The organism is Agarivorans sp. 2_MG-2023 (assembly GCF_030548085.1).
Taxonomy (GTDB): Bacteria; Pseudomonadota; Gammaproteobacteria; order Enterobacterales; family Celerinatantimonadaceae; genus Agarivorans.
The window spans coordinates 57,672-173,014 of record NZ_JAUORQ010000005.1 but is presented as its reverse complement, the minus strand read 5'-3'; the positions used below and the strand labels follow the sequence as shown (position 1 = coordinate 173,014).

93 protein-coding genes (2 of these 93 cut by a window edge) are annotated in these 115,343 nt (G+C 45.1%); 54 read left to right on the top strand and 39 right to left on the bottom strand.

Translation table 11 applies throughout. The annotated features are described in order from the left end of the window. The 3 genes from Q4549_RS09440 to Q4549_RS09430 all read left to right on the top strand — a co-directional run. Positions 1 to 307, top strand: partial view of a GNAT family N-acetyltransferase gene (locus tag Q4549_RS09440; protein ID WP_303511626.1) — the 3' portion only. The gene continues 131 nt to the left of window position 1, outside the view; only the last 307 of its 438 coding nucleotides appear in the window; the start codon falls outside the window, past its left edge; its stop codon occupies positions 305 to 307. A gap of 358 nt (positions 308 to 665) precedes the next feature. Beyond that, the gene (locus tag Q4549_RS09435) at positions 666 to 1,073 is read left to right on the top strand and encodes a GNAT family N-acetyltransferase (protein ID WP_303553170.1); all 408 of its coding nucleotides are present in this window, start codon (positions 666 to 668) and stop codon (positions 1,071 to 1,073) included. A gap of 221 nt (positions 1,074 to 1,294) precedes the next feature. Further along, on the top strand, positions 1,295 to 3,502 hold the full coding sequence (locus Q4549_RS09430; RefSeq protein WP_303553169.1) for a multiheme c-type cytochrome: 2,208 nt from the start codon (positions 1,295 to 1,297) through the stop codon (positions 3,500 to 3,502). A gap of 38 nt (positions 3,503 to 3,540) precedes the next feature. On the opposite strand, the gene Q4549_RS09425 is transcribed toward Q4549_RS09430, so the two are convergent. Then, positions 3,541 to 5,247: a hypothetical protein gene (locus Q4549_RS09425; RefSeq protein ID WP_303553168.1), complete on the bottom strand. Its 1,707-nt coding sequence runs from the start codon at positions 5,245 to 5,247 to the stop codon at positions 3,541 to 3,543. A gap of 373 nt (positions 5,248 to 5,620) precedes the next feature. Between Q4549_RS09425 and Q4549_RS09420 the strand changes: the two genes are divergently transcribed. Beyond that, positions 5,621 to 8,035 carry a TIM-barrel domain-containing protein gene (locus Q4549_RS09420; protein WP_303553167.1) on the top strand — a complete coding sequence of 805 codons (2,415 nt, stop codon included), beginning with the start codon at positions 5,621 to 5,623 and terminating at the stop codon, positions 8,033 to 8,035. A 55-nt stretch (positions 8,036 to 8,090) separates the two neighbouring features. On the opposite strand, the gene Q4549_RS09415 is transcribed toward Q4549_RS09420, so the two are convergent. The 3 genes from Q4549_RS09415 to Q4549_RS09405 form a co-directional block, all read right to left on the bottom strand. After that, positions 8,091 to 8,684: a GNAT family N-acetyltransferase gene (locus tag Q4549_RS09415; protein WP_303511636.1), complete on the bottom strand. Its 594-nt coding sequence runs from the start codon at positions 8,682 to 8,684 to the stop codon at positions 8,091 to 8,093. 150 nt (positions 8,685 to 8,834) lie between these two features. Further along, positions 8,835 to 10,595 carry an alkaline phosphatase gene (locus Q4549_RS09410; protein WP_303553166.1) on the bottom strand — a complete coding sequence of 587 codons (1,761 nt, stop codon included), beginning with the start codon at positions 10,593 to 10,595 and terminating at the stop codon, positions 8,835 to 8,837. A 155-nt stretch (positions 10,596 to 10,750) separates the two neighbouring features. Then, the gene (locus Q4549_RS09405) at positions 10,751 to 12,379 is read right to left on the bottom strand and encodes an alpha-amylase family glycosyl hydrolase (RefSeq protein ID WP_303553165.1); all 1,629 of its coding nucleotides are present in this window, start codon (positions 12,377 to 12,379) and stop codon (positions 10,751 to 10,753) included. Between the two features lie 287 nt (positions 12,380 to 12,666). Here Q4549_RS09405 and rlmF point away from each other — a divergent pair, with 287 nt between their 5' ends. Together rlmF and Q4549_RS09395 are read left to right on the top strand one after the other, a co-directional pair. After that, positions 12,667 to 13,626: a 23S rRNA (adenine(1618)-N(6))-methyltransferase RlmF gene (gene rlmF, locus Q4549_RS09400; protein WP_303553164.1), complete on the top strand. Its 960-nt coding sequence runs from the start codon at positions 12,667 to 12,669 to the stop codon at positions 13,624 to 13,626. 79 nt (positions 13,627 to 13,705) lie between these two features. Beyond that, positions 13,706 to 14,590, top strand: coding sequence for a PA4780 family RIO1-like protein kinase (locus Q4549_RS09395; protein ID WP_303553163.1), 885 nt, complete (start codon positions 13,706 to 13,708; stop codon positions 14,588 to 14,590). 25 nt (positions 14,591 to 14,615) lie between these two features. On the opposite strand, the gene Q4549_RS09390 is transcribed toward Q4549_RS09395, so the two are convergent. The 5 genes from Q4549_RS09390 to ilvG form a co-directional block, all read right to left on the bottom strand. Next, positions 14,616 to 15,353, bottom strand: coding sequence for a hypothetical protein (locus tag Q4549_RS09390; RefSeq protein WP_303553162.1), 738 nt, complete (start codon positions 15,351 to 15,353; stop codon positions 14,616 to 14,618). Between the two features lie 146 nt (positions 15,354 to 15,499). Next, positions 15,500 to 17,035, bottom strand: a complete 1,536-nt coding sequence (gene ilvA, locus Q4549_RS09385; protein ID WP_303553290.1) for a threonine ammonia-lyase, biosynthetic — start codon at positions 17,033 to 17,035, stop codon at positions 15,500 to 15,502. A gap of 64 nt (positions 17,036 to 17,099) precedes the next feature. Beyond that, positions 17,100 to 18,947, bottom strand: coding sequence for a dihydroxy-acid dehydratase (ilvD, locus tag Q4549_RS09380; protein ID WP_137673389.1), 1,848 nt, complete (start codon positions 18,945 to 18,947; stop codon positions 17,100 to 17,102). 36 nt (positions 18,948 to 18,983) lie between these two features. Beyond that, on the bottom strand, positions 18,984 to 19,256 hold the full coding sequence (ilvM, locus tag Q4549_RS09375) for an acetolactate synthase 2 small subunit (protein WP_303511650.1): 273 nt from the start codon (positions 19,254 to 19,256) through the stop codon (positions 18,984 to 18,986). After that, the gene (gene ilvG / locus Q4549_RS09370; protein ID WP_303553161.1) at positions 19,256 to 20,914 is read right to left on the bottom strand and encodes an acetolactate synthase 2 catalytic subunit; all 1,659 of its coding nucleotides are present in this window, start codon (positions 20,912 to 20,914) and stop codon (positions 19,256 to 19,258) included. Before ilvG ends, ilvM begins: the two co-directional genes overlap by 1 nt. A 505-nt stretch (positions 20,915 to 21,419) precedes the next feature. On the opposite strand from ilvG, the gene Q4549_RS09365 reads away from it, so the two are divergent. Further along, positions 21,420 to 21,869 carry a DUF192 domain-containing protein gene (locus tag Q4549_RS09365; protein WP_303553160.1) on the top strand — a complete coding sequence of 150 codons (450 nt, stop codon included), beginning with the start codon at positions 21,420 to 21,422 and terminating at the stop codon, positions 21,867 to 21,869. A gap of 59 nt (positions 21,870 to 21,928) precedes the next feature. After that, a complete protein-coding gene (locus Q4549_RS09360; RefSeq protein WP_303553159.1) occupies positions 21,929 to 22,489 on the top strand; it encodes a sugar O-acetyltransferase in 561 nt (186 codons plus the stop codon). Positions 22,490 to 22,530: 41 nt separating this feature from the next. Here Q4549_RS09360 and bcmE read toward each other — a convergent pair whose 3' ends face one another. Beyond that, complete coding sequence (gene bcmE, locus Q4549_RS09355) at positions 22,531 to 23,898, bottom strand: thiamine pyridinylase (protein ID WP_303557138.1); 1,368 nt, start codon at positions 23,896 to 23,898, stop codon at positions 22,531 to 22,533. Positions 23,899 to 24,240: 342 nt separating this feature from the next. Here bcmE and Q4549_RS09350 point away from each other — a divergent pair, with 342 nt between their 5' ends. Next, complete coding sequence (locus tag Q4549_RS09350; protein WP_137673395.1) at positions 24,241 to 24,657, top strand: CBS domain-containing protein; 417 nt, start codon at positions 24,241 to 24,243, stop codon at positions 24,655 to 24,657. A 145-nt stretch (positions 24,658 to 24,802) separates the two neighbouring features. Here the strand turns inward: Q4549_RS09350 and Q4549_RS09345 are convergent, their stop codons facing one another. Next, complete coding sequence (locus Q4549_RS09345) at positions 24,803 to 25,561, bottom strand: ABC transporter substrate-binding protein (RefSeq protein WP_303557135.1); 759 nt, start codon at positions 25,559 to 25,561, stop codon at positions 24,803 to 24,805. Between the two features lie 194 nt (positions 25,562 to 25,755). Between Q4549_RS09345 and Q4549_RS09340 the strand changes: the two genes are divergently transcribed. The 5 genes from Q4549_RS09340 to recD all read left to right on the top strand — a co-directional run bounded on the left by Q4549_RS09340 (position 25,756) and on the right by recD (position 37,343). After that, complete coding sequence (locus Q4549_RS09340; RefSeq protein ID WP_303554459.1) at positions 25,756 to 27,270, top strand: YifB family Mg chelatase-like AAA ATPase; 1,515 nt, start codon at positions 25,756 to 25,758, stop codon at positions 27,268 to 27,270. A gap of 452 nt (positions 27,271 to 27,722) precedes the next feature. Next, entirely contained in the window at positions 27,723 to 28,121 is a 399-nt protein-coding gene (locus tag Q4549_RS09335) for a hypothetical protein (RefSeq protein ID WP_303511691.1), read from the top strand. A 118-nt stretch (positions 28,122 to 28,239) separates the two neighbouring features. Then, complete coding sequence (gene recC / locus Q4549_RS09330; protein ID WP_303554457.1) at positions 28,240 to 31,593, top strand: exodeoxyribonuclease V subunit gamma; 3,354 nt, start codon at positions 28,240 to 28,242, stop codon at positions 31,591 to 31,593. After that, positions 31,586 to 35,299: an exodeoxyribonuclease V subunit beta gene (gene recB, locus Q4549_RS09325; protein WP_303554455.1), complete on the top strand. Its 3,714-nt coding sequence runs from the start codon at positions 31,586 to 31,588 to the stop codon at positions 35,297 to 35,299. Before recC ends, recB begins: the two co-directional genes overlap by 8 nt. Continuing rightward, positions 35,292 to 37,343, top strand: a complete 2,052-nt coding sequence (gene recD, locus Q4549_RS09320) for an exodeoxyribonuclease V subunit alpha (protein WP_303554454.1) — start codon at positions 35,292 to 35,294, stop codon at positions 37,341 to 37,343. Before recB ends, recD begins: the two co-directional genes overlap by 8 nt. Positions 37,344 to 37,371: 28 nt before the next feature. Here the strand turns inward: recD and Q4549_RS09315 are convergent, their stop codons facing one another. Then, a complete protein-coding gene (locus tag Q4549_RS09315; protein WP_303554452.1) occupies positions 37,372 to 38,277 on the bottom strand; it encodes a LysR family transcriptional regulator in 906 nt (301 codons plus the stop codon). A 132-nt stretch (positions 38,278 to 38,409) separates the two neighbouring features. On the opposite strand from Q4549_RS09315, the gene Q4549_RS09310 reads away from it, so the two are divergent. Next, positions 38,410 to 39,099: a pirin family protein gene (locus Q4549_RS09310; protein ID WP_303511699.1), complete on the top strand. Its 690-nt coding sequence runs from the start codon at positions 38,410 to 38,412 to the stop codon at positions 39,097 to 39,099. Between the two features lie 141 nt (positions 39,100 to 39,240). Here Q4549_RS09310 and Q4549_RS09305 read toward each other — a convergent pair whose 3' ends face one another. Further along, positions 39,241 to 39,627: a hypothetical protein gene (locus Q4549_RS09305; RefSeq protein WP_303554450.1), complete on the bottom strand. Its 387-nt coding sequence runs from the start codon at positions 39,625 to 39,627 to the stop codon at positions 39,241 to 39,243. Between the two features lie 131 nt (positions 39,628 to 39,758). Next, positions 39,759 to 40,187 carry a hypothetical protein gene (locus Q4549_RS09300; protein WP_303554448.1) on the bottom strand — a complete coding sequence of 143 codons (429 nt, stop codon included), beginning with the start codon at positions 40,185 to 40,187 and terminating at the stop codon, positions 39,759 to 39,761. A gap of 98 nt (positions 40,188 to 40,285) precedes the next feature. On the opposite strand from Q4549_RS09300, the gene Q4549_RS09295 reads away from it, so the two are divergent. Then, positions 40,286 to 40,726, top strand: coding sequence for a PACE efflux transporter (locus tag Q4549_RS09295; RefSeq protein ID WP_303554446.1), 441 nt, complete (start codon positions 40,286 to 40,288; stop codon positions 40,724 to 40,726). Here the strand turns inward: Q4549_RS09295 and Q4549_RS09290 are convergent. Next, positions 40,718 to 41,248, bottom strand: a complete 531-nt coding sequence (locus Q4549_RS09290; protein ID WP_303554444.1) for an NUDIX hydrolase — start codon at positions 41,246 to 41,248, stop codon at positions 40,718 to 40,720. The two genes, Q4549_RS09295 and Q4549_RS09290, sit on opposite strands and share 9 nt — an antisense overlap. Positions 41,249 to 41,402: 154 nt before the next feature. On the opposite strand from Q4549_RS09290, the gene Q4549_RS09285 reads away from it, so the two are divergent. Continuing rightward, positions 41,403 to 43,016 carry an HD domain-containing phosphohydrolase gene (locus Q4549_RS09285; RefSeq protein ID WP_303554442.1) on the top strand — a complete coding sequence of 538 codons (1,614 nt, stop codon included), beginning with the start codon at positions 41,403 to 41,405 and terminating at the stop codon, positions 43,014 to 43,016. A gap of 71 nt (positions 43,017 to 43,087) precedes the next feature. Here the strand turns inward: Q4549_RS09285 and Q4549_RS09280 are convergent, their stop codons facing one another. From Q4549_RS09280 to Q4549_RS09270, 3 genes are all read right to left on the bottom strand, one after another. After that, complete coding sequence (locus tag Q4549_RS09280; RefSeq protein WP_303554440.1) at positions 43,088 to 44,302, bottom strand: Xaa-Pro peptidase family protein; 1,215 nt, start codon at positions 44,300 to 44,302, stop codon at positions 43,088 to 43,090. 125 nt (positions 44,303 to 44,427) lie between these two features. After that, positions 44,428 to 45,588: a GGDEF domain-containing protein gene (locus tag Q4549_RS09275; protein WP_303554438.1), complete on the bottom strand. Its 1,161-nt coding sequence runs from the start codon at positions 45,586 to 45,588 to the stop codon at positions 44,428 to 44,430. 135 nt (positions 45,589 to 45,723) lie between these two features. Next, positions 45,724 to 46,989 carry an esterase-like activity of phytase family protein gene (locus Q4549_RS09270; RefSeq protein WP_303511713.1) on the bottom strand — a complete coding sequence of 422 codons (1,266 nt, stop codon included), beginning with the start codon at positions 46,987 to 46,989 and terminating at the stop codon, positions 45,724 to 45,726. Between the two features lie 230 nt (positions 46,990 to 47,219). Here Q4549_RS09270 and Q4549_RS09265 point away from each other — a divergent pair, with 230 nt between their 5' ends. Continuing rightward, positions 47,220 to 49,247 carry a methyl-accepting chemotaxis protein gene (locus tag Q4549_RS09265; RefSeq protein WP_303554436.1) on the top strand — a complete coding sequence of 676 codons (2,028 nt, stop codon included), beginning with the start codon at positions 47,220 to 47,222 and terminating at the stop codon, positions 49,245 to 49,247. Between the two features lie 52 nt (positions 49,248 to 49,299). Further along, positions 49,300 to 50,805 (top strand): Ppx/GppA phosphatase family protein, encoded by a 1,506-nt coding sequence (locus tag Q4549_RS09260; RefSeq protein ID WP_303554434.1) that lies wholly within the window; start codon positions 49,300 to 49,302, stop codon positions 50,803 to 50,805. 42 nt (positions 50,806 to 50,847) lie between these two features. Here Q4549_RS09260 and Q4549_RS09255 read toward each other — a convergent pair whose 3' ends face one another. Further along, on the bottom strand, positions 50,848 to 52,050 hold the full coding sequence (locus tag Q4549_RS09255; protein WP_303511718.1) for an ammonium transporter: 1,203 nt from the start codon (positions 52,048 to 52,050) through the stop codon (positions 50,848 to 50,850). 502 nt (positions 52,051 to 52,552) lie between these two features. Here Q4549_RS09255 and Q4549_RS09250 point away from each other — a divergent pair. The 7 genes from Q4549_RS09250 to Q4549_RS09220 all read left to right on the top strand — a co-directional run bounded on the left by Q4549_RS09250 (position 52,553) and on the right by Q4549_RS09220 (position 58,249). Beyond that, complete coding sequence (locus Q4549_RS09250; RefSeq protein WP_303554433.1) at positions 52,553 to 52,867, top strand: DUF2007 domain-containing protein; 315 nt, start codon at positions 52,553 to 52,555, stop codon at positions 52,865 to 52,867. Between the two features lie 95 nt (positions 52,868 to 52,962). After that, complete coding sequence (locus tag Q4549_RS09245; RefSeq protein WP_137673413.1) at positions 52,963 to 53,643, top strand: flagellin; 681 nt, start codon at positions 52,963 to 52,965, stop codon at positions 53,641 to 53,643. Positions 53,644 to 53,713: 70 nt separating this feature from the next. Beyond that, the gene (locus Q4549_RS09240) at positions 53,714 to 53,959 is read left to right on the top strand and encodes a YecH family metal-binding protein (RefSeq protein ID WP_303554430.1); all 246 of its coding nucleotides are present in this window, start codon (positions 53,714 to 53,716) and stop codon (positions 53,957 to 53,959) included. A 346-nt stretch (positions 53,960 to 54,305) separates the two neighbouring features. Then, positions 54,306 to 55,925, top strand: a complete 1,620-nt coding sequence (locus tag Q4549_RS09235) for a methyl-accepting chemotaxis protein (RefSeq protein ID WP_303511722.1) — start codon at positions 54,306 to 54,308, stop codon at positions 55,923 to 55,925. A gap of 42 nt (positions 55,926 to 55,967) precedes the next feature. After that, entirely contained in the window at positions 55,968 to 57,146 is a 1,179-nt protein-coding gene (locus Q4549_RS09230; RefSeq protein WP_303511724.1) for a hypothetical protein, read from the top strand. A gap of 11 nt (positions 57,147 to 57,157) precedes the next feature. After that, positions 57,158 to 57,568 carry a phosphate ABC transporter substrate-binding protein gene (locus tag Q4549_RS09225; RefSeq protein WP_303554428.1) on the top strand — a complete coding sequence of 137 codons (411 nt, stop codon included), beginning with the start codon at positions 57,158 to 57,160 and terminating at the stop codon, positions 57,566 to 57,568. A 90-nt stretch (positions 57,569 to 57,658) separates the two neighbouring features. After that, positions 57,659 to 58,249, top strand: a complete 591-nt coding sequence (locus tag Q4549_RS09220) for a YhgN family NAAT transporter (protein ID WP_137673418.1) — start codon at positions 57,659 to 57,661, stop codon at positions 58,247 to 58,249. 72 nt (positions 58,250 to 58,321) lie between these two features. On the opposite strand, the gene Q4549_RS09215 is transcribed toward Q4549_RS09220, so the two are convergent. The 3 genes from Q4549_RS09215 to rsmD are packed head-to-tail and all read right to left on the bottom strand — an operon-like array spanning position 58,322 to position 60,504. Next, positions 58,322 to 59,650 carry a BamA/TamA family outer membrane protein gene (locus Q4549_RS09215; protein ID WP_303553862.1) on the bottom strand — a complete coding sequence of 443 codons (1,329 nt, stop codon included), beginning with the start codon at positions 59,648 to 59,650 and terminating at the stop codon, positions 58,322 to 58,324. Next, positions 59,611 to 59,877, bottom strand: coding sequence for a DUF1145 domain-containing protein (locus tag Q4549_RS09210; protein ID WP_303511728.1), 267 nt, complete (start codon positions 59,875 to 59,877; stop codon positions 59,611 to 59,613). The genes Q4549_RS09215 and Q4549_RS09210 overlap by 40 nt, the downstream gene beginning before the upstream one ends. A gap of 12 nt (positions 59,878 to 59,889) precedes the next feature. Next, a complete protein-coding gene (rsmD, locus tag Q4549_RS09205) occupies positions 59,890 to 60,504 on the bottom strand; it encodes a 16S rRNA (guanine(966)-N(2))-methyltransferase RsmD (protein ID WP_303553861.1) in 615 nt (204 codons plus the stop codon). A 104-nt stretch (positions 60,505 to 60,608) separates the two neighbouring features. Between rsmD and ftsY the strand changes: the two genes are divergently transcribed. The 4 genes from ftsY to Q4549_RS09185 all read left to right on the top strand — a co-directional run bounded on the left by ftsY (position 60,609) and on the right by Q4549_RS09185 (position 64,929). Next, on the top strand, positions 60,609 to 62,042 hold the full coding sequence (ftsY, locus tag Q4549_RS09200; RefSeq protein ID WP_303553860.1) for a signal recognition particle-docking protein FtsY: 1,434 nt from the start codon (positions 60,609 to 60,611) through the stop codon (positions 62,040 to 62,042). 36 nt (positions 62,043 to 62,078) lie between these two features. After that, positions 62,079 to 62,759 carry a cell division ATP-binding protein FtsE gene (gene ftsE / locus Q4549_RS09195; protein WP_137673424.1) on the top strand — a complete coding sequence of 227 codons (681 nt, stop codon included), beginning with the start codon at positions 62,079 to 62,081 and terminating at the stop codon, positions 62,757 to 62,759. After that, the gene (gene ftsX / locus Q4549_RS09190) at positions 62,759 to 63,718 is read left to right on the top strand and encodes a permease-like cell division protein FtsX (RefSeq protein ID WP_137673425.1); all 960 of its coding nucleotides are present in this window, start codon (positions 62,759 to 62,761) and stop codon (positions 63,716 to 63,718) included. The genes ftsE and ftsX overlap by 1 nt, the downstream gene beginning before the upstream one ends. Positions 63,719 to 64,347: 629 nt before the next feature. Next, positions 64,348 to 64,929, top strand: a complete 582-nt coding sequence (locus Q4549_RS09185) for a hypothetical protein (protein ID WP_303553859.1) — start codon at positions 64,348 to 64,350, stop codon at positions 64,927 to 64,929. A 185-nt stretch (positions 64,930 to 65,114) separates the two neighbouring features. On the opposite strand, the gene Q4549_RS09180 is transcribed toward Q4549_RS09185, so the two are convergent. The 6 genes from Q4549_RS09180 to cobA all read right to left on the bottom strand — a co-directional run bounded on the left by Q4549_RS09180 (position 65,115) and on the right by cobA (position 73,742). Then, a complete protein-coding gene (locus tag Q4549_RS09180; RefSeq protein ID WP_303553858.1) occupies positions 65,115 to 66,464 on the bottom strand; it encodes an MATE family efflux transporter in 1,350 nt (449 codons plus the stop codon). A gap of 90 nt (positions 66,465 to 66,554) precedes the next feature. Then, positions 66,555 to 68,360, bottom strand: a complete 1,806-nt coding sequence (locus Q4549_RS09175; protein ID WP_303553857.1) for a bifunctional protein-serine/threonine kinase/phosphatase — start codon at positions 68,358 to 68,360, stop codon at positions 66,555 to 66,557. A gap of 67 nt (positions 68,361 to 68,427) precedes the next feature. Continuing rightward, positions 68,428 to 69,894: a NarK family nitrate/nitrite MFS transporter gene (locus Q4549_RS09170; RefSeq protein ID WP_137673431.1), complete on the bottom strand. Its 1,467-nt coding sequence runs from the start codon at positions 69,892 to 69,894 to the stop codon at positions 68,428 to 68,430. Positions 69,895 to 69,977: 83 nt separating this feature from the next. Beyond that, positions 69,978 to 70,322 carry a nitrite reductase small subunit NirD gene (gene nirD / locus Q4549_RS09165; RefSeq protein WP_137673432.1) on the bottom strand — a complete coding sequence of 115 codons (345 nt, stop codon included), beginning with the start codon at positions 70,320 to 70,322 and terminating at the stop codon, positions 69,978 to 69,980. A gap of 11 nt (positions 70,323 to 70,333) precedes the next feature. Continuing rightward, the gene (gene nirB, locus Q4549_RS09160; RefSeq protein WP_303511743.1) at positions 70,334 to 72,883 is read right to left on the bottom strand and encodes a nitrite reductase large subunit NirB; all 2,550 of its coding nucleotides are present in this window, start codon (positions 72,881 to 72,883) and stop codon (positions 70,334 to 70,336) included. 10 nt (positions 72,884 to 72,893) lie between these two features. Then, positions 72,894 to 73,742 carry a uroporphyrinogen-III C-methyltransferase gene (gene cobA, locus Q4549_RS09155; protein WP_137673434.1) on the bottom strand — a complete coding sequence of 283 codons (849 nt, stop codon included), beginning with the start codon at positions 73,740 to 73,742 and terminating at the stop codon, positions 72,894 to 72,896. Between the two features lie 345 nt (positions 73,743 to 74,087). Here cobA and rpoH point away from each other — a divergent pair, with 345 nt between their 5' ends. Together rpoH and Q4549_RS09145 are read left to right on the top strand one after the other, a co-directional pair. After that, positions 74,088 to 74,936 (top strand): RNA polymerase sigma factor RpoH, encoded by an 849-nt coding sequence (gene rpoH / locus Q4549_RS09150; RefSeq protein WP_137673435.1) that lies wholly within the window; start codon positions 74,088 to 74,090, stop codon positions 74,934 to 74,936. 98 nt (positions 74,937 to 75,034) lie between these two features. Next, on the top strand, positions 75,035 to 75,517 hold the full coding sequence (locus Q4549_RS09145; RefSeq protein WP_137673436.1) for a DUF4357 domain-containing protein: 483 nt from the start codon (positions 75,035 to 75,037) through the stop codon (positions 75,515 to 75,517). Positions 75,518 to 75,576: 59 nt separating this feature from the next. Here the strand turns inward: Q4549_RS09145 and ald are convergent, their stop codons facing one another. Next, positions 75,577 to 76,692, bottom strand: coding sequence for an alanine dehydrogenase (gene ald, locus Q4549_RS09140; protein WP_303553856.1), 1,116 nt, complete (start codon positions 76,690 to 76,692; stop codon positions 75,577 to 75,579). A 169-nt stretch (positions 76,693 to 76,861) separates the two neighbouring features. Here ald and Q4549_RS09135 point away from each other — a divergent pair, with 169 nt between their 5' ends. Together Q4549_RS09135 and glpX are read left to right on the top strand one after the other, a co-directional pair. Then, positions 76,862 to 77,467 carry a DUF4202 domain-containing protein gene (locus Q4549_RS09135; protein ID WP_303511748.1) on the top strand — a complete coding sequence of 202 codons (606 nt, stop codon included), beginning with the start codon at positions 76,862 to 76,864 and terminating at the stop codon, positions 77,465 to 77,467. Between the two features lie 70 nt (positions 77,468 to 77,537). Next, entirely contained in the window at positions 77,538 to 78,545 is a 1,008-nt protein-coding gene (glpX, locus tag Q4549_RS09130) for a class II fructose-bisphosphatase (RefSeq protein ID WP_137673438.1), read from the top strand. A 46-nt stretch (positions 78,546 to 78,591) separates the two neighbouring features. Here the strand turns inward: glpX and Q4549_RS09125 are convergent, their stop codons facing one another. Then, positions 78,592 to 78,966, bottom strand: coding sequence for an acetyl-CoA sensor PanZ family protein (locus tag Q4549_RS09125; protein ID WP_303553855.1), 375 nt, complete (start codon positions 78,964 to 78,966; stop codon positions 78,592 to 78,594). 20 nt (positions 78,967 to 78,986) lie between these two features. Further along, positions 78,987 to 79,409, bottom strand: a complete 423-nt coding sequence (locus tag Q4549_RS09120) for a hypothetical protein (protein WP_303511751.1) — start codon at positions 79,407 to 79,409, stop codon at positions 78,987 to 78,989. 360 nt (positions 79,410 to 79,769) lie between these two features. Here Q4549_RS09120 and Q4549_RS09115 point away from each other — a divergent pair, with 360 nt between their 5' ends. The 8 genes from Q4549_RS09115 (at position 79,770) to Q4549_RS09080 (ending at position 92,066) form a co-directional block, all read left to right on the top strand. After that, positions 79,770 to 80,318: a GspH/FimT family pseudopilin gene (locus tag Q4549_RS09115; RefSeq protein WP_303553854.1), complete on the top strand. Its 549-nt coding sequence runs from the start codon at positions 79,770 to 79,772 to the stop codon at positions 80,316 to 80,318. Further along, positions 80,287 to 80,808 carry a type IV pilus modification protein PilV gene (gene pilV / locus Q4549_RS09110; RefSeq protein WP_303553853.1) on the top strand — a complete coding sequence of 174 codons (522 nt, stop codon included), beginning with the start codon at positions 80,287 to 80,289 and terminating at the stop codon, positions 80,806 to 80,808. The genes Q4549_RS09115 and pilV overlap by 32 nt, the downstream gene beginning before the upstream one ends. Then, positions 80,796 to 81,572, top strand: coding sequence for a PilW family protein (locus tag Q4549_RS09105; RefSeq protein ID WP_303553852.1), 777 nt, complete (start codon positions 80,796 to 80,798; stop codon positions 81,570 to 81,572). The genes pilV and Q4549_RS09105 overlap by 13 nt, the downstream gene beginning before the upstream one ends. 2 nt (positions 81,573 to 81,574) lie before the next feature. Then, positions 81,575 to 82,114 carry a hypothetical protein gene (locus Q4549_RS09100; RefSeq protein WP_303553851.1) on the top strand — a complete coding sequence of 180 codons (540 nt, stop codon included), beginning with the start codon at positions 81,575 to 81,577 and terminating at the stop codon, positions 82,112 to 82,114. A 4-nt stretch (positions 82,115 to 82,118) separates the two neighbouring features. Beyond that, positions 82,119 to 82,517, top strand: coding sequence for a type IV pilin protein (locus Q4549_RS09095; protein WP_303553850.1), 399 nt, complete (start codon positions 82,119 to 82,121; stop codon positions 82,515 to 82,517). Beyond that, positions 82,517 to 86,989 (top strand): pilus assembly protein, encoded by a 4,473-nt coding sequence (locus Q4549_RS09090; RefSeq protein ID WP_303553849.1) that lies wholly within the window; start codon positions 82,517 to 82,519, stop codon positions 86,987 to 86,989. Before Q4549_RS09095 ends, Q4549_RS09090 begins: the two co-directional genes overlap by 1 nt. A gap of 288 nt (positions 86,990 to 87,277) precedes the next feature. Continuing rightward, the gene (locus tag Q4549_RS09085; RefSeq protein ID WP_303553848.1) at positions 87,278 to 91,708 is read left to right on the top strand and encodes a pilus assembly protein; all 4,431 of its coding nucleotides are present in this window, start codon (positions 87,278 to 87,280) and stop codon (positions 91,706 to 91,708) included. Positions 91,709 to 91,832: 124 nt separating this feature from the next. Continuing rightward, positions 91,833 to 92,066, top strand: coding sequence for a YkgJ family cysteine cluster protein (locus Q4549_RS09080; RefSeq protein WP_303553847.1), 234 nt, complete (start codon positions 91,833 to 91,835; stop codon positions 92,064 to 92,066). Positions 92,067 to 92,156: 90 nt separating this feature from the next. Here the strand turns inward: Q4549_RS09080 and Q4549_RS09075 are convergent, their stop codons facing one another. The 3 genes from Q4549_RS09075 to gpmM are packed head-to-tail and all read right to left on the bottom strand — an operon-like array spanning position 92,157 to position 95,810. Further along, positions 92,157 to 93,095 carry a divergent polysaccharide deacetylase family protein gene (locus Q4549_RS09075; protein ID WP_303553846.1) on the bottom strand — a complete coding sequence of 313 codons (939 nt, stop codon included), beginning with the start codon at positions 93,093 to 93,095 and terminating at the stop codon, positions 92,157 to 92,159. After that, complete coding sequence (locus Q4549_RS09070) at positions 93,083 to 94,270, bottom strand: murein hydrolase activator EnvC (protein ID WP_303553845.1); 1,188 nt, start codon at positions 94,268 to 94,270, stop codon at positions 93,083 to 93,085. Before Q4549_RS09070 ends, Q4549_RS09075 begins: the two co-directional genes overlap by 13 nt. Positions 94,271 to 94,277: 7 nt before the next feature. Beyond that, positions 94,278 to 95,810 carry a 2,3-bisphosphoglycerate-independent phosphoglycerate mutase gene (gene gpmM / locus Q4549_RS09065; RefSeq protein WP_303553844.1) on the bottom strand — a complete coding sequence of 511 codons (1,533 nt, stop codon included), beginning with the start codon at positions 95,808 to 95,810 and terminating at the stop codon, positions 94,278 to 94,280. A 252-nt stretch (positions 95,811 to 96,062) separates the two neighbouring features. Here gpmM and Q4549_RS09060 point away from each other — a divergent pair, with 252 nt between their 5' ends. The 3 genes from Q4549_RS09060 to gpsA all read left to right on the top strand — a co-directional run bounded on the left by Q4549_RS09060 (position 96,063) and on the right by gpsA (position 98,043). Next, positions 96,063 to 96,491 carry a rhodanese-like domain-containing protein gene (locus tag Q4549_RS09060; protein ID WP_137673450.1) on the top strand — a complete coding sequence of 143 codons (429 nt, stop codon included), beginning with the start codon at positions 96,063 to 96,065 and terminating at the stop codon, positions 96,489 to 96,491. Between the two features lie 68 nt (positions 96,492 to 96,559). Continuing rightward, positions 96,560 to 97,036 carry a protein-export chaperone SecB gene (secB, locus tag Q4549_RS09055; RefSeq protein ID WP_137673451.1) on the top strand — a complete coding sequence of 159 codons (477 nt, stop codon included), beginning with the start codon at positions 96,560 to 96,562 and terminating at the stop codon, positions 97,034 to 97,036. Next, positions 97,036 to 98,043 carry an NAD(P)H-dependent glycerol-3-phosphate dehydrogenase gene (gene gpsA, locus Q4549_RS09050; RefSeq protein WP_137673452.1) on the top strand — a complete coding sequence of 336 codons (1,008 nt, stop codon included), beginning with the start codon at positions 97,036 to 97,038 and terminating at the stop codon, positions 98,041 to 98,043. The genes secB and gpsA overlap by 1 nt, the downstream gene beginning before the upstream one ends. An 88-nt stretch (positions 98,044 to 98,131) precedes the next feature. Here the strand turns inward: gpsA and nfuA are convergent, their stop codons facing one another. Then, complete coding sequence (nfuA, locus tag Q4549_RS09045) at positions 98,132 to 98,710, bottom strand: Fe-S biogenesis protein NfuA (protein WP_303511775.1); 579 nt, start codon at positions 98,708 to 98,710, stop codon at positions 98,132 to 98,134. A gap of 34 nt (positions 98,711 to 98,744) precedes the next feature. Beyond that, entirely contained in the window at positions 98,745 to 99,506 is a 762-nt protein-coding gene (locus Q4549_RS09040) for a ComF family protein (RefSeq protein ID WP_303553843.1), read from the bottom strand. A gap of 33 nt (positions 99,507 to 99,539) precedes the next feature. Between Q4549_RS09040 and bioH the strand changes: the two genes are divergently transcribed. From bioH to Q4549_RS09025, 3 genes are all read left to right on the top strand, one after another. Further along, positions 99,540 to 100,313: a pimeloyl-ACP methyl ester esterase BioH gene (bioH, locus tag Q4549_RS09035; protein WP_303553842.1), complete on the top strand. Its 774-nt coding sequence runs from the start codon at positions 99,540 to 99,542 to the stop codon at positions 100,311 to 100,313. Positions 100,314 to 100,380: 67 nt separating this feature from the next. Further along, positions 100,381 to 100,614, top strand: a complete 234-nt coding sequence (locus Q4549_RS09030) for a flagellar biosynthesis protein FlgE (protein ID WP_137674391.1) — start codon at positions 100,381 to 100,383, stop codon at positions 100,612 to 100,614. 1 nt (position 100,615) lies between these two features. Then, positions 100,616 to 101,551, top strand: coding sequence for a putative metalloprotease CJM1_0395 family protein (locus Q4549_RS09025; RefSeq protein WP_303553841.1), 936 nt, complete (start codon positions 100,616 to 100,618; stop codon positions 101,549 to 101,551). A 120-nt stretch (positions 101,552 to 101,671) separates the two neighbouring features. Here the strand turns inward: Q4549_RS09025 and Q4549_RS09020 are convergent, their stop codons facing one another. Then, a complete protein-coding gene (locus Q4549_RS09020; RefSeq protein ID WP_303553840.1) occupies positions 101,672 to 103,999 on the bottom strand; it encodes a Tex family protein in 2,328 nt (775 codons plus the stop codon). A gap of 269 nt (positions 104,000 to 104,268) precedes the next feature. On the opposite strand from Q4549_RS09020, the gene Q4549_RS09015 reads away from it, so the two are divergent. From Q4549_RS09015 to metF, 4 genes are all read left to right on the top strand, one after another. Further along, the gene (locus Q4549_RS09015) at positions 104,269 to 106,599 is read left to right on the top strand and encodes a glycoside hydrolase family 9 protein (RefSeq protein ID WP_303511781.1); all 2,331 of its coding nucleotides are present in this window, start codon (positions 104,269 to 104,271) and stop codon (positions 106,597 to 106,599) included. 234 nt (positions 106,600 to 106,833) lie between these two features. Continuing rightward, on the top strand, positions 106,834 to 107,892 hold the full coding sequence (locus Q4549_RS09010) for a substrate-binding domain-containing protein (protein ID WP_303553839.1): 1,059 nt from the start codon (positions 106,834 to 106,836) through the stop codon (positions 107,890 to 107,892). Positions 107,893 to 107,960: 68 nt separating this feature from the next. Further along, entirely contained in the window at positions 107,961 to 108,446 is a 486-nt protein-coding gene (greB, locus tag Q4549_RS09005) for a transcription elongation factor GreB (protein ID WP_137674387.1), read from the top strand. 214 nt (positions 108,447 to 108,660) lie between these two features. Next, positions 108,661 to 109,563, top strand: a complete 903-nt coding sequence (gene metF, locus Q4549_RS09000; protein WP_137674386.1) for a methylenetetrahydrofolate reductase — start codon at positions 108,661 to 108,663, stop codon at positions 109,561 to 109,563. Positions 109,564 to 109,634: 71 nt separating this feature from the next. On the opposite strand, the gene Q4549_RS08995 is transcribed toward metF, so the two are convergent. Next, a complete protein-coding gene (locus tag Q4549_RS08995) occupies positions 109,635 to 110,888 on the bottom strand; it encodes a hypothetical protein (protein ID WP_303553838.1) in 1,254 nt (417 codons plus the stop codon). Positions 110,889 to 111,027: 139 nt separating this feature from the next. Next, the gene (ppc, locus tag Q4549_RS08990; RefSeq protein ID WP_368411617.1) at positions 111,028 to 113,667 is read right to left on the bottom strand and encodes a phosphoenolpyruvate carboxylase; all 2,640 of its coding nucleotides are present in this window, start codon (positions 113,665 to 113,667) and stop codon (positions 111,028 to 111,030) included. Positions 113,668 to 114,078: 411 nt separating this feature from the next. On the opposite strand from ppc, the gene argC reads away from it, so the two are divergent. Both argC and argB read left to right on the top strand, forming a co-directional pair. Continuing rightward, on the top strand, positions 114,079 to 115,089 hold the full coding sequence (gene argC / locus Q4549_RS08985; RefSeq protein ID WP_303553837.1) for an N-acetyl-gamma-glutamyl-phosphate reductase: 1,011 nt from the start codon (positions 114,079 to 114,081) through the stop codon (positions 115,087 to 115,089). Between the two features lie 9 nt (positions 115,090 to 115,098). Continuing rightward, positions 115,099 to 115,343 carry the start of an acetylglutamate kinase gene (gene argB, locus Q4549_RS08980; protein ID WP_137674383.1) on the top strand. Its footprint extends 532 nt past the window's final position, so 245 of the gene's 777 nt are visible here — the first part of the coding sequence; it begins with the start codon at positions 115,099 to 115,101; its stop codon lies beyond the right edge, outside the window.

The window sequence follows — 115,343 nt, the reverse complement described above, 5'->3', positions numbered from 1 at the left end:
TTTGTGTTTTGCAGTTTACGACTTTAGCAAGCAGCAAGTTGGTTTTGCTCGGGTGATCAGTGACTACAGTACATTTGGATATTTAGCCGATGTATTTGTATTGGAAGAGCATCAAGGTAAGGGCTTAGCTAAAGCTTTAATGCATCGAATTATGGCGCATCCAAAGTTGCAAGGGATCCGCCGGTTTAAACTTGCGACTCAAGATGCTCATTCCTTATACGAGCAATTTGGCTTTACCGAATTGGCTCACCCTGAAATTCATATGGAACGATGGCAGCCTAACTTCTATCTACTTCCTAAAGGGTAGTTTTTCTTCGATTTCTAATAAGAATAGTTAGCGCTAGTCGGCTTATTTGCTATCAATATTAAAGTGTCTAAATCCCTGCTTGCTAAAGCTGACTTTAACAACCCAACTCACACTTTTCCTTATCTCTGGTTGTTTACTTTTCTAGACTCTATCCCTGCGAACCGTAGCTTAAGCCAGTAGTAACAGGCTTAATAACCAATTGTTGCCAAATTGTTACATTTGGCCGCCGCAAAGTTACCAAACGTTACCCGTCTTCACTTGAGTGTTTTCTAGCCAAAGCCTAGGTTTATTGGGTTTAGCCTTCTGGCTGACACCATAAGTTGTAATGCTGAATTCAAGGGATGAGGAGAACTTTACAATGGAACAGGGCTATTACGTTGCTACTGACAAAAAGCAGTTAGATGTAAGCATGATTCACCAAGTATTGGTGCGCAGCTATTGGTCGAGAGGGATCTCTAAAGCAGCGGTTAAAACCGCTATCGATAACTCAATGTGCTTTGCTGCTTTTAACTTAAACCAGCAACAAGTGGCCTTTGCGCGGGTGGTGTCTGATTACGCCACAGTGGCCTATTTAGCCGATGTGTTTGTGTTAGAGGAGCATCAAGGTAAAGGACTGGCTAAAGCCATGATGCACCGCATTATGGGTCATCCCCAACTGCAAACTATTCGTCGTTTTAAGCTTGCCAGTAAAGGTGCCCATGAACTTTACCGCGCTTTCGGTTTTAACCAACTCGCAGAACCACAGATCCACTTGGAGCGTTGTTGAAGCCTAAGTCTTCTGGCTGTAGGTGTTAGTTTATGTTTTATAAGCCATTGTGCCGCGCTCTAGTTCAAGCTTGCTACACTTTTAAATTAAGTGTGGTGAGATAGTTTGTGGTAGTTACTTAGTCTTATCGCCGTTTAAGTAGTTTTATGTGCTTTAAATTGTGGTGAGCAATGTTTCGAATTAAACGACTTCTTTTGGGTCTTCAAGTTCTAGCTTCTAGCATGATGTGCTCAGCGTTATTCGCAGCCGAATGGGTGGGCACGAGTAGCTGTATTAGCTGCCATCAAGATCAGTATCAGCAGTGGCAGGGCTCTGATCATGATATGGCGATGCGCCATGCTAATGAAGACGCAGTGTTGGGTAATTTTGCTGATGCTCGCTTAAGCTTTGCGGGCAAAAGCATGCGGTTTTTCCGTAAAGCTGAGCAGTATTGGGTGACTATTGAAGGCCCAAATGGACAGCTACAAGACTATAAAATTAGCTATACCTTTGGTTATTACCCCTTGCAGCAATACATGGTGGAATTTGCCGATGGGCGAGTTCAGCTTATTCCCTATGCGTGGGATTCTCGCCCTGTAGAACAAGGTGGCCAACGTTGGTTTCATTTGTATCCAAAGATGCAAAAAACCGATGAGTTTTATTGGACCAATGCCGGACAAAGCTGGAACTACATGTGTGCAGACTGTCATTCAAGTCAGCTGCAAAAGGGCTATGACATTAGCAGCAATACCTACAATACCACTTGGTTTGAAATAAACGTTGGCTGTGAAGCTTGCCACGGCCCAGCAAGTGAGCATTTAAAATGGGCCCAGCAAGTAGAGTTAAACCCGCAGCATTCAGCTCAACAAAGCGGCTTTGACCGCAGCTTACAGCAAGAGGTGAGCGAATGGGTTTATCAAGAGGGGCTGTCTACTCTGCAGGCTGGTAAGCGCCAAGCAAGTCAGCAAGTTAAAGTATGTGCTCAGTGCCATAGCCGCCGAATCCAAATTAGCCAGGCCAACAATCATGTCACAGGAAGCTTATTAGATCGTTACCAGCCGAGTTTAATTAGTGCCGATTTATACCATGACGATGGGCAAATTTATGATGAAGTGTATGTTTGGGGGTCATTCAAGCAATCAAAAATGCATCAAGCAGGCGTGAGTTGCAGTAATTGCCATAATCCCCACACAACTGAATTGAAAATGGACGAACAAGCACTCTGCATGCAGTGCCATATAGCTGCTGAATACAGTGAGGACAAACACAGCTTTCATGCTGCAGGAACAGATGCCGCAAAATGCACCACATGTCATATGCCTGCCACTACCTATATGCAGGTGGATCCACGACGCGATCATAGTTGGCAAATTCCGCGGCCGGATCTTAGTCAGTCCACTGGAGTACCAAACGTATGTACGATCTGTCACACCGATAAAAATGCGGTTTGGGCAGAGCAAAAATTAAGGCAGTGGTTTCCTGATTCAGCGTCTACGCAAGAACAACATTTCGCTAAGGCATTTTATCTTGCCGACCAAGGCTTACGCAGCGCCGAGCAAGCTTTAGCCTCGATTGCTCAAGATCGTCATCAAAGTCCCATTATTAGGGCTTCTGCGGTACAGCGTTTAGCTGGCTTTCCTGGGTCCAAGGGAGTGATTGCAATTGCCAATGCAGTGACTAGTGAGAATTCGTTAGCGCGTTTGGGGGCGGTGCACGCTACTGAACATTACCCCGCTGCCGAGCGCTGGCGCTTATTGGAGCCTTTACTAAGCGATGCGACTTTGGCAGTGCGTAGCCAAGCGGCGGTGGCATTGGTCAAAGATTGGCAAGGCTTGAGCATAGTGCAACAGCAGCAGTTACAAGGGCCGCTTGAAGAGTATATTGCTATTCAGCAATACAATGCTGACCGTGGTTTTGCTTTAAGCAATCTAGCAGGTGTGTATTTAGCGCAGGGTCAGTTTAAAAAGGCTGAGCAACTCTACCTACAAGCAATAGAGTTAGAGCCTTATTTTGCTAATAGCTATGTGAATTTGGCGGATATGTACCGCGCCACTCAGCAAGAAGAAAAAGCCTTTGCTATGTTAGCGCAAGGCATTAAAGGCCAACCCAAAAGTGCGGCTTTGCTGTATAGCGCGGGTTTGAGTTTATTGCGGCAAAAGCAAGTGGCGCAGGCTAGCCAGTACTTTTTGTTAGCCATTGAACGTGAACCGAGTAATAGCCATTTTTGGTATGTTTATGGCTTGTCTTTAGAGTCTTTAGACATAAGCAAAGCCCAGCAAGCCTTAAGCTGGGCTTATGATACGAGTCGGAATCCCCAGCACTTATACGCCTTGTGTGAAATGAAAGTGCGGCACAAAGATGCAAAAGCAAAATTATGTATTTTGCAGCTGCAGGCTTTAGCTCCACCGGATGTTATTAAGAGACTCAATCTAGAGTTGAATAGGCAATAAAAAAGGCGCTCTAGAGCGCCTTTCGAAAGCTTTATTACTTACAGTGATTTAGTGTAAGTAGTAATAAAGCTAGGCTGACCACCCTGTACGAAGGCAGTAGAGGTTAATACACCTTGGTCCCAGTTTTTACCTGCTGCAACATAACTCCATTGTTCAATCTTTGGTGATTGACACAATTGTCCCTCAATCACTTCGTCGTCATCACACCAACGAACTGACGAGTTAAGTTGAGCTAAGGTCGCTTTGCTTGTTTGGCCAGCATTTACGCCAAACCACCAAAAGGCCATGTTGGCTAGCTCAGCGTAGGAAACCGTTTCGTCCATATCTTCAAGTATGCAATCTCCGCCTTGCTGAGTATGCAACTCTTTGCCTACCACGCGAATATCACTTGCGCCAAACTGATAGCTGAGTTGACCGGTTAAGCTACAGCCTGCGATATTGGTTTCAGCTAACCAGGTACCGCTAAAATCTATATAGCGTTCGCCATTGTCTACGTTTGGATTAACCAAATAGCTGTATGAAGTAGATGCGCTTTTTCTTAGCTGATTGCCTGCACCGTCAAGGGTAACTTCAATGGTTTGGTCGGTGTAAATTCCGGTCGCATTGTCGTAGCTGGTGCTATAGGTTTGTTGCTTAAGCTCGCCATCGTCTTCAAACTCGCTTTGACCTAAAGCGGTTAAGTTTGCTTGGCTACAGTTTTGCTCGTTCATACACGCAAATAAGCCACCAAAACTGGCCACTTCTGCATAATCAATTGCTTCATCTTCGGTGTTAATTTGGCTTGGATCTTTAACCACTAATTGAAAGCCAGGTTCAATCGCGAAGTCTTCTGCAGAGTAAGTGTTTGAATCTGCGTTAAAACACTCTGGAGTGTTGTTATTTACGGTAAATTCGCCGCCGTTTAGTTCACAAGCAATGAACTCTTTGGCCCATTGTGAGCTATAACGCTGGTCAGACGTTCCAGCTTTAATGACCAATGCATTGCTGGCTAAATGCAGCACCTCAGAGCTTATTCCGAAGCTGGCATTTTTGAATGCTTCATCGGGAATTGTTCGGTCCATGTGTACGTTTTTATATAGCGTTGAGTTATTGCCGTACTGGCCGTTCATAACCACTTCAGATAAACGTAAGTATTCGCCGCTGCCTTTACTAAAGGCATCAATTACATCGCTATCGCCACGTTCAATGCCATCTAGTGATTCATTTAAATGCTCGGCGGCTTCTTCTTCGCTTACCCACTCACTGGCTTCCACTTCTTCAAGTAATGCATCTGCAGAATTAAGGTTGTTTAGCTTCACTTGCTTGAGTGCGATAAGGGTATCGCTGTCGGCTGCTGGCTTAGCAATATCGTCTGGAATAACGATGCTGCCGGTACTGGCATCATCTAACGATTGTAGTATTCGTGCTAAGTTCATTGCAGAGTCGGTATCAGCGGTGACTTCAAAGGGAGAGACAACGCTACGGTAAGAGCTATTTCCGATGAACATGCCATTTTCGCCGCCCAAATAAAATGACACTACATCACCAGGTTCAACCTCAAAGGTACCTTCAGCGTTAGTGTAGCCACTTAAACCACTGGGAGAGGCTTTATAGAATAAACCTTCTACGGCGGCATCAATAAAGGTGCCGTTTACTGGATCTGTAGTTGGAGGGGGTTGATTGCCGTTATCGCTACTGCTTCCACCGCACGCGCTTAACGCTAACGTTACCAAGGCACTGCTGCCTAGTACTGCAAACTTATTCATAATGTTTCACAATCCTTTATATTATTATGACAGTAATTACTGTTGTTTTGAGTGGGGAATGTGTTTTATTTAGCGCGTAAAGTAAAATTATATTTTTATCAACAAACTCTGTAAAAGATGGCTGAGACGTCAAGTAGCAGAGTATTTATTCTATTAATTTTTCAGCATTAAAATATTGTGCTGTTCGCTGTGAATTGAGTTTGGCTTGTTGAAGGAGCAAGTGACGAAGGTAACTTCGGCTGTTTTTGATGGCAATTTGAAGCCCTTAATTTGCGGAGTCACATTTTTACAAGATGCTGATTAATTTAGTTATTAAGGAATTTGTTTACTGTTAAGGTCTGCTAGTTATTAGGCCTTTATTGAAGGAACAAATATGAAGATGGGCTTACACCTTTCGGCGAGACTAGCCACTGCTTTGGTATTGGCAATAAGCGGTGTTGCGGCTCAGGCTGCAGAGGCAATTTGGCAAAGCAAGGTATTAGACGAGCATACCGTTGTTCTCTCGGCTGGCGATGCCGCACTCAGCCAGTTTGAGCCAAGCTTAATGTTAGCGGCTTCGCACATCGACACCCAGACTTTATCGCCTATTGTTGATGCTGTTTCTAGCCCTTGGTATTCGCTTAGCTTAAACGCGAATGGCCGTTGTTTATCGCTAACAGATGCCGCTCATGCAAAGCAGGCGCTCAGCGAACTGTGTATTGAATCCACCACCAATCAACGATGGAAGCTAAGCCTAAGTAAGGGCGGTATTCAGCAGGTGTATGGATTAGGCCAGCAGCATAATACTCATGGCGAAGCCGATGGCGATTGGCTGGGGCGCAAACGCCTACCGGGTAGCCGAATGGGAAATGCCATGGTTTACCAAGGTGAAGGTGCTGTGGGCAATACTCAAATACCCATTATGTATTTACTGGGTGAGGGTAAACAAAACATTGCTTTGTTTTTTGATCATATTCAACCGCTAGTTTTTGACTTTACCAAGCAGCCTTATCAGATTCAGGGTAAGGGCCAGCGCGCGCGAATTATTGTTATTGCTGGTGATAACCTCGCTGCTCTGAGAGCCCGCTATTTAACGCTAACGGGCAAACCGCCGGTGCCGCCTAAGGCGATGTTTGGTTTGTGGTTATCTGAATACGGCTTCGATAACTGGCAAGAGTTAGACGATAAGCTGGCTACGTTACAGCAAGCTAAGTTCCCCTTGTCGGGCGTGGTGATGGATTTACAGTGGTTCGGTGGAATACGCGAAAACTCTAATCATACGCAAATGGGGTCACTCACTTGGGATGAAAAAAACTTCCCCGATCCCAAGCAAAAAATTGCCGACTTAAAACAACGCGGCATTAGCGTGATGGCCATAGAGGAGCCGTATATCGGCGGTGCGCTTAATGAGTTTCAGTCGCTAGCGCACGCTGGCGCATTGGCCCGCAGTTGCCCTCCACCTTGCATGACACCTGCCAAAATCAAGGAAAACCCCTGGTGGGGCAAGGGTGGCATGCTGGATTTTTCTAGCGAAAAAGGTGCGGAATTTTGGCATGACTACCGCCGTGAAGCCTTGATTGACGACGGCATTATTGCCCATTGGACAGATCTCGGAGAACCCGAGCTTTATCATCGAAAAGCCTGGTATGCAGGGGTGAAAATTGATGGTGAGCTAAAACATGATCATCAAAGCGTGCATAACCTTTATAACTTGCTGTGGAGCCGCAGTATTTACCAAGGGTATTTGCGCAATCAACGCAATCAGCGGCCGTTTATTATGAGTCGTTCCGGCACTGCCGGTAGCCAAGCATACGGCGTGGCCATGTGGTCGGGTGATATTGGAGTAAATTTAGCCAATTTACGTAGCCATTTTAATGCCCAAATGCACATGAGTTTGTCGGGTATTGATTACTTCGGCTCAGATATTGGCGGTTTTCATGGTACGCCTTGGGACGAGCAATATACTCAGTGGTTAGCAGCGGCCTTGTTTACCGACTTACCGGTGCGCCCGCACACCCAAAATTTGTGTAACTGCAAAGAAACTGCACCAGACAGGATTGGCGATACTGCCAGCAACTTGTTTAATGTTCAGCAGCGCTATGCCCTAAATCCTTATTATTACACCTTGGCTCATCGAGCATGGCGCAACGGCACCGCAGTGGTTGCTCCGCTAGTTTATGGCTACCAAGAAGATGTTAAGGTCAGAACCAATGGTTCAATGAAGTTGGTGGGTGACGCTATGCTGGTGGCCTTAGAGGCGAAAGATAATGCTAAGCATACCCAAGCCTATTTGCCACAGGGTCTTTGGTATGACTACCGTAGCCAACAAATGCTAAACAGTGGTGGTGAGTATTATAAGCAGCCTTTATACATTGATGGTGTATACCGTTTGCCGCTATTCGTAAAAGCTGGAGCTGTGATTCCTCGAGCTAATGAAGATGAAACCATTGATCTGTTGGTAGTGCTTGATGAGCATGGCCACGCTAGGGGCGAGTTGATTGAAGATGATGGGGAGTCTATTGCTTATCAACAGCAGCAGTGGCAACTCACAGAGTTTAGCGCGCAGACTCATCAGCAGCACATTGGTATACAGCTATCAGCCGTTAAAGGTAGCTATGCTAAGGCCTCAAAACATAAGGCTTATCAGGTGGAACTAGCCAATATTCCCCCACAAACAGTGGTTAAAAATGTGAGTTTTGAGGGGGAGAAAGTCACTCAATGGCAGCAGCATGGGCATCGATTAACCCTTGGCATGCAAAGCATTGATGTGGAACAAGGTGGTGAATGGTTGGTGGAGTTTGCCGAGTAATCAATAATAAAACGCACAGTGAAGTCGGCTGTGCGCTTTTTGTTATTAGCCTGACTTAAGCTTGAGCCGGACGTAACATAAACCAGTAAGGAAAGTTGTCACTTTTCGATAGCACTTCAAAGCCTCTACGCTCAAAAGTGAGTACCACTTTTTCGCTAGAGGCTACAACGAAACAGGCTTTATTATCAGCATCTGCTAAGTCGGTGACTTGCTTAATTAACGCACCGGCTAGACCTTTCCCTCCGGCAGAAGGCCCAACGCCTAAACCCCATAGCCAATAGCAATCTTGGTTAACTGGGCCAGTAAGCATTTGCTCAGAAATGTCTTTGGCTAGTTCCAGTTTTCCGGCACCCATCATGCGCGCCACAATAGCCCAAGCTTCCATTTTTTGCAGTACATCGGGCTGGTGTTTGCCCGGTGGCACCATAATCACGCAGCCTTCATGATCTGCGGTAGTAAATACCGTCCCTTGCTTCATTCCCCATTCACCCAGAGCAAAGCGCCAATAGCTATCATGAGCGTAGTCAGCCATTTCATCACTCCGAAGTGCCGCTTGCATGGCTTCGTTGTTGGCGTAGGCGGCGATAAACATTTCGCTTAAGGCTGGAATATCACTGTAGTTGGCCGTTATTAAGGTGGGGCTAGACATCGTAAGATCCTTCTTATGAGTAAGACACTAGAATACTCAGGCTAGTCGAAACTTACGCCTTAAACAACTGCATGGAGTGTGGGGAGTGACAAAGGGCAAAAATAACTCCAGTTTATACTGGAGTTATTACTGCGCTGGTGACAACGAGTATTAGTTTAAGCTTACTGCAGGGGCTCCCGCAGAGCTGGTTGCACTTGCTCGTCGGCTGCCGAGCTCTTGATAGTTGGTGGACAAAATAGTGTCCACAAAATACCAATCGGCTTTGGCGCTTTGCTGGGTAAAAGTCACGGTTAAAAAGCCGCGATTGAGAATATTCATGTATTTTAAACCGTCAATCAAAGACACAATACCTGCTTCGGCAGCGGGTGCTGCGGTGGCATCTATGCCTAAGTAGTATTCTAAGCCCGGTGAGCTTACCGATGAGGTGGCAAACTCAACACCCACCACCTGGCCGCTTTGCTCAGCAAGCTCACTAGCCCAAGCGTTATGTGTATCACCAGCAAGTACCACTAGGTTTTTGCCTTGCGCTTTAAAGCTTTGGAGTAAGATTTCACGCTCGTTTGCATAGCCATCCCAAGCGTCTAGGTTGTAGGGTACCTTTGGTAATTGCAGCTGAGCGATGACTTCGGGCGTTAACTTATCTTGGTTGGCAGCTAAATAACTTAGTTCATCAGCGGTGAGCGTAGGATCAGCTGCTTGAGCGCGGCCAGCCAACTGAGCTAAGGCACCCAACTCTGCGTATTGCTGAATCGACATGAGGTTAAGTGCTACTGCGCCCGGTAGGTACATTTCGCCCATCAATACTTGTTGGCCAAGTACCTGCCAGCGACCGCTGGCGTTGCTGACGCTGTTTTGCAACCACTGTAACTGCTCTGCACCTAACATGCTGCGATTAGGGTCGTTTTGGTCTGCATGAAAAGCGGCATCGTTAAAACTACCGGTGCTTGAATCGACATAATCAGCAATATTTAGTTGCTTGTCTCGAGCAATAACGCGGGTATCTAACATATGTAAATTAACTAAGTCGCCAAACTTAAAACTGCGGTAAATTTCTTGATGGTTACCCTCAGACCAAGGGCGAATAGGCAGCCACTCAAAGTAAGCTTGTAGGGCATCGTTTCTACGCTGCTCAAAGTCACCTTCGCCTGCTTGGTGATTCTCTGCGCCATCGCGCCAAGTATCATTAGCAATTTCGTGATCGTCCCATACAGTGATAAATGGCACCATGGCATGCAGTTTTTGTAAACTGCTATCACCATGGTATTGGGCGTAGCGCGTGCGGTAGTCGTCTAAACTAAACAACTCGCCTTCAGGCAATACTTGGCGATTGAGTTGTTCGGCTTGTTCGCTGGCATATCCGCCACGTGGGTATTCATAAATGTAATCGCCGAGGTGCAATACCGCGTCTATATCTTCATGCTGAGTGGCTAAATCATAAACATTGAAATAGCCTGCAGGATAATTAGAACAAGACATCACAGCCAGTTTCACAGAGGCTGGCGAGCCTTGTACTAGGGTTTTGGTTTTACCTATGGCTGACAGGGTGCCAGCGCTGATAAAGCGATAGTAATAGTGTTGACCGGCTTCTAAACCAATGGCGTCTACTTTAACTGTATAGTCGCGGCTGGCGTTGGTGGTGGTATTGCCATTACTAATAATATTGGCAAAGTCTATATCTGTTGCAATTTCCCATGCCACCTTAATGTTACCAGTGCGGGCGGGCGTTACGCGTGTCCATAAGATGACCGCATCAGCTAAGGGGTCGCCACTGGCTACGCCGTGGGTAAACTCAACAGAGATCTCTGGCTCGATGGCGCTGCCGCATCCCATTAGGCCATAAGACACCACCGCTGCACCTGCACCTTTGGCAGACATGATTAAAAAATCTCGACGTGAAATTGGACTCGCCATTACAACTCCCTCGGTAAATAAAACTGGTCAGATATCTAAAGAGGGAGAGTGTGTGCAGAGAAGATGACAACTTAATTAAGTTGTCAAAAATAACAAAACCAATAATAAAAAAAGCTCCCCGCTAAACTGCCGAGGAGCTGGTTCTGCTGCTTAGATTAGTACTGGTAAATCCTAATTTCCTGCGGGGCTAAGCTTAAGTTTACTTGGCCTGCAGAAGTGCTACTGATATTGCTTGAGCCAAAGCCCGCCAGCGGAGTTAGCACCGCAGACTGTTGTTCAAGAGCAATGCTCGGGGTTTGGGGGCTTTCGCTGTAGTTAAATACAACTAGCACGTTGCTGCCTGCTGTTGTGCGCGTAAAGGCCAGTACTTCACCTTGGTTGAGCAATGTTAAATTACCATTGCGCAATGCCGGTGTGGCTTTACGCAGTTGAATAAGGTTTTTGTAATGATGGTAAAGCGAGCTGTTATCAGCCATTTGGCTTTCAGCGTTATAGTTGGCGGAGTTATTGGCAATTTCTCGATATGGCGTGCCTGAAGTAAATCCACCATCGGCTGTCCAGCTCATTGGCGCTCGGAGTAAATAGTCACCCCCACTGTTTTTAGTGTGTGCCATGCCTACTTCTTCACCGTAATAAATAAAGGGCTGACCAGGCAGAGTTAATAAGGTGGCAGCAGCCAAGCGATATTTAGCTTCGTTACCAGAAAATTGCTCGAATATACGTTGGCCTGCAAAGGAGTCATGATTAGCGAGTAATAACCCCATGCTATCTAGAGAGCTCTGGTTAAGCCAATAAGACATTGAAGTCTGATCGCTTGAGCCTGAACCTACAGCCGACATGATGGCTTTATTCAGGTAAAAGGAAAACGCAGATCCACAAAAGCTTTGCTGAGCAGCGGCCAGTGAATCTGAAGAGTCTTCACAGATCATGTATCGATTACTGTAGTCTTCCATCACCAATTGCTGGATACCATACATAATCGCTGCGTTTTCCGGTTGTGCGGACCATTGATTAGGCCCGTTTTCGACTAAGTGGGTCATCGCGTCAAAACGAAAACCGTCCATTCCTGCATTTAACCAATAACGTAGATTGTTGTAATGAAACTGAATAACCTCTTCATTTTGTAAGTTAAAATCAGGCATGTTGGACTGGAAAATACCGTAATAAAAACCATATTGTCCTTTATGCCAAGATGAATCCCCAGACCAATTTGTCCATTTAGGATCGCTGTCTTGCCACATATACCAATCGCGTTTTCCGCCAGCATTATTGTTAGAGTCAGCAAATACTGGGTTGTCACCAGAGCTGTGGTTAATGAGATAGTCGGCGATAACGCCAATTCCGCGGGCATGCGCTTGTGCTAAAAACTCATCAAAGTCTTCTCGAGAACCGTAGTCGCTCTCGATGCTACGATAATCCACCACCTCATAACCGTGGTCTTTATCAGAGCTTTCACTAAAGGGGAGTAACCAGATACCTTCAACCCCCAAGTCTGCAATGTAATCTAGTTGAGAGGTAAGCCCTTTAAAATCTCCAATTCCATCGCCATCAGAATCTTTGTAGCTGCGTACAAAGATCTCCATAAACACTGCCCCTTTGTACCAATCTTTGGCTAGGGCGGGTTGGTCGTCTACTGCAACTGAACTCATATCAACCAGAGTATCGGCCTTAGCCTCACCCACGGGTAATTCAATGGGAGCGGGTGTTTCTGTGCTAGAACCACAGCCACTTAGGGCTGTAAGTACGGCAAGCGGAAGCGCACCGTATAGTAGGTGTTTAATCATTGTTCTTACTTTCCTTGTAACATTGCTGAAAACAGGGCTTGTGTTAGTAGTGCTGGCTACGATGATCTGTGATTAATTTGTCATCTTTATTCACACAAGCGCTTTTATATCAATTACTAATAATTGAGGATGATATTTTTCACTATATTGTTTTTTTTATCATCACTATTGATCACATATTTATCAATAGTGTTGGGTTTGGCTTTATTTCGATCGATACAAGCCTTTGCTCGCGCTTCGCTTTATAATGGTGGGGTATTTATAAATCTTTAGGCCTTTGCTGATTAATGCGAGATAAAAAAACAGCCCGTCCAGCCACTAAAAGTCAGTTGCACCCGCGCAACAAACATCGCCAGCGTTATGACTTCCCTGCGTTGATAAGCTCTTGCCCTGAATTGACCCGCTTTGTGGCAGACAATCAATATGGTGATGCGTCTATCGACTTTTTTAATCCTGATGCAGTACGTTGTTTAAACAAGGCTTTACTGAAGCACTTTTATGCAATTGATGGCTGGAGCATTCCTAAAAATAACCTTTGCCCGCCTATTCCCGGCCGTGTGGATTATGTGCATTACTTGGCTGATTTATTGGCAACATCGAGCAAGGGAAGTATTCCTACAGGCAAGGCCATACGCTGTATCGATATTGGTGTTGGGGCAAATTGTGTTTACCCTTTGGTGGGGGCCAGTGAGTATGATTGGTCGTTTGTCGGTAGCGATATTGAAGCCGCATCGTTGCGCTCGGCCGGGTTAATTTTGGCAGCTAATCCTCAGTTAGAACGGCAAATCGATTTATGTTTGCAAACCAATAAAAAAGCTATTTTTAACGGTATAATTCAAGCCGATGAGCGTTTTGAGTTAAGTATATGTAACCCGCCTTTTCACCGTTCGGCAGCGGAGGCTAAAGCGGGAACGCAGCGTAAACAAACTAACTTAAAAGCCTCGGTGAAACATAAAGATAGCTTGAATTTTGGCGGCCAAAGCAACGAGCTATGGTGCCCAGGAGGAGAGCTAAGCTTCATTAAAAATATGATCAGTGAAAGCCAGCAATTTTCGGCTCAAGTATTGTGGTTTACTAGTTTGGTATCAAAAGAGGCTAATCTTAAGGCAATATATCAAGCGTTGAAGCAGCAAAAAGTGGCACAATTTGAAACCATAAAGATGGGCCAAGGTAACAAAGTGAGTCGCTTTGTTGCGTGGACTTACCAAAAACCAGAACAACAAGCGCAGTGGCTTTTATCATCATGAGCCTTGCTGTTGTTTTTGTCGTTTCAGCATGGTTAATCAAGGTGCTGAATCTATTAATTATTAGTGATAAAAGAGAGCAATGAAAACGCCTAAAAGAATCCAGCCTTTAGTTGACGATGGCTTAGTAGATGAAGTGAAAAGCCAGCTGATGAGTGGCAAAGAAGCCTCGGTTTACGTGGTGCGCTGCGGCGATAAAATCCGCTGCGCCAAAGTGTATAAAGAGGCCAGCCAGCGCAGTTTTAAACAGGCGGTGGCTTATCGTGAGGGGCGTAAAGTGCGTAATAGTCGCCGTGCTCGAGCGATGGAGAAAGGCTCTGGTTTTGGTCGTGAGCAACAGGAAAAAGTGTGGCAAAGTGCCGAAGTTGATGCCCTGTATAAGTTAGCTGCAGCAGGCGTGAGAGTGCCGGAGCCTTACGGCTGCTTTGATGGCGTGTTGTTGATGGAGTTGGTGACCGACGATGAAGGTTATGTGGCACCGCGACTAAATGATGTACTGATGTCTGAAGAGCAAGCCTTGGAAGACCATCAAACCATGATTGGTTATATTGTAAAAATGTTGTGTGCGGGTCTAATTCATGGGGACTTGTCAGAGTTCAATGTGCTGGTGGATGAATATGGCCCCGTGATTATTGATTTGCCGCAAGCGGTAGATGCTGCTGCTAACAATAATGCCGAATGGATGCTTGCGCGTGACATCAATAACATGCGCGACTATTACACCCAATTTGCGCCTTCGCTGGCCAGCACCGAATATGCCAAAGAGATGTGGGCACTGTTTGAAAAAGGCGAGTTAACTGCAGATACCGAACTGACCGGAGAATTTACTCAGCAGGACACCGTGGCAGACATTGCGGCGATTATGCAGGAGATTGATGCTGCTCGCGAAGAAGAGTTAGCACGCCGAGAGCGAATTAATGAAGCCCAACAAGGGGTAGATGAAAGCAAATTTAACTGGGCCGATTAATCTAATCTGCCCAGCAAGTATTGGTTTAGATATTCACATTTGCACTGGTTTGAAATTCCAACAAGGTATTTGCGGGAATTTGCACCGCTCCACCACGAGTTATTAGGGCTAATCCTGCGCCTACCTTGGCGCCGTCTTTAGCGCCATCACTACCGTTTATTAAACCGCCAATAGCTGCACCGCCAGCGGTTTTTTTCACGGTGTTTTTGGCTTGTGCGTCACCTAAGCCGTTAAAGCTATTGGTTTGAATAGCGATACGTTGGCCATTAATGGTGATGTCGGTTAACGCAATGCTTAAGCTAGATTTACCCGCTAAACGACCCGCTTGTTCGCTTTGTATTACCCTGCCGTAAACCGTGTCGCCAGTTTTTGCGATAAGGTGTCCACCTACCGATAAATCACCCTCTAGTTTGCCTGAAAAACGATGGCCAGAGCGATGTTCACGGCTACTAATGGCGGTATCTAAGCTTACCATTAAGAGGGTACCTGCCGGGATGTGCGTTATCGCTGAAGCGGCCGTGCTATTTACTATCGGAGCTGGCTCAGCTTTCGCTGGGGCAGTAAAAGAAACGTCTAGGTCTTTAACATCGCTGGTGCTAAACGTCATAGCGTTGCCGGCCATTTCAAACTGAATATTCTCTGCGTCGCGACTAAGCAAGGTACCTTCAAGCACACTGCCATTATTAAGGGTGAGGGTGTCGGCGCTAAGATTAAAGCTAATAGCGGCGATAAATACGCTAACTAAAGGAGTCGTCTTCAACATGGTTTGTTTATCCAGTATCTAAAAGAAACAAGGCATCTTTTTACCAGTTGATTAGAGATAAAGCCTGTGATGAGACCGATTAACCCGATAAATATCAATTATCGGGCTGATGGGATCTTGAGCTGCGGTTTTAGATTAACGCAAGGTTATTGCTGTGCCAGAAAAAACTGGTAAGCGGTATTATTAGTTTCGTCGCGATAATCAAAACCAAGCTGCGCTAAGTGCTTGCTAAAAGCCTGTTGATCACTGTCTTGCAGCTCAAAACCGGCCAGTACTCGCCCGTAGGCAGAACCGTGGTTACGATAATGAAATAGGGTGATATTCCAATGTGGACCTAAGGTGCGCAAAAACTTAAGCAAAGCCCCTGGTTGCTCGGGAAACTCGAAACTGTATAGGCGCTCGTTTAGTTTGGCGCCTGGATGGCCGCCCACCATGTAGCGAACATGCTGCTTAGCAAGTTCATCGTCACTCAAATTCGCCACTTGGTAGCCGCTGTTATTGAGTGTATCTAATAGTGTTGGCAGTTCGGTGTCGCTGTTGCTTACTCGTATACCGACAAAAATACTGGCCTGCTGTTCACTGGCATAGCGGTAGTTAAACTCGGTAATTGCACGACCACCTAAGTGCTCTACAAATTCCAAATAAGCACCTTGGCGCTCGGGAATATTGACCGCTAATACCGCTTCTTTTTTCTCGCCTAGTTCAGTGCGCTCAGAGACATAACGTAGATTATGGAAATTTACATTAGCACCGGATAACACCGCTGCTAAACGGTGATCTTGAAGCTTGTGTTGTTGAGCGTAGGCTTTTAAGCCGGCTAAGGCTAAAGCGCCAGAGGGCTCTGAGATAGCACGAGTATCTTCAAAAATATCTTTAACCGCGGCACATATTTCATCGGAGTTGACCGTGATGACTTCATCTAAATACTGCTGACATAAGCGGAAGGTTTCTGTGCCAATGAGCTTTACTGCCACACCATCGGCAAACAGGCCCACTCGCTCTAAAGGCGTTGGCTTTCCTGCCGCCAACGCTGCTTTTAAGCAGGCTGAGTCTTCGGCTTCTACGCCAATAATCTTAATGTGTGGCATCAGTTGTTTAATGTAAACCGATACTCCAGCGGCAATTCCGCCACCACCTACTGGCACAAACACCGCGTCTAGGTGCATGTCTTGCTCAAGTAGCTCTTTGCCAATGGTGCCTTGTCCGGCAATCACATCTACATCGTCAAAAGGAGGTATGAGGGTATAACCGTGCTCGGCGGCTAGTTGTTTGCAATAGTGACTGGCTTCGTCAAAGTTGTCGCCTACTAAGCGCACATCAGCGCCCATGGCGCGAACTGAATCCACTTTAATATCGGGCGTAGTGGTAGGCATAACAATGATGGCGGAAATATCTAAACGCTGTGCCGACATCGCCACACCTTGCGCATGATTACCCGCTGATGCAGCAATCACACCTCGCTGGCCTTGCTCTTGGCTAAGTTGCGCTATTTTGTTGTAAGCCCCACGCAATTTAAACGAATGCACACTTTGTCGGTCTTCACGTTTGAGAAGAATGTTATTGCCAATTCGCTTCGACAGTTTGTTCATGTCTTGCAGCGGGGTGACTTGGGCAATCTCATATACTGGCGAAAGCAGGATTCGGCGAAGATATTCGTTAGCGGAGGGGAGGTGTTGCGTCATCATATAACCTTAAAAAAATAAGCCCGGCGTACCGGGCTATTTACGCAAACTTTCTAGTGCAAAACTAGTCTAGTTTGCTTTGATCGCGGATTGCGCCTTTGTCTGCACTGGTGGCAAAGTGGGCGTACATTTTCAGTGAAGTACTCACCTCACGAATACGGCCAATCGGCCGCCAAGCATCGCTGCCTTTTGCTTCCATGGCTGAGCGACGTGTTGCTAGCTCTGCATCACTTACTTCTAGCACAATGCTGCGCTCAGGAATGTTGATGTCGATAATATCGCCCGGCTCAACCAAAGCGACTATGCCACCGCTAGCGGCTTCTGGTGAAACATGGCCAATCGACAAGCCAGAAGTACCACCAGAGAAGCGACCGTCGGTTAGTAAGGCACACTTCTTACCGAGTCCCATAGATTTCAAGTAAGAGGTTGGATACAACATTTCTTGCATGCCTGGGCCACCTTTAGGGCCTTCGTAGCGAATCAATACCACGTCACCTGCTTTAACGGTGCCGTCTAAGATACCGGCTACTGCATCATCTTGGCTTTCAAAAATACAGGCTGGGCCACGAAATACTAAGTTGTCGTCATCTACGCCTGCGGTTTTAACAATACAGCCATCTAAAGCTATGTTGCCTTTCAATACTGCTAGGCCACCTTCTAAACTAAAGGCGTTTTCAAGGCTACGAATACAGCCTTCGGCGCGGTCAGTATCTAACTCATCCCAACGGCAATCTTGGCTAAAGGCTTTAGTGGTACGAATACCCGCTGGACCAGCTCGGTAGAAGTCTTTCACCGCTTGATCTTGGGTTTGCATTACGTCCCATTTAGCCAAGGTATCAGCTAGGGTGCCTCCCATTACATTTGGCTCGTCGCGGTTAATTAAACCGGCGCGATCTAGCTCGCCCAAAATACCCATAATACCGCCCGCGCGGTGTACATCTTCCATGTGGTATTTGTTGGTTGAAGGGGCAACTTTACATAACTGAGGCACCTTACGAGACAGCTCATCCATGTGGTCCATGTTGTAATCTACACCAGCCTCTTGAGCGGCGGCCAATAGATGCAATACAGTATTGGTTGAGCCACCCATGGCAACATCAAGCGTCATGGCATTTTCAAATGATTTGAAGGTAGCAATAGAACGCGGCAATGCGCTTTCGTCATTTTGTTGGTAGTAGCGATTACATAAATCTACGATACGTTTACCAGCGTTGACGAATAACTTTTCACGATCAGCGTGAGTAGCTAGCATTGAACCGTTACCAGGCTGGGCTAAGCCGAGCGCTTCGGTTAAACAGTTCATTGAGTTGGCGGTAAACATGCCTGAACACGAGCCACAAGTTGGGCAAGCGCTGCGCTCAACTTTTTCGCTGTCTTCGTCAGACACGTTTTTGTCTGCGCCCATTACCATTGCGTCAACCAAGTCTAACTTAATGATTTGATCGCTAAGTTTGGTTTTACCGGCTTCCATTGGACCGCCAGACACAAAGATAACTGGAATGTTGATGCGCATAGCCGCCATTAACATGCCCGGAGTAATTTTGTCACAGTTAGAAATACACACCATGGCATCGGCACAGTGGGCATTTACCATGTATTCAACAGAGTCGGCGATTAAATCGCGCGACGGTAGGCTATACAACATACCGCCATGACCCATGGCAATACCGTCGTCTACTGCAATGGTATTAAATTCTTTGGCTACGCCGCCTGCATCTTCAATTGAGCGTGCTACCAGTTGGCCAAGATCTTTAAGGTGAACGTGACCCGGTACAAACTGGGTGAAAGAGTTCACTACCGCAATAATTGGCTTACCAAAATCTTCTTCTTTGGTTCCTGTTGCTCGCCAAAGGGCGCGAGCTCCGGCCATGTTACGGCCTTCGGTGGTGGTGGCACTTCGCAGTTTAGGCATTGCGGTTTACTCCGTTAATCTGTGTTTGCTATTTGTTTAGGCAATGGCCGCTTCTGGCGAAGCCACTGCTTGTAATTGCTTTAATGTTACTTGCTCTACGTCGAATAACTTCACTAATTGATTAGTGAGATGGGCTATTGGACGCTCGCTAGTGACGGTTAGTTCAATCGCATAACCCGCAGGCTGGTGCTGAACCTCATGTTCAATGTGCATCGATTGTACTAAAAAACCACGGTGACGTGTCACTCGTAATACACGTTCTAATACATCGGCTTGGCTGCGGGTAGTAATGGTTAGTGAATGTTGCATTAGCAGTCCTCCATCATTTTGTCGTTGGCCACACCCGGTGGCACTAGTGGCCACACGTTTTCCTCAGCATCAATTAATACATGCAGCAGGTAAGGGCCGTCGCTATTTAGCATCCGTTGCAGGGCAGCGTGAACATCAATTTTATTGCTAATGGTTTCACCTGGAATGTCAAAGGCAGAGGCCATTTTTACAAAATCGGGGTTGTCATCAAGAATGGTTTCACTGAAGCGACCATTAAAGAATAAATCTTGCCATTGGCGCACCATACCTAAACGGTTGTTATCAATTAGCAGCATTTTTACTGGCAGCTTAGCGCGTTTAATGGTGGTGAGTTCTTGCACATTCATCATGAACGAGCCGTCGCCAGATACGTTAATCACGGTATCGTTAGGGCGCGCAAATTGAGCACCAATCGCCGCGGGCAAACCAAAACCCATAGTGCCTAAGCCAGCGCTAGAAAGGTGATTTTCTGGGCCGTCAAATTGCATATGTTGAGCCACCCACATTTGGTGTTGGCCGACATCACAGGCTACCACGGTGTCTTTGTCGATCATCTTGCTTAGTTCGTTAAGCATTGCTGGAGCAAAAATATGTGCACCAGGGTGATCATAGCGCCATGCAAAATCATGTTTCCGTTGGCTTACCGTAGCTTGCCAAGGGGCTATGTCGCACTTGCCATGCAGTTCTGGCAAGGTGAGTTTTAAATCGCTATCAAGGGCAACATCTGGCTCACGGCGTTTACCAAACTCACTGGCATCGGCGTCTAAGTGAATGACCTTAGCATCTGGTGCAAATTCATCTAACTTGCCGGTAACGCGGTCATCAAAGCGAGCGCCAATAACAATCAGTAAGTCGGTTTCTTGAACACTTAAATTAGCGGCCTTAGTGCCGTGCATGCCCAACATACCCAAGTAGTAAGGCTGGTCTTCTGTGATTGCGCCAATACCCTTAAGCGTGCTCACACTAGGGATTTGGCTATCTGTTAAAAACGCACGTAATTCGCTTACTGCGTTCGCCATACCTACTCCGCCACCCACGTAGGCCATGGGTTGTTTGGCTTCGGCAATTAATCGCTTGGCTTGAGCGAGTGAACTGGCATTAGGCGCTGTGGCTGGCTGAGCCGAGGCCATGTAAGCTAGGCTTTCTTCCACTTCGGCCAGTTGAATATCTTTAGGCACATCAATTAATACTGGGCCGGGGCGGCCACTAGTGGCAATTTCAAAGGCTTGCTCAATGGTGCGCTTTAGCTCTTTAACATCAGTGACCATAAAACTGTGTTTGGTCACCGATAAAGACATGCCTAATACATCAACTTCTTGAAAGGCATCTGTACCAATCACAGGTTGGGCAACTTGCCCGGTAATGGCGATTAAAGGAATAGAGTCTAATTGTGCCTCAGCCAGGCCGGTGACAAGGTTGGTTGCGCCAGGCCCAGAAGTAGCAATACATACGCCAACTTTTAGTCCACGATTCGCCCCTGCGCGGGCATAACCCACTGCAGCCATTGCCGCACCTTGTTCATGGCGCGTCAGCATGTGCTTGACCCCACCATCATAAAGCGCGTCATAAAGCGGCATAATTGCCCCACCGGGATAACCAAATACTTGTTCAACGCCCTGTTGTTTCAGAGTCGCTACAATTTGTTGAGCACCATTCATCACTACTTCCTTTCCACCGTTAACAAAAAACCCCCGAGCTTTGCAGCGCGGGGGTTTGGTGTTGTTTGCTTGTTTCAGTTACAACAGCGCATCCCCGCGAGGTGACAGAATAATCACCACAAGGACCACGCTAATAATTAGTGCAACTGAAAAAGACATATTTAAAACTTTCCTAAAACATTGGTTAACAAGTACCACAGGATAAAATGTGATTCAAGTCCACTTTATCTGTGAAAAGCTCTGCTCTCTGTATGCTTAATATACAAAATGAAGTGTCATTAGCTGCTTTGTGTTTTGGTTGTAGTTTTATATTTTATTTAACTCTTTGGTCATGGTTATATCTGTTGTATCTCTAGCATATTATTCATTGCTAAATTGACTGTTTTTCTCCCAACTTTTTTGCAGAATGGGCCTAATGAGAAATCACTTAGCCTTATTGCATGTTGCTGGTGATATCTGTCATGGTTAGGTCACAGTACGCAAAAGTAACCAAAGGATCTTAGATATGGGCATTGGCAAACCATCACATTGGGTCTTTTTGTTAGGCCTTTTGCTGAGTGTTTATGCTAGGGCTGCGCCTGAACAAGTGATGTTTTCTAGCGTTGAAATAAGGACTAAACAACAAGTCTATGTACTGGAATATGCATATAGTGCAGAACAACGGGCTCGGGGGTTAATGTATCGTCAGTCTCTGTGTGACGACTGCGGCATGCTGTTTAACTTTCAGCAGCCTAAGCGCGCTGGTTTATGGATGAAGAACACTTATCTGCCACTGGATGTTGCTTTTATTCGTCAAGATGGACGTATTTCTGAAATTCGTTCTATGCAAGCTCATGACGTTCGCTTAACCGTTGCTAAACAGAATATTCTTTACGCTTGGGAAATGAACCAAGGGTGGTTTAGTAAAAATGCAATCCAGGTCGGAGATATGGCGAGCATAAAACCGCTAGAATAAGTTATTGAAACTAAAAGGTATCGTGATTTTTGCTGTGAGTTTTCACTCAAGAGGTAGGCATGACAGAAAAAGAAAAGATGTTAGCGGGGAAGCTGTATTTAGCCTTTGATGGCGAGTTAGTTGAAGATCGCAATATTGCCAAGTCACTGTGTTACGAGCTGAATTTGTTACACCCTGAGGAAGATTTACGTGCCGAAGTGCTTGCCGAGTTATTGCCGAATAGTTTAGATCCTTGGATAGAGCCGCATTTTTACTGTGACTACGGTTACAACATTACCACTGGCAAAAACTTTTACGCTAATCATAATTGCGTGATTCTCGATGGTGCGCCAGTGACGATTGGTGATGATGTCATGTTTGCACCATCAGTCAATATTTCCACAGCCACTCACCCTTTAAATGTTAAGCAGCGTACCGAAGGTTTAGAAACCGCATTACCGGTGACCATTGGTAACAACGTTTGGGTAGGCATGGGAGTGAATATACTTCCCGGAGTCACCATTGGTGACAATGCGGTGATTGCCGCGGGTGCTTTGGTGAATAAAGATGTTGCGGCCAATACTGTGGTGGCAGGTGTACCGGCTAAGTATCTGCGTGACGTGCCAGAAAACGAAGATTAGCCACTTTATGCATGGCTAGTCACTTCCAAGCAGGATGCGCCTTATTGAATAGGGCAGGAGTTACAGCCACAAACGCTGACTGATTTTGATGGGACAAAGGGAGGAGCTGTTGTCCACTGGCCATTCCAGCCGCCTTGGTCGCTGCAAATTGATTTGCAGGTTGATGTAGCGTTCCCTGAAGTAAGATAAATCTCAGTGGCTTTGTCGCATCCACAGCTGTAACTTTTAGATATATTTGTTTGAATTTGAGATTTATTAGCATCGAACCATTTGTATAGTGAATCAGATAAGGTGAACATTTTGATGTTGGGATTGTTTGCCATCACTTTCATATCTGCATAGGTGGGGTAAGAACTGGCTAAAGTATCGAAGGCAGATTTTAGAGTGAGTAGTAGGTATTGTGGTACGCCATCAGCTTGACCTACCCCCGTTGAACTGGCTACAACAACGTCTTTTGACGCCATTAATGCTGCCAGTTTTTTTGCATTGGCGAGGTCGTTGCTTTTGCTATTAACTCCGATCACATCAGCGTAAAAAATCGGGTTTGTGGTTTCGCCATTATCCCATAGGGGCAATGGCTTGAAGCCGAAGTTATCGGGTAGTCGACCATTGTTGCCTTTTGCTATACCCCACATCGATTCGGTAAACCCTACAAAACTATTTCCATAGCCTTGTCCAAACCAAATACCTCGTTGATAAGGTGCGAAATCAGCCTTGCTGCTATTTAGGTAACTGCTCATTTCCATTAATGTATGAAGGCGGCTAATCACATTATTATTTATCGAAGAAGGGGTAGGGAACGGATATGTCCCATTCATAGCGTATTGAGTTGCTATGTAATAACTGGCGTTAGTGGTTTTTCCTGAAATATCTAACATCATTCCATTGTGTGGGGCTTGTCCTGGCACCAATCCAGTGTACTGGCAGGTTTTCACAATGTTGCGAACCTCGTCGAAGGTATTCGCATTCTCTAGGCCTATTCCTTTGTTGTAGAACAAAATATTGGTACAGCCTAGTAGCGGGATAGCTGCGTAAGTTGAACCATCCTTGTTTTTAACACCGTTGATAGCATACGGTAAGAAATCATCTAATCCATCAGGATTAATATCTGATGCGCTTAGATCTTGTAATATGTTTGAGGCGCGATATTTGTTTAAAAATAGTGCATCAAAAACAAACACGTCTAGCTTTGAAGGGTCTTTGCCGTAACCACCATCCCATACATTTTCATCGGTGATAATTTCTAGGGTAATCCCGTTACCTAGCTCAGCCCATTTCTCTTCGAGAACGGTTTTGAATTGTTCCACTCTGGGAACATATGGATACAGTCCAACTTTTAGGGTTGTAGCGTGGCTATGAAATACGTAGGAAAGCAATGTTAAAAAGATAAAAAATCTTAAGTTGTTCATCGATCAGCCCACCATAGTTATCAGTATCGATTCCTACTTACTTTGGCTGAATAGCCGCTGTAAGTTCAGTTTTTGATTAAGACTAAATAGATAGTAGTTTACTTAATGACGTTTGTGTCAAAATAGTAGGGGGTAAAATCATCATAAATAATGGCTATAAATCATCGTCTATACAGATGATTTTATTCTCTCGGTGAAAAGTAGGGAGAATGCTTTGGAGCGTAGCTTTTTTTGAGGTCTCTAACTTTTACCTATCAATCTAATAGTTATAAGCCATTTCTTATCTGTCTTGGTTTGTAATACCGTTAAGTTGTAATCTTAAAGGCCCTTGAAGGAGGTCTTATGCAACAGCTTAATGTTCGACACTATATGCGTACTCAGTTACTTAGCTTTACTCAAGAGCAAAGCATTAACCAAGCCAGTGACGCCCTAACAAAGTCCCAGCAACTTGGTGCGCCAGTGGTTGATGCCAAGGGTGCCTTAATCGGTTGGTTATCAGAGCTAGACTGCGTAACCCAAATGCTGCAAGCCGGTTATTACTGTGACCAAAGTGCCTTAGTGAAAGACATCATGCGCACAGAGGTATTAAGTGTTGGCCCCGACGAGAACATTCTTGATTTGGCCAAAAGCATGACCGATAACAAACCGAAGAGCTATCCGGTGGTTGAGAATGGCAAACTACTGGGTTTAATTGAGCGCAAGGCAGTATTAGCGGCGCTACATAAACAACAGCAGCAATGTTTTAGCGTAAAACAGTAGAAGCGATTAATGGCGCTTTATTCAACTGAGAACGTTGATAAGTGCCTCTTCTTTTTGAGAGCTTTAAGTTGGCTTTTATCTAAAGCTTTTTAGGCAGATTCTAAGAAGCGGAAAGTATTGATTCTCTTAAACGCTCAATATCAACTTACTCGAGATCTCTGAAGCGTTCTTGATGAGGATTGGGTTCTTGGCTTTCAAGATATTGGCTGACAATCCGATCATAGGTGCCATTTTCTTTAATGATATAAAGCCCTCTATTGAAGCCATCGCGTACTTCGCGGTCCCAAAACACGTTATAAAAACCAAACTTCTCACCAAATATTTTTGACACAACATACTCGGTATCGGTGTTCTTATATTCCGTTCTCGCTTTAAAATAGTTGAAGATTTCATGGGCTAAAACAATTACATCTACACGTTCTTTAAACAGCATTAAGATTTGAGATTGTTGTTTTGAGGTTTCTTGGTATAGAGATTTCTCCTTGTTTGATAGCGCTATGCGCTGATAATCATCGCCATAAAATAGGCTGGCTCGTTGATGCGCTAATATGGACTTATCTTGCAAATCATTAATTGTCGAAATATCGAGATCTGTCTTGTTTAAGTGTATTGCGACGGTTTGATATTCGGGAAGCACGATATCGGAATAAAAAACCTCAATATCTTTAAAGTTTTTTAAGGTAACAATGGCACCATCAATTTGCTTTTGGCGAAAGGATATCGGCAGGCGTCCGTAGGGATAGCTAGTAAACTCTACCTGATAACCAGCAATAGTGAGGCTCTCTCGCACTATATCCACTTCGGCACCAGAAAACTTGTCGCCCTCTACAATGCTGTAAGGCGGGAAGTCTGCCACACCTATCAAAATGACATTATCCTTCGCTAAGCAAAGAGAGCTACTCATAAGCAATAGACAAACGGTGAAGGCGCTGCGGATCCATATCATAAATTAAAATATAGCAGCTGCTGAAGCAAAAACGAGCACACTCAATAGGGCCATACTCACTAGAAAAGCTGCTAGGTTAGCGAGAGGCCATTAATGACACTTTTATTAAAATACGACTAGTATCAAAGGTGTTATTAATTGTTGGGAAAATTATGGGTTTAGCGATTGTTAAAACATGTACTTTAGTAGGCATGGAAGCCTTAAACGTTACTGTAGAAGTTCATTTGGCCAATGGCCTCCCCGCTTTTTCGATAGTTGGCTTGCCAGAGACCTCGGTTAAAGAAGCGAAAGACAGAGTACGTAGTGCGATACTAAACAGTGGCTTTTCTTTTCCGGCTAAGCGCATCACCGTAAACCTTGCCCCAGCAGACGTTCCTAAAAGCGGAGGTCGATTTGATTTGCCTATTGCGATAGGCATCCTCGCTGCTGCTGGCGATATTCCGCTAGTTTGTTTAAACGATATGGCTTTTTGTGGAGAGCTGGCACTTTCTGGTGCTATTCGCCCAGTTAGTGGTGCCATTGCTACGGCATTGTCTATAAGCCAACAGCATCTCACCTTAGTCACTAGTGAACAAGACGCTGACGCTGCAGCAAGAGTGCCTGAGGTGAAAGTACATGGTAGCGCCAGCCTGCAGCAGCTTAGCGCTGGTTTAAATGGCCAAAGTGCTTTTAATTTGTTGGCTGCAAGCCCCATTGAGCCTGCATTAAGCAAGCTCGAATTAGATATGAGTGACGTGCAGGGCCAGCACTTAGCCAAGCGTGCTTTAGAGCTGGCTGCGGCAGGGGCGCATCACTTGTTGATGTTAGGCCCGCCGGGTACGGGAAAGACCATGTTAGCTAGTCGTTTACCGGGTATTTTACCCAGCCTAAGTGAGCAGCAGGCGATAGAAGTCGCGGCAATTAACTCGGTCAGTGCCCAGCAAAGAGAGCTTGAGCAATGGTACATACCGCCATTTAGAAGCCCGCATCACAGTGCGTCTATGGTGGCTCTAGTGGGCGGAGGGCCAAACCCAAAGCCGGGAGAAATTACTCTGGCGCATCATGGAGTGTTATTTTTAGATGAGCTACCAGAGTTTGCCCGCAGTACCCTAGATGCCCTGCGTCAGCCCCTAGAATCAGGCGAGGTACATATATCACGTGCTGCTTTGCAAGTGCGCTTCCCTTCGCGTTTTCAGCTCATAGCAGCCATGAATCCGTCGCCCTGTGGATATTACCAAGGCCAACAATTGCGCAGCAATCCCGATCAAATTCTTAAGTATTTGAGTAAGCTTTCGGGTCCATTTCTAGATCGCTTTGATTTAAGTGTGGAGGTGGCTGAGTTACCGAAAGGCAGTTTAAGCCAACACTCTAGTGGTGAGTCTAGCGAGGCAATCAAACAGCGGGTTATTGCAGCCCGTAAATTACAAATGCAGCGCAGCGGTAAACTCAATAGCCAACTTTCGGGGAAAGAGTTACATAAACATGCTTTTCTTGGTGCTGAAAATAGCGACTTTTTAGAAAGCAGCATTCGCCAGCTTGGGCTTTCTGCACGAGCATTTCACCGAGTTTGGCGCTTGGCTAGAACCATTGCCGATCTGAAACAACAATCAGATGTTAAACGCAGTGATCTTGTTGAAGCACTAAGTTATCGTGCTATGGATCGATTGTTAAAACAATTAAGCCACTAATATTCACTTTATTTTGACTATTTTCTGTTGAGTCTCTAGTGGCTATAAATTTTTTGTCACAGCACTGGCGCCGCTTGAGCGCCTTTTTTTGTTCCGTAAAGAAATGAATACAACAAAATGGCGCAGAAATTGTATAGCTGTCTGTGTTCAATTTATTGACACTTAATTAGAATGAAAAGAAAGATAACGTTTTCATAAGCTGCTGTTTTTGAAGTACTATGTGAGTTATAAACATAGAGTTATTGATAGCTGTTTATAGGAACCACGGGTGTTCAAGCTCTTTTAAAGAGTAAATGAAATATTAAAAAAGAAAGGCAGTAAGGTCAGAAACATGACTTTCACCGAAAAATCGTTAAACGGGTGTTTACAAGGTGATAGCTGCTACTTAAAGTGCAAACGTGAATAACCCGCATAAAGAGGTTATCGCGCTAATAAAAAAGGAAGGAATTACGATGATGAAATGGATGGTGATAGGCATTTCTCTATTGTTTGCTGCGAGCGCTAGCGCTCAAGAAGTTAGGATTTGGTTACAATCAGGTAGTGAATCGCAATGGATGGAGTTAAGTGATTTACAGATACAGAATACAGATGGCAGTTTAAAAAACCGCATAGTAGCTTTAGATAGCAAAGGAAAACGTTTGTTTATGCCTTTAAGTGAGTTGGCATTCATTCAAGCAGATAATCAGTACTATTATGTATCTAACCAATATATTGCAGTAACCCACAGCGGCGCTAAGTTTAGCTTGCCAAGCCAAGATGATGACGCAGGTATGTTTGTGGCTAAAAATGGCTTTGGTGGATACACCACCTTTGACTACTCGGCATTACGTCGAATTATCTTCTCTAAATAGTTTCCTCATTCTGTCTAGAAAGAACCTCTTTCGCTTAATTAAAATTGCTTAAGCAACACTTTTTTAAGAGGTTTTTTCTGGCACAATAAAGGCTGCCTAGTTCAAGGGAACAGCCTTCTTGTTATATCTTTATCAAAGCAACCACTTAGATACCCTGCAAATACTGCTAAGTAAGGTAATGGCCTTACAGGCACCTGCTAATCCTTTTGTTCAGCAACAAGTGTTGGTGCAAAGTCCCGGCATGGCGCAGTGGCTAAAGCTACAACTGGCCGAACAACAGGGCATTGTGGCGAATGTGGCCTTCCCGCTCCCTGCTAGTTTTATTTGGCAAATGTTTCATTTGGTCTTGCAAGACGTCCCCGAACAAAGTCCCTTCAATAAAGAAGCCATGAGTTGGCGCTTAATGCGTTTGCTACCTAAACGTCTGGCCGAAGAAGAATTTAGTGCGCTAAAACACTACTTGCTAGGTGATGATGATATGACTGAGGTAGAGAGCCGTAAGTTATGGCAACTGGCCCAAAAAATTGCCGATATTTACGATCAGTATTTGGTGTATCGTAGCCAGTGGACCAGCGCTTGGGAAGATGGCGAAGACCTGATTGAAGTCAGTGAAAGCCAACCTTGGCAGCCGATCCTTTGGCGAGATTTGGTTGATGATACCGTTGGCTCTATGGACTCGCCCTACCACCGCGGCAATTTGTATATCGATTTTGTTGAGCAACTGCGGCTAGCAAAAACGGCGCCGCAAGGCCTGCCAGAACAAGTGTTTATTTTTGGTATATCGGCTTTGCCACCAGCCTATGTTGAGGCCTTAGATGCACTGGCCTTACATACTGATATTCATCTGTTTCTCACCAATCCATCAGAGAAGTATTGGGGCGATGTACGCGACGTTAGCACTGTGCTTAAGCAGCAAGCCGACATTGAAGTAGTCGGTAACCCGCTATTAGCCTCAATGGGTAAGCTAGGGCGTGACTACATTGAAATGTTGCATCCGCTAAACAAGCAAGAAACTGACATTTTTGCTAGCAACCTCAGTGAGCACAGCGCCGCAAGTTTATTGTCCTTAGTGCAAGATGATATTTTGCAGCTGCAAGACCCTATTGATTATCAGCGCTTTGATAGCAGCGAACATAAACGTTCTATTGCCGTTAACGACAGCAGCATTCAATTACATTTGTGCCATAGCCCGCGTCGAGAATTAGAAGTACTGCACGACCAGTTATTGGCAATGTTTGAACAAAATCCAGACTTAAGCCCGCGCGACGTAATCGTGATGGTGCCCGACGTAAACCGTTACGGGCCAATGATTCAAGCGGTGTTTGGTAGCGCGAGTCGCGAGACTCGTTTACCGTTTGCTATTTCTGATCGCAGTGCCACTCAAGAGAACCCGGTATTGCTCAGCTTTTTAGAGCTGCTGGCCTTACCACAAAAACGAAAGTCAGCCGCCGAGTTGCTCGCTCTATTGGAAGTGCCAGCCATTATGCGCTGTTTCGACTTAAGTGAAGACGAGCTAAAACCGCTACGTCAATGGGTGAAAGAGGCGGGAGTTCGTTGGGGCTTAGATGGCGCTGACCGTAGCCGCTGGCAAGCACCAGATGACGAAACCCATTCTTGGTTATTTGGCATTAAGCGCATGTTGTTGGGTTATGCCATGCCTGGCGGAGCAGGCCTTTACCAAGGTGTGCTGGGCTATGATGAAGTGCAAGGTAAACGCGCTCTTGCAGTGGGTAAGTTGGCCGACTTTATTGATGTGTTAATGCAACTCGAACAACAGCTGTTAGAAGCCGTACCAGCATCCCAATGGCGAGAGCGCCTGCAAGCTTTGCTAAGCGATATTTATCACTTTGATAGTGAGGACGAAGCCGAGCAATTACGTTTGTTAAAGCTGTTTGAAACCTTGGTGGAGCAGTGCACCGCAACCGAATATAACGAGCCAATAAGCCCAGAGCTAATTTTAGATTATTGCCGAAACCAGCTGAATGCCCAACGCGGCAGTCAGCGATTTTTAGCCGGACAAATCAACTTTTGTACCTTGCTGCCAATGCGCGCTATTCCTTTTAAAGTCGTGTGTTTATTGGGAATGAATGACAGTGAATACCCACGCAGCGTGCCCAGTTTAGGTTTTGATCTTATGGCGGCTAATCCGCCAAAACGCGGCGATCGTAGCCGCCGAGATGACGACCGTTATTTGTTTTTAGAAGCGCTGCTGGCTGCTCAACAGCGATTATACATTTCGTATATTGCGCATAGCGCTAAAGATAATAGTGAGCAAACTCCCTCGGTATTAGTGGCCGAGTTGGCTGATTATTTAGCGCAAAGCTGCGTTTTAGACGGTGATGAACAGCTCAATGTGGATGACTCCGGCAAGCAGTTGCTTGCTCAGCTTACTCATCAGCATCCCTTGCAACCATTCTCGCCCGAGTATTATCAGCATTCCTCACGGATCTTTAGTTATGCGCAGCGCTGGTTGCCCGCAGTTGCGGCTCAGCAGCAGAATAAATCTGAGCAAGCCTCAGCTGAACCTCTAATAAACGAGGGTGGTTTGGTAGATATTGAAATGGACGAACTGCTAGCGTTTAGCCGCTCGCCAATTGCTTATTTTTATCAGCGACGCTTAAAAGTGAGCTTTCCTCGCTTAAGTGACCAACTAGAAGAAACCGAACCGTTCTTGGTAGAAGGCCTATCGGGTTATGCCATGAAGCAACATTTGTTAGAGCAGCAACTAGATAATGCCGATAAACGCCAGCAGTTTGAACACTTACATGCCGCCGGCGCTTTGCCCCATGGTGGGTTTGGCGAGGTATCGTTTGAGCAGCAATGGCAAGATACACAACCATTAGCTGATATGCTATTTCCTTTGCTCGCGGGTGGTTTGTTAGAGCGCCAACAACTAATGCTGCAGCTGGACTACCATTCGGAAGACAGCGTATTGCAAACCCGTTTATCGGCTTGGTTAAAGCATCTGTATGCCCAAGGTTTGGTGTCTTATCGCCCCGGCAGTATTCGCGGTAAGGATTTAGTGGCCGCTTGGTTATGGCACTTGGTTTTTCATGCGGCGCAGCCAGCTCAAGCGTCAGCTAGTTATATTGTTGGCCGCAAAAATGCTTGGCAGTTCGCGCCTATTGATAGTGAATTTGCCACTCAGTGTTTAAGTGACTGGCTAAGTTGCTTGCACGCTGGTTTACAGCAACCTTTGCTATTGCCTATCGAAAGCGCTTGGCAATGGATAAGCCAGTGCAAAGATAAAAAGACTGGTGCAATCGAGTTTAGCGAAGCCAATATCGACAAGGCACGCCGCGCTGCACGCATCCAGTTTGCGGGTGGGCCGTTTGCACAAGCCGAAGGTGATGACCCGTATATTCAAGCCCAGCTAGCTGATTTAGAAGCAATATGGCCAGAGTTTGAAGCCAATACTCAGCGTTTATTCGAGCCCTTGTTACAACATATAGAGGAGTTTGCCAGTGTCTGATATAAACGCGCAAGCTCAGCCTAAGCAGGCAGTAAGTACTAACAACCTAGATGCTTTCACTTTTCCGCTGAATGGCGCTCGGCTTATTGAGGCCAGTGCTGGCACCGGTAAAACTTATACTATTGGCGCTTTGGTACTGCGTTTGTTACTAGGCCATCAGCGAGAAACGGGCCAAGGCTTTACTCAGCAAGGGCAGCTAACTGCGCTCACTATCGAGCAAATTTTGGTGGTGACTTTTACCGAAGCTGCCACTCAAGAATTACGCGGCCGAATCCGTGAAAAAATTCACGAAGCACGCATCGCCTTTTTACGTGGTAAAAGTGACGACTTCTTTATTGGCCAATTGCTAGATGAAGTGAGTGATCACCCACAAGCGGCTCAGCGCTTGCTGCTGGCTGAACAAAACATGGATCAGGCCGCAGTATTCACCATTCATGGCTTTTGTCAGCGCATGTTAAAGCAACATGCTTTTGAATCTGGCTTACCCTTTGAGATGGAGTTTCTCACTAACGAAATCCATTTACGTTTACAAGCGGTGCAAGACTGCTGGCGACAGCGTTTTTATCCCCTGCCAGTGCCACTTATCTCGCGCATTGTGCAATGTTGGCCGGGGCCTTATCAGCTGCATCAAGAAATTGGTAGCTTGCTTAATCAAAGCCATTTTGAGCTGCAAGGTGTACCAAATGAGCAAAATCTAGAAGCCTTTTTTGCCCAGCAAATTGCATGTATAGATACCTTTAAACAGCTGTGGAAACCCGCAGCAGCCGATATTGCCGAGCTAATTGCTACTGCACCTTTAAACGGCAACAAGTTTCGCAAAGCCTCAGTAGACAAATGGCTAGGGCTGATTAATCAGTTTGCCGACGCTCCCACCGAGAGTGACTTTTTAAGCAAGCCTTTACGTGAAGCCTTAGGCAAGTTTACCCCAGAGAATTTAGCCAATGGAGTCAAAGCCAAAGGTGCGCCGCCAGAGCATAAGGCGTTTAATGCCATTGAGGCCTTATTTGATGACGAACAGAACATTAAAAACTTGTTGTTGGCGCAGTTATTACCGCAGATTCGCCAGCGCTTTGCTGAGCTAAAGCAGCAGCAACAGTTATTGAGTTTTGATGATTTACTGGCGGGTTTAGCCAAGGCGCTAAATGCCCCGCAAGGTGGGGTATTAGCCGAACAAATTGCCCAGTTGTATCCAGTGGCAATGATTGACGAATTTCAAGATACTGACCCGCAGCAATATCAAATTTTCTCGCAGCTATATATGGACAGAACCGATGGCGCATTAATGCTGATTGGTGACCCTAAACAAGCCATTTATGGCTTTCGTGGGGCCGATATTTTCACCTACATGCAAGCACGTAACAATGTTGCTGCACGTTATAACTTGCCCACCAATTGGCGCTCGACCGGGGCTATGGTTAATGCCTGTAATCTATTGTTTGAAGCCCATGCGCGGCCGTTTATTTTTGACGATGCGATTCAGTTTATTCCAGTTGATGCGGCCAAAGACCAGCTTAGCGGTTTACAAATTAACGGCCAAGAACAAGCTGCGATGCAGTTTTTGTATCAGCAAAATAGTGAGTTTGTGCGTGGCGAAGACTATATCAATGGCCAAGCTTTGCAGTGTGCTCAGCAAATTCAGCAATTATTAGAAGCCGGACAAAGCGGCGCAGCCATCTTGGGTGATAAAGGGAAAACCGTTGAAGCGGGAGACATTGCAGTATTGGTAAGAACCCGCCGCGAAGGCGACAAAGTTGCTGCGGCATTGGCCAAACAAAATATTGCCAGCGTGAGTTTGTCTAACCGCGATAGTGTGTTTGAAAACCCAGAGGCTTATCAATTTTACCTGCAATTATTAGCCTGCCAAGAGCCGCATAACGACCGTAAATTACGTGCAGCCCTCGCCAGTAAAATGCTTGGCCTAAGCTTGCAAGAGTTGGATGCACTGAACACCGACGAAGCTTGTTGGCAACGTTATTCGCAAGAATTTTCCGAGTACCAACAACTGTGGCTAAGCCAAGGCGTACTGGCCATGTTTTATCACTGGATGAGCCAACGTGGTATTAGCGAGCGCTGGATAAATCAAAGTGATAACTACGGTGAGCGCTTACTTACCAACTTAATGCATTTAGCTGAGCTGCTGCAAAACCAAAGTGCCGAGCTTGACGGTGAAGCCGCCCTAATGCGTTGGTTTGCCGAGCAACTATTAGAACCAGACGGCAATGCCGACGACCAACAATTGCGTTTAGAAAGTGACGCGAACTTAGTGCAAATTGTCACTATTCATAAAAGTAAGGGTTTGGAATATCCAATAGTGATGTTGCCATTTATTCTTGGTTTTCGCGAAGCCAGCGAAGCCTTGTACCATGAAGGCGAGCGCTTTATTTATGATTTGGACGCTGGCGAAAAAGCCATGGAAGCGGCTTGCCAAGAACGTTTAGCCGAAGATATACGCTTGTTGTATGTGGCGGTAACCCGGGCAGTGTATTGCTGTTATTTAGGCGTGGCAGATCTTAAAAAAGGCAATGCCAAAAAAGGCGATACCGACGTACACCAAAGCGCGTTGGGTTATTTACTGCAGCAAAACCAGCCGCAGCCTGCGGGGGCTTTAACTGCGATATTAGACAATCTTGCCCTGCACAAAGACATTGCCTGGCAAACCGTGAGTGAGCAAACACTTACACCTTATCAACCTGTTGACGATGGCGAACAGAGCTATGCCGCGCGGCAGTTTACTAGCCAGATTAATCGAAACTGGTGGCTCACTAGCTACTCGGCGCTGAGTCGTCATCAAGGTCACCATTCTGGCTTTGACGCCAGCAGCGATATGGCTTGGCTAGATCAAGCCGAAGGACTAAGCGTGGAAAACAGCCAGCCACTGGCAGAGCAAACACTCACTATTTTTGATTTTCCGCGTGGTGCCGAGGCGGGTACCTTTTTACATTTATTGTTTGAAGAGCTGGATTTTCAAGCGGAGATTGATGAAGTCCGCCAACAGCTACCCAGTTTGTTACAAGCGTCAAGCTACAACCAGTTAAATGAACAAGGCGAGTTATTGTGGTTAGAGCCTTTGGCCCAAATGTTTATACAAGTGTGTGCAACACCACTCGATGATGCAGGCAGTATTGAGGCCTATAGTTTAAGCCACTTGCCCGAGCCACAACGTTTGGTTGAGATGGAGTTTTTCTTACCAATTGCCGATCTGCAAGCTAACCAAGTGAACCGCTTAATTCGTCACTTCGACCCTTTGAGTCGCCGAGCTAACTTACTCGATTTTGCTAGCGTGCAAGGCATGCTTAAAGGCTTTATTGATTTAGTATACCAACACGATGGTCGCTATTACGTGCTGGATTATAAGTCTAACTACTTGGGTGATGATGTAGGCGAATATCAACAGCAAGCAATGAAAAGTGCCATGATTGAGCATCGCTACGATTTTCAGTATCAGTTGTACAGTTTGGCCTTACACCGCTGGTTAGGCCAACGCCTGCCCGATTATGATTACCAGCAGCATTTTGGTGGCGTGTATTACTTGTTTTTACGAGGCATGAGTGGCGCTGAAGCTTCACCAATCACCGATCGCCAAGGGGTGTATTTTAGTCGCCCAGGGTCAGAGTTTATTGAACACCTCGACCAACTATTTGCCGGTGAACATTTGCCCGCAGAGTTACCAATGTTACCGAGCTGTGAGGAGCTAGCCGATGAGTAATTTAGCCAGCTTAGTCACGTCGCCAGCCCTTACTTGGTTGCAGCAACTTAAACAAGATGGAGCCATTAGTGCTTTAGATTTTCATTTTGCCAAGACCTTCGCCAGCAATAACAATGCTGAGGCCTTAATGATTGCCGCCGCCATGGTGAGTAATGAGTTAAATGCAGGGCATGTGTGCATTGATGTCGCAGGCATCGCAAAGCGCTGCGAGCTACTAGGTAATTGCCCACTAGAGCAATATCAAAATAGTGATTTTTGGTTGAAGGTGCTCAGTGAATCCGAGGCTGTTCAGCAAGCCGATAACGCTGAGCAAAGTGCTAAACCATTGGTGTTGCAATATCAGCGGGTATATTTATACCGTTATTGGCGTTATGAGCAGCAAATTGCCCATTACTTTTCGCAAGCTCAGGTGTCTAGTGAGTTTTCGGCCAACGATATAGCCCAGCGAGTGCAGCAATTATTTATCCCCGATTGGCCGATGTTGTTAAAAGCAAAAGCCAATTATTCACCTCAGCAAATGGAGCTGTATGCCGAGCAATTCCTTGATGTAAATGACGTAAGTTTGCTGAACGATGTTAGCTGGCTTCAGCAACTCGCTGAGATTAATGACGAGCAAAGCTTGGCCACCTTTGTTAGTAGCATAAGCAGCGCCAGCAAAATAAACTGGCAGCAATTGGCAGCCTTGCAGGCCTGTTATCAAGCTCGATTGGTGATAAGCGGTGGGCCAGGTACCGGCAAAACCACCACCGTGACTCGCTTGTTAGCGTTATTACAAGATTTACATTTAAGCTCTGGCAAACCCGCGCTTAATATTCAGCTAGTTGCGCCAACCGGTAAAGCGGCCGCTCGTTTAAGTGAATCAATTATTGGTGCCAAGCACCAGCTCAATGCCAGTGAGCAAACCATTACTACTATTCCTGAGCAAGCGTCTACCATTCACCGTTTGCTAGGCGTTATTCCTGGTCGAGCGGAGTTTCGTCATCATGCAGACAACCCACTCACTTTGGATATGTTAGTGGTAGATGAAGCCTCGATGATTGATATGCCCTTAATGGTTAAGCTACTGGCCGCGATGCCGGCCAAGGCGAGGATCATATTGTTGGGTGATAAAGATCAGCTGGCTTCGGTAGAAGCAGGGGCGGTACTTGGTGATTTATGTGCCTTTATCGACCATGGTTACAGTGCCGAGCTAAGCCAATTTCTACAAGCCTGTAGTGGCTTTGACTTGTCTCAGCAGCAGACTCAAACGCCTTTAGCGATTGCCGATAAATTGTGTTTATTGCGCAAAAGCTACCGCTTTGATGCCCGCTCTGGCATTGGTTTGTTAGCTAAGGCGGTAAACCAAGGGCGCGCTGATCACGCTTTAGAGCTACTTAACTCACAACGCTCAGATTTGCCTTATCAAAGCTTAGGCCAAGAGGCTTACCAAGATTTGCTTGATACTGTGGTGCAAGGTTATCAGCCTTATTTAAACGCGCTGCAACAAGGGCAAAACATGCAGCAGGTATTTGAATTATTTCACCAATTCCAGCTATTGGTGGCTTTGCGAAATGGCGAGCTAGGGGTGAGTGGTTTAAACCAGCGCATAGAAGGCCTATTGAAAAAACACGGCTTGATTGAGCGTTCTACTAATACCGAGAGCCTGTGGTATGCCGGTAGGCCAGTAATGATTGATCAAAACGACCACGAACAGCAGCTATATAACGGCGACATTGGTATTTGTGCCAGCGATGAAAACGGCCAGCTAATGGTAGCGTTTGAATCGGCCAATGGTTTACGTTGGCTGCTGCCAAGCCGCCTACCTGCCCATCAAAGCGTTTATGCGATGACGGTGCACAAAAGCCAAGGCAGTGAATTTAAACATGTCGCCATGTTACTGCCGCCCGCTAAACAAGGTTTGGTGAATCGAGAGTTGTTATACACCGCGATTACTCGAGCGAAAAGTCAGTTTAGCTTGTATGCCGATGCTGAAAGTATTAGTGCAGCCTGTAGAAATAAAACCCAACGGCGTTCGGGTTTGGTGGAGCGCTTAGCTGCTAGATAGGGGCTTCTCGTTATTTGCATTTTTTTATCTAGGTGTTTAATCGTTGATTAAACACCTCTTGTATGTAAAGCATAAACGCTTTCACTTTGGGAATATTGAGTTTGTGTTTTGGATATAACGCATACACATCAACGTCAGGCATTCCCCAGTTGCCCAGAAGGGGAACTAAAGAACCATCATGTACTTGTTGTTCACACATGTAGTCAGGGAGTACCGCTATACCAATTCCTTCTACTACCATTTGCTTAAGAATAAGGTAGTCATCCACTAACATTTTAGGTGCAATTTTGAGAGTTTGTTTTTGTCTGCCCGACACCAGCTCTAAATGCCCTTCATATTGCACACTCGTCATAAGCAAAAAATCGTATTGGGCTAACTGGTTAATCGATTTGATTGCTCCGTGTTGCTGTAAATAATGAGGACTAACGTATAGTTTTCGGCTAACTTGGCCGAGTCGTTTTGCAATGAGACGCGAATCGTCGAGGTCGCCAATTCGAATGACTAAATCAAAACCTTCTTCAATTAGGTCTACGCGCTGATTAAGTAACTCAAGTTGTAATTTAATTTCCGGATATTGACGCATAAACGTGCCTAAAACGGGTTTGAGAATGTCATGTCCCATGCCTACCGATGCGCCAATCTTTAACTGCCCTTCCACTTTATTTAACACTTGAGCGATGGCCGCCTCTGCTAAGCCAACTTCGGCTGAAATACTCCGGCAATGTGTTAAATAGAGTTGCCCTGCCTCGGTAATATGCTGGGAACGGGTTGTTCGCTCTAGCAGTATTACACCTAGGCGTTTTTCTAAACGAGATATTTTACGGCTCAGATTTGCTTTAGGCATGGCTAAGCGATCAGCTGCTAATGTGAAACTACCCGCATCTACCACCGCTACGAAAAGCATCATGTCATTTAAATCGCTTACTACATTCATTTTTTGCTTAATCATATTGTTGTTAGATATGGAAAAGAAATTCTAATTTATGTGTATATATAAAACAATTGGTGTTCACTAGAATAACTCCATCAACGACAGAAACTCTGTTAACACAACAAGGATTAAGTTATGAAAATACTATCAAGAGATTCTTTAGCATTAGGCGGATTTGCTGGCATTGTTGAACATCGCCTAGTGACGGATAGTAAGGTTTTTGGGGCGCGCAAAAAACCTGAAACCTTTGATGGATTGGGCAGCATGGTTTATTTGGCTGATGCTCGATATAAACCCTTTGGGTCATCGGGTATGCATCCTCACCGTGAACTCGATGTTATTTCAATTATTGTTGAAGGCCGTGTTAGCCATGAAGGCTCAATGGAGCATGGAAAAAATCTAGTTGCTGGCGATGTTCAAGTTCAACGAGCGGGCGGGGAAGGTTTCTCGCACAATGAGCTAAATCCAGACAACGACACCAACAGAATGTTGCAAGTTTGGGCATTACCAGAAGTCGAGGGACAAAGAGCATCTTACAAATCGTACACCCCAAAATTAGATGGTATTACTCGAATTTATGGAGGGGATTCCTCGCAAGAAAAAACATTTGATAGCCATACTCTGATTGATATTGCGCATGTTACCGCCGGAAGTGACCTGCATTTCCAAAGTAACACGCTGATTTATCTTATAAGTGGGGATGCGCAGATAAGTGAAAAGGCTAATGCTGAAGTACTAACAGTAAAAGAGGGGGACTTGATTCGCAGTAGTGAACTAACGATCTCGGCCATTAATCACCTACATTTACTGGTTGTTAGTGAGTAACAAACTGATGAATCACAACATTGATAATGGGAAAGCAAATATGACCTAGGGATATTCATGAGACTGTTTGCGTGCCCCATGCGAAACTCAATGTTATCGCGAAGAGCACCTAAGCTCTCCACGGGCAAAAGTTTAGATGTTCTATTGTTTAACTAAGCGAACCTCTAGCTGAACTGTATCAACGCCGCAAACTCCCTCACTCACCTCAACGTCGTAAGCGTACCAATGCTCATAGCCTTGTTTCATAACGGTCACGTTATAAAAGCCCGGTCTTTCGAAGGCTCCTTGTAAGGTATGCTGCGGTTCGCAAGTATTCTCTTCAGGGTGAGTCAGGGTTTCTTCGTAGCTTGATTCTTGAAGGGTGGCACTTGCTCCACAAGAGGTAGCTTCCCCTGATTGGTCGTCTAAAACGGTAATGGCAATTCCTGGGTTTACAACGTCAGGACAACCAAAACCAGCTTCTTCTGAATTACAGCCTAGCAGCGCTAAACCCACTAATCCGACTGAGTAATATCGCCAACTTTTCAAATCCATCTTCCTTGATTGAGAGTAATCTTTTACTATTCAAATGCTAATTTATTGATAGTTTTGATATTAATGTAAGCCAGTGATCTTTAAAATTAAAAAATACTAATTTAGTGCAGTCACGCAAGTTTTCGCTAGTTCTTCCTCTGTTGCATATACTCTTGAAACAGCTTGTGTACCCCATGCAAAAACTCAACGTCGCCGCGGCGCGCGCCTAACATGTCGTCTACAAATCTAAGGCTACTGGCGGGGATGGGTGAGCCTTTTACTAGGTCTCGCTCTTGTTGACTTAGCGGGAGCAAATACACCATGCTCAAATCCATGGCTTTGGCTAATTTGTAAATTTCGATTTGGCTAAAATTGGCCGAGCCGTCTTTGTCTAACTTGTTGTAGAGCGCGGTTTTAGAAATACCGCTTAGCTTTGCCAGCTGGTTACGATTTAACGAGTAATACGCCATTAACGATTCAACGCGTTCTATTTGCATTGCTCTGTACTCTCGCTCATTACAGTCGGCAAATTCAAAGCTGCCAGTGGCAATGTTGTCCCATTCAGAGGTTCTCATAATCATTCCCGTATTGAGGAAAAATGCTGTTGTTTCGTTCCAGTATAAGGACTATTAAGCCGATAAAATAGCCTTATTGATTTGAGCTGGAGATAAGCATGAGACAAACATCCGACAGAATTCGTCACGCTATTGGTTTTGAACTAGTGGGTTTGTTAGGCGCAATGCCATTAATGAGTATTTTGTTTGGGGTTGACCCAATGCACTCTGGCGCTATGGGTTTGTTTTTCTCTGTGGTGGCTACGCTGTGGAACTATAAATACAACGCTTGGTTTGATGGTTATTTGCAGCGTCGCCAAGGCAATAGTGAAAAGAGCCAGCAGCAACGAATAATACATGCTTTGGGGTTTGAAGCAGGTTTGTTGGTGATTACTATTCCTGTGATGGCCTGGTGGTTTGAGGTGAGCTTGCTGCAAGCCTTGATTATGGATGCAGCGATGATTGTATATTACTTGTTCTTTGCTTACGGCTATAACTTAGCATACGACAAGTTGTTTCCTGTGCTTGGCCAAGTAAAGGCTCAATCATGCTCAGCTTAGTAGGCCACTAAGTTTGGCGCGGCTATAACAAGCGATGGTTTTGGCATCGTTAATGGTTCCGTTAACGATGCCGTGTTCAAACTCTGCAAGGCTCATTTCAAATACTTCAATAAATTCGTCTTCGTCACATTGGCCTGCCTTAGCGCTTAAGCCTTTGGCCACAAACAAATACTGTATCTCGTCGCAAAAACCGGGAGCGGGGTATAGCTTGCCCAAGTTATGCCATTCTTCCGCCACCAAATTTACCTCTTCTTGAAGCTCACGCTTGGCGCATTCTAATATGCCTTGTGATGATTGCTCGTTGGCTTCAATGGTGCCGGCGGGTAATTCAACTAGCCAATCTTTAATCGCAGTTCGGTATTGGCGTTCCATTATTATTTTGCCTTGCGGGTTTATTGCCAAAATAACCACTGCGCCTGGGTGTTGTAAGGTAGTGACTTGAACTTGGCGTTGATCGGGCAGTTGGTGTGGCTCTTCAACAACTTCAAAGCAGTGCCATTTACACAGTGTTTGTTTTTCCATTTTAAGGCTCCTCAGGCTTATTTCTTCTAGCTTACTGCACTTAGATGACGGGAGCGTTCTAAAATTAATGACAAATTTATATATAAATTTGTCAATTACTCGCAAGAACCGACAAATTAGCACATAGTTTTAGGAGTTCTTAGGAGGATTTGTTATGTCACGTATGACGCTCTACCTTGCTGTTACTGCGGTGTTTTTGGCGGTAGTGATGACAATAACTAGCATTACTTTGCTTAATCAACGAAATGTATCGGTGAATGCGCTATCCAGTGATATTGCTAAACAAGCCGCAGCGGTGTCAGTTTTACTAAAACATACCGAAACTCAAAATCGCCAAGAGCTAGAATATTTTGCTGACCTAAGCCTAGTTCAGCAAGCGCTGTTAAGCGGCCAATATACTCAGTTAGAAGAATTGCTACGCAAGCTGATGAAGCGTAAATCCAGCATCGTGCAAAGTCGCTTATTAGACCCGCAAGGCCGAGAAGTATTTAAGTTGGTGACTCGGGGTGGTGTGCCAATGCGTTTAGCCGATGTAGAGCTGCAAGATAAATCGGAGCGTTACTACGTTAAACAACTATTAGACGTACCCAGCACCCGCTCTTATATGTCTGCAGTAGATTTAAATGTGGATTATGGCGTGGTAGAAGTGCCTTATCGCCCGGTGTTACGCATTGCCCAAAAAATCACTAACCCAAATACTGGGCAAGTGATGGGGTCGCTAATGTTTAACTACGACGTAAATGTAGTGTTTAGTCAGCTGGGCAGCTTGATTCCTGATCATATGCAGCTGTACATCGTAGACTATAAAAACCAGTTTTTAGCCCACCCGCAGCCAGAGCTACGTTATTGCGCTGAATTAGAGTGTGAGCTTTTGTATAGCGCAACTCAGTTAAGCCATTTAGCCCATCAACGGGTGTATTTTGATCAATCTTTAGCGGCAGAGGTGAATTTGGACAGTGCCGCTCGGCCTGTAGTGAGTGGCTCTAAGCTGGTGGTGGCTTATAAGCCGAGTTACTTACCAGCGCTTACTCAGCCTTTATCGGCCATTGCAGTGCTTAGTCGCAGTATGTTGTGGTGGGCGATATTGCTGGTGAGTCTGCTATTAAGCGCGGGAGTTTGTTATAGCTACGAGCATTTACAAAAGCAATTAGACGCACGCTTACAAAAAGCCAAGATGCAAAAGGTATTAGAAGGTGTTACCGAAATGTTGGAACGCTTGCACGAAAATGACGACCCAATAACCGGTAGCCATGTGCAGCGGGTATCTTACTATTCGCGCTTAATGGCTGAGCACTTAGGTTTAGATAAACAACTGGTGGATGATATTCATCAGTTTGCGTCGCTGCATGATATTGGCAAGATTTCTACGCCTGATGCGATATTAGGTAAACCGGGCAAGCTTGATCCTCAAGAATGGGAGGTGATGAAGCAGCACGTAGACAATGGTTATCAGTTATTGCGAGACTTTGAGTTGAGCCCAGTAGCTGAGAATATTGTGCGTGGCCACCACGAGCGTTGGGATGGTGAAGGGTATCCGCAAAAAATTGCTGGCGAAGACATTCCAATTGAAGCCCGCATTGTGAGTTTAGTGGATTGCTTTGATGCGTTAATGTCGGTACGCCCTTACAAGCCGGCTTTTTCCTTTGAGAAGTCTAAAAACATTATTAATGAGCTTAGCGGTAAGGCCTTTGACCCTTACTTGGTGCAGGTATTTAACTTTCTTGAAAATGATTTTCGAAAAAGCCGCTCTAAGCTCAGCAAAATCTAAGGGTGAATGACTAAAAAGCCACGCGTTTAATAGCGCGTGGCTTGGGTTAGTTGTTCGTAGCACAAATAGCCTTAACTAAGATGATAGCCAAAAGGGTCATCTACACTTGGGCTGGGTTGAGTAAACCACACAGGTCCGTTAGCGCTCATATAGAAATGATCTTCTAAACGCACCCCAAAATGTTCGGGAATCACTAACATCGGTTCGTTACTAAATACCATGCCCTCGGCCAGTGGAGTATTGTCGCCAGCCACTAGATACGGCCCTTCATGAATATCTAGCCCGCAGCCATGGCCAGTGCGGTGTGGTAAACCCGGTAAGGCGTAATCTGGGCCATAGCCATCATTGGCTAATGCTTGGCGAGCTGCAGCATCTACATTGGTGCAAGTTTGGCCAAGTTGGGCCGCTTCAAAGGCGGCTAGTTGGGCTTTTTGTTCGCTTAACCAAGCGCTACGTTGGTGCTTGGTGGCTTCACCAAAGGCATAGGTACGGGTGATATCTGAGTTATAGCCTTCAACTAAACAGCCTGTGTCGATAAGTACCCAATCATTTTCTTGCAGTATTTGCGGCTCTTTTACTCCATGCGGAAAAGAGCTGGCTAAACCAAATAACACAATGCAAAACGAGGAACCGCTAGCGCCTACTTTTTGGTGTGCTTGATGAATAAACGCTGTTACTTCGCTAGTGCTAATGCCAGGGCGCAATATTTTTGCTGCCGCTTTTTGCACGTCCATGGTCATGTCTTTTGCTTTTTGCATTAAGGCTATTTCGTTAGCCGATTTTTGCATTCGACAGGCTTGGCTTATTGAGTCACCATTTACAAACTGTAACTTAGGGTTAGCTTTAATTAATCCGTCTACCAAGAAGTATGACGCGCTAGGGTCAATGGCGACTTTCCCCTCTAGTCTCTGTTGCTGGCAAACTTGCTGAAACAAGAGGTAGGGGCTTTGATGTTCATGCCAGCCATGAAAGGGCGCCTCAATTAACATAAAATCGTTAATTGAATCCTGCTCAAAATAAGGCGCAATGTAATGCAGTTGGCCGTTGGCGCTGAGTATTGCGCCCACCATACGCTCGCTGGCGTTCCATTTTAATCCGGTAAAGTAATAGAGGTTGGTACCTGCGTTAAGGTAAATTGCACTAATACCCTGTTGCTGCATGAGTTGGCAGGCCTTGGCTTGGCGCTGTTGATACTCTGCAAGACCTATTTTTTCAACATCGCTACACATGTTGCTTAGCAGGGCTAATTGTTCACTGGCGTTACTGCCACCTACACCTATGGTCATGGGTAATCCTTGATTGCATGATTAGCTGAGATAATGAGCTTACTCAGCGTTTGCTAGAGATTAAGAACAAAAGGGCAGTAGGTAAAGTGGAATATTAACTAATAACTAGAAGAATGAATGGCTTGTTAATTAGTGGCCTCTAACATGGTATGCATACTGACCTTGTTTCCCCCCTGATGTTTGGCTTGGTACATGGCTTCGTCGGCTTGCTTAATTAACTCTGACAGATCTGGAGTATCAATATTACTGGCCACACCAAAGCTGGCACTCATAAATAGCTTGCCTTTGCTGGTGGCTAACTCTTGTTGGTTGAGTTGAATACGAATGCGATTAGCGAGGGCATTAGCTTGTTCGGCATTAGCATTGTTGAGTGCAATCACAAATTCTTCGCCGCCAAAGCGGCCGAATAAATCGCCCACTCGCAGATTGTCTGAGGCGATGTGGGAGAAATGCATTAAAGCTTTGTCGCCAATGTCGTGCCCATACACATCATTGATGCTTTTAAAGCGATCTAAGTCGATAAAGATTACCGTTACCACTCCTCCAGAAAACTGCGCACGTTTGGTCATTTTTTCTAGCTGCTTAAGAAAGTAACTGCGCCGCATAGCGCCCGTTATGTCGTAGTTGGCGAGTTGTTCCAGCTGGATAATTTGTCGCCAATGTAGCAAAAAATAAAATACGTAGGTTTGCAGGGCATTACCGGCAAAAATGGCCAAGGACAACAGGGTAGGCACGCCTAGCAGTAAGCCGCGATTCTCTGGAGTGCCTTGCAAGGTAATATACATGCGTAACATGAGACAACTACCAAAGAACAGGTAGAGGCTAATAACTAACCACAAAGCGTTGTTATCTTGTTGTCGCCAATAGCGAAAATACAGATAAGCACAGTAGTAACAACACAGCGCTAAGGTGCTAGAAAACAAAATAATACGGTGCTGGCTAGAGGGTTCAAACATGATGTAATACAAGGTAAAGGCGCAATACACAGCAAGCACTAAACCCAGTAATGTTCGGTTGAAACGTTGTTTAAGGTAGTGATGGTGACCAGCTAAAATCAATAAGAAAGACCCTACAAACAAGCCGTTTTGTAAGATCAACTCGGTGGCCGATGGCATATCTGCCAGTACTACTAATGCTAAGCCACATACCTGAGCATATGAAGCGATGATCCAGCAATCTAGCTCTTTTTTCTGCCCATGAAAAAGTCGAATGAGGGTGAGTACCACAGCGGATACCACCGTCACTAAAGTGGTGAGAATAAAATAGGTGAGTCCATCAACAACCATTAACGAGCGATTTCCTTATTGCTACAACAATAGTGTAGATGCCTGTTTTATTTATACAAATTGAATTGCTTAGATGGTAGCTAAATTGCGAAGCAGCGAAACACCAAGGTGCTCCGCTGAATGGCTCAAATAGGCCTATTTGGGTTCTAGGATGTACAAGGTATTTTGATCAATACTTTGGTTGGCTGGAAGTACTTTTTGAATCACATGTTCGCCTTTGGCTGCGACCGAAAAATCATCATCATTGAGTACCGCTAGTTGATTATTGTTGCGTAGCCACAGCCCTTCTAGTTTGTCGTGAGGGTAAGGTGTAGGCATATCTACCAATAAATCGCTGACGAGGGTTTTAGTTACCGGTTTAATGCCTTGATTAGCCAACTCTTGCCAGCTCAATTGTTCTAGCGTTTTACCGTTAACGCGTAAACCGTTTGGTGAAGTAACATCGCCGCTTACATCTGTGGCTTGGCGTAGGTCTATCTTGTAGATACGTTTGTATTTAGCCTGCTTTTTCCCCTTTCCGCCGGCAAAGCCACCATCTCGCTCAATCACCAAAAACTGTTGTTGGTTGAGAGCCACAATTTCTGAATTAGACAAGTTGTTGGCTTCTTGCTGATAAATAAACTGCTGGGTTTTACCTGTCTCAATATTAAAGCTTACGATGCGAGTAAGGTTTTTATTGGTAATAGTTTTTTTACTGGGGTTGTACAAGGTAGATTGCATGATTCCAAACAGTACTTTTTCGTCTGGAGTAATGGCTAAACCTTCCATGCCACGGTTTGCTCGGCGATGAGTAAATACTGCGGGTAGCTTGCGGCCGCCGGTTCCTGTGCCAAATGGATTGATGCGCTCTAGCTCTAGGCCTTCTTGATTGTAATGCACAATATGTGGGCCATATTCGTCACTTACCCAAAAGCCACCGTCTTTTAAGGCCACTAAACCTTCACTGTCGATACCGTAAGGGTCAGCCTTGAGTACTGATTTGTCATTAGCATAAGCTACTTCGCCGGTATCACCCATGCCTTTAGGGTTAGGCAGTCCAGAAACGGCGTTGCCCTGTGGATCTTTTAGCAAAATTTCTTTTACTTTAGTGATTTGACCATTTGAATAGCGAAATAAGCCTATTCGTGGCGTGTATTCGGGGGTCGGGAATATTTTCCCTTTACCTTCTGGGCCTTGATATTTTGCATTGGGCCCACGGTCGGTAAGTGCATAAAAGTGATCACCGAGGCTTGGGTGAGCGGTCATTGCGGAGCCATAACCGCCGTTACGGATCTCGGTACCGTTGGTCAATGTGGTTAATACTTGATAAGGCAATGTCGCCGAAGTATTAACCTCGTTCGCGAGTGTTTGCAGGCTTGTGAGAGCCAGCACAGTTATCGGCAAAATCAATCTTATGGTCATGTTTGCTTCCTTGCTATAATGTTTTATAAAAACATAATATAACCATTAGATTATTCTTTTATTACGTATGAATTTGCATAACAAGTGAGCCAAAAAGCTAAATCTAATAATGGCTTAGCCCATTAATTGTGCAGGATATCTCACAATAATTACTAAAAAAGCTAATCAACGAAAACCTTACTAGGATTACTAGTGGGTGTAATGTCGAACTTTGGGAAAGGTAGCAAGGCATGTTTGGAAAAAATATCAGTCAGATCTCGGTTGTTCATCGGCTATACATTGGATTTGCCGTACTCACTATAGTGATTGCACTTGGTGGCGGCGGCGCGTTGTTACTCGGCCAAAAAATAAATTCAAGCTTTAATATGTTGACGGAAAACAGCGCCAAAACGCAGTTGTTGGCCAACGGTGTCGGTAGCCAAGCGCTTCGATCCGGAATCCAATTACTCAGCATCCCCAATTCAACTAACCTTGAAGAACTACAACAGATAAATAGCCAAGCGGAACTTGCTATTCAATCTTTAGAAGATCAGGTAAAGGCCCTTTCTGAGCATGCTGCTGCATTTAACATCACCAGTTTGAATCAGCACTTAAAAAACGTAGAGCAAGTTGAAAATATCTTGTCTACAGAAGGGCAAGGCTTAGCTGAGCAACAGGGGATCTTTTTACAACAAGACCAAAAAGTTCGTGATGATGTTAGTAGTTTCTTGTTTCAGCTTTCTGATTTAAAGCGCATGGTTAACCAAGTCTCTGGCCCTAGCGCTGCAGAAGATAGTTATATTCAAGACGTTTTAACGATGGTGATGGATCGCTTTGGTTTAATCGAATTTTTGCTTTCAAACATGGTAAACACTCGCGACCCGGAAAAAGTCGCCGACCTAGTTAAAAAGATTCAATACAACAGCAAGGTATTTAATGATGATTTTGAGTCACTGACATTTGAGGTGGAAGGCTTAGCTGACCCTAAAGTGACAGACTTAGTAACCTGGTTTAACCGCGAGGTAAATGACTCTTCAGGCATTGTTGAGCGTTACATAGGAAGCCAACAAACCATTGCCAACATTAGCAAACAAACGACGGAAATTAACCGTCAGTTGTCAGCCTTAGATGGCATTATTATTAAGATTGTTGACTTAGCGAACCAGCAAAGTGATGCCGCTAGCGCGCAAGGTCAAAGCCTTATTAAAAATTCGCGGGCGACCACCGCGGTGGTGGTGCCTATCGTAATACTGTTTGCTATTGCTGTTGCGTATTGGCTGGCGAGCTTAATTCGTAAACCTCTAGAGCACACTCAATCACATATTCTGCGTTTAGCAGAAGGTGACTACAGCCAAAGTATGCAAGGCAAATACTCCGGTGAGTTTGCGATTTTGGTGGCGGCGATTAATAGAATGATTGAACAAGCGCGAGAGGTATTTAGCCAAATTCAACTTGCCGCTCATCAATTAAGTGACGTATCGGTTCGAAATAACGAAGCCGCAAGCGTTGTTAAAACTAAGTTAGATAAACAAACGGCAGAGCTTAGCAGTGTTGCTACGGCTGTGACTGAAATGGAATCGGCGATTAAAGAAGTGGCGTCTAATACTGAAAGTAGCCGCGAGTTGTCGATGTCGGTAGAGAGCAATATTGATCAAGGCCAGCAGGTGATGAATCAAAATATTGAAACTATCGAAAGTTTGGATAGTGCTTTGCAAAGTACTTCTGGCCAAGTGGATAAACTGGCTGATGCAAGCAAGCAAATTGGTTCTATTATTGAAGTGATTGACGGTATCGCTGAAAAAACCAACCTACTTGCTTTAAATGCGGCGATTGAAGCTGCGCGAGCAGGTGAGCAAGGCCGCGGCTTTGCTGTGGTAGCAGATGAAGTACGAAGCTTAGCCAGCCAAACCACCAAAAGTACCGAGTCAGTAAGGGCGATGATTGAAACCCTGCAGCGTGAATCGACTCAAGTTTATAATGCAATGGCCTCTAGCCGTGAACAAATGAGCGAATCTAAAGACCTCGCTGAGAAATCACGCGAAGCGATTATGACCATTCGCACCGACATGACTCAGATGCGTGAAATGACCGATCAAATTAGTGTGGCAGCGCAAGAGCAGCATCACGTTGCCAGTGAAGTGACTCGAAACGTGAATGTGATTGCCGAAGTTGCTGAAGATAACTTTGAGCAAATTGGTAAAGTGGCGCAATCTAGTGAAGAGTTGCAACAACAGGTAAATGACATCGAAACTATGTTAAAACGTTTTATATTGAAGTAAATTAGAGAGCCTTTTGGCTTGGTCTTTTGCGAGTAAATCGCTGAGGTAATTTATGTTCAATTTATCGCGTTTGTTGAGTCCTAAGTCTCAACAACTGGCTGCTCTCGATTTAGGCAGTAATAGTTTTCACTTAATTATTGCTGATTGGGAAGACGGCGAGTTAAAAGTTCGCGATAAAGTCAAAGAGATGGTTCGCCTGGGGTGGGGCTTACAAGATGATGGCAGTTTAGATGCCGCAGCTTGGAATCGCGCTCAGGCTTGCTTAGAACGTTTTGGCGAACGTTTACGTGAGTTTAAACCCGGCAGCGTGCGTGTTGTTGGTACTAAAACCCTCCGCAGTATTATTGATGCAGATGTTTTCTTACAAGCCGCTGAACAGCGCCTTGGTCACCCCGTAGAAGTAATTTCTGGTGAAGAAGAAGCTCGCCTAATTTACCTTGGCGTTGCGCATTACAAAGCGCCAACCAATGGCCCGCGAATGGTGATAGACATTGGCGGTGGCAGTACCGAGGTGACCTTAGGCGAAGGCATGGATCTTAAGCTTAAAGAAAGCTTAGATATGGGCTGTGTATCAATCACCAAACGCTTTTTCAAAAGTGGCCGAGTCACCAAAAACCGCTTACTTAAAGCCAGCGTATACTGCTCTCAGCAACTATTGCCAGTAGCCGACGATTTCCTTGAACATGGCTGGAACGAATGTTTAGGTGCCTCGGGCACGATTAAAGCGGTTGCTAAAGTATGTGTAGACAATAATTTCTGTGAAGATGAGATTCAGCTAAGCGGACTAGACGCCATTGTTGAGCATTATCTTGAAGCGGGCGAATGTAACTTGCCACTTAAAGGTTTGTCTGAGGAGCGCCAGCCGGTGTTCTTAGGTGGTGTTTTAGTACTTCAAGCTTTGTTTCAGGCCTTAGGTATTACCTCTATGCACGCCGCTGAGTCGGCCCTGCGCGAAGGTTTGCTATACGAACTGAAAGGTCGTTTAGAGCATAGCGATATTCGCCCTTCCAGTGTGCAACGTTTGGCCGAGCGCTACCATGTAGACAGCCAATTTAGTGGTCGAGTAGATACTACTTGTCAGTTACTGCTAAACCAAGTTGCTGAGACTTGGTCGTTGGATGAAGTTGAAACCAATAAACTACTAACATGGGCGTCTCAGCTGTTCCTTGTAGGCTTAGATGTAGCTCATAGTGACTATCATAAACACGGCGCTTACATTGTTGAGCATGTTGATTTAGCCGGTTTCTCTCGTTTAGAGCAACAGCAGCTAGCAGCCTTAGTGTTGGCTCATCGCCGTCGTTTTCCGGTAAAGCAATTCCCACTACAAAATACTGATTTACTAAAAGCCTGTTTGATTCTTCGCTTATCGGTTATTTTCAATCGTGGTAAGCGCCGACAAACCTTGCCTGAACTGCAATTTAGAGCCGCGGGACAACAGATGAGCTTATTGTTGGATCAACAATGGCTGCAAAACAACCCTCTTACTCGTGCTGATTTAGAAAACGAGCAACAGTACCTAAGCCAGATTGATTACAAATTAGATCTTATCGAGTTATAGAGCGAGGTTCGCCCTAGCACGCTAGGGCGAAAATAGATTGGATTAACGGTCTTTATTGGTTGCGCTGATTTTGTGAATCGCTAAGTCAGCACCGTGGAATTCATCTTCTTCTGATAAACGCAATCCAGCGAGTTTGTCTACTAAGGTGTAAACAACAAAGCCACCCACTAGTGCTACCACTACACCCGCTAAGCTACCCACTATTTGACTCATCAGTGAGATGCCACCTAAACCGCCTAAGGCTTTACTACCAAAGATACCAGCAGCTACGCCGCCCCATACACCACATAAACCGTGTAGCGGCCAAACACCTAGTACGTCATCTAGGTTTGAACGTTGTTGTAACCAAGTGAATACCCAAACAAACAATGCACCAGCGATACCGCCAGTGATTAATGCGCCAATAGGATGCATTAAGTCTGAGCCTGCACACACGGCAACCAAACCCGCTAGCGGACCATTGTGAACAAAACCTGGGTCATTACGGCCTACAATTAATGCGGCAATTGTGCCGCCAACCATGGCCATTAAGGTATTTACAGCAACTAAGCCGCTTATGCCGTCCATGGTTTGAGCCGACATAACGTTAAAGCCAAACCAACCTACGGTGAGTACCCAAGCACCAAGTGCTAAGAAAGGAATGTTAGACGGTGCAAATGCAACTCCTGGTTTTCTGCCCTTACGTGCACCTAGAATTTTAATGGCAACTAAGGCTAACCAGCCACCCATGGCGTGTACAACTACCGAACCCGCGAAATCGTGGAAGGCTGCGCCAAACTGCGCTTCTAACCAAGCCTGAAAGCCGAAATTGCCGTTCCAGATAACACCTTCAAAAAACGGGTAAACAAAACCAACAATCAGTGAAGAAGCAATCAGGAAAGGATAAAACTTACCGCGTTCAGCAATACCACCCGAAACAATCGCTGGAATAGCCGCAGCAAAGGTCAGTAGGAAGAAAAATTTAACCAGCTCATAGCCATTTCCTTCTGCTAGCACTTCTGCGCTATTAAAGAAGTGATTGCCGTAAGCTAGGTAGTAGCCGATAACAAAGTACGCGACGCCGGAAAAAGCGAAGTCAGTGATAATTTTAACCAAGGCATTTACTTGGTTTTTGTGGCGTACGGTACCTACTTCCAAGAAGGCAAAACCGGCGTGCATTGCCAGCACCATTATAGCGCCCAACAAAATGAATAAAGTGTTTGCGCTTTGCGACAATACGTCGATAGCGTCACTAATATTATCCATTAAAAAATCTCCCTAATTGTTTCTTTTAATATGGTTTGCGCCAAAAAGAAGCAATTTCCAGGCCTTTTGTTAATTTTATATTGAGCTAAAGCACTAAGTTGATGCATTTAAAGGGTTTTAACTTGATGATAACAATGGGTTTACATGTTTAGGCTCTGGTTTGGTGCGAGAATTAGTGTGATCAATATTTGTAGTGATCGATATTGGTGCGCTCGCGCTGTGTTTTGGTGCTTGGTTTTGGATGAGTACCAGTAAGCTATTAAGTAAGGCATTCTGTTTTGTAAGCTCTATTCAAGAACTGCTGGAGTGGCTTGTTCGTTGTTAGAGAGTGCTGTTGGCTGATGATAGAAGCCAACAATGAAAAAGTTAGTTTAATTGAGTGTTTATCCAGCCTTTATAGGTCTATTAAAAAGAGTGGGGCAAAGTGAAGCATTTAGAAGGTAACGCAGTTACAAACAAGTTTCCTATAATAAACGTTAACACGACGGATTAAGGAGAGTGAATGAGCCAATGGCATGAGTTTTATCGAGCAGCCAATTTTGTAGAGGCTAAATTGTTACAAGGTATGCTAGGAAAAATGGGGATTGATAGTCGTGTAGATGGCGAATACGCGATGGCTGGTGCAGGTGAATTACCCATGGATGTGGTGGAGGTGTCGTTAAAAGTCGATCTTGCTCATTGGGATAAAGCCAAACAAGCGGTAAGAGACTACGAAGTCAATCATAAGCAAGAATGGACGTGCTCTAGCTGCGGAGAGGGGAACCCTGGTAGCTTTGAATATTGCTGGTCTTGTCAGCATGAATTATCCGCAAAATGAGCGTTCAAAGATGCAGATTTAGTCAACTAATGTTATGCTTAAAAAGTAAACAGCTAGGATGGCTGCTCTAATTCATGTTTGTGTGAGGATATCCAATGGCTATTGGTCAAGTTAACAGCTCTGTCGCCCCTTCTGATTTTTATATGGAACAGGCGAAAAAACGCCAAGAAGAGCAAGACGAAAAGCTCGCTTCTGGCAAAAAGATAAACAGCGCTGCTGACGATCCTGCTGGCCTGCAGATCTCTAATCGCTTAACTACTGGTATTAGCGAACAAGAAGCTTATGCAAATATTTACCAAAATCAGGTAAGTATCAACAATATTGAATCCGCTCAATTACAAGGGACTACAGACCTACTGCAACAAAACCAGGCCTTGGTTGTGCAAAGCGGAAACGGTATATACAATTCCGATGATATTGCCGCTTTACAGGCGCAAGTTGATGCAAACACGGCGGCTATTCCTAACGCTGGTGATTTAGGCGTAGACAATATTGATTTGAACGATCCCGCCACTGCGCAAGCCGCTTTGCAAGGGGGCCAGCAAACTACCGATGCTAACCAAGCACAATTAGGGGCCTCGAGTAACGCTGCCGAATCGGCTTATCGCTCTACCCAAGCAGCTATTGAAGCGCAAAGTGCCGCTCGTTCTCGTATTCTCGATACTAATTACGCACAGTCTACCTCCCAACAAGCGCAAAACGATGCCCTGCTACAAAGCTCTATACAATCTTATCAACAGCAGTTAGCTGCTAAGAATGTCGAGAAGCTTATCTAGCTTGTTCTAACTCAACATCTAAACGGCGCAACACTGTTACAGTGAGCGCCGTTTTTTTATGGAGGTTGTAATGAGTGAGTCGATTCATGGGCATCAAGTGATGCAGTTGATGTTGGAACAAGGTGGTAGCTTTACGTCAGCTTCTCTTGAAGAATTAATGAAAACTACTTTTGGCGCAGACAGTAAATACCATACCTGTCGCCAGAAAGAGATGAACGCCCAAGAGCTAATTGTATTTTTGGCTGAACGCGGAAAGTTTGTTGAGGCCAAACAAGGCTTCACAGCTTGTGAATCTAAAATCTGCTCGCACAAATAGCCACCTCTTTTTAAGGGCCTACTCAGGCCCTTTATCTATATTAATCACTATTAATTTAGTTATAGCTGAAATAACTTGCTATGCATCCCTGCTATGGTGTTTAATTCATCTTTCTTTGCTGTTTTCGCTATTAAATCGACATATACACCTATAATTGCATAGGTAGCTAGATTTTTAGTCGGAACAGAAAACAAATCATTTAATCTATTGAGGTTTCTGATATTAGTTAAACGTGTGTTTTAATTGTGTCAGGTTTCTTTTACGTAACTAGATTGTTATCTAAATAAAAACGCAAAAGTGACGATATATAAGCTATCGATACTTGTATTCACATGGAGTGGTATAAATGGATTTGGCTCGACGTCTAAAAATAAGCCATAAGGTAGGAATTCTTGCAGCCATCGCTGTACTGGGGTTCGCCGCTTACCTTATAAATAACATATTGGTTCAGCAACAGAGCCAGTTCAGCATTGAACAAATTAGAGATCAATACTTCCCTGCTCTAGATACCGCCACTGTTGCTCAAAACACCCTATATAACATTGATCAGCTGTTGCAAACTGCAGTAACCACAGGAGAGGAAGAGTCTCTTGAAAGTGCTGATACGCAACAACAGCTACTTAGTAGTAAGCTAAATGAGTTACTTGAGATCTTGCCTAGTGCTCGAAAAGAGGTAACGCACCTGCAAAGCTTGCTTAATAACTATTACGGCCAAGCAAGGTCGATTGCATTAAGTTTGGTCGATGGCAGTGCTGATTTCGCTACTTTGCCAGCGAAAGCAGAGCGCTCGGCAGCCATACTGCAAGAGCTAACCACTGGTATTGCTAACTTAAGGGCTAATACTGAGCAAGCTTTTAATCAAACCATTGATGGCACTATCTCTAGCTCTCAGTCGGCGGTTACTACCGGTATTATGCTGGGCGTAGTCACCATAGTGATAGTGATTTTTGTTGGCATTATGACCACCAAAAGCATTGTTAACTCGATTGCTCAAGTCACCTCTTCTTTGCGCGAAATTGCAGAGGGAGAGGGTGATCTTACGGTACGAGTTGATTACGACGGTAAAGATGAAATTGCTACTTTAGTGCATTGGTTTAATCAGTTTATTAGCAAAATGCAGATAAGCATCGCCACTACCACTGAGACCGTTCAAGCCCTACAAGATGTGTCTACCCGTTTAATGGAAACCAGTAAACACACCGCATCTAGCATTGAGTCGCAAAATCACTCGGTAGATGCGGTAAGTGCTGCAATTCAAGAAATGACTAGCAGTGTTCATCATATTGCAGATTTTGCATCGCAAGCCTCGGAAGAAGCCTCTTCCGCTAATGGAACGGCGCAAGAAGGGAACCAAGTTGTAGAGAATACCATTTCGGTCATTAATGATTTAGCAGAAGAGGTGAACAGCACCGCTAAGGCCATTAATCAGCTGGAAGCCTACACCAGTAACGTAGGGGTTATTCTTGATGCGATTCGTGGCATTGCCGAGCAAACTAACTTGCTAGCGCTAAATGCCGCGATTGAAGCGGCGCGTGCAGGCGAGCAAGGGCGTGGCTTTGCTGTTGTGGCAGATGAAGTTCGCACCCTAGCGTCTCGTACACAAGACTCAACCCAAGAGATTCAGCAAGTACTTGAAGAACTTCAAAAAGGCTCTGGCTCTGCGGTAGAAGCAATGAACCGTGGTATTGAGCAAGCCGGCTTAAGTGTTGAGCAATCAGCACAAGCGGGTAAATCGTTAATGGATATTACTGGCAAAGTAGAATCAATTCATGCGGTTAATGAACAGATTGCGGCGGCAACAGAGCAGCAAACCAAAACCTCTGACTTAATTCATAACAGTGTTAATGATATTCAACAGATATCTCTCGCAGTGGCGAAAAGCTCTAGTGAAATAGATAACGTCAGCGAGGATGTAAGGCAAGTAACTCAGCGTTTAAGCGAGGTTATTAGCCAGTTTAAAGTGTAATAAAACCAATTGTATATAATAAAAAAATAAAGGAGATGCCCCATGGATTTAAGGGCGTGGCAGGTGTTACCAATATGCTTATTGAGTAGCGCAGCAATGGCAGACGAAGCTCTCGAGCAACGAGTAAATGATCTCGAGCAAGAGGTGCAGGTTCTTCGTGAACAAAATCAGGATAGTGCCTTTGATAGAATCAGCTTTAACGGGTTCTACAGCGTGGGCATTAATCAAGCAAACAACAACTTAGGTTATGCAGGTTCTACCGATGAGTACGATTTTAACAATCTTACTTTAGTGGGTTTGCAAGGTGACTTTGCCCTGGCCGATAGCACCAGTGTAACAGTGCAATTAGTGGCGCGTGGCGAAGACGACTTTAGCCCAGACGTTGAATGGGCTTACCTAAAACATACCTTTGACAACTACATTACAGTGCGTGGCGGTAAATTACGCCTACCTATGTACATGTACTCAGATTACCTAGAAGTAGGTTACGCTCAGCCTTGGGCTCGTCCACCTGAAGAAGTTTATGGTTTTGTACCATTTAACTCTTTTGTGGGTGTAGACGGTAGCTACGACTTTGAGTTTGATAACTCAACCTTAACGCTACAAGGCTTTTGGGGACAGTCGGAAGAAGATGGCACTGACTACGATGATATTTTAGGCGCCAACCTTACTTGGGCAATTGACGATTTCACTGTACGAGCAGTTTATGGCGTAACTAAGATTACCGTTTCTCCAACTAATCAACCTGATGCGCAAGTATTAGCAGAGAAGAATAAGTCTGACTTCTTAGGTGCTGGCTTTAGCTACGACAATGGTTCGTTGTTAGTGGTATCTGAAGTAACGCGTGCGACCGTTGAAGGTGGCTATTCAGATGTTGACTCTGGTTATCTCACTTTGGGTTACCGCTTTGGTAAGGCTATGCCTTATGGCACAGTGGCGGGCATGAAAACTCAAGATGATGATGAGCGCGTAGACATCATGTTACCTGTTGGGCCAGATGGTGCTTTAGTACCAGTTGATTCATCATTCATCTACAGCGGTAAACGTACCTCTTACTCTTTAGGTTTACGTTATGACTTATTGTCTAACTTAGCGGTGAAGTTTGACGCTACCTTAGTCAATGGTTTTGGTGATACCAATGGTTTAATGCCAAGTAAAGTTGCTGGCGCTACAGAAGACAGCACTACGGTATACAGTATCGTATTTGACGGCGTATTTTAGGAGGGAGTCATATGAAAAATCTATTATTGGCTCTTTCTTTGAGCGTATTTAGTCTGAGCAGCTTGGCTGCTCCAGTGGTTATTGCTAACCCATCAGGCCCTGATGTTTTATCTAAAGCGGAAGTAAAAAAGCTGTTTTTAGGTAAGCTTAAGAAATTGCCTAATGGCACTGCTCCAGTGGTTATTGAGTACAAAGAGGGCGACCCTTTACGCGCTAGCTTTCATGATGCTGCCACCGGCAAAAGTGAAGCTCAACTGCAGGCTTATTGGTCTAAGTTGATCTTTACAGGTAAAGCTAAGCCACCTAAAACAGCGGCCTCCCCATCGGTAGCGGTATCGGAAGTGGCAGGCAATGCCGCAGCCGTGGCATACGTTGACGAAGCTGATGTGACTGATGCGGTTAAAGTGGTTTATAAACCGTAAATAAAGCTAAGCTTAAAAAGAGTCAGGGTGTTATGCTCTGGCTCTTTTTTATTTCCCAGACAAAATTGTCGTAAGTTAGCGAGTTAACAAATGGATATGTTGTCGGCAGCGGTGATGCTGTTTTTGATTATGGATCCGCTAGGAAACATGCCCGTGTTCCTAAGCATGGTAAAACACCTCGACCCTAAACGCAGGCGCATTGTGTTGCTGCGTGAGCTGGTGTTTGCCTTAAGTGTCATGTTCGCCTTTTTATTTGCCGGCGAGCAAATTCTTGGTTTCCTTAATCTGCGCCAAGAAGCGGTGAGTATTGCCGGTGGTGTAATCCTATTCCTGATTGCCTTGAAAATGATTTTCCCTCAACCCGGTGGCGTGGCAGGTTTGGCGGCAGGCGAAGAACCCTTTTTAGTGCCAATGGCCATTCCAATGATCGCTGGGCCTTCGGTACTCGCATCGTTAATGCTGTTAGCGAACCAAGACAATACTCGTATGCTTGATTGGTCTTTAGCCTTGCTAATTGCTTGGGGAATCAGTGTCGTTATTTTTCTCAGTAGCGGTGTATTGCTAAAACTGCTTGGCGAGAAAGGCTTAAAAGCTATGGAGCGCTTAATGGGCATGTTGCTGATTATGCTGGCGGTACAAATGTTCTTAGATGGCATTGCCGACTACTGGCAATCGCTGTAAGTCATCAGCGCATTTGATATTGAGGCGACGAAGTTGGTTGTCGCCTCTAGATTGTTCAATTTTAGAATAGGTCTAATAAGGGTGATTGATACCTAAGCGAAATACACTGTCGTCTCCACTGGTGGCAAAATCACCACGCAATACAATGCCTTCCATCATCACTCGAATACTGCCGCCAATACTGTACTTCATATCTTGGTGAAGCGTGGCTAAGTTATATTCATCGGCTACTCGGCCAATTTCGGCAAAGGCAACCCAGTACCACGCTGGCACGTTAAACCAGTTCACAACGGGCACTTTAGGCAGCGGGTTCCAGTTAGGGGTAAAGCGGTATTCTGCAGAGTAATAGATCATTGAGCGATCATGGTAACGAGCGGTTTCGTAACCCTTTAACCTGTCCATTCCACCTAAACGAGAACCTGCAAACCACGCTGGGCGATGGTATTGCTGTTTGCCATTGTTGTAAGAGCTGTGATTCCAGGTTGGCGTATCAGAAGTCGCCATACCAAAAGCTAAAACTTGGCTTTGTGCCCAAGATGTTTGTGGCAAGCTAATGTACTTAGATGCCGAAAATTCCCACATTGTCCAAGAAGGCCGGCCTGAGTCTCCCCAATCACGGGTCACATTGAAGCGCTGGCGACTGCCCGCTGTGGGGTTTTGATGGTAGTTACGGTTGTCGTATTCCAGCTCTAGGGTTAAGCCCGCCGAAGTATTTGAATCTTGTAACTGGTTATACTCACCAACATCTTGTTTCCAATAAAAAGGTTCCAGCTGGATTATGGTGCGCCCACTGGTGAGCGGATTCCATTCTTTAGCGCCCGCTTCATAGCCTTCCATTACTTCGCCGCGCTTAACTCTAAAAGTATGTACCGGAGAGTCTTTACCGTGACCTATAGGCAGTAAGTAGCGAAACCTAAAGCGGTACTCTTGGCCTTTTGAATGAGTGTAAACTCGGTTGCTTTGGCTAGAATCATTGCTGCCCGCGCGCTCGCCAGAGTAGTCCTCGTTGCCGTTAATATATTGCGGGTCACGGGTAAAATTGGTTTGGTACAAGGTGGTATCAAAAAATACCCGATCGGCAAAAGGCAGTTGATAGTCACCGCTATACAAAAAGCCCATCCAGCTGTCGTTGGAGGTGACTGTCGCGGTGGCAACCAGGCTTGAACTAGGTTGAATATGCCCTGCGGCACCTACACCTACACCCACTCCCCATTGCAAATTCTCAGTGTAATAGGCGTAAGGTAAAACTTGAGTCCATGCGCCACTGCGTTGATGTTTAGCGTCATCAATAATGGTTACGCTCATCGCCCAAGTGGGTAGGCTTAGTACACAAACACTAAGCAAAAACAGCTGGCGTAGTATCAAGGTTGTTTGCTCTTCATTCGCTTGTGTATTTGCCACATTGCAAAAAAACCGAAGAATAATATTCGTAGGTTATCACCTTTTTGCAGCACACCTGCTTCGACTAAGGTGCCGCGAATAGCCAGCAATTGCACCCCATGCAGTAGTAATAAAAATGCACCTACTAAAGGTAAAATCCAATTGTAGGGAGGAACAAAAATCATCGGGCTAAGTAACATGGCTAGCCACATAGCAGCCATAAAGGCTTTGCCAATTTTAATGAACATAATCTGGGGCTCTTAACTTAATTGATATAAACGGTAATTTACTTGGCCGGCTTGTTTGCTTTTAATGCACGACCAATTGGCGGGTAACTCGGGCTCAGAGCCTTCGTTCTCAAATTCTATATAAACTAAAGCATCGGCTTTTAACCAGCCATTTTCACTGAGTAAACGACAGCTTGGTTCTAATAAATCGCAGCGAAAAGGGGGATCGATAAACACAATGTCGTAGCCTTCGCTGGGCGTTTGTTTAAGCCACTGCAAGGAATCACCATTCACCAGCTTGGCGCGCTCACTAGGCAAATCGAGTAGTTGTAGGTTTGCCTTCAATTGTTTCGCTGCTTGTGCATCTTTTTCCACAAAGGTGGTAAAACTAGCAAAGCGCGATAAGGCCTCAAAACCTAGGCTGCCACTACCCGCAAATAAATCTAAGCAGTGGCTATTAGTTAAGTAGGGATTTAACCAATTAAAAACGGTCTCTTTTACTCTGTCGGTAGTCGGGCGTAAGCCTTCACTATTCAGTACTTTAAGTTTTCTACCGCGCCACTGACCCGCGATAATTCGCACTTGGCCACTACCGTTGGAGGATTTGTTGCTTTGATTTGCATGTTTTCTTGAGGAAAGCCGTGCCATTTACTTAGACCATTGTGAAACTGTGATAATATCCGAGCAATATTGACTGGACGTTGGCATTGTAACAGCCAACGTCGTTTACTGGTAAAAAAGGTTTTGCAGTAATGGCAAAAAAGAAGGGCCTATTTTCTTGGTTTGGCCGAAAAAAAGACGATGAGCAACAACAATCCAGCGATCCCGCCGCAGAACAAACAAACAATGAGCAAAATGCTGAGTTAGCCGCTCAAGCAGAACGCGAAGCGCAAGCCGAACGCGAAGCCCAAGCCGAACGAGAAGCTCAAGCCGAACGAGAAGCTCAAGCCGAACGCGAAGCTCAAGCCGAACGCGAAGCGCAAGCCGAACGTGAAGCCCAAGCAGAACGCGAAGCGCAAGCTGAACGCGAAGCTCAAGCAGAACGCGAAGCCCAAGCAGAACGTGAAGCCCAAGCAGAACGTGAAGCCCAAGCAGAACGTGAAGCCCAAGCAGAACGTGAAGCCCAAGCAGTGCGTGACGCTCAAGAACAAGCCGAGTTAGCTGCCCAGCAACAAGCAGACGCTGAGGTAGCCGCCGAAGCTGAACAGCAAGTTAGCTCTGAAGCCACAGAGCCAGTGAAGAAAATGGGACTGTTTGCGCGCTTACGAGCAGGCTTAAAACGTACCCGTAAAAACTTAGGCTGGGGCTTCTTTTCGCTGTTCAAAGGGCGAAAAATTGATGATGAGCTGTTCGAAGAGCTAGAAGAGCAATTGTTAGTGGCAGATGTGGGTGTGGACACCACACTCAAAATTATCGAAAACCTCACTAGCCACGTTAAACGCCGCGATCTTCAAGATGGCGAAGCGCTCTATCAGCAGCTTAAGTTAGATATGGCGGGTATTCTGAGTAAAGTAGAAGCGCCAATAGATTTAGACAGTGCTGAAGGGCCTTTTGTTATTTTAATGGTTGGCGTAAATGGTGTGGGTAAAACCACCACCATTGGCAAGCTAGCCAAACAATATCAAAGCCAAGGTAAATCGGTAATGCTTGCAGCGGGTGATACCTTCCGTGCTGCTGCGGTTGAACAGCTACAAGTTTGGGGTGAGCGAAACCAAATTCCGGTGATTGCTCAACATACGGGTGCCGATAGCGCCTCGGTGATTTTTGATGCTTTTCAAGCAGCTAAGTCACGAAACGTAGATGTATTGATTGCCGACACAGCAGGCCGCTTGCAAAATAAAGCGCACTTGATGGAAGAGCTGAAAAAAATTGTACGAGTAATGAAAAAGCTCGACGATGCCGCGCCTCACGAAATTATGTTAACCATTGACGCAAGCACTGGGCAAAACGCCATTAGCCAAGCTAACTTGTTTAATCAAGCGGTTGGACTTAACGGTTTAACATTAACCAAGTTAGATGGTACTGCTAAAGGTGGTGTTATTTTTGGTTTGGCTGACAAGTTTGGTTTGCCGATCCGCTACATTGGTGTGGGCGAAGGGATTGACGATTTACGAGAGTTTGAAGCTCAACCTTTTGTAGATGCGCTATTTAGCAATGATGACAGCGAAGATAGCAACGAGAAATAAATCAACACTGCTTAGAAAGTAATAAAAGGTCTAGGAATGATCCGGTTTGAGCAAGTAAGTAAAATTTACCCCGGCAGTCAGCGCGCTTTGCAAAAAGTGTCCTTTCAGTTGGAACAGGGAAAAATGGCATTTTTAACCGGCCACTCTGGTGCGGGGAAAAGTACCTTGCTCAAATTGATTACCGCCATGGAACGCCCTAGTGACGGAAAAGTATGGGTAAATGGCGATGACATTAGCCGTATCAGCCACCGTAAAATTCCCTATTTACGTCGCCAAATGGGCGTGATTTTCCAAGATCACAAACTGCTTATGGACCGCACCGTGTTTGACAATGTCGCCCTGCCACTGGTTATTGAAGGCTACAGCATGGGTAACATCAAACGCCGAGTTGCCGCCGCGCTAGATAAAGTGGGCTTGTTAGATAAAGCTAACTGCACCCCAGAAATACTCTCTGGTGGTGAACAACAACGCGTGGGCATTGCTCGCGCAGTGGTAAACAAACCCGCTATTTTAATTGCCGACGAACCAACCGGTAACCTAGACCCTGCTTTATCGTTAGATATCTTCCGTTTGTTTGAAGAGTTTAACCGAGTGGGAGTGGCGGTTCTTATTGCGAGTCACGATTTAAGTTTAATTGCTAAATTGCACCATCAGCGCTTAGTGCTAAAAAATGGTCAGCTGCTTGATTCACCTCACCAAGCTGCGGAGGCACCATAATGGCTGGAGCAAAACCGCAAGTTAAAGTTGCCCTACATGTACGCTTCATGATGTTTTGGGTAAGGCACCTGCAACAAGGCATTGCTAGCCTTGGCGAATTGTGGCGCACACCTGCCAGCTCTATGCTTACCTTAGCAGTTATTGGTGTTTGTTTGGCACTACCTGCCAGTTTCTACCTTGCCACCAAGAACGTGCAGCAACTCACCAGTTATTGGAAAAGTGATGCGCAGATAAGTTTGTTCCTCAAACAAAATATCAGTGAAGCACAGCGCGATTCCCTACAAAAAAATATCGCTAGCATGCGCCAAGTGGCCAGTGTTGAGCTAGTCACTAAACAACAAGGTTTAGTCGAATTTCAAGAAAATAGCGGCTTTGAAGATGTATTAGCGCTGTTGCCAGACAACCCATTACCAGACGTATTGTTAGTGCTACCCAGCCAAGATTTTAACAGCGCAAGTGCTGCCAAAACGTTACTCGATAGCTTGCAAGAGCACAGCCTAGTAGACGAAGGCCGTTTAGACGTTGAATGGCTGCAACGCCTCGACACCATTGTAAGCATGTTGCAACAAGCTGCCTGGTTACTGATTATTCTGCTGCTTACCGCGGTAGCGTTGATTGTAAGTAATACACTACGGCTGAATATTCTCAGCCGACGCAGTGAAATAGAAGTGATGAAGCTAGTAGGGGCCACCGATGCCTTTATTCAACGGCCATTTTTATACACTGGTTTTTGGTTTGGTTTAGTGGGCGGCTTAATGGCTTGGGTACTGTGCAACATTTTGTTGATTTGGACAGAATATGCCTTGCAGCAAATAGGCTTGTTATACCAACAAGACATTTACTTATCAGGCTTAGATCTGCAAGAGTTCGGCTCGCTGATGTTGTTTGCAACTTTGCTGGGCTTAATCGCATCGTGGTTTTCGGTTAATCGCCATATTAAGCAAATTGAGCCTAGCTAGCTCTACGTGCAGGCAAGCAATAAACTTGTCTGTTCTTTTCAAGCGGTTTTAATGACCAAAAGACAGCTAACATAATGCTGTTACCTGTGGCAGCTGTATAGCGTTTCGCCTCTCGGCGACGTCATTTTCTTTGAACAGCCAAAGAAAACGAAGCAAAAGAAAGGCTGCCCCGCATTATCTTTTTTCCTCGTTACTCAGTGCCAAGCGCGCCTGTGCAACTCGCTACGCTCAAACAATGCTCGGCTTAATCGCTTAGCACTTGCGTGACTCGGCGATAATGAAGGGGTCAAGGAAAAGCTAACCTATTTCTACCCCAAAATGAGTTGAAGGTTAGCCGCCATTTTCAGCAATCTAAGCCAAACCTAATCTGATTCAATTGGTCATATTTGGAATCTTATTAAGAGTTTTAACCCAAGCCTAGATAACTTTACGTAGGTGAGATGTATCAGCTTCTTTCTACTTAGAGGTGAAGATATACTCTTAACTATGTAAGTATACGAACACTTAATATCTAAGCCTTTGAGCTAGTTAGGTTAAAATTCCAATCAGAGTAAGTAAATTCGGCACTGACTCGATGATATGCCCAAGACTGCTTCTCTTGAACTTTACAATAATTATTGAGGCTTGTTTTGGGTAAAAAAAATATACGATGTTCTACTCCTGAAGAGTCATCTCATGAAATAGCTCTCGTATCAGCTGATTCATTTATAGAACTTGCATTTATCTTTATAAATAAAATCCCTGAAGATCCGAAGGAAGGTGCGCAATACGCAATGGATAATACAGGTCGAATGATTGCTTCTCTAACGAATATAACCTTAGGTATAGAGCTAATGCTTAAAGCTCTTCTATTAGTACATGGTAAGCCTGCTGACCACACGCATAAACTTGCAACCTTGTTCGACGCTCTGCCTGAAAATCTAAATACAGCAATAACTCAACACTACATCTCAGATAGTAATGAAAAAAGTAATTCAGTGGCATTATTGCATGCAAACTCGACACTGAAAGAATCTAAAAAACCAAGAAAGAAAAAATTATTTACTATTGATGAAGTTCTGAAACGCAATGATGAAATGTTTGTTGAATCAAGGTATGCATTTAGTTCAGTGATTAAGAATGGAGAAATTGACTACAACTACTCAGCATTGTTGGCGATTGCTCGCGCTACAAAAAGTGTTTGTCCGGCAATTGTGCTTAGTGGTGCCTGAAAAAATGAAGCTAGTCACTTTTTCACACGATATTGTAAGCAGGATACAATTTGATTCTATAACTCAGTTTTACCAACACGATTCTGTCCAAAGGTAAGTTAGAAAGTGATTAAACGATGTCTTCACTTTATGGCTTTTTTGTCACTCTTCAAACGTTTAATCGTTATCACACTCCAACATTAAACCTAGTCCGGTGCGAGCTTTCGCTTCCATTTATCGCTCTTCCATCTGCGCCAGTTGATTTGGCTACGAATAAACTCATCGGCTACACCTGCCAGTAAAATAGCGTACAAGCCCCAGCCTAAATAAATCCCCGTAAAGTAGGCCAGCGGTACCGAGAATAGCCAGGTAACTGCAATGGCGTTACCGGTAACAAATACTGCGTCGCCGCAGCCGCGTAATACGTTACCACTGATAATGTTAATGCCTCTTAAGGGCTCGTTAATACTGTGAATCAAACAAACCACTAGGCCTAAGGCCAGTACTTCCGGGTTATTGGTAAAAATACCCAGCAGTGGCTGATGAAAAACAAAAATAATAGTGGCCACAATGCTAACGGCAATAAGCCCCCAGCGCAGGCCTTGGCGCATTTGTTGGTGGCAGCGTTCAAAATGGCCAGCACCTGCAAGTTGGGTTACCAGCATGGTATTGGCAATGCCTAATGCCACTAGCATCATGGTGCAGTAAACATAGATATTGAGTGCGTAAATGCGCACAGTGAGAGAGGTTTCGCCTAGTTGCACAATCATCAAATTCATAACCATAACAAAGCTTTGGTAAGAAAATGGCTCTAGCGCCGAAGGTACCGCAATTTTTAGAATAGGCTTTAAGCTAAGGCTGGGCTGTTTTAAGGCGTCAGCCAATGGCAGTTTCACTTTAATCAGAAATAGCACCACCACTAAACTAAAACTTAAGCTAAGCACCCAAGCAATTAAACTCGCAATGGCTACACCGGTTACGCCCATTGGTGTGGCGCTAAACCAACCCAGCACTAATACACCGTTACCCAAGATGTTGGTGACCAGCATCAATGCAGCAGAAATTGTGTTCCAGTGGGATTGCCCGTAACTATTACAGATATTGGCCAGGGTCATGCGTAGGCCCATAAAGCCGACACCTGCGCCAGCTAACACCAAGTACTCTGCGGCCAAGTCACTCATTGCAGGTGGTAGGCTCATCCAATGGCCAATATTGGTGGCTTGGGTAACAAAGAAGAGGCCACACAGTAAACCCGCTAACACTCCTAAGATAAGCAGGCCTGCCAGCATTAAATTGGCGCGAGGGTAGTTTTGCTTGCCCATGTATTGTGAGGCTAAACTGGCACCTGCAATGCCAGTGGCGGAAAAGAAAACGATGGCCATGGAAAACCACGGCATTACCGCGCCTACCGAGGCCGCAGCTTGGTCTGATACTTGGCTAAGAAAAAGTGCGTCAAACACCGGTACCGACATGTTTAGCATAAACTCGCCAAAGATCGGCAAGGCCATCCCAAATAGGCCTTTTTGTAGGGTTTTACTTTGAGTCGTAGAAGGCATGCTGACCACTAGCTAGCAAGAAATTGAGCTTATACTAGGCACTTCACACTATCGCGGCTTTTATGTAAATCAACTTTTTGCTAATGAAAATTAACTAAGTTGACTGACCCATTGCCAAATCACCACGATCAATAACAGCAGGCTAGTGGATTGCCAAAAGCGCACTGGGTTACGTTCAATTAAGGGCTTGGCTTTGTAGCTGGCACGAAGCTTAGGGTTAGCATGTTGTAAGTCGTGGATCAGCTCCGACAAACTTTGGTAACGCTGCTGCGGTTTTGGATTACAGCCCTGCTCTAAAGCGGCATCTAGCCAATCGGGCATGTCGTTACGGTAATGCTGAATATTTTGGTAATGCCAATCGCTATAGGTTCGTTGTGCTACTTGTTCGCGACGAGCAGTTTTGTAGGGTAATTTGCCGCAGAGCATTTCGTAGGCGATCACTGCAAAAGAGAAAATGTCACTGCGATGCCGGCCAGTTTCACCCACTAAATACTCTGGTGCAATATATTGCACAGAGCCTACAGGCGTGGTGGTTTTTTCGTTTTGCTCTAGTTGTTCGGCTGATTGTACGGTGCCAAAGTCGACCAGTTTAAGTTGGTCGTCGGGGGTAATAATAATATTTTCAGGTTTTAAGTCGCGGTGCACCATTTCATAACGGCGTAAGGCTCGTAGCGCTTTGGCGAGCTTTTCAAGCATGCGCACCACTTGCTTTATTGGCGGGTGAGGATGTTTGTCCATCCACTGGCGCAGCGTAATACCCGGCACATATTCAGCCACTAAATAGCAGAATCGGCGCGTGCCGGCCGGTTCAAAGGTGCGCATAATATTGGGGTTGTTTACCACTCGGCCGACCCATTCTTCGCGGGCAAAACCAGCAAAGTACTCTTGGTCGCCACTCATGCTGCTGTCGGGGGCTTTGAGTATTCGAACTTTGTTGGTGCTAAGGCCAGCTTCGTCTAACTCTTCGACTAAATAAACGTGGCTGCGCGGCGAGGTATGCAATATTTCGCTAACTCGATAACGGTCAATTTTGTTGCCTATGGCCATCACCGGCGGCACGGGTAGATGCAGTAACTGAGCGCGACTCTCGTCTAACTCAGCTTCGGGTACATTATCTACCTTGACTAACATGGCACTGATGTTGTCATCGCTGCCAGCAAATTCGGCGGCGTTTACGATGGCGTTGGCGTGTTCTTCTAAGCTATCAAATTCAAGTTTGAGTAACTTGATCAGCTGTTGTTCGCTTAATGCATCATGCACCCCATCACTGGTTAGCATAAATAAATCACCGGTTTCTACAGCATGGGTGGAATAGTCTAGCTCTAAGCTTGAATCCACTCCCATGGCACGGGTGAGGTGGTTTTTTTGCTTGCCGCGAATTTGCACATGGTCGCGGGTGAGTTGGCGAAGTTTACCCGCCCTGAAGCGATAAATACGGCTATCGCCTACATGGAATAAGTGAGCCACTCGAGATTTAATAATCAGTGTAGAAAGGGTGCAGGCGTAAGAGCCGGTTTGCTTACCTTGTTGAAATAACCAGTTGTTGAGTGACTTGGCGACTTTGGCTGTAGACTTGTTTACCGACCAACTCTCGGGCGTGGCGTAATAATCTTGTACAAACTGAGTGACCGAGATTTGTGCGGCTACTTTAGCGTGTTCGGCGCTGCTTAAGCCGTCGGCCAAAATGGCGACAACACCTTTGTAATAGCGAGTCCAAGGTTCGGGTATTTTGGCTACACAGGCATCTTGGTTCTCTGGCTTGGGGCCAGAGATAGAGGCGCCCCCGAAGGACGCCTCTAACTTATTGCTAGCCACAGAGGTGGTTGCTTTTTCGCTGTTACTAACTCGGTGTTCAGTGGTGGGTGTTGCCACTGTAGTTTGTTGACTTGCTGTCATTAAGCTTGCGTTCCTTGGGTAAAAGCAATGTGGCCCTTGCAGGCACACACTGCCTTACGGGGCTGGCTTAGCTTACGTTGATAAGCGTTACTTCGCCGTCTGGACCAACTTCTGCAATAGTGCCTTTCGGCTCTTCTAGAAGCAACAAGGCAAAGAAACCCAGTACCGCAGTGGCACCAATCACGTAGAAGAAGGTTTGGTAGCTTACTAGGCTAAGCACGGTTAAGTAGAATACTGCACCTACGTTACCGTATGCGCCTGTCATACCTGCAATTTGACCCGTTAAGCGACGCTTAATAAGCGGCACGGCGGCAAATACTGCGCCTTCACCGGCTTGTACAAAGAACGAACATGCCATAGCCATACCTACCGCTAAGAATAGTGGCCAGGTGCCATCAATTTGGCCCATACCGAAATAACCTAAAGCTAAACCAGCGGTTAATACTAATAAGGTTTTCTTACGGCCTACGCGGTCAGAAATCCAACCACCACCTGGGCGTGACGCCAAGTTCATAAAGGCATAAGCAGAAGCTAATAAACCCGCGTAAACCATGTCTAATTCAAATACGTCACTGAAAAACAGTGGCAGCATAGACACCACAGCAAGCTCTGAACCGAAGGTGGCAAAGTACAATACGTTAAGAACGGCTACCTGTTTAAACTTGTACTGTTCAATCTCTGGAACTGGCGTAACAAAGATGTTTTTGTTTACTTGATAGGTTTTCCAAAAATCCAGTACGTAAAGCGCTGCTAAACCTGCGTAACATGCATACACGACTTCTTGGCTTAACATGCTTACACCCGCTGGCGAAAGCTTCCATGCCAGTAGTGCTAAGGTGGCATACATAGGCACTTTCATGATGAGCAATAGTACAAAGTCGGCCTTTGTGGTGACTTCCATTGCGCCAACATTTTTAGGTTTGAAGTAAGTCGAACCCTTTGGTGTATCGGTCACGTTCTTATAGAAAACCACACTGAACAGTAGGCTAATTAAACCGGTAAGGCCTACCGCGTAGCGCCAACCGTCTTCACCGCCAAAAATCACTGCAAGGGTTGGTAGTAGCATTGCCGCAGCGGCGCTACCAAAGTTACCCCAGCCGCCGTAAATACCTTCTGCGGTGCCAAGCTCTTTAGCTGGGAACCACTCAGATACCATACGAATGCCTACAACAAAACCTGCACCAATAAAGCCTAAAAGAAAACGGGCTAGGGCGGCTTGCTCGAAGCTGTTGGCAAAAGCAAACATGAAACAAGGGATCGAACATACCGCAAGCAAGGTTGAGTATGTGATACGTGGACCAAAACGGTCGGTGAACATGCCAATCACAATTCGTGCGGGAATGGTTAAGGCTACGTTCAAAATGAGTAGCGTTTTTACTTGGCTAGAGGTTAAACCTAAGCTGGCCGCAATACTGGCCATTAACGGTGCGTGGTTAAACCACACCAAAAAGGTAATGAAAAAAGCTACCCAGCTCATGTGGAGAATCTTCATTTTTCCGGTGAAGGAAAACAGATTAAATCGTTCTGCGCTCATAGTAATGTCTCGTAAAAAAGTTAAAGCGTCTCTCACCACGTCGATATTCGACGTGGTTTATCATTGTTTTTTTATGGTGTTTTTTAAGCGGCGATTTTTATCGCATCGCCTTCAATCTTGACCTGGTAGGTGGGGATAGAGACGCTTTCGTCGTCTAAACACTGGCCTGTTTGCAAGCTAAAGCGTTGCTTGTATAGCGGTGATGCCACCATTAATTCGCCTTTGAAATCACCAATTAAACCACGTGACAACATGTTTACTTTGCCAAATGGGCAGTAGTTACTCAGGGCGAATATTTGGTCGCTAATGCCTTCCCAGAAGATGGCGATTTGTTTGCCTTTGACCAAGGCACACACACCAGTTCCTGGGCTAAGCTGCGATTTGCGACAAACTTCTGTCCATGTTTCAGTTGCTAATTCACTCATCATTACTCTCCTTGTTATGGTGCTTCTACAATTTCGATGGTTTGAATACGCTCTTCTTCGGTAGCAGGGCGACGTTGGCCACGCTCACGAACGTATTGCAAATTGTTGTCTGGTTCATCGGCGTTAATAAACTGGCTAAAGCGGGCGAGTTTCTTCTCGTCGTTCACCGTTGATTTCCACTCACACTGGTAGCTTTCAACTACGTGGTGCATGTTCTGCTCTAACTCTTCACAAATGTTTAGCTTGTCTTCAATAACCACTTCTTTTAGGTAGTCTACGCCGCCTTCAAGATTTTCTAGCCATACAGAAGTACGTTGCAAACGGTCTGCGGTGCGCACGTAAAACATTAATACGCGGTCGATGTAGCGCATTAGGGTTACGTCGTCTAAATCGGTGGCGAATAAGTCGGCATGTCGAGGGCGCATACCACCATTACCACATACATAAAGACCCCAACCGCCTTCAGTAGCAATAATGCCGATATCTTTGCTTTGTGCCTCAGCGCACTCGCGAGTACACCCTGACACACCAAACTTAATTTTGTGTGGCGCGCGTAAGCCTTTGTAGCGGTTCTCTAATAGAATCGCCATGCCTACACTGTCTTGTACGCCGTAACGACACCAGGTTGAACCAACACACGACTTAACGGTACGTAAAGACTTACCGTAGGCGTGGCCTGTTTCAAAACCGGCATCAATTAATTTGCTCCAAATCTTTGGTAGCTCGTGCAGTTGTGCGCCAAATAAATCTACCCGCTGACCACCAGTGATTTTGGTGTAAAGATCGTATTCTTTGGCAACTTCACCTAGCACAATCAGTTTGTCTGGAGTGATTTCTCCACCGGCAATGCGTGGTACTACAGAGTAGGTACCGTCTTTTTGCATGTTGCCCAAGAAGATGTCGTTGGTATCTTGCAGGCTAATGTGGTCGTCTTTTAGAACGTAGTCATTCCAGAAGGTGGCTAAGATTGAACCCACTGCAGGTTTACAGATTTCACACCCATGGCCCTTGCCGTGTTCGCTAAGTAGCTGTTCAAAGGTTTTAATCTTTTTCACGCGAACGATGTCGGCGAGCTCGGCGCGAGAGTGAGCAAAGTGCTCACAAATGTCGTTGCTAACTTCTACGCCTAAGTTTTCTAGCTCGGCGTTCATTACTTGCACTGCTAATGCGCTACAACCGCCACAACCTGTGGCTGCACCAGTGGTGGCTTTAATATCGCCCATGGTAGTAGCACCATCGCGTACTGCTTGGCAAATTTGACCTTTAGTGACGTCGAAACATGAACATATTTGCGCGCTATCTGGCAGCGAATCAACGCCCATTGCTGCGGCAGCACCTTCTTCAGAAGACGGTACTAATAAATACTCTGGTGCAACCGGCAGTGGCATGTCGTTTAAGAACAATTGTAACCAGTTGCCGTAGTCATCGGCGTCACCGACTAGCACAGCACCTAATAAGCGGTCGCCAGCAGCATTGGTGACTACTTTTTTGTATACCTGACGGGCTTCGTCACTCAGGCTGTAGCTTAATGCGCCTTCGGTATTGGCATGTGCGTCACCAATACTGGCTACGTCTACACCCATTAATTTAAGCTTGGTGCTCATGTCGGCACCGGCAAACTCTTTAGCTTGCTCACCCGCAATATGATCTACAGTGACTTTTGCCATGCTGTAACCTGGAGCTACCAAGCCGAAAATCTTGCCTTCCCATAAAGCACATTCGCCAATTGCGTAGATGTCTGGGTTCGAGGTTTGACACTGATTGTTAATAACGATGCCGCCGCGAGGACCAAGCTCTAAGCCTGTTTCGCGAGCCAACTGATCTTGCGGACGAATACCAGCAGAGAACAAAATCATATCGGTATCTAGGCTGCTACCATCGGCAAAGTTCATGCGGTAACGGGTATTTTCGCCTGCCACAATTTCTTTGGTATTTTTCTCGGTGTGAACTTTTACACCCAGCTCTTCAATTTTGGTGCGAAGAATTGCGCCGCCACCGTCACATACTTGTACAGCCATTAGGCGAGGGGCAAATTCCACTACGTGAGTTTCCATGCCTAGGTCTTTAAGTGCTTTGGCGGCTTCTAAACCTAATAAACCACCACCCACTACCACACCTACTTTTGAGTTCTCGCCAGATTTGGTCATTGCTTCCAAATCTTCGATGGTGCGGTAAACCAGAATGTTTTCTTCAGCGGCTTTGTCTTCTGGGCGAGGGATTGGCGGTACAAACGGATACGAGCCAGTGGCTAATACTAGTTTGTCGTAGCTTTCGCGACGACCGCTAGCGGTTACCACAATTTTCTCTTCAGGAAGAACTTCAATCACTTTGTCGTTTACAAAGTATTGTACACCGTGTTCGTCGTAGTACTCAGGAGAGGTCATCATCAAGTCGTCTGCGGTTTTACCCGAGAAGTAACTTGATAACTGCACTCGGTCGTAAGCCAAGCGTGACTCTTCGCTAAACGTTGTTACTTGAACTTGGCCTAACTTGTCTTGCTGTATCAGTTGGTCAATAAAATGGTGACCCACCATGCCGTTGCCGACAACAATGATACGTTCCATGTACTCTCTCCTATGCGCTTAAAGCAGCGCTATTTTCTAATTCAAATTGGTTCTGATTCGCGTCTAACTTGGCTAGCCAATTGAGTTGCTCGCGCAGTGATACAACTTCACCAATTACAATTAATGTAGGGGATTGCAATTGATGTTCACTGGCGAGCGTAGGTAACTGGTCTAATTGGCCGGTAACAACGCGTTGATCGTTTTGGCAGCCTTTTTCTATTAGTGCGGCGGGTGTCTGGGCACTCTTACCAAAACGTTGTAGCTGTTGGCTGATTTCAGGCAAGCTGCTCAGCCCCATATAAAAAACTAAGGTGTGGTCTAACTGGGCGAGTTGAGCCCAATCGATATCTAATTTGCCATCTTGTTTGTGGCCGGTAATAAAGCTGCAGCCAGTGGCTAACCCGCGATGGGTTAATGGAATTCCGGCATAGCTGGTACAGCCAGATGCGGCAGTAATACCAGGAATGACTCGAGCTGGAATATCGTGTTCATGTAATACACTTAATTCTTCGCTGCCGCGGCCAAATACAAAAGGGTCACCGCCTTTAAGGCGACAAATGCGCAAACCCTGCTTGGCTTTGTCCACCATGTATAAATTAAGTTGGTCTTGCGGAATACAGTGATTAGCTTTGGCTTTACCCACGTATATCGCTTTAGTGGTCGCCGGAATTAACGCTAAGATGTCTTGGCTTACCAAGCGGTCGTAAAGCACCAAGTCGGCTTGCTCTATACTACGTAAGGCCTTAAGTGTGAGTAGCTCCGGATCGCCAGGACCAGCGCCTACTAAATCAACCATGGCTGCTTTAACCTGTTGATTGTGGTGCTTATTTGGATGTTGGCTAATTCTTTGTATGCTCATGTCACTACCCTAAAACTGCTTATGTCAGCTATGACGCAATCATGATGCCAGTAGCAAAAAAAACCGTAAAAGTTGATTAAAGTCATTTTTATTCAACGACTTAGCCTTTTTTGAAATTTTTATTGAAGATTAACGCTCTATACTCCTTAAGGGATAACTTGCACCTATTTGGTAAAATGGCGCACCTAGAAAGTGCTTAAAAGTGTGAACTATCTCTTATTTAGAGCGTCATACAAGTGGAAGCCAGTGAGCCAACGCATAGGCCTTGGGTCCAGTAATGAAGGGGTTAGATCTTGGCTAAACGCTATGATAGACTCGCTAATCGAGTAATATTTTGAGGTTGATATGGATCAAGTAAATGCATCTATGGCGCTAGTCCCACAAGGGAGCATTGAAGCCTATATCCAATCAGTTAATCGGATTGAGATGCTCACGCCTGAGCGTGAAAAAGCATTGGCTACTCGCCTGTTTGAAGAAGGTGACTTAAAGGCCGCACGTGAATTAGTGATGTCGCACTTGCGATTTGTGGCCCACGTAGCTAAAAACTATGCAGGTTATGGCCTGCCTCAAGCCGATTTGATTCAAGAGGGCAACGTAGGCTTAATGAAAGCCGTAAAACGTTTTGACCCTAATGTAGGCGTTCGTTTGGTATCTTTTGCTGTGCATTGGATTAAAGCGGAAATTCACGAATACGTATTACGTAACTGGCGGATGGTAAAAATTGCCACCACTAAAGCGCAGCGTAAATTGTTCTTTAACTTACGTAAGTCTAAAAAGCGCTTAGGTTGGTTTAGTAACGATGAAGTGAACATGGTGGCAGAAAACCTTGGTGTTACCACTAAGGATGTATTGGAAATGGAATCTCGTATGAGTGCCCAAGATCAAGCCTTTGATCTGGCCGCCGACGATGATGAACGTGAAGGCAGCTTTGCGCCAATTCAATACTTAGAAGATAAGTCTTCAGACGTTGCCCAGTTTGTTGAGAAAGAGAACTGGGAAGTGGCCGCAGCAAATCGCTTGCGTTCTGCTTTAGCGACCTTAGATGAGCGTAATGCGCATATTGTGCAACGCCGTTGGTTAGATGAAGATAAAGCCACCTTGCAAGAACTGGCTGACCAGTATCAAGTTTCAGCAGAGCGGATTAGGCAGTTAGAAAAAAATGCTATGAAGAAGCTCAAAGCAGCCATGGAATAGAAACTTATTAAAAACCTCGCCTAGCGAGGTTTTTTTATATTCAAATCTGCCCGTTGCTTGTGTTAAATTTGCACAAACTTTTAAACACATGGTCTGACATGGACGGTCCTTTCGAACTCTCTAAAGTTAACTTTGTTATAGACAGTGATGGTCGAAAAACCGCTGCTATCTTGCCTATTGAGTTATACCAACAATTGCTTTCGCTGCGTGAATTGGTGGTAGAGAGTAGTGCTCATACCATTACTGCTGATTATTCTTTTAGTGTTAAACAAGCAGTGGCGCATGGTTATCCGGTAGGCGCGAAAAACAAACCAGGTTTTATGGTAGTGAAGGGGTCAACCGCTAACGGCGGCGGTGCAGAATCATTACGCCCGGCAGTGCTGGCATTGCGTGAGCAGTTACTCGAAGAGCATGTAGTGTGTCGCCAAGGCGAAGGTTACGAGTTTATGCGTGATTATCAATTTTCTAGCCCTAGTTCGGCGGCATGTTTAATCGCCGGCAATGCCCGTAGCGGTTTGGATGCTTGGCTTGATAAATGGGGTCGCAGCCTTAAAGATCGTGGCTACGGTAAAAAGCGTTAATAAAAATTAGCGATTAAAAAAGAGCGCCGAGGCGCTCTTTTTTGTTGTAGCGATAAAGCTTAAGCTAGTAGACTAAGTGGATCGACTGAGGCTAACGCGAGGGCTTCGCCTACTTCAGCACAGATTAACTGGCCGTGCATAACATTTAAGCCATTACGTAGATGCTCATCATCTAACAAGGCTTGTTTATAGCCTTTGTTGGCGAGGGTGATAATGTAGGGCAAGGTAGCATTGTTCAGTGCCATAGTGGAGGTGCGAGCCACGCCGCCTGGCATATTTGCTACACAATAATGCACAACGTCATCTACGATGTAGATAGGATCTTGGTGAGTGGTTGCTTTAGATGTTTCTGCACAACCGCCTTGATCGATGGCTACATCAACGATGGCGCTGCCACTTTTCATACGCTTGACTAAGTCTTTGGTGATTAACTTAGGTGCTGCAGCACCAGGAAGTAATACCCCGCCTATAACTAAGTCTGCTTCAAGTACATGCTGCTCAATGCTCGAGCTGGTTGAGTAAACGGTTTTGAGTTTGCCATGGTACTCGGCATCAATGCTACGAAGCACATCAATGCTGCGGTCTAGTATGGTAACGTCTGCGCCCATGCCTACTGCCATTTGCGCGGCATTTCTGCCCACCATCCCTCCGCCAATTACTGTCACTTTAGCGGGCTCTACACCGGGCACGCCGCCCAGTAATACGCCGCGGCCACCCTTAGACTTTTCTAGCGCCAGGGCTCCAGCTTGAATCGCCATACGCCCCGCTACTTCTGACATCGGTGCCAGTAATGGCAGACCACCACGCGGACTAGTGACTGTTTCATAGGCAATACACACTGCGCCCGATTTTATTAAATCATGGGTCTGCTCTGGATCGGGGGCAAGGTGAAGGTAGGTGAACAACAGCTGATCTTCGCGCAGCATTGCGCGCTCAACCGCTTGCGGCTCTTTCACTTTCACTATCATTTCTGCTGCGGCAAACACTTCGGCTGCGGTGCTAGAAATATTCGCTCCAACGGCTTGGTAATCAGCGTCACTAAAACCAATGCCTTCGCCGGCATGGGTTTCTACAATAACCTGATGGCCGTGTTGAACTAGCTCGTTAACACTAGCGGGTGTCATGCCCACACGATATTCGTGATTTTTTATTTCCTTAGGTACACCAATCAGCATAGCGATTAACTCCTTTATTGATATATATGTTGGTCATATATGCCGCTCTGTTATTTAACATATAGTTAAATAAGCTGTTTTTGCAATACTTTTTTGGTGTAACTATCTGTGTTGTTTTTGTGGTTTTGGTAGGATATGTTGTGCGCATGTTAAAGGATAAAACAAAGTTATGGGAAACACCGGAATCATGCAGCAAAATATTCTGAATCAAGTATTAAACGATATTGATCAATTTAACCTCAACGACCCAAATAAAGACTTTGATGAGCTCGGCGATGAACATGCCAAGGAGTTTTTGTACGGCAAGCGAATGTCCAATTGCTTACATGAGTTCATGCTAAACCCACCCGCAGAGTTGCAAATTGCCGCTCGTGCCCAGCATATTGGCCGTTGGTTGTCGTTACGTAGTGATTATCCCGAGGGAAGAGCGGGTTATCTGAAATGGCGCACTGATTTAGGTAAGAAACATGCAGAGTTGACCGCCGAGATTATGCGCAAACATGAGTTGGCAGAAAGTTTTATTGATGATACTTGCAGTTTGTTACGCAAAGAAAAGCTAAAACGTAACCCCTTAACTCAAGCTCTAGAAGATGTTATCTGTTTGGTATTTTTGAAGTTTTACTTCGTAGAATTTGCTAACAAACACCAGCACGAAAAAATCATTAGCATTGTACAAAAAACCTGGGGGAAAATGTCTCCTGAAGGGCAGCAAGCCGCATTAGCCTTGGATTTATCTGACGAGGCGCTTAGCTTGGTGCAACAAGCTTTAGCTTAGTATCTCGGCTGAATAAAACGTAATTGTGTGCTAGAATTCGCCACGATTTTAAGTTGATTAGGCGTTTCCGATGAGAAGAGATCTGGCATTTCGTTTTTCCCGCGTAACTGAAGCCGCAGCATTAGCTGGCTACAAGTGGTTGGGCCGTGGCGACAAAAATATTGCTGATAATGCAGCAGTAGAAGCTATGCGTATCATGCTTAATGATATTGATATTGATGGCGAAGTGGTAATTGGCGAGGGTGAAATCGACGATGCGCCCATGCTGTACATTGGTGAGCACGTAGGCACCGGCGGCGAAGGCGTAGATATTGCCGTTGATCCTATTGAAGGCACTCGCATGACTGCGATGGGTCAAAACAACGCAGTGGCTGTGCTCGCTGTAGGCGAAAAAGGCGCGTTTTTACGTGCTCCAGACATGTACATGGAAAAGCTGGTTGTTGGCCCAGAAGCTAAAGGTTGTATTGATTTAAATATGCCTTTAGAACACAACATCAAAATGGTGGCGTCGGTATTAGGCAAAGAGTTGAGTGATATGACGGTTATCACCTTGGCTAAACCGCGTCACGATGCCGTGATTAAAGAGATGCAAACCTTAGGTGTGCGTGTATTTGCTATTCCTGATGGTGATGTAGCAGCTTCGATTTTATCGTGTATGCCATTGAGTGAAGTGGACATGATGTACTGTGTGGGCGGCGCACCTGAAGGGGTGATTTCTGCGGCAGTTATTCGCGCATTAGGTGGCGACATGCAAGGGCGTTTGATTCCTCGTCATCAAGTGAAAGAAGATACGCCAGAAAACCGTGCAATTGGCGAAGAAGAAACTCGCCGTTGTGAAGCTGAAGACATTCAAGTGAACAGCGTATTACAGCTGGGTGATTTAGCCAAAAATGACAATGTAATCTTCTCGGCTACCGGTATTACCAAAGGCGATTTACTCGAAGGGATTAACCGACAAGGTAACATTGCGACCACAGAAACCTTATTGGTTCGTGGTAAAACGCGTACTATCCGTAAGATCCAATCAACTCACTATTTAGACCGTAAAAACGACAACCTTAAGTCGATTATTTTGTAAGTTTGAATATGCGATAAAAAAAACCAGAGCCTAGGCTCTGGTTTTTTTATAGCTGAAATATGAACTGATTATTTAAACCTAAGTGCTGGTAAAAACTCAGCACCACTGGGTCGTTACTATGAGGAAACTGTAGACCTGTTAGTTGGCGATTTTTAGTGACTTGTAATAACTGCTGAAACATAAACAAACCAATGCCGCGACGCTGAGTAACATCCCGCACAATAAACTTGCTGATTTGCAGTAAGGAATCGGTTTCGCTCAAGACACAATAAGCGACAACTCGCTGATTAAAAATAGCCACGTAGAGTTGATTAGATTGTTGCCAGCTAAGCCATTGCTGCTGTTCAACATTTGGTGAGATTTTAGCTAAGTCGTTGCTGTAAAGTGGCCAGTTTTCAATGGCCTGAAAAGATAAGCGCATAGTACCTGTGTATTATTAAGTTATGAAACGTTAGACAGTGGAGTCTCGGTAAACTGCTCAACATCTAAGTTGTGCCAGTCTTTAAGGAATTGCTGAGAGTCTTGGTTAATTGCAGTGAGAGACGTTTTTAGTTGATCGTTAAGTAAACTAATATCTTGATTGACCAGCTGATTGATCGTGTAACTTAAATCATAAATAAGCGGGCCTAGGTCAAAGCGGTTATTTGGGCCAGCGCCTCGTTTATGAGAAGGTTGAGCCTGTCGCTTTCGCCAAGAACTAAAAGCAATTAAGAAAATATGTAATAGGCGTTTAGATTCGCGACATTCCAAGCAAGACTGCTTCACCCACCAAGGGGCGGTACCTTTCATAAAACTGATGCACTCGCTGACAACATCATTAACATAAGCGTCATCAACGTAGCTGGGTAAGGACTGAAGTTTCATAAAAAGTAGCGGTAATTAATCGTGAATTTAGAGTACACATTTTAACGATTTTTCACCAATGGTTTTAGCGTATTATCGGCCAATAATTATCAGTTAAAGCCGATGCTTATGCGAAAAAGTGTTGGGTATTTGAGACAAAAAATTTTGCTGTCAAGCTAGCATTACAGAAGTGGTAGTTGGAAATATGATATCTGTCAACTATTGCCTGTTTGCTTATTGTGTAAGTCATTGATGTTTGTCAAACTGTTCGGCTTATATATTGATTTTTTTATATATAATCTTACTGGTTTCTAAGTAGTTGCTATGCATCTTGCTTTTCGGAAGTTAAGTGGGATTATTCGCTGTTATGGATGATAAGCAATGCTTGGTATACCCAAACAACGCTATACCGCTCGAGGTTTTACTTTAATCGAGTTAATGATTGCCGTTGCCATATTGGTAATTGTGATGGTGGTGGCCGTACCCTCCCTTCAAGGCTTTATGCAAGACAATAAGCAAAAAGTCACCCGTGACTTGTTGGCTAATAGCCTAATGGTGGCTCAGCAAGAAGCTATTCGAAACAACCTCTCAACCTATGTTTGCCCCACCACTAATGGCAGTTCATGTGCAAGTGCATGGGGAGCTAACAAAGGCTGGTTGGTTTATCTTGATACAGCGCGAGATGGATCTTTAACTAGCGCCAATCAAGTTATTGCTAGTTATCCGAGTCCTAAGTCTACAGAACTAAAGTACAGCCCGTCGGCCAGTGGCAGTACCAGTACCTTGGTCAGATTTTTTCCTACAGGCCATGCTTTAGCGGGCGAACTAACCGTTTGTGCCCCCTCAAATGATTATGACGACCAGCGTATCGCTGTGTCACGAATGGGGAGGATTGAATATGCAGCGCCATCAACAACATATTGCCCATAAACAGCAAGGTTTTACTTTAATTGAGCTATTGATTGCAGTGGTTATCGTTGCCATTGGTCTGCTTGGTCATGCAGCTCTGCAAATTCAGTCTGTAAATACTGCGCAGCAAGCTCGCTTTGCCCAAACCGCTAATGTTGCCATGCTAGATCTAGTTCAACGTTTTAGCGCAATGCCTGCTGCAACTATTAATAATGAATTTAACGTTGATAATCTCGCCGATGGAGCAACACCGGTTAGCAACAAAGATTGCAACGATGCAGCGGTAACTTGTACACGTACTGAGTTCGCAGCATTCGAACTTAAAGATTGGTTTCTTACTAACAATGTTTATTTGCCACAACTGCGCTTCTCCTTACAGCATGTTAATAATTTGGTCACTGTAAGAATGACTTGGGACGCTAACTTAAGTGGCGCTGGTGCTGCAGATTGTTCCGCTGATGCTAGCGGTAAAGCACATCAGTGTAGTGAGGTGGCTGTATGGGTAAGGTAATGCGAAAACAAGCAGGTTTTGGCTTAGTCGAGCTGATGATTGCTTTGATTTTGTCTCTGATTGTCGTTGGCGGTTTGTACGCGGCACTAATTGGCGATCAAAAAAGCTATGAAGCCACTAGAGCTAGTCATCTTCTAGTGGGCAAAAACCGCATGAGCATACAAACGCTGCGCCTATACCTACAACAGGCCGGTTTTCGAGACTACAACCAACTTTACCAGAATACCTTACTTCCTTTAGTGCCTAATGCTGACGCTTTTGGATTTACCTGGGAAGAAGGTCAAATGGTGCAAGGCATGGAAAATCAAAATACTTTTCCTGGAGCAAAAGCCAATACAGATGTAGTCAGTATTCGGTTTTATGGCGCTGCTGCACCTAATGCAAGCATATACACATGCGATGGCTCCGAGCTGGTTGCTGACACAGTAACAACCATTAACTTTTTCATCTCAACAAGTAATCAGTTGATATGTCGAGATAGTGGCGGAGATACTGTTTTTGATGAAGATATGGATAACCTGCAACTGCTTTATGGAAGTGTGGACGATAGTACATTTCAATACTACAAGGCGAACGCTGTGCCTAATTGGAACGAAATTAACAGAGTTAAAGTAGGCTTGCTTGTATCTCAAGAAGTATCTATGGGAAGCCTCACTAACACCAATAGTTACACTGTACTCGATCAAGTAATAGCCGCCTCAAATGATAGGCGTATGCGTCAAGTGGTGAATGAAACCATCCTTTTACTCAATTTGGGAAGCTAAAAATGCTTTTAAATATTAAGCAACAAGGCATGGCATTAATTATGTCTTTGGTGATGGTGGTTATCATCGCAATGATCGGTATAGCTATTGCTCAGCAGGTGACTAGTGGGCGAAAAAGTTCTGCTGTTCACCAAGACCACGCTATGAGTTTCTCTCGAGCTACATCAGGTATTAATGAGGCTGAGTTTGTGGTTCGCCAGCAGGCTTATCATGCTGATGCCTTATTGAATCCAGATACAGCAAACAATTTGGTTACTCCTGCTTTTACTCATACTCAAGGTGGTGTAGTGGTTAGCAATGACGAATGGTGGCAAGACAAAGATAATTGGGTTGTTGGTAATAAAATGACATCAGTAACCGATTCTGCTGGGAGTTCTCTTGCTGGAGAGCCTCGGTATATCATTGAGGATGGTGGTGTCGATTCTGGCTTAGTTCTTGGGGTAAACGTGCCTAAACGTCGTTTCTTAAGAATTACCTCGAAAGCAGAAGGTACTGGTGGGGCAGTGACTTATTTACAATCTTATGTAGCGTTCATGGAGTAAAAGAGTGAAACAAGTAAAAGGATTTACGTTACTAGAGGTGATGATAACAGTCGCCATCGTAGCCATATTAGCGGGTATTGCCTACCCGAGTTATTTAAGCCATGTGCAAAGCACCAAGCGCGAAGAAGGTAAACGAACTTTAGTCGAAGCCGCTCAGCATATGGAAAGTTACTACGCGATGCACCTTAATTATAGTGGTGCAGTAAGCTCAGCATCCTTAAGTATCTATACGCCAAGTAGCGATTTTAGCGAAATTTATACCTTAACTGCAGTAGCTAATTCTACAGGTACTTCTTATACGCTAACGGCTACCCCTAAAGGTTCTCAAAGTGGGGACTCTTGCGGTGCGCTCACTATATCTAGTACTGGTAGCACTACAGCTGCAACTGGAGGGTGTTGGTAATGAAATTTTTATTAAAAACAACCATTAGTTCATTAGCCTTTAGCTCAGTGTCTTTGCTTTCACCAGCTGCCAGTTTAGATTTAGCTGATGCGCCTTTATATACTGCAAGCTCTCCACCTCCACTGGTAATGTTAGTAATGGGGCGAGATCATACACTTTATTACGAAGCTTATAATGATGCCTCGGACTTAGATGGTGACGGTGAACTTGATATTCGTTACTCGCCTAACAAGATTAATTATGCGGGTTACTTCGATAGTAATCGCTGCTACTCCTACGCATCGGGCAAGTTCTCCCCCGAACAATCTGTTGTTCATTCTGGTATTGCTCAATCAGATAGCGATACAACTAATTACAAAACCTGTGCTCAATCTGGTGTCGGCTCTTGGAGTGGTGACTTTTTAAACTATCTGACTATGTCGCGTATGGATGTTTTAAGAAAAGTTTTGTATGGCGGCTATCGCTCAACCGATACCGCCGCTATCGGAACTGAAAATAGTCAAACGGTGTTAGAGAGAGTGTTCATCCCTCAAGATGCTCACAGTTGGGGAAAGATGTATACCTCAGTTGCGGTTGATAAATACAACATTAGAATGTATTCACCATTCTCTTTACCTAGTGATGGGACTAAACACTTTTTTGGAACCGCATCTTTTGCCGATGGAGGAACACCTCAGTTAAGAGTTCGACAAGAGGTGGCTCCTAGCGCAACTAACCCTAAAGAGCCTACGGGCAATATCTGGGAGTGGGCGAGTACTGAGCGCCCAGTATTAAGCAGCAGTGGTCGAACTATTCACAACACTTTTAATGTTAGAGTTGAGGTGTGTGTGGCAGATAGTTTGGAAGAAAATTGTAAGGAATACTCAGAAGGTAATTATAAACCTACCGGTGTACTGCATGATTACGGCGAGAATGGCAGTATCGAATTTGGTCTAATCACCGGAAGTTACGATAAAAACTTATCTGGTGGTGTGCTCCGTAAAGCTGTTGGAGATTTTTCGACTGAAGTTGACCCAAGTTCTGGAGTATTTGATAGTGCAGTTAATGGCATTGTGAGTACGATCAACAAGCTGAAGATTTACGGTTTTGACTATGGTTCCGAAGAGTATGGTTGTGGTTGGGTAGCAACTAGAGCAATTGCCAATGGGGAGTGTACATCCTGGGGTAACCCAATCGGTGAAATGCTTTATGAAAGTGTTCGTTATTTTCATGGTGAAAATAGTGCTAGCTCTAGTTACTCTGCAGGAAGTGGAACTATCGATGCATCTTTAGGCCTGCCGTATGCAACTTGGGATGATCCTTACGAAAATTGGGCTGACCCGGCCATAGCGAAGCGCTCTTATTGTGCGGCGCCTTATAATTTAGTTATTAGTGATATAAACCCTTCTTATGACTCTGATGAGCTTCCTGGAGCTCTGAATGATTTCATTAAACTTGATTCTTCAGGTAACTCTTTACCTTACCAGGGTAGCGAACTTACTGATTTCGATATAACCGATTTACTCGATACTATTTCTACAAAAGAAGGTATTTCTGGTAGTTATTTTGTAGGTGAGTCAGTCGGAGATATCTCAGATACTAAGAGTGCTCCTACGGCTAAAACAGTTAGCTCGTTGTCTGCTATTCGAGGTTTGTCACCCGCTGAACCCACTAAAGAGGGGAGTTATTCCGTAGCCGGCGTGGCTTATTATGGGCACAAAACTGACTTATTTCCTACTAAAGAAGGTAAGCAGAATATTAATACTATGGTTGTAGCAATTTCCTCTCCATTACCAGAAGTGGAAGTTGAGGTTGGTGACGATGTTATTAAAATAGTACCTTTCGCTAAGTCTGTAGGTGGATACAGTATTAATCGCGCTCAGGGTGAGTTTCAGCCAACAAACACAATTGTTGACTATTATGTGGAAGAGTTTTCTAGTACTAAAGGGATATTTAGGATTAACTTCGAAGATGTAGAGCAGGGGGCTGATCATGATATGGACATGATTGTTCAATATACCTATGAAGTTAAAGATCTTTGCCCAAATGTAGATGACGATGAAGACGATTGCACTAAAACTCCTGGGGTAAAACTCACCTTAGACTCATTGTATGCTGCTGGCAGTATTGACCAGCACGCGGGGTACGTTATCTCTGGTACTGAAAAGGATGGTATTTACTTAGATGTTAAAGATATCGGTGGCAGCAAAGTTAACTACTATCTAGATACACCAGAGCAGTCAGATTCAGCCTTTCCTCTTAATTCCAGAAATCGAACACTAAATGCAAATGTAGATGACCTAGAGTTAACTCGAACTAGGCATTTCTTTCCTAATAGCTCGTCGGCTAATCTATTGCCTTCCCCTTTATGGTATGCCGCAAAATGGGGGGGCTTTGAAGAAGCAGAAGACAACACTAACCATTTCCCCGACGCTGGTGAGTGGGACAAAAACAACTCTGGGGAACCAGATTCATATTTTCCTGTAACGAATGCTGGAGAATTAGAAGCTCAAATTGGCAAAGCTTTGGAAAGTACATTTGGAGATGACCAATCATCTACTTCACCTGTGTTTAACAATACTTTTCTTAATAGTGGGGCATTTTTGTATCAAACTCGCTTTGAAGGTGATACTTGGAGTGGAAACGTATTAGCATACTCCAGTAATGGTGGCAGCTTTAGTGATACCCCTACCTGGCAAGCTGCAGAAGAAATAGATGCTGTAACCCCCTCCAGTAGAACTATTTACACTCGAAACAGCGTTAGTAACGAAGTTGTTGATTTTGTCGTCCCCTCTGACTTGTTAGGTGCTGATGATGGTTTAAGTGTTACTCAAATCGAAGCATTGTTAAGCGGGCTGAATGGTACAGACGCCGAAAAGTTAGCTTATTTAACTGCAGTAATTAACTATTTACGCGGAGAGCGAACCTATGAAGCCGCTGATTTAGCTTATAGTATGCGTGAACGCAAATCGGCTTTGGGCGATATAGTTAACTCGACTCCCTATTATGTAGACGAAGTTAATGGGCACGACGTAGATAAACCAGTGTTAGTTTTCGGTGCAAACGATGGGATGGTGCATGTTATAGATGTTGCTAATGGCGAAGAGATCATGGCTTATATACCGAGTCAGGTTTATCCACATTTAAATAGCCTAACTAAGAGTAGTTATTCTCATAAGTACTTCGTAGATGGGGAAATCGCTGGATATACAGATGATAGTGATAAAACCATTGTTGTAGGCACCTTGGGTACTGGCTTTAAAGGGTTATATGCTATCGATGTTAGCGATATGAGAAGTGCTAATAAAAACAAAATTAAGTGGGAAATTAATAGCACTGATGCTGGTTTTGGTGGTTTAGGCTTCACTCGGGAAAAACCTACAATCGCTAAGCTTAAAAATGGAAAAGTGGGGGTTATTTTCTCTAATGGTTACAACTCTGCTGAAGATGCTGGAACATTATATATAGCAGACCTTGACGATGGTAGCTTAATTAAGTCATTAACCGTGGGAAGCATAGTAGATCCTACCGGTCTAAACAGACCTAATGCTCTTGCCAGCCCTGCGGTGGTAGACTTAAATGGTGATGGTATTGCCGACCGTATTTATGCCGGCGATTTGTATGGAAATATGTGGGTTTTCAATATTTCAGATTCCAACGTAGGAAACTGGAAGATTGCTAATGAAGATGATAAACCTTTATTTACAGCCGTTAGCTTAGATAAATCGGGTTCTCCGGCTACATATATTTCCCAAGCCATTACAACGCGCCCTTCGGTTGGAGTTCACCCTTATGGGATTGGACAAGGAGTTTTAGTCGCTTTTGGAACCGGTAAATATATTGAGAAAGGCGACAACAATTATTTAGCTGAGCCTACCCAGTCAATTTATGCAATTTGGGATAAATTGGATGAGAGTTACTACACGACAAGCAGGACTCAGGTCGATAGTGAGCAGGTATATAGCAATCTACTACGTCAGTCTATTATTGAGGAAGACGCAAGAAACAGAAAAGTGTCAAGTTACCCAATAGATTGGGGGGTACATAAAGGGTGGTACTTGGATTTAGTCAATACTCAAGATGACAATACAACTAATTATGGCGAGAGGCAGGTAACAAATAGTTTATTGTTGGCAAATAAGTTGAGCTTTACGACACTTCTCCCCAATGAAGATGCTTGTACGCCGGGAGGAAGTGGTTGGTACATGGAAATGAACCTACATTCTGGAGTAACGTGGAATTCAGGAAATGAAGACTTCACTGATCCGGATGATGATACCAATACGATTGATGATGAAAGCTCTCATCAAAAAGTAGATGGCATTCCATCATCACCATCAGTGATTATTGACCCTAATTTGACTGATGAAGGTGTGGTCGGTGAAGACGGGATTATCCAGAAAAACTGTATTACCTTAAGTAATGGCTCTATGTTCTGTTATGACGACTACGAATCCCCAACGGGTCGTTTAAGCTTACGAGCCCTACACTAAACGTAACCTGATAAAATAAAAAGGGAGCTGCTTGCAGCTCCCTTTTTTTGTTTATCATCAGCCTTTCTTTGCTTGTTTATTATTTTTATATGTGGTGTATTTCTTTTGATGAGGTATTTATTTAAATATATGTTTTTAATAGATATTACTAAAATAAATTGTCTAAGGGTTCACTGAAATCCCATCCTTTTCAGCTTAAAATTCCAACAGGTTTTCTATGGTCGTTTATTACTTTTTCAAAGGGTTTGAAAAAGGCTGGCGAGCTATGTTGTTGGAAGCGAAGCTTTAATGAAATTCTCTGTGTTAATACATCAAATGCGACGGCGTTTATTATCTAAAACCAATAGTGATATCAAACGCTGTTTATTTGGCTTTAGTTTAATTAGCTGTTGCTTTGCCCCTGCCTTATCAGCGGCAAACCTTAACTTAGCCGATAGTCCTTTATACGTAGCTACCACGCCAGCACCAATGGTGATGTTGGTAATGGGAAGGGACCATTCTCTTTACTATGAAGCTTACAATGACGCTACCGACTTAACCGGTAACGATGATTTAGACATTAACTATAATCCTCTTGCTGTTGATTATGCTGGCTACTTTAACAGCCAACGCTGTTATACCTACAATACTACGCAAAAACGCTTTTCACCGGGTGTGGGCGCAAAAGCCACTACCAAAACGTGTAGCGGTTCTGGTGAATGGAGTGGAGATTTCCTTAACTACTTAACCATGTCGCGCATGGATGTTTTACGCACGGTGTTATACGGCGGCTATCGCACAGTGGATAGCGAAGGCTTAACGGTACTTGAGCGAGTTTTCATTCCTCAAGACGCTCATTCCTGGGGGAAGAGTTATACCTCTGAGGCTGTGAACGGTTATCGTATCGATAACTACACCCCTTTGTCTCAACCAAATTCAAATAGAAAACACTTTTTTGGCAGCGCTTCTTGGTCTGATGGCGGTGCACCAGAGCTCCGCATTAAAAAGAATATGAACAAAGAGATTTGGGAGTGGGCCACAACCGAGCGTCCGGTGTTAGCAGGTAATGTTAGCGAGTCTTATGAGATCCGTGTCGAAGTATGTGTGAAAGACAAATTAGAGGCTAACTGTAAGGAATATCCCAATAAGCAATTTAAACCAACCGGCCTGCTGCATGATTACGGCGAAGATGGCAGCATAGAGTTTGGCTTGCTCACTGGCAGTTATGATAAAAATCTCTCCGGCGGGATATTGCGCAAAGCGGTGTCTCATTTTGGCGATGAGATTATTACCAACAGCGGTCAGTTTAAAACTAACACTGACGGTATTGTTAGCACCATTAATAAGCTGCGGATTTATGGGTTTAAATATGGCAGCTATGAGTATGGCTGCGGTTGGATCACAGACCGAGCTATTCGCAATGGCGAATGTACCTCTTGGGGCAACCCCATTGGTGAAATGCTTTATGAGAGTTTGCGGTATTTTCATGGGGAAGGCTCAGCCAGCGGCTCATATTCAAGTGGTAAAGGCACGATAGATGGTTATCTAGGCTTACCTTTTGCTACCTGGGATGACCCTTACGAAAATCGGGATTACTGCGCTGCTCCGTTTAATTTGGTGATTAGTGATATTAGCCCTTCTTACGATTCAGACGAATTACCGAACGCTCATCCGAGTTTTGCGAGTAGCTATTCGGGGTCCACGCTAGATGGTTTTCACTTGAAGAACTTACTCGATAATATTTCTACTCATGAGAACATTAAAGGAGATTACTTTATTGGTGAATCGGTCGGTGATAACTCTGGTACAACGAGTGCGCCAACCGCAAAAACGGTGACTAGCTTATCGGAAATTCGTGGTTTATCTCCACAAGAACCGACTAAAGAAGGTAGCTATTCAGTTGCGGCAGTGGCGCATTATGGGCATAAAACAGATATGTTCCCAACGAAACCCGGTAAGCAAAACATCCAAACTACCGTAGTGGCAGTATCTTCTCCTTTGCCTGAGGTTGAAGTAGAGGTTGCGGGTGAAAAAATCATTATTGTGCCCTTTGCTAAATCGGTAGGCGGCTGTGTGGGTGGAAAATGTATTAGTACCAAAAAAGGCGATTTTCAGCCAACCAATACCATTGTGGATTATTACGTAGAAGAGTTCTCACCAACAAAGGGCACCTTTAGGATCAATTTTGAGGATGTTGAGCAAGGTGCCGACCATGAAATGGACATGATCGTTAAGTATCACTATGAAGTGAAAGAGCTTTGCAACAGTGCTTATGACAACGAAGCTACCTGTACAAAGCGCAAAGGCGTGCAGTTAACCTTAGATTCGTTATATGCTGCGGGCAGTATCGATCAACACGCTGGATACGTTATCTCGGGTACTGATAAAGACGGTATCTACCTCGACGTGAAAGACAAAAGTGGTAGCAAACGTGAGTACTATTTAGATACGCCTTTAGAAAACGAAGCGGCATTTCCATATAACTCGCGCGAAGTGAGCAATAACGCCAATGATTTACCGCTCATCCGTAAGCGAAACTTCTTCCCTAGTTCTGATTCTGCTGCCGCCACCTTACTACCATCGCCACTGTGGTATGCGGCGAAGTGGGGGGGCTTCACCGATACCAACAATAACGGTATACCTGATGATGGTGAATGGGATGAAGAAGTACCCGGCTCACCAGATAACTACTTTCCTGTGACGAATGCGGGTCAACTGGGAGCTCAAATTGGTAAAGCTTTAGAGAAAATCGCCAGTGGCAGTCAATCAGCGAGTCCACCAGTATTTAACAATAATTTTTTAACCAGTAGTTCGTTTCTATATCAATCTGCTTTTGATGGGGAATACTGGAGTGGTGATGTGAAAGCTTATAAAGCTGCCAGTGGCGGCGGCTTTAGCTCAACTGAAACCTGGAGCGCGGCTAAAGAACTAGACGCAATGTTGCCAGAAAATAGAACAATTTTTACGCGTAACCCAGAATCGAATCGAATCGTAGACTTTGTTGCGCCAGATGACTTGAGCGGTAACAGCGATGGCTTAAGTCTAGCGCAAATCAATAGTTTACTTGGTGGGCAAAACGGCTCTGAAGCTACCAAGGTTGCTTATCTGGAGGCCGTGGTTAATTACCTTCGCGGTGATCGAACCTATGAGCAAAGTGACTTAGCCTACGCCATGCGTAAACGCTCTACTGCGCTGGGCGATGTGATTAACTCCATTCCCTATTACGTTGATGTGGCAACAGGTCATAAGGTGAATAAACCTGTATTAGTCTTTGGTGCTAATGACGGCATGGTACATGTTATTGATGCTAAGACGGGCAAAGAACTAATGGCTTATATTCCAAGCCAAGTATACCAACACCTTAACAGCCTAAGTAGAAGCACTTATACCCATAAATATTTTGTTGATGGAGCCATTAGCGCTTATACCGACGATTCAGACAAAACCACGGTAGTTGGCACTTTAGGCACTGGCGTTAAAGGCTTGTATGCCATTGATGTTACTAATATGAACTGGCCATCTAAAAACAATATCAAGTGGGAAATTGATAGCAACACTAGAGGCTTCGAAGGCTTAGGTTATAGCCGAGAACAACCTACCATTGCTAAGTTGCCTAATGGTAAAACTGGAGTCATATTTTCTAATGGCTATAACGCTTCTGAAGATGAAGGGATGTTATTCATTGCTGATTTAAAAGACGGCAGTTTAATTGCGAGCTTAAAAACAGGGGTCGGTAGTGATCAAGACCCCACTGGTCAAGCGAGACCAAATGGCTTAGCGTCTCCTGCTGTGGTGGACTTAACCAGTGATGGTGTGGCCGATAGAATTTACGTAGGCGACTTGTTCGGTAACATGTGGGTGTTTGATGTCTCAAGTAAATCTACCAGTGACTGGGGCTTAGCTACAACCAGTAGCGGCGGTAAACAACCGCCTTTATTTAGTGCTGTAAGCCCTAGTAAAAAGGTGGTGGGAACCAGCTACCAGTATCAAGCTCAGCCCATTACGACTAAGCCATCTGTGGGTGTCCACCCCGAGGGTATAGGTAAAGGTGTATTAGTGGCCTTTGGCACTGGTAAGTACATTGAGGTGGATGACAACGATGCTGATAATCAAGATACTCAGAGTATTTACGTTATTTGGGACCGTTTAAACGGTACTGCAGTAGAGAGCTCTCGCTCACGGGTAGATGGCCAAGAGGTTTATGATTCAAATTTATTGCGCCAAGCGATAATTGAAGAAGACGCACGCAATCGCCTACTAACCGACTACCCGATTGATTGGTCTAGTCAAAGTGGTTGGTATTTAGACTTTGTGAACACTCAAAACAAAAATACTAACAACTATGGAGAGCGGCAGGTGAGTCATAGCTTGTTGCTATCAAACAAGTTAAGTTTTACAACCATGCTACCCAATACTGATACATGCGCATCAGGTGGTAGCGGTTGGTATATGGAGCTTAACCTGCATTCTGGTCGAACTTGGAATACCGGTACTGATGGAAACACCGACCCTAACGATGATAGCGACACCATTAACAACGACAGTTCACACCAAAAAGTGGAAGACGGTATACCTTCTTCGCCAGGCGTGATTATTGATCCTAACTTACCTAGTGATGGTTCAGAGCATGATGGGTCAGTGAATCAGAAAAACTGTATCACCCTGAGTAACGGAACGATGCTGTGTTTTGATGATTTCCTCTCGCCAACAGGACGATTAAGCTTACGCAGGCTTCACTAAACCTTTGGCTTAAAAAGATAAAAATGGCAGCCTTTTGGCTGCCATTTTTTGTTGCTGTTTTGCTGGTATATTTATAGATGTTTTTTGCTACACTAGCGCCCCTTCAATTTCGTGAGCACTGACTATGCAATGCCGAATCGGTTGCGGTGCTTGTTGTATTGCGCCTTCGATTAGCTCTTTAAACAAACCTGCCGGTGAGCGCTGTGTGCATCTCAATGCTGATAACTTGTGTAACATTTTTGGTCAAGCCAAGCGGCCACAAGTATGTAGTGATTTTAAAGCCGCTAAGTGGCTATGCGGTAATACCCAGCAGCAAGCCTTGAATAATCTTATTCACCTCGAGCAGCAAACGGCTTAAATCTTAGGGCTTAGTCATCCATTACGTAGTTGCTGATTAGTGTTGCTTACTTTCTATTTCGAATCTAAGTCTTGGCGTTGCAATATGAAATCACAGCACAAGTGCTAAACCAGTGTCGAATAATAATTGCGAACAAGCATGCGCAGATAGAAGCTGCCCCGAAGCCTCGCTGCAAGAGAGCGATTCAAGAAAAAGGAAGATACGAACGACGTTGTCATGAACCTTGGCAAAGCGCTTAGCACTATGCTTACTAGTTGGTGGTTCAGCAGTTTGTAAGCTTGTGGCATCCACTAGTTGGGGCAGTGGTGTTTCTGTTTTGGGAATGTTATTGAGCGCTAATCGCTGGGCCACACCAACTAGCTGTACATCTTCTGGTAGCGCTAGTTTAGCCAGTTGATTTACCGAATGTGGTCTTGGGTGGGCAATAAGCACAGCATGGCCGTATTTACGCGCAATGTTAATCGCCTGCTGCCACTGTTTTTCTATTGCTGCAGGATTATCTTGGTGATCTAGAAATACGTGTCTACGCAGGTTGGGCACTTGGTAATGGCTGGCAACTTTATTGCCAATGCTGGCTAAATGAGTACGACTGTCCACAAAAAACAATTGCTGTTTTGCCAATACTTGCATTAGCCAGTGCATCTCGGTGGGGAGTTGGGTTAACTGGCTACCCATATGGTTGTTTAAACCGGTGGCTTCGGGGTAGTCATTAATCGCGGCTTGTACTCGCTGTTTAAAGTTGCCTTCATCCAAGTGGTCGCTTAAGCCATAAGGCCCTAACGCTATTTCCCCGCTACCTTGCATGGGTAAATGCAACATCACTTCGCGCTGCTGCTGTTGGGCTAGTTCGGCAATTTCTTTGGCATAGGGGCTGGAAGGCAAAATCGAAAGCGTAATGCTGGGGTGAAGCTCCAATAACTCAATGTCACGGGCGCTATTACCCACATCGTCGATAATAATGGTGAGTTGGCTGGCAAGCAGGTGGCTACAAAATAATACGCTTACACAAGCGCTAACTATTTTAACCATTTACTCGGATCTTGGGTCTGCCCTTTGTGGCGAATTTGAAAAAATAATGCGTTGGTTGTTTGCCCGCCAGTGTTGCCCGCGTAAGCAATGGTTTTTCCGGCATTTACCCGTTCACCCACTTCGGCGTTTATGCTTTGGTTATAGCCGTAAAAACTTAAGTACTGTTCTCCGTGATCAATAGCTACCACTAGCCCGTAACCACGCAACCAATCGGCAAAGACCACATTACCAGCCGCTACTGCTTGCACTTTGGTGCCAGGGTGGGAATCAATCACAATACCTTGCCAGCGTGTTTGCCCTTGATTTTGGCTGTTGTAACTATGCAGAACTCGTCCGCTAAGTGGCCATGGCAGCTTGCCCTTGGTTTTGGCTAACCCGGTGAGTGGGGTTTTATCCAAGTTTTGTTTCAAAGCTAATTGTTGCTGCTGTTCAATTTTGTCACTAATCACTTGTTGTAACTGCTGTTCGTTTATTTGCAGCTGTTCTAAACGGCTTTGTTCAGTGTTTTGCAAGGTATTGAGTTTAGCGAGCTGCTGCTTACGTTGATTCTGTTGAGCTTGAGATTGTTGCAATTTGTCTTGCTGCAGGTTTACTAGGGCTTCGAGTTTCTTCTGTGATTCCGCCAGCTGCTCTTGTACTTGGCTTAATTCAATTTGCTTATCGTTTACTTCAAGCAATGCGGCACTGCGTGCTTTCGCCAAATATTGGTAATAACTAAGCATGCGCTCTAAGTTGGCTGCATTTTGTTGGTTCAACAGCATCTTCATATAGTCGCTTTCACCTAAACGGTAGGCACTATTTATTTGTGCTGCTAGGGCTTTTTGTTGCTGTTTGAGTTGTTGCTCTAAGGTATTTATCTGAGACTCAATTTGCAGCTGCTCCATTTTAGAATGAGACAGTTGGTTGTTGAGTTTTCTTAGTTGTTGGCTAGAGTCAGCAAGCGCTAATTCGTATTGGCGTAACTGCTCTTGGGCTTTAGATATATTGCTTTTGCGTTGTTTGAGTTGCTGTTGTTGCTGCTTGAGCTGTTTTTGCACATTAATCAGCTGCTGTTGCTCATCGGCATGAGTAGGAGAGCAGAGCAATAGCAAAACGCCAGCGATAAGGCTGGCGTTTAACAGGCGAACAAGGCGTTTAATAACACCTTGATTCGAATGTGAATTAGGCTGTTTCATCAAGCCATTATTTCAAATTCATCAAGGCCTTGCCAGTCATTTCTGCTGGAGTTTCCATGCCCATCAAACTTAGCATGGTAGGAGCGATATCACTTAGGCGACCACCTTCTACTGGCGTGGCTTCGCGGCCGTAGTAGATAAATGGTACCGGTAGGTTAGTGTGAGCGGTGTGGATGCCACCTGTTTCTGGGTCAATCATTTGCTCGGCGTTACCGTGGTCAGCTGTAATTAAACACTCGCCGCCTACTTTATCTAGTGCTTCCACTAAACGACCAATGCTTGTATCTACTGCTTCACACGCTTTTACTGCTGCTTCATAAACGCCAGTGTGACCAACCATGTCGGTGTTAGGGTAGTTACAGATAATTACATCGTACTTACCGCTTTCAATGGCAGCAACAAACTTATCGGTTAACATTTCCGAGTTCATTTCTGGCTGCAGGTCGTAAGTGGCTACCTTAGGTGAAGGGATAAGTTCGCGATCTTCGCCAACAAACGCGTCTTCTTTGCCGCCATTGAAGAAAAAGGTAACGTGAGCATATTTCTCAGTTTCTGAGATGCGTAGTTGAGTTTTCTCTTTCTTCTCTAGCCATTCGCCTAGGGTATTTACTAAGTCTGTTGGGCCGTAAGCACAAGGTGCGTTAATGTCTGCTGCGTATTGAGTCAGCGTAACAAACTCGCAGGCTGGTACTTTAGCGCGCGCAAAGCCGGTGAAGTCTTGCTCAACAAAACAGCGAGAGATTTCACGAGCACGGTCAGCACGGAAATTCATGAACAATACCGCGTCGCCATCGTTAATGGCCGCTGGTGAATCACCAATTACTGATGCTTTAACAAATTCATCGTTTTCTTCACGTGCGTAAGCGGCCGTTAGTGCTTCAGTTGCGTTAGCGTAACTGTATTCTGCTTTGCCTTCAGTTAATAGCTGATAAGCTTCTTCTACACGTTCCCAACGGTTGTCGCGGTCCATGGCGTAGTAACGACCTACTAATGAAGCGATGCGACCCGCGCCCACTTCAGCAAATTTAGCATCGAATTTCTCGATAGAACCTTGGGCGCTACGTGGTGGTGTATCGCGGCCATCTAAAAATGCGTGCAGGTAAATTTCTTTAGCACCTTGTTTCGCGGCGAGTTCGATAGCCGCTAACATGTGGTCTTCGTGGCTGTGAACGCCGCCTGGAGAAAGTAGACCCATAATGTGTACAGCTTTGTTGGCTGCTACGGCTTTATCTACCGCGCCCACTAAAACGTCATTGGTGAAGAAGTCACCATCTGTAATTGACTTACCAACACGAGTCAGTTCTTGGTATACGATTCGACCGGCACCAATGTTGGTGTGGCCTACTTCAGAGTTACCCATTTGGCCATCAGGTAGACCAACATCTAGACCAGAACTGGAAATCAGTGTGCTAGCAGCAGTGTTCCAAAGGTTGTCTAGTACAGGGGTGTTCGCGTTTGCTACGGCGTTATCCGCGCTATCTTGGCGGTAGCCCCAGCCATCCATAATGATTAGAGCCAAAGGCTTTTTGCTTGCAGACATTGCAATTTCCTCAATCGGTAAATGTAAAAGTGAAAAACGAATTAGTGAAATATTACTACATTTTTAGTTTGAGTCACCTGATTGAACGCAATTCAACCGAGATTAGTCATTTTAAGTGGTTTTTTTGTTGGTGTATGAATCTTAGGTCAATTTGCCTAGTTACGCGTCTACGATAGCTGCTATTCTTGCCGCTCGGGTGTATACTCTCGCCCCATTATCACTAACTATTTGCTTAACTGGAATTGTCATACTATGCAGCAAGTTGTCGAATTTGTCGGAAATAACCCTATCATTTCATTCGCTTGGGTAGGTTTGTTCGGTGCCGTAATTTACAGTTTTATTCAACCAATGTTGTCAAAAGTGACTTCAGTGGGTAATCACGAAGCGACCTTGCTTATTAATAAACAAGACGCCGTAGTGGTAGATGTTCGTACTAACGATGAATACAAAAAAGGATATATTGCGGGCGCACGTCACATTCCTTTAACTCAAATACAGGCTAATAACTTCAAGCCTATTGAAAATTTAAAGGGCAGCCCCATTATCGTTGTATGTGAAACAGGGATGCGTTCTGGCTCAGCGGCAAATACGCTAGTTAAAGGCGGTTTTGAGCAAGTGTATAACTTACGCGGCGGCATGACCGACTGGAAATCTGCAAACCTACCGATCACTAAGAAATAAGATCGCGCTTTGATTGCTAACGCTTAGCAATTAGACAATTTTAAAACACAGTATTAAAGGTATTTATCATGGCTGAAGCAGCAACCACAGAAGCACCACAAGTAGAATTTGCAATCCAACGTATCTACACCAAAGACATCTCTTTCGAGACGCCTAACTCTCCTCAAGTTTTCCAACTAGAATGGAAACCAGAAGTGAAAGTTGACCTAGATACCACTAGCAACAAACTTGCTGATAACGTATTTGAAGTAGTGCTTACGCTTACTGTTACTGCAAAAGTAGAAGACAAAACAGCATTCTTATGTGAAGTTCATCAAGGTGGTATTTTCACTCTAGGCAATATGCCTGAGCCACAACTTGCTCACGCAATTAACGCCTACTGCCCGAACATTTTGTTCCCTTACGCTCGTGAAGCGGTATCTAACTTAGTTAACCGTGGTTCATTCCCACAAATTAACCTTGCACCAGTTAACTTTGATGCTTTGTTTGCGAACTACGTACAACAGCAAGCTGAGCAGCAACAAGCGGCTAAAGCTGACGCTTAATGACTAACTCAAAGGCGACTATGACCGTATTGGGCGCTGGCTCATACGGTACTGCTTTGGCGATTGCCATTGCCCGTAATGGACAACGTACCGTGTTATGGGGTCATGAGCCTGAACATGTGGCTGCACTTAATGCAGCCCGTGAAAACCAAGATTTTCTACCCGGTATTACCTTTCCTGATAGTCTCGAGTTAGAGGCTGATTTAGCGACGGCCGTTGCCCAAAGCGACAACTTATTAGTGGTGGTGCCTAGCTTTGCTTTTGCTGACATTATGCGTCAAATAAAGCCCATGCTGAGTGCCGAGTCGCGTGTAGCTTGGGCAACCAAAGGTTTAGAGGCAAATACTGGGCACTTGCTTTCAGAAGTAGCGGTTGAAGTGCTTGGCGAGCAACGCTCGTTAGCGGTTATTTCAGGGCCTACATTTGCTAAAGAATTAGCCGCAGGTTTACCTACGGCCATTTCGGCATCTTCATCAGATACTGACTTTGTTAGCTACTTGGCTGAAGTAATGCGCTGTGAGCGTAGCTTTAGAGTGTATACCAACAACGATATTGTTGGTGTGCAACTGGGCGGCGCAGTGAAAAACGTGATTGCGATAGGCGCAGGTTTGGCCGACGGCTTGGGCTTTGGCGCAAATGCACGCACCGCTTTAATCACCCGTGGTTTACGCGAAATGGCGCGTTTGGGTAAAGCCTTAGGTGCTGAAGCTGAGACCTTCAAAGGTATGGCTGGTTTGGGTGACTTGGTACTCACTTGTACTGATAACCAAAGCCGTAACCGCCGATTTGGTCTTGCACTAGGTGCCGGTAAATCACTTGAGCAAGCAGAAGCGGATATTGGTCAGGTGGTAGAAGGTTACCGCAATACCAAAGAAGTGTATTTGCTCGCGCAACGGGTTGGTGTAGAAATGCCAATCGTTGAGCAGGTTTATCAGGTGCTTTATAAAGCTAAATCGCCAAAGCAAGCAGCGATGGATCTTTTAGCGCGTGACCAGCGCGAAGAATAGCTTGGTTTAAGTTAATTACTGACACAAAAAAGCCTATCAACAGATAGGCTTTTTTATTTCGCTAGCATCTACTTAACAATAAGCGCGGCTAGTAGTAAGAGTGCTCACCTGCTTGGTGCTCTGTTACGTCTCTTACGCCGGTTAACTCACCTGGGAAGGCTTCAAGCAATTGCTTTTCAATCCCTTCTTTCAGGGTTACGTCAACCATGCTGCAGCCGTTACAGCCGCCGCCAAATTGCAGTACAACCACACCTTCTTCAGTAAGTTCCATTACGCTAACTTTACCACCGTGAGAGGCAAGGTTAGGGTTTACCTGGCTTTCGATAACGTATTCAACACGTTCGATAAGCGGTGCGTCATCTTCAACTTTACGCATTTTAGCATTTGGTGCTTTAAGGGTAAGTTGCGAGCCCACTTTATCGGTGACAAAATCGATTTCCGCTTCATCTAAAAAGGGTGCGCTTGCGGTATCTACCATGGCTTTAAAGCCATCAAATTGCAGTGCAGTATCGTCTTCTTCAACCGATTCTGGTGGGCAGTAAGATACGCCACACTCTGCACTAGGGGTACCTGGGTTTACCACAAATACACGAATGTGGGTGCCTTCAGGCTGTTGTTCTAGCAGCTTAACAAAGTGTTGTTGAGCCGTTTCTGAGATCGATACCATCTGCTTCCTCGATACCTGACTAAATTACTAAGGTTTATTGTACGGCTTTTTTGTGAGCTCTGCTAGTGTTGCTAGCTGACGATTTTTTATGTTTAGGTTTATCGGTTCGCGCAATTGCCCAAACATCCACTTGTTCGGCCCCCGCTTGCTTGAGCATCTTGGCTATCACGTTGGCAGTGCTGCCAGTGGTCACCACGTCGTCTACTAATACCCAATGTTTAAATTGGATTTTGTGTTTAAGGCTAAAGCTGGCGGCTAAAGCGCGCTGGCGTTGTTGCCGATTAAGGCTCGCTTGGCTTATACCGTAGTGTTTACGTACCAGTGGTGAGCACATGGGCTTATTTAGTTGCTTAGCAATACTGCTGGCGAGTAATTCACTTTGATTAAAGCCTCGTCGCCATTGTTTTAACCAATGCAGAGGCACTGGTAAAAAAGCCTCAGGCAATCCTGAGTTTTGTTGCTTGGCGTGATTCAACATTAGCCGACTTAAGGGTTTTGCTAGGTATTGTTGTTTGCCGTATTTGTAGGCTTTGATGACTGGTTCAAGTGGCCATTGGTAATCATTTAAACAAATGACTCGGTCGAAGTGGGGCGGCTCTGTTTGGCATTCTCCACAAATACCTGGTTCAGCCAAGGGCAAATAACAGGTTTGGCAACGCTCACCATGCTGCCCACGTAATATGGCGGAGCAGCTAGAGCAACAAGCTTGCCTAGCGTTTTTGCATTGTAAGCAAAAAACACATTGGGTTGATTGCAGCAACGGATGGTTTAAAGCCTTGGAAAAACTGGTTAACATTGGCTCCCCTTATAAACGAGAAGTTAAGTGTAGATGAGCAAATTGCATTTTGAGCGGCAAGGCAGTGGGCCAGCGTTAATTCTTATTCACGGTTGGGGTTTAAACGGCGCTGTTTGGCAGCCAGTGAGTGAATTATTGAGTCAGCACTTTACCGTTTATCGTTTTGATTTACCGGGCTTTGGTCATTCCACAGCTATTGAAACCTTAAGCCTTGAGGGAATGGCGCAAGCTATCGCAAAACAAGTACCAGAAAAAGCACTGTGGCTGGGCTGGTCGTTAGGCGGCTTAGTGGCAAAACATGCCGCTATTCATTTGCCTGAGCATGTTGCCGGCTTGATTACCGTTGCCAGCTCCGCCCACTTTGTCGCGGGGGAAGATTGGCCGGGCATTCAAGGCAAAGTGCTTCGCGGTTTTGCTCTAGGGCTGCAGCAAGACTTTAATAAAACGCTACAACAGTTTTTGGCGATTCAAGCCATGGGCAGCGCTCACGCCAAGCAAGATATCAAACAATTGCGCGACCTGTTGGCCGATAAACCTTTGCCTAAGTTAAACGCCTTGCAGCAAGGTTTAGCCTTATTGCAGAGCCAAGACTTAAGAGCGCAAGTTGCTCAAATAAACATGCCATGGTTACAACTTTATGGGCGCAGTGACGCCTTAGTACCAAAAGCCGCTATGGCGCAACATGCCGCATTACATAGTGAGGCGCAGCAGTACCAATTTGAAAGCTCATCACATGCTCCATTCATCTCCGAAAAAGCTTTGTTTGCAGATAAGATTATCGAGTTTGGGCGCACAGTAGTGGTGTAAAAGTGTACGATTTGCTAAAATTAGCTTTAATCATAGGTGGCTTTTTGCCGATTTAGTTGGAGGGCATATGCAAGTTGGAGCAGCGAACAGCGGTTATCAAATTATTGCTAACGCAAATCAACAAGTTAGCGAAAGTGCCCAAACTCTGGCTGAGGTCGCAGCAAAGCGAGAACCTCAGCAAAATGAAGTGGTTGATGCGCTAGTCAGTTTGAGCCAAGCCGAACTGTATGCCAAAGCGGGCGCTAAAGTGATTCAAACAGAATCAAAAATGTTAGGTACTTTATTGGATATAGAGGCCTAATATGAATATCAACGTTAGCTTACCTAATGTGTTCCCCAATACGCTTTCGCCGCCCACCGATGCGGCGCGCCGCGACAACCAGTTGCGCCAAGTTATTGCCCAACCTAAAGAAGTTGCGAGCTTTGCCAAAGAGCCAGAAGTAGGCGCAGAAAAAGATCGCTCTAAACCACAAGTTACTGCCCAATACCCGCAAGTTCAAGAACAGCAAAACGCTAAAATTAGCGAGCGAGAAACTCAGCAAGGTCGTGAGCAACAGGGTGATCAGCAAGGCAAACAGGACGATCAAGCCAAAGACGGTGAGCAAGCGGGGTCGGGCCAATCAGGATCAGAGCAGCCAAGCGCCAGACAAAAAAGCCAAAACGAACTTAGTGAAGGCGAACAAAAGAAGGTTGATGAGCTCAGTTCTCGTGACCGTGAAGTGAGAACCCATGAAGCTCAACACCAAGCTGTTGGTGGCCAATACGCCAGCGCCGCTTCTTTTGAGCTAGAGCGTGGCCCTGATGGTAAGCAATATGCGGTAGGTGGCGAGGTATCAATTGATGTCAGTGAAATTCCTGATGACCCTCAAGCAACCATTGCTAAAATGGAGCAAGTTCAGCGCGCAGCCTTAGCGCCAGCTGAGCCGTCGAGTCAAGATAGACAAGTTGCCGCACAAGCTCAACAAAAGGCCGCTGAAGCGCAGCAAGAGCTTAACCATAGTCAACCTCCGGGCTTGTTAGCTTCAGACGAACAACCGTCGGCATTTGAAACAGGCTTAAACGCAACCGAAGAAGAGCAACAGTCTGCGCAAGCTCAACAACAACAAAATGCGCAAGCCCTGCAGCAACGTTACCCCGACATTGCGCAACAAATGGCGCAACGCAATGACCACATTCAGCAGCGTTATGCTAGTGCTGCAGCCTTTCGTCCGCAGTCACAATTAAGCTTGCAAGCTTAAACCAAGTAAGCGTAAGGCTATTAGTCTTCCCTATATTGCTTTTTAGCCTTTTGGCCGCAGTCTCAATTACGTTTTCCAGCTTAAGCCAAGTAAACACAAGCCTACTTGGCTTTCTCCCTGTTACTTTTTAGCTTTAGCAAAGGCATCTGCAAAGGCACTATTAATAGGCGCTGTTTTTTGCTGTTTAGCAGCGTGCCTAGGTGTTGCTCTACTGGTGGTTGCTTGCTTAGGTTTGCCCTGATGGGCATTTCTGGGCTTGTTGTTATTTGCTGCGGCTTGAGGGATGTCTTCATCCAAGCGCATGCTTAGGGCAATGCGTTTTCGCTGTGGCTCTACTTCCAGTACTTTCACTTTTACAATATCACCGGCTTTTACGACTTGGTGAGGGTCTTTTACAAAGTGATTGGCAAGACAAGAAATATGCACCAAACCGTCTTGATGCACTCCTACATCAACAAAAGCGCCAAAGTTAGTCACGTTGGTCACTACCCCTTCTAGTAACATTGCAGGCTTTAAGTCACCGATGGTATTCACGCCTTCTTTGAAGTTAGCCGTGGCAAACTCTGGGCGTGGATCGCGGCCGGGCTTTTTCAGCTCAGCGATAATGTCGGTTACGGTCGGCAAACCAAATTTATCGTTAGTGAACTGTTTTGGGTCTAAGTTATTTAAGCGCTCGTTATTGGCAATTAATTGGCTTACTTGGCACTGGCTGTGTTTAGCTATCGCTTCAACCACCGGGTAGGCTTCGGGGTGCACTGCTGAGCCATCTAAGGCATTTTTTGCTTGATGGATACGCAAGAACCCGGCAGCTTGTTCAAAGGCCTTAGGCCCTAAACGCGCTACCTTTTTAATGGCTGCGCGCGATTTAAATGCGCCATTCTCATCACGATAAGCCACAATGTTTTGCGCGATGGTGCTGTTTAGCCCTGCCACAAAACTGAGTAAAGGTGCCGATGCCATATTGATATCAACACCCACTGCGTTTACACAATCTTCTACTACGCTATCCAGTTGTTGCGATAGTTTACTCTGGCTTACGTCGTGTTGATATTGACCAACACCAATGGCTTTGGGTTCAATTTTTACCAACTCAGCGAGAGGGTCTTGCAGGCGGCGAGCAATAGACACTGCACCACGAATCGATACATCTAAATCAGGAAATTCCAAAGCGGCTAGTTCTGAAGCCGAATACACCGACGCACCCGCTTCACTTACCATTACTTTTTGAATGCCCTGCGGAGGCAGCATGTTAATGAGATCTGCGGCTAGTTTGTCGGTTTCACGAGAAGCGGTACCATTACCCACACTGATCAGTTTTACTTCATATTTAGTGATTAAACTGGCCAAGGTTTTTAGCGAGTCTTGCCACTGATTACGTGGCGCATGAGGGTAAATGGTGTCGTAGGCTAGCATTTTTCCGGTAGCGTCTACCACGGCGACTTTCACACCAGTGCGTAAGCCAGGGTCTAAGCCTAAGGTCGCTTTAGCGCCAGCCGGGGCAGCCATCAGTAAGTCGTTTAGATTACGAGAAAATACTGTAATGGCATCATCTTCGCCGTGTTCACGAATTTGGTTGAGTAGCTCAGTATCTAGCTGTAATTTTAGTTTTACTCGCCATGTCCATTGCACGACAGACGCCAACCAACGATCACTGGCAACCCCCTTGGGATTGAGCTGAACGTAGTCTCGAATAATTTGCTCTGCTGGGTGGCTTAAGGCCTCGTTTTGTTCTACTTCAACGCTAAGGTTTAGGATGCCTTCATTACGGCCTCGAAGAATCGCTAAAGCGCGATGCGATGGAATTTTGCCTATCGCTTCTTGGTAATCAAAGTAGTCTTGAAACTTTTGGCCGTTTTGTTGCTGGCCTTCTATTATTTTGGCTTTAACCACGGCGTTCTGCTGCAGAAACACTCGTAAGCTGGCAAGCAAAGGCGCTTGAATAGCAAAGCGTTCCATTAATATGAACTTTGCGCCATCTAATACCGCTTTACTATCGGCAAAGCCAGCCTCTACATTGATATAGGTTTCAGCTAAGGATTCCGGCGCGGTATCGGGCTGAAGAAGCAAAGCCTCGGCTAAAGGCTCTATGCCTGCTTCAATGGCTATTTGACCTTTAGTGCGGCGCTTTTTCTTGTAAGGCAGGTATAAATCTTCTAATTCGGTTTTGCTGGTCGCGGCATTAATGGCTTGCTCAAGCTGTGGAGTCAATTTGTCTTGTTCGGTAATTGACTTAAGAATGCTGATTCGGCGTAGCTGCATTTCTCGCAAGTAACTTAAACGCTGCTCTAGCAAACGCAGCTGCCCGTCGTCGAGTCCGCCAGTGGCTTCTTTTCGGTAGCGGGCAATAAAAGGCACTGTAGAGCCTTCGTCGAGCAGTGTAATGGCAGCGCTAACTTGCTGTGCGTTAGCATTAATATCTATGGCAATTTGTTGTTCAATATTTGACATGTGCTTGCTTATCTCAAGACGCCGTATCCTACGGCGATGGTGGCTCACTATCTTATTCAGTTATTGTGTGGCTTCAAGAAGAAATTAACTGTTTAAAAAGTTAATAATGTGAAAACAATTTCACAACGTGAGTTTTTTTTCATAACTGGTTCATAGATATGTTTGGTTGCATCCATTTGGTCATGGATATGTGAGCTGAAGCCTTAGATAAACAAAGTTTACTGATTACAGTGATAGTGATTTTAATGCCTCAGTTCAAGGAGAGCGAAATGAGCGCTAGCAGAAAGCCCCTATTCAGTTTAAACATTAGTTCTTTAAGCCAAGGACTCATCTTGGCCAGTTTAGTTAGTACCTCAGCCCATTCAGCGGGTGATGAAATGTTGCGAAATGCAGCGTTTGGCGGTGGCACCGATGGTTGGTGGTCTACTGGCGCAGAGCTTGTTATTAAAGATGGCGAAGCCTGTATGGATATAAAACGTGCCGGGTCTAACCCATGGGATGTTATTTTAGGTCAGCGTGGTTTTGGTTTGGAGGAAGGCGAAAGCTATTCGATTGATTTTACCGCCCGAGCCAATAAAAACACTGCCTTTACTACGCTTATTCAACATGAAGGTGCACCTTACACCCAATATTTCAATCAAGCTATTGAGGTATCTACCGAGCCCAAAGCCTTTAGCTTTACGTTTACTCAAGAGGTTTCCAGTGATGCGAAAACGGAGTTTCAATTTCAGTTAGGTGCTCAGCAAGAAGCCAATGTCTGCTTTAGTAACATTTCGGTGAAGGGGAAATCCTTTGTCATTGTGAACAATATCCCCAAAGTGCGACTTAATCAGTTGGGCTTCTTTCCAACATCTGAAAAGTTTGCCGTTATTAACAGTGACTCGCAGCAACCTATTTTTTGGCAGTTGAAAGATGCCAAAGGGGAAGTACTGGCGAACGGTAAAACACAAGTATTTGGAGAGAACAAAAGCTCTGGAGAGAATGTGCACCGGGCTGACTTTAGCCGAATCAACACACCACAAACAGGTTTAACCTTAGAATCTGCTGGCCAATCAAGCCATCCCTTCAGTATTACCGAGGATTTGTACGGTAAATTAAAACATGACGCATTAGCTTACTTTTACCAAAACCGCAGCGGTATTGAGGTTAAAGCTGATTTTGTACAGCGCGCTAATCTAGCGCGCCCAGCGGGTCACCCCTCAGATGTTGTGAGCTGTTTTGATAAAGCCGATGACAAAGGGAATCAATGGCCAGGCTGTGATTTTGATATGGACTTAACCGGCGGTTGGTATGATGCTGGCGACCATGGCAAATACGTGGTGAATGGTGGTATTAGTACCTGGACCTTAATGAACCTTTACGAGCGTTCGTTATGGATTGATGGCGCGCCAGAGCCCTTTGCTGATGGCAAACAAGCCATTCCAGAAGCTGGTAATGGAGTGAATGACCTCTTGGATGAAGCTCGCTGGAACATGGAGTTCATGTTGGCGATGCAAATTCCTGAAGGCAAAAAAGTATTTGTGCCGGTCGGTAACCAGCAAGATAATTTAAGTGCCTTAAAGCTGACTGAAATTGATGCCTCAGGATTAGCCTTTCATAAGGTGGCTGATGAAAAGTGGACTGGCATGCCGCTACCTCCCCATAAAGATACTCAAAAGCGCTATGTTGGCCAACCAAGTACAGCTGCCACACTTAACTTAGCGGCTACCGCTGCTCAGTGTGCGCGTATATGGAAAGAGATTGATGCTGATTTCTCCGCGCAGTGCTCAACTGCCGCTAGCCGCGCATGGCAAGCCGCAGCTGCGCACCCAGAAGTGTACGCTTACGATAACTTTACTGGTTCAGGCCCCTATGGCGACACGGAGTTAGCCGATGAGTTTTACTGGGCAGCCGCTGAGTTATTCATTAGCACTGGCGAAGAGCAATATCTAGAAGTCCTAAAAGCATCGCCTGCTTTCTTAGCGGCGCCACTAGGAGATGAAACCGCTAAAGGTGATTTGTTCTGGCAGGATTTAAGCTCGGCCGGTACCTTAAGCCTTGCACTAGTGCCAAGCAAATTAGACGAGGCCACTCGTGATAAAGCGCGCGCTAAGATCATTGCTACAGCCGACGGTTATTCGGCGCAATTGGCAAAAGAGGGTTACCACATTCCTTATACTGCCGAACAATACCCTTGGGGATCTAACTCCAACTTAGTAAACCGTGGCATATTCTTAACTTATGCTGCAGATTACAGTGGTGACAGCAAGTACATGCAAGCTCTAGTGCATGCCATGGACTACATTCTAGGGCGTAATCCTCTGGATCAGTCTTACATTACTGGCTACGGCAGTAACCCGCTAAAAAATCCTCACCACCGTTTTTGGGCACATCAAGCTGATGAAAACTCGCCAAAACCTGCTCCGGGTGCATTGTCGGGTGGACCAAACTCTATCAGCTTTAGCGACCCTGTTGCAGCCGGTATGAAAGGTAAATGTATTGGCCAAACCTGTTTTGTTGACGAAATAGGTGCTTGGACATTGAACGAAATTACCATCAACTGGAATGCACCATTAGTGTGGGTAAGTAGTGTGTTAGATGAGCACCGCTTAGCGAAATAAGCTCAATAAAAGCAAGTAACTAGGCCAACCTAAGGTTGGCCTTTATTTATCTTTTACTAAAGCAAATGCTTTAACTAAGCGCTGTTGTGTTCAGATAATGTGATCTGCGACGTCGTTCTGGCGCTCAAATTCATTCAAAGCAAGTTCTTAGCTAAGTAGACGTATATAGTGGAGACAGGAATTTTGTCTCTTTGGTAACGTTACCACCATATGACCTGGCAAAGAGGAGATAAAATGCAAACTCGGGTTAGTTGTCAGAGAATCACTGTGAAAGATAAAAGCAAATTGGAACAACGCTCTACAGTATATGACGTTGCGGCGTTAGCGGGCGTTTCGCCGAGTACCGTGTCTCGGTTTATGAACCAGACTACCTATGTGTCTGATGCTAAACGTAAACAAATTCAAGCGGCTATGGTTGAACTAGGTTACAAGCCTGGCCAGCAAACCGGTGCCAGTGCTAGCAGCCGCACCATGACGATTGGGGTATTGGTACAACATCCAGATAGCCCATTTTATGCCTCTATTTTGCGCGGCATAGAAGAAGTATTACTGGCTCAAGGTTACTCACATATTATTGTTACAGGGCACTGGAATACCGAAGAAGAAACCGAGTCGATGCAGCTATTACTGTCGCGTTCGGTAGACGGTATTATTATTGTTACCGGTGGCTTGAGTGATGATCAGGTGCTTGAGTTTTCTAAGAAGCGCCCAATTGTGGCTCTGGGCCGTGAGCTTGAAGCAGCCCGCTTACGTTCAATTAAAATTGAAAATTCGGTGGGCGCTTATATGGCCACCAACCACCTGATTCAATTAGGCCATCGAGAAATTGTTCATATTAAAGGTAATGCCGATCATCCTGATGCTCAACAGCGTTACGAAGGTTATTGCCAAGCTATGGAACATGCAGGTTTGCCAGTTAAATTGCAGCTGGTGGAGCAGGGTGACTTTACCGAGCAATCTGGTTTTGATGCTGTGCAGCGTTTATTGGCCAACAAGCGTCAGTTTAGTGCGATTTTTGCCGCTAATGATTTAACCGCCTACGGTGCTATGCAAGCCTTGTATCAAGCTAAGCGGCCAGTGCCAGAACGTGTTTCTGTGATTGGTTTTGATGATGTGCCAAGTTCGGCGTTTTTCATTCCGCCTTTGACCACGGTTCGCCAACCTATTTTTGATACTGGTTATGCCGCAGCGCTAGCCATATTGGATATGTTAAATGGCGGCGCTAATCAACAATTTAGGTTACCGCCTGTGGAATTAGTAACACGCGAAACCACTCAAGCCCACATCATGTAACAAACTCTTGCCGTTATCCTGCCTAAGTCGTTTATAATTACCGGCTTAGGCAGAGACTATAAAACACCATGAAAACCAACTTAATTACCCGCGCCGGCTGGCACAAATTAGACAAAGAACTTAAATACTTATGGAAGGTAAAACGACCTGAAGTCACCCAAGCTGTTTCGGAAGCCGCTGCGCTTGGCGATCGCTCTGAAAATGCCGAGTATAAAGAAGGTAAACGTGAGTTACGCCGTATCGACTCTCGGCTGCGTTTTCTAAACAAACGTCTCGACGCATTAGAGATTGTTGATCATTATCCACAGCAAATTGGCAAAGTGTTTTTTGGAGCATGGGTCGAATTAGAAAACGACGATGCTACCGTGGTGCGCTACCGTATTGTTGGCACCGACGAAATAGACCCCAAGTTGGGTTACATCACTATCGACTCCCCCATGGCTCGTGCTTTAATTGGTAAGCAAGTAGACGATGATGTGTTTGTAAAAACGCCTGAAGGCACCAAAGAGTGGTGGATTAATCATATTCGTTACACGCCTTTTGACAGCGAATAAATGAGTAAATCGTTACCGCCTTTCCCCCTGCTAAGGTCTTATTTACACATTAGTGTTGGATAAATCATAGATATCTACCCTTAAGCACTGATTTACTTAATGTTGAAAATATTTCATCTAAAGCTAAGTACAACATGAATAGCGTTGACTTAATTAACTATCTCTTTAGTATCTAGCGGTATAGACGTCTAAAAGTCTTTAACGGAGAAGGTCAATGGGATTTCACAACGCGCAACAAATCGAAACACTGAATCAAAGCTTAAGCGAGCTTAACCGCGATATTAACGTGTCCTTTGAGTTCTTTCCGCCTACTACAGAAACGATGGAGCAAACGCTTTGGTCGTCTATTGAGCGTTTACAAACCTTAAAACCAAAGTTTGTATCCGTGACTTATGGCGCCAACTCAGGAACACGAGATCGTACTCACAAGGTAATTAAAGCCATTAAAGATCGTACCGGCTTAGCGGCGGCGCCGCACTTAACCTGCATTGATTCTACGCCCGATGAGTTACGCCAAATTGCCCGTGATTACTGGAACAGTGGTATTAAAGATATTGTTGCCTTACGGGGAGATTTGCCAGAAGGTTCGGCTAAACCGCAAATGTACGCGAGCGATTTGGTGGCGCTACTTAAAGAAGAAGCTGACTTTGATATTTCGGTGGCGGCCTACCCAGAGGTTCACCCAGAAGCAAAAAGTGCTCAAGCTGATTTGCTTGCGCTTAAGCGTAAAATGGACGCGGGCGCTAATCGCGCGATTACTCAGTTTTTCTTCGACGTTGAAAGCTATTTACGTTTTCGAGACCGCTGCGCGGCCATAGGCATTGAAGGCGAAATTGTACCGGGAATTTTGCCGGTATCAAATTACAAAACCCTGAAAAAGTTTGCTTCGTTTGCCAATGTAAAAGTACCTAGTTGGCTACATGGACAGTTTGCAGGTTTAGATAACGACCAAACAACCCGTAACCTAGTGGGAGCGAGTGTTGCCATTGAGATGGTGAAAGTATTGTCTCGCGAAGGAGTGAAAGACTTCCACTTCTATACGCTTAATCGCTCAGAGTTATCTTATGCTATTTGCCATACGCTAGGTGTGCGCCCGGCGGAGGCAATCCCAGCTTAACTATTGGCTCTGATTTATTTATTAAGGCTTAGCAAACGCTAAGCCTTTTTTATTTTGAGCAACTTGGCTGGCTACATTAACAAGGCATTTACGGCGGAACAAATCAGCCACATACTCAACGCGTAATACCAGTTGTTTTTTAGAATTTGCGAAGTTGAAAACTGATAACGCCCAATCATAGTTAAGCCTACCCCCGACAAAGGACTGCTGCCGGTAGAGATTGCCCAAGAGCTAAGGAATAAAAAGCCTAACTGGCTTGGTTCTGGGTTAAGGGGTAATAACAACGGACTGGCTAAAGAGATGCTAATGACTGGATGAATGCCAAACATGCAGGCCACAATCATCAGAGCTAATACTACTGCAAAGGTTTGATGTGAAAACTCAATGTTATGTAAGCTCAAGGTTTCAGGGTAGGCCAATAACAAGGCTTTAATGCCAGCCGAGAATACTCCCGCGGCTAAAAACAGTACATATTGGCTACCTACGTTAGATAGGCGGTGTGTAATGAACTGCCGAGCGATAATGACCTTCGACTTACCTTTGGCAAAGGTGAGCGCTGCAATAGGCGCTAAACAGGTAATCATCAAAATAATACTGAAATCAGGAAAGGCAAAATGCAGCCCGATAACCGTGACCGCCAATACAAAAGGAATGGTTAAGCTCTCGCGGCGCAATGGGTAGCCGGCAAAATTGTCTTTTTCGCGTAACGAAACTTCTGCGGTGGTAAAAATTAGCGCAATCAAGGCCATAAGCGCACCTGGTAGCAATACATCTAACCACTGCATACCTGGCGCGTAGGTAATGGATACTGCGGTGGCAATGAAAAAAGGAGACCACCAGGCCGCCGCACAAAAGCAACGCATAAGTACCTTTTGCTGAGCGTTGGTGAGTTGCTTTTGTTTGGCTAAACGGTCACCAACAATAAAGATAATAGACAAGTTAATAATCGCGCCCAGCACGTTAACGCCAACCGCGGTAGAGGCGATGCTGCGTTTACCGGTGGGTAGTGGGTCTTGCTGGTTTTCTGGATTGGCTAAGGCGAGGAAAGACACCGCACTAAACATGGCTAATAAGGGGAGGTTAATAGACAAAACGTCTATTGGGCTTAGCAAGGTATTTTGGCTAGCGGCGAGCAACAACAAAACAATGCCTATGCTTAACAAACAGCCCGCCTGAATGCGTATCGCACGGCTTAACTGTGGCAAGTACGCCAGTGCCGCCGCCCAAGTCACTACGGTGGCTAAGCCAACGCCTATTACTTCAAAAGCATACAGCAGATAAAGCAGTAATGAGGCGAGAAATAACCATCCTTTGTATTGTTGCATTGAAGACATCCTAAGGATCAATGAGCGACACCGTGAAGCCGAGCGGCCTCTTGCTGTAAATAATTAAATAGAGTTTTAGCTTAGCCTAAGAACAAACAACCCCGCGTAAAGCGGGGTTGTTATTACTCAAGCTTATTGCTTAGCCGGTGTTACGCATGCCGGCTGCGATACCTGCAATACTCACCATTAAGGCTTGATCTACTACTGGACATAGTTCTTCGTTGGCACGAGAACGATTAAGCAGTTCAACTTGCAATACATGTAGAGGATCAATATACGGGTTACGTAAGTTAAGCGATTCTACTACCCAAGCTTGATTCGCTAATAAGCGATTATCTGGTGCTAGCGACACAATAGCGGCTTTGGCTGTTTCTAGCTTAGTACGTAGTTTTTCACCAAGTACTTGCAGCTCTGGCTCAACCAAGCGGTCATCATAGATTTTAGATAGCCAAGTATCAGCTTTCATAAATACCATTTCTAACATTGCTAGGCGATTATCAAAGAATGGCCACGCGCGCATCTCAGTTAATAATTCACTCTTACCGTCTTTAATCAAACCTTCGAACGCTGCACCGCTGCCTAACCAAGCAGGAAGTAGCAAACGGTTTTGACTCCAAGAGAAAATCCATGGAATGGCGCGTAAGCTTTCTACACCACCGTCGGAGCGGCGCTTCGCAGGGCGACTACCTAATGGCAGTTTAGCCAGTTCACGTTCTGGTGTGGCTGCGCGGAAGTAAGGCACAAAATCTTCTTCGCCCCAAACAATGCCACGGTAGGCTTCGCAAGAGGTCTCAGCGATTTGATCCATCACGTCGCGCCATTCATCTTTTGGCTCCATAGGTGGAACCAAGTTAGCTTCTAGTACCGCACTGGCGTAAAGATTTAAGCTGTCTAAGGCTACTTTTGGTAAACCAAACTTAAAGCGAATCATCTCGCCTTGCTCGGTCACACGTAAGCCACCTTTTAATGAACCCGGAGGTTGCGACAACAGTGCGGCATGTGCCGGAGCGCCACCACGACCAATAGTACCGCCACGGCCATGGAACAAGGTTAAGCTAATCGAATGGCCTTCGCAGATAGAGACCAGCGCCTCTTGTGCGCGATATTGCGCCCATGAAGCAGCAAGTACGCCAGCATCTTTAGCGGAATCAGAGTAACCAATCATTACATGTTGCTGACCCGAGATATAACCGCGATACCAATCAATAGATAGCAGCTTGCTCATAGTCGCTGGAGCGTTGTTCAAATCGTCTAGCGTTTCGAACAATGGGGCAACAGGTAAACGGAATGGACAACCGGCTTCTTGCAACAATAGTTGAACTGCCAATACGTCTGATGGCTCACTGGCCATAGAAATAATGTAAATACCCAAGGCTTCGCGTTCTTGCTTGGCAATAACAGCACAGGTATCTAGTACTTCTTGAACCGACTCACTAGGCTCCCAAGCGCGTGGGAATAATGGACGTTTTGAATTCAATTCTTGTAATAAGAAGTGCTGTTTATCCGTTTCGTTCCAATGTGCGTAATCACCCATGCCTAAGTAGCGAGTGATTTCCGAGAATACTTCCTCGTGGCGACCACTATCTTGGCGAATGTCTAAACGCAGTAAGTTGATACCGAAACAGGCAATACGACGCAGTAAATCTAGCAAGGTACCGTCGGCAATAATGCCCATGCCACAATCTTGTAGCGAGTAGTAACACAGCTCTAAAGGCTCGCGCAGTTGCTCGGTATTGGTGATAAGGTCACGTGCTTCGGTGTATTGGCCTTTTAATTTAGCCGTTAAGTAGTCGTGAGTTTCTTGCAACTCGCTACGTAATACTTTTAGTAGCGCGCGGTAAGGTTCGCTTTGGTCGCCAGTTTGCTCAAGCAGTGCTTCATTGGCATCGCTCATCGACAATTCGCTAACCAAGGTTTGTATTTCTTTTAAGTACAAATCTACCGCTACCCAGCGGCTAGAAAGCAATACTTCTTCGGTAACATTTGCGGTAACAAAAGGGTTACCGTCGCGGTCACCACCCATCCACGAAGAAAACACTACTGGTGCAGCATCGAGTGCCATACGCATGTCAAAGTGTTGGCCTAGTTTGTTGTCTAGCTGGCGAACAAAATCAGGTACGGCATGCCATAAAGAGTTTTCGATTACCGCGAAGCCCCATTTAGCTTCATCTACGGGAGTAGGGCGTTGCTGGCGAATCTCATCAGTATGCCAAGCTTGATTAACCAATTGTTCTAAGCGGCCAAGTAATTGGCTACGTTCGCGGTCAGGCAGATCTAGCTCCAACCAATCTAAGCAATTGTTAATGGCGACGTGTTTGTTAATTAGGGTGCGGCGAGTCACTTCGGTAGGGTGAGCAGTAAGTACTAGCTCTATATTCAGTTGCGCTACAGCATGATGAATTTCAGCTTCGCTCAGGTTTTCGCTTTTTAGTTTTTGAAACACTAAGTCGATAGGATCTTGTGCGCAGGTACTGCCTTCGCAGTTGCGCGAAATAGTGTGAAACTGTTCGGCAATATTAGCAAGATTCAAAAATTGGCTAAAGGCGCGGGTTACCGGCAGTAGTTCGTCATCACTTAGGTTACGCAACAACTCTAGTAGTTGCTCGCGGGCTTGGTCATCATCATTTCGTGAAGCTTTAGCTAGCTGGCGAATGGTTTCTACTTTTTCTAGAAACGCTTCTCCCATGTGGCTCTTAATGGTGTTGCCAAGTAGTTGTCCGAGTAAGTTAACATTTCCTCGTAACGACCCATTGATTTCTTGAGGCATTGTTTGGCTCATTCTTTTTCCTTCACTTGTGTTTGCTAGCGATTATTGAAATTTTTTTACTAAATCACCCTAGTCCTGATGCAAAAACATACCTAAGACTGGCCATATAGTCAAAATACATGTAATTAAATTACAGTTAACGACGAATCCTTTGCTTAGGATCAAGCGCTTCCCCATAGATTATTGTCGATATTTGTAGAACTGCGACTTTGTTTTCGCTTCTTTTTAGTCGATGTTTATAAAATCAAAGGTAAATAAAAATTCATTTTTATTGCATAAAGAATTGCCTGTGGTATGCTCCGCTTATAGTAGATAAGCACCAAAAAAATTGTGCTTAAAAAAGTGACTTTTTGTTTAATTGGTCAGTAAAATAGCCTCTTACAAAAAACACTATGCCATAAGATTTCAAGGGAACAAGAAACGATGTTAAAGGCTGCGATTGTTGGAGCAAGTGGGTACACCGGTGCAGAGTTAGCGGCTTATGTTAGTCGCCACTCTCAATTAACGCTTGCGGGTTTGTACGTATCAGAGCGTAGCTTAGACGCAGGCAAGGCATTGTCTGCCTTGCACGGTAAATTACGTGGCGTGGTAGATGCGCCAGTACAACCGTTAATTGTTGCTGATATTGCCAATACCTTTGCCGATGTTGACATTGTTTTACTGGCGACCGCACACGAGGTAAGTCACGATTTAGCCGAGGCGTTTTTGGCGGCCGGCTGTCAGGTGTTCGATTTGTCGGGTGCCTTTCGTGTTCAAAGTGCTGAGTTCTACGAAAAATTCTATGGTTTTACTCATCAATTTCCTGAGTTATTAGAAAAAGCCGTATACGGTTTAGCTGAATGGAACGCCGAGCAAATTAAGCAAACCGATTTAGTGGCTGTTGCGGGTTGTTACCCTACCGCCTCTCTTACTGCGCTTAAGCCTTTGGCCGAGGCAGGGCTGATTGATGAAAGCAGCAAAGCGATTATTAATGCCACCAGTGGGGTGAGTGGGGCTGGGCGTAAAGCATCTTTAACCAGCTCATTCTGCGAAGTTAGCTTAGCGCCTTACGGCGTATTTAATCATCGTCATCAGCCAGAAATTGCTGCGCACTTAGGTCATCCGGTTATTTTCACTCCTCATCTTGGTAACTTTAAGCGCGGTATTTTAGCCACCATTAACGTTTGCCTAAAAGCGGGTACTACCGAACAACAAGTTAATGAGGCTTATCAGCAAGCTTACGCCGGACAAAACATTGTGCGGGTGCTAGACGGAGAGTGGCCATCAATCGCTAAAGTTGAAAGCACGCCATTTATTGATTTAGCTTGGCAGCAACAAGGCGATGACTTAATTGTGGTATCGGCCGAAGACAACTTATTGAAAGGGGCCGCTAGCCAAGCCATTCAATGTTTAAACATTCGTAACGGCTTTGCCGTTAGTGAATCACTAGTTTAAGGGCTAATTATGAAACCATTAGTGATTAAATTAGGTGGCGCGGTATTGAATAATGCTCAAGCCTTGGATAACTTGTTTGCTGCGCTTCAGCAAGTTTCGCAACCTATTGTGCTGGTGCATGGCGGTGGCGTGGTGGTTGAAGACGTATTGGCTAAAACCGGCTTTGTATCAGAAAAGCTAGATGGTTTACGTATTACCCCAAAAGAACAAATTCCTTATGTGGTTGGCGCCCTTGCAGGTACCAGTAACAAATT

Bases quoted from the DNA above. Each gene is read 5' to 3' on its own strand.
- Q4549_RS09435 (WP_303553170.1), top strand. From the start codon at position 666: ATGGAACAGGGCTATTACGTTGCTACTGACAAAAAGCAGTTAGATGTA.
- Q4549_RS09430 (WP_303553169.1), top strand. From the start codon at position 1,295: ATGATGTGCTCAGCGTTATTCGCAGCCGAATGGGTGGGCACGAGTAGC.
- Q4549_RS09425 (WP_303553168.1), bottom strand. From the start codon at position 5,247: ATGAATAAGTTTGCAGTACTAGGCAGCAGTGCCTTGGTAACGTTAGCG.
- Q4549_RS09420 (WP_303553167.1), top strand. From the start codon at position 5,621: ATGAAGATGGGCTTACACCTTTCGGCGAGACTAGCCACTGCTTTGGTA.
- Q4549_RS09415 (WP_303511636.1), bottom strand. From the start codon at position 8,684: ATGTCTAGCCCCACCTTAATAACGGCCAACTACAGTGATATTCCAGCC.
- Q4549_RS09410 (WP_303553166.1), bottom strand. From the start codon at position 10,595: ATGGCGAGTCCAATTTCACGTCGAGATTTTTTAATCATGTCTGCCAAA.
- Q4549_RS09405 (WP_303553165.1), bottom strand. From the start codon at position 12,379: ATGATTAAACACCTACTATACGGTGCGCTTCCGCTTGCCGTACTTACA.
- rlmF (WP_303553164.1), top strand. From the start codon at position 12,667: ATGCGAGATAAAAAAACAGCCCGTCCAGCCACTAAAAGTCAGTTGCAC.
- Q4549_RS09395 (WP_303553163.1), top strand. From the start codon at position 13,706: ATGAAAACGCCTAAAAGAATCCAGCCTTTAGTTGACGATGGCTTAGTA.
- Q4549_RS09390 (WP_303553162.1), bottom strand. From the start codon at position 15,353: ATGTTGAAGACGACTCCTTTAGTTAGCGTATTTATCGCCGCTATTAGC.
- ilvA (WP_303553290.1), bottom strand. From the start codon at position 17,035: ATGACGCAACACCTCCCCTCCGCTAACGAATATCTTCGCCGAATCCTG.
- ilvD (WP_137673389.1), bottom strand. From the start codon at position 18,947: ATGCCTAAACTGCGAAGTGCCACCACCACCGAAGGCCGTAACATGGCC.
- ilvM (WP_303511650.1), bottom strand. From the start codon at position 19,256: ATGCAACATTCACTAACCATTACTACCCGCAGCCAAGCCGATGTATTA.
- ilvG (WP_303553161.1), bottom strand. From the start codon at position 20,914: ATGAATGGTGCTCAACAAATTGTAGCGACTCTGAAACAACAGGGCGTT.
- Q4549_RS09365 (WP_303553160.1), top strand. From the start codon at position 21,420: ATGGGCATTGGCAAACCATCACATTGGGTCTTTTTGTTAGGCCTTTTG.
- Q4549_RS09360 (WP_303553159.1), top strand. From the start codon at position 21,929: ATGACAGAAAAAGAAAAGATGTTAGCGGGGAAGCTGTATTTAGCCTTT.
- bcmE (WP_303557138.1), bottom strand. From the start codon at position 23,898: ATGAACAACTTAAGATTTTTTATCTTTTTAACATTGCTTTCCTACGTA.
- Q4549_RS09350 (WP_137673395.1), top strand. From the start codon at position 24,241: ATGCAACAGCTTAATGTTCGACACTATATGCGTACTCAGTTACTTAGC.
- Q4549_RS09345 (WP_303557135.1), bottom strand. From the start codon at position 25,561: ATGAGTAGCTCTCTTTGCTTAGCGAAGGATAATGTCATTTTGATAGGT.
- Q4549_RS09340 (WP_303554459.1), top strand. From the start codon at position 25,756: ATGGGTTTAGCGATTGTTAAAACATGTACTTTAGTAGGCATGGAAGCC.
- Q4549_RS09335 (WP_303511691.1), top strand. From the start codon at position 27,723: ATGATGAAATGGATGGTGATAGGCATTTCTCTATTGTTTGCTGCGAGC.
- recD (WP_303554454.1), top strand. From the start codon at position 35,292: ATGAGTAATTTAGCCAGCTTAGTCACGTCGCCAGCCCTTACTTGGTTG.
- Q4549_RS09315 (WP_303554452.1), bottom strand. From the start codon at position 38,277: ATGAATGTAGTAAGCGATTTAAATGACATGATGCTTTTCGTAGCGGTG.
- Q4549_RS09310 (WP_303511699.1), top strand. From the start codon at position 38,410: ATGAAAATACTATCAAGAGATTCTTTAGCATTAGGCGGATTTGCTGGC.
- Q4549_RS09300 (WP_303554448.1), bottom strand. From the start codon at position 40,187: ATGAGAACCTCTGAATGGGACAACATTGCCACTGGCAGCTTTGAATTT.
- Q4549_RS09295 (WP_303554446.1), top strand. From the start codon at position 40,286: ATGAGACAAACATCCGACAGAATTCGTCACGCTATTGGTTTTGAACTA.
- Q4549_RS09290 (WP_303554444.1), bottom strand. From the start codon at position 41,248: ATGGAAAAACAAACACTGTGTAAATGGCACTGCTTTGAAGTTGTTGAA.
- Q4549_RS09285 (WP_303554442.1), top strand. From the start codon at position 41,403: ATGTCACGTATGACGCTCTACCTTGCTGTTACTGCGGTGTTTTTGGCG.
- Q4549_RS09280 (WP_303554440.1), bottom strand. From the start codon at position 44,302: ATGACCATAGGTGTAGGTGGCAGTAACGCCAGTGAACAATTAGCCCTG.
- Q4549_RS09275 (WP_303554438.1), bottom strand. From the start codon at position 45,588: ATGGTTGTTGATGGACTCACCTATTTTATTCTCACCACTTTAGTGACG.
- Q4549_RS09270 (WP_303511713.1), bottom strand. From the start codon at position 46,989: ATGACCATAAGATTGATTTTGCCGATAACTGTGCTGGCTCTCACAAGC.
- Q4549_RS09265 (WP_303554436.1), top strand. From the start codon at position 47,220: ATGTTTGGAAAAAATATCAGTCAGATCTCGGTTGTTCATCGGCTATAC.
- Q4549_RS09260 (WP_303554434.1), top strand. From the start codon at position 49,300: ATGTTCAATTTATCGCGTTTGTTGAGTCCTAAGTCTCAACAACTGGCT.
- Q4549_RS09255 (WP_303511718.1), bottom strand. From the start codon at position 52,050: ATGGATAATATTAGTGACGCTATCGACGTATTGTCGCAAAGCGCAAAC.
- Q4549_RS09250 (WP_303554433.1), top strand. From the start codon at position 52,553: ATGAGCCAATGGCATGAGTTTTATCGAGCAGCCAATTTTGTAGAGGCT.
- Q4549_RS09245 (WP_137673413.1), top strand. From the start codon at position 52,963: ATGGCTATTGGTCAAGTTAACAGCTCTGTCGCCCCTTCTGATTTTTAT.
- Q4549_RS09240 (WP_303554430.1), top strand. From the start codon at position 53,714: ATGAGTGAGTCGATTCATGGGCATCAAGTGATGCAGTTGATGTTGGAA.
- Q4549_RS09235 (WP_303511722.1), top strand. From the start codon at position 54,306: ATGGATTTGGCTCGACGTCTAAAAATAAGCCATAAGGTAGGAATTCTT.
- Q4549_RS09230 (WP_303511724.1), top strand. From the start codon at position 55,968: ATGGATTTAAGGGCGTGGCAGGTGTTACCAATATGCTTATTGAGTAGC.
- Q4549_RS09225 (WP_303554428.1), top strand. From the start codon at position 57,158: ATGAAAAATCTATTATTGGCTCTTTCTTTGAGCGTATTTAGTCTGAGC.
- Q4549_RS09220 (WP_137673418.1), top strand. From the start codon at position 57,659: ATGGATATGTTGTCGGCAGCGGTGATGCTGTTTTTGATTATGGATCCG.
- Q4549_RS09210 (WP_303511728.1), bottom strand. From the start codon at position 59,877: ATGTTCATTAAAATTGGCAAAGCCTTTATGGCTGCTATGTGGCTAGCC.
- rsmD (WP_303553861.1), bottom strand. From the start codon at position 60,504: ATGGCACGGCTTTCCTCAAGAAAACATGCAAATCAAAGCAACAAATCC.
- ftsY (WP_303553860.1), top strand. From the start codon at position 60,609: ATGGCAAAAAAGAAGGGCCTATTTTCTTGGTTTGGCCGAAAAAAAGAC.
- ftsE (WP_137673424.1), top strand. From the start codon at position 62,079: ATGATCCGGTTTGAGCAAGTAAGTAAAATTTACCCCGGCAGTCAGCGC.
- ftsX (WP_137673425.1), top strand. From the start codon at position 62,759: ATGGCTGGAGCAAAACCGCAAGTTAAAGTTGCCCTACATGTACGCTTC.
- Q4549_RS09180 (WP_303553858.1), bottom strand. From the start codon at position 66,464: ATGCCTTCTACGACTCAAAGTAAAACCCTACAAAAAGGCCTATTTGGG.
- Q4549_RS09175 (WP_303553857.1), bottom strand. From the start codon at position 68,360: ATGACAGCAAGTCAACAAACTACAGTGGCAACACCCACCACTGAACAC.
- Q4549_RS09170 (WP_137673431.1), bottom strand. From the start codon at position 69,894: ATGAGCGCAGAACGATTTAATCTGTTTTCCTTCACCGGAAAAATGAAG.
- nirD (WP_137673432.1), bottom strand. From the start codon at position 70,322: ATGATGAGTGAATTAGCAACTGAAACATGGACAGAAGTTTGTCGCAAA.
- nirB (WP_303511743.1), bottom strand. From the start codon at position 72,883: ATGGAACGTATCATTGTTGTCGGCAACGGCATGGTGGGTCACCATTTT.
- cobA (WP_137673434.1), bottom strand. From the start codon at position 73,742: ATGAGCATACAAAGAATTAGCCAACATCCAAATAAGCACCACAATCAA.
- rpoH (WP_137673435.1), top strand. From the start codon at position 74,088: ATGGATCAAGTAAATGCATCTATGGCGCTAGTCCCACAAGGGAGCATT.
- Q4549_RS09145 (WP_137673436.1), top strand. From the start codon at position 75,035: ATGGACGGTCCTTTCGAACTCTCTAAAGTTAACTTTGTTATAGACAGT.
- ald (WP_303553856.1), bottom strand. From the start codon at position 76,692: ATGCTGATTGGTGTACCTAAGGAAATAAAAAATCACGAATATCGTGTG.
- Q4549_RS09135 (WP_303511748.1), top strand. From the start codon at position 76,862: ATGGGAAACACCGGAATCATGCAGCAAAATATTCTGAATCAAGTATTA.
- glpX (WP_137673438.1), top strand. From the start codon at position 77,538: ATGAGAAGAGATCTGGCATTTCGTTTTTCCCGCGTAACTGAAGCCGCA.
- Q4549_RS09125 (WP_303553855.1), bottom strand. From the start codon at position 78,966: ATGCGCTTATCTTTTCAGGCCATTGAAAACTGGCCACTTTACAGCAAC.
- Q4549_RS09120 (WP_303511751.1), bottom strand. From the start codon at position 79,409: ATGAAACTTCAGTCCTTACCCAGCTACGTTGATGACGCTTATGTTAAT.
- Q4549_RS09115 (WP_303553854.1), top strand. From the start codon at position 79,770: ATGCTTGGTATACCCAAACAACGCTATACCGCTCGAGGTTTTACTTTA.
- pilV (WP_303553853.1), top strand. From the start codon at position 80,287: ATGCAGCGCCATCAACAACATATTGCCCATAAACAGCAAGGTTTTACT.
- Q4549_RS09105 (WP_303553852.1), top strand. From the start codon at position 80,796: ATGGGTAAGGTAATGCGAAAACAAGCAGGTTTTGGCTTAGTCGAGCTG.
- Q4549_RS09100 (WP_303553851.1), top strand. From the start codon at position 81,575: ATGCTTTTAAATATTAAGCAACAAGGCATGGCATTAATTATGTCTTTG.
- Q4549_RS09090 (WP_303553849.1), top strand. From the start codon at position 82,517: ATGAAATTTTTATTAAAAACAACCATTAGTTCATTAGCCTTTAGCTCA.
- Q4549_RS09085 (WP_303553848.1), top strand. From the start codon at position 87,278: ATGAAATTCTCTGTGTTAATACATCAAATGCGACGGCGTTTATTATCT.
- Q4549_RS09080 (WP_303553847.1), top strand. From the start codon at position 91,833: ATGCAATGCCGAATCGGTTGCGGTGCTTGTTGTATTGCGCCTTCGATT.
- Q4549_RS09075 (WP_303553846.1), bottom strand. From the start codon at position 93,095: ATGGTTAAAATAGTTAGCGCTTGTGTAAGCGTATTATTTTGTAGCCAC.
- Q4549_RS09070 (WP_303553845.1), bottom strand. From the start codon at position 94,270: ATGAAACAGCCTAATTCACATTCGAATCAAGGTGTTATTAAACGCCTT.
- gpmM (WP_303553844.1), bottom strand. From the start codon at position 95,810: ATGTCTGCAAGCAAAAAGCCTTTGGCTCTAATCATTATGGATGGCTGG.
- Q4549_RS09060 (WP_137673450.1), top strand. From the start codon at position 96,063: ATGCAGCAAGTTGTCGAATTTGTCGGAAATAACCCTATCATTTCATTC.
- secB (WP_137673451.1), top strand. From the start codon at position 96,560: ATGGCTGAAGCAGCAACCACAGAAGCACCACAAGTAGAATTTGCAATC.
- gpsA (WP_137673452.1), top strand. From the start codon at position 97,036: ATGACTAACTCAAAGGCGACTATGACCGTATTGGGCGCTGGCTCATAC.
- nfuA (WP_303511775.1), bottom strand. From the start codon at position 98,710: ATGGTATCGATCTCAGAAACGGCTCAACAACACTTTGTTAAGCTGCTA.
- Q4549_RS09040 (WP_303553843.1), bottom strand. From the start codon at position 99,506: ATGTTAACCAGTTTTTCCAAGGCTTTAAACCATCCGTTGCTGCAATCA.
- bioH (WP_303553842.1), top strand. From the start codon at position 99,540: ATGAGCAAATTGCATTTTGAGCGGCAAGGCAGTGGGCCAGCGTTAATT.
- Q4549_RS09030 (WP_137674391.1), top strand. From the start codon at position 100,381: ATGCAAGTTGGAGCAGCGAACAGCGGTTATCAAATTATTGCTAACGCA.
- Q4549_RS09025 (WP_303553841.1), top strand. From the start codon at position 100,616: ATGAATATCAACGTTAGCTTACCTAATGTGTTCCCCAATACGCTTTCG.
- Q4549_RS09020 (WP_303553840.1), bottom strand. From the start codon at position 103,999: ATGTCAAATATTGAACAACAAATTGCCATAGATATTAATGCTAACGCA.
- Q4549_RS09015 (WP_303511781.1), top strand. From the start codon at position 104,269: ATGAGCGCTAGCAGAAAGCCCCTATTCAGTTTAAACATTAGTTCTTTA.
- Q4549_RS09010 (WP_303553839.1), top strand. From the start codon at position 106,834: ATGCAAACTCGGGTTAGTTGTCAGAGAATCACTGTGAAAGATAAAAGC.
- greB (WP_137674387.1), top strand. From the start codon at position 107,961: ATGAAAACCAACTTAATTACCCGCGCCGGCTGGCACAAATTAGACAAA.
- metF (WP_137674386.1), top strand. From the start codon at position 108,661: ATGGGATTTCACAACGCGCAACAAATCGAAACACTGAATCAAAGCTTA.
- Q4549_RS08995 (WP_303553838.1), bottom strand. From the start codon at position 110,888: ATGCAACAATACAAAGGATGGTTATTTCTCGCCTCATTACTGCTTTAT.
- ppc (WP_368411617.1), bottom strand. From the start codon at position 113,667: ATGAGCCAAACAATGCCTCAAGAAATCAATGGGTCGTTACGAGGAAAT.
- argC (WP_303553837.1), top strand. From the start codon at position 114,079: ATGTTAAAGGCTGCGATTGTTGGAGCAAGTGGGTACACCGGTGCAGAG.